123 protein-coding genes (2 of these 123 cut by a window edge) are annotated in these 111580 nt (G+C 60.1%); 82 read left to right on the top strand and 41 right to left on the bottom strand.

All coding sequences use genetic code 11. From position 1 onward, the window contains the following. Positions 1 to 811 carry the 5' portion of a quinone-dependent dihydroorotate dehydrogenase gene (locus HFP51_RS10790; RefSeq protein WP_176875725.1) on the bottom strand. Its footprint begins 227 nt before the window's first position, so the window shows 811 of its 1038 coding nt (coding positions 1-811); the start codon lies at positions 809 to 811; its stop codon lies beyond the left edge, outside the window. Between the two features lie 103 nt (positions 812 to 914). Between HFP51_RS10790 and HFP51_RS10785 the strand changes: the two genes are divergently transcribed. The 13 genes from HFP51_RS10785 (at position 915) to dapD (ending at position 13074) form a co-directional block, all read left to right on the top strand. Next, positions 915 to 2756 carry a DUF885 family protein gene (locus HFP51_RS10785; protein ID WP_176875724.1) on the top strand — a complete coding sequence of 614 codons (1842 nt, stop codon included), beginning with the start codon at positions 915 to 917 and terminating at the stop codon, positions 2754 to 2756. A 200-nt stretch (positions 2757 to 2956) separates the two neighbouring features. Then, positions 2957 to 3817, top strand: a complete 861-nt coding sequence (locus HFP51_RS10780; protein ID WP_176875723.1) for a helix-turn-helix domain-containing protein — start codon at positions 2957 to 2959, stop codon at positions 3815 to 3817. Positions 3818 to 3908: 91 nt separating this feature from the next. Beyond that, positions 3909 to 4346, top strand: coding sequence for an SUF system Fe-S cluster assembly regulator (locus tag HFP51_RS10775; protein WP_176875722.1), 438 nt, complete (start codon positions 3909 to 3911; stop codon positions 4344 to 4346). After that, positions 4343 to 5824, top strand: a complete 1482-nt coding sequence (sufB, locus tag HFP51_RS10770; protein WP_176875721.1) for a Fe-S cluster assembly protein SufB — start codon at positions 4343 to 4345, stop codon at positions 5822 to 5824. The genes HFP51_RS10775 and sufB overlap by 4 nt, the downstream gene beginning before the upstream one ends. After that, the gene (locus HFP51_RS10765) at positions 5821 to 6546 is read left to right on the top strand and encodes a hypothetical protein (RefSeq protein WP_176875720.1); all 726 of its coding nucleotides are present in this window, start codon (positions 5821 to 5823) and stop codon (positions 6544 to 6546) included. The genes sufB and HFP51_RS10765 overlap by 4 nt, the downstream gene beginning before the upstream one ends. Next, positions 6539 to 7288, top strand: coding sequence for a Fe-S cluster assembly ATPase SufC (gene sufC / locus HFP51_RS10760; protein WP_176875719.1), 750 nt, complete (start codon positions 6539 to 6541; stop codon positions 7286 to 7288). Before HFP51_RS10765 ends, sufC begins: the two co-directional genes overlap by 8 nt. Then, positions 7285 to 8046, top strand: a complete 762-nt coding sequence (locus HFP51_RS10755; protein ID WP_176875718.1) for a SufD family Fe-S cluster assembly protein — start codon at positions 7285 to 7287, stop codon at positions 8044 to 8046. The genes sufC and HFP51_RS10755 overlap by 4 nt, the downstream gene beginning before the upstream one ends. A 2-nt stretch (positions 8047 to 8048) precedes the next feature. Next, positions 8049 to 9257, top strand: a complete 1209-nt coding sequence (locus HFP51_RS10750) for an aminotransferase class V-fold PLP-dependent enzyme (RefSeq protein ID WP_176875717.1) — start codon at positions 8049 to 8051, stop codon at positions 9255 to 9257. A 9-nt stretch (positions 9258 to 9266) separates the two neighbouring features. Continuing rightward, entirely contained in the window at positions 9267 to 9809 is a 543-nt protein-coding gene (locus HFP51_RS10745) for an SUF system Fe-S cluster assembly protein (protein ID WP_176875716.1), read from the top strand. Continuing rightward, positions 9809 to 10162: an iron-sulfur cluster assembly accessory protein gene (locus tag HFP51_RS10740; protein WP_176875715.1), complete on the top strand. Its 354-nt coding sequence runs from the start codon at positions 9809 to 9811 to the stop codon at positions 10160 to 10162. The genes HFP51_RS10745 and HFP51_RS10740 overlap by 1 nt, the downstream gene beginning before the upstream one ends. Positions 10163 to 10247: 85 nt before the next feature. Beyond that, positions 10248 to 11483: a cytochrome P450 gene (locus tag HFP51_RS10735; protein ID WP_176875714.1), complete on the top strand. Its 1236-nt coding sequence runs from the start codon at positions 10248 to 10250 to the stop codon at positions 11481 to 11483. 83 nt (positions 11484 to 11566) lie between these two features. Then, entirely contained in the window at positions 11567 to 12235 is a 669-nt protein-coding gene (locus tag HFP51_RS10730) for a pyrimidine 5'-nucleotidase (protein ID WP_176875713.1), read from the top strand. Next, positions 12232 to 13074 carry a 2,3,4,5-tetrahydropyridine-2,6-dicarboxylate N-succinyltransferase gene (gene dapD, locus HFP51_RS10725; protein WP_176875712.1) on the top strand — a complete coding sequence of 281 codons (843 nt, stop codon included), beginning with the start codon at positions 12232 to 12234 and terminating at the stop codon, positions 13072 to 13074. The genes HFP51_RS10730 and dapD overlap by 4 nt, the downstream gene beginning before the upstream one ends. 3 nt (positions 13075 to 13077) lie before the next feature. Here dapD and HFP51_RS10720 read toward each other — a convergent pair whose 3' ends face one another. Beyond that, positions 13078 to 13674, bottom strand: coding sequence for a TlpA disulfide reductase family protein (locus HFP51_RS10720; RefSeq protein WP_255454642.1), 597 nt, complete (start codon positions 13672 to 13674; stop codon positions 13078 to 13080). 46 nt (positions 13675 to 13720) lie between these two features. On the opposite strand from HFP51_RS10720, the gene argH reads away from it, so the two are divergent. The 5 genes from argH (at position 13721) to HFP51_RS10695 (ending at position 18347) form a co-directional block, all read left to right on the top strand. Then, positions 13721 to 15097, top strand: coding sequence for an argininosuccinate lyase (argH, locus tag HFP51_RS10715; protein WP_176876654.1), 1377 nt, complete (start codon positions 13721 to 13723; stop codon positions 15095 to 15097). After that, on the top strand, positions 15094 to 15336 hold the full coding sequence (locus tag HFP51_RS10710; RefSeq protein ID WP_176875711.1) for a hypothetical protein: 243 nt from the start codon (positions 15094 to 15096) through the stop codon (positions 15334 to 15336). The genes argH and HFP51_RS10710 overlap by 4 nt, the downstream gene beginning before the upstream one ends. A 3-nt stretch (positions 15337 to 15339) precedes the next feature. Next, complete coding sequence (lysA, locus tag HFP51_RS10705) at positions 15340 to 16602, top strand: diaminopimelate decarboxylase (protein ID WP_176875710.1); 1263 nt, start codon at positions 15340 to 15342, stop codon at positions 16600 to 16602. Between the two features lie 20 nt (positions 16603 to 16622). After that, positions 16623 to 17480, top strand: coding sequence for a UTP--glucose-1-phosphate uridylyltransferase GalU (gene galU, locus HFP51_RS10700; RefSeq protein ID WP_176875709.1), 858 nt, complete (start codon positions 16623 to 16625; stop codon positions 17478 to 17480). 81 nt (positions 17481 to 17561) lie between these two features. Beyond that, positions 17562 to 18347 (top strand): bifunctional precorrin-2 dehydrogenase/sirohydrochlorin ferrochelatase, encoded by a 786-nt coding sequence (locus tag HFP51_RS10695; RefSeq protein WP_176875708.1) that lies wholly within the window; start codon positions 17562 to 17564, stop codon positions 18345 to 18347. 15 nt (positions 18348 to 18362) lie between these two features. On the opposite strand, the gene HFP51_RS10690 is transcribed toward HFP51_RS10695, so the two are convergent. Next, positions 18363 to 18929, bottom strand: coding sequence for an HNH endonuclease (locus tag HFP51_RS10690; protein WP_176875707.1), 567 nt, complete (start codon positions 18927 to 18929; stop codon positions 18363 to 18365). A 188-nt stretch (positions 18930 to 19117) separates the two neighbouring features. Between HFP51_RS10690 and gluQRS the strand changes: the two genes are divergently transcribed. From gluQRS to egtD, 5 genes are all read left to right on the top strand, one after another. Beyond that, positions 19118 to 20005 (top strand): tRNA glutamyl-Q(34) synthetase GluQRS, encoded by an 888-nt coding sequence (gene gluQRS / locus HFP51_RS10685; RefSeq protein WP_176875706.1) that lies wholly within the window; start codon positions 19118 to 19120, stop codon positions 20003 to 20005. A gap of 66 nt (positions 20006 to 20071) precedes the next feature. Beyond that, the gene (locus tag HFP51_RS10680; protein WP_176875705.1) at positions 20072 to 20293 is read left to right on the top strand and encodes a twin transmembrane helix small protein; all 222 of its coding nucleotides are present in this window, start codon (positions 20072 to 20074) and stop codon (positions 20291 to 20293) included. 45 nt (positions 20294 to 20338) lie between these two features. After that, positions 20339 to 20908 (top strand): cob(I)yrinic acid a,c-diamide adenosyltransferase, encoded by a 570-nt coding sequence (locus tag HFP51_RS10675; RefSeq protein WP_176875704.1) that lies wholly within the window; start codon positions 20339 to 20341, stop codon positions 20906 to 20908. 203 nt (positions 20909 to 21111) lie between these two features. Beyond that, positions 21112 to 22383, top strand: coding sequence for an ergothioneine biosynthesis protein EgtB (egtB, locus tag HFP51_RS10670; RefSeq protein WP_176875703.1), 1272 nt, complete (start codon positions 21112 to 21114; stop codon positions 22381 to 22383). Between the two features lies 1 nt (position 22384). Further along, the gene (gene egtD, locus HFP51_RS10665) at positions 22385 to 23350 is read left to right on the top strand and encodes an L-histidine N(alpha)-methyltransferase (RefSeq protein WP_176875702.1); all 966 of its coding nucleotides are present in this window, start codon (positions 22385 to 22387) and stop codon (positions 23348 to 23350) included. Here egtD and HFP51_RS10660 read toward each other — a convergent pair. Beyond that, complete coding sequence (locus HFP51_RS10660) at positions 23347 to 24381, bottom strand: DUF1176 domain-containing protein (protein WP_176875701.1); 1035 nt, start codon at positions 24379 to 24381, stop codon at positions 23347 to 23349. The two genes, egtD and HFP51_RS10660, sit on opposite strands and share 4 nt — an antisense overlap. Before the next feature lie 65 nt (positions 24382 to 24446). Here HFP51_RS10660 and HFP51_RS10655 point away from each other — a divergent pair, with 65 nt between their 5' ends. The 7 genes from HFP51_RS10655 (at position 24447) to HFP51_RS10625 (ending at position 29961) form a co-directional block, all read left to right on the top strand. Then, a complete protein-coding gene (locus HFP51_RS10655) occupies positions 24447 to 25316 on the top strand; it encodes a 3-hydroxyacyl-CoA dehydrogenase NAD-binding domain-containing protein (RefSeq protein ID WP_176875700.1) in 870 nt (289 codons plus the stop codon). After that, positions 25313 to 25930 (top strand): bifunctional 2-polyprenyl-6-hydroxyphenol methylase/3-demethylubiquinol 3-O-methyltransferase UbiG, encoded by a 618-nt coding sequence (locus HFP51_RS10650; RefSeq protein WP_255454641.1) that lies wholly within the window; start codon positions 25313 to 25315, stop codon positions 25928 to 25930. Before HFP51_RS10655 ends, HFP51_RS10650 begins: the two co-directional genes overlap by 4 nt. After that, the gene (locus HFP51_RS10645) at positions 25927 to 27081 is read left to right on the top strand and encodes an epoxide hydrolase family protein (RefSeq protein WP_176875699.1); all 1155 of its coding nucleotides are present in this window, start codon (positions 25927 to 25929) and stop codon (positions 27079 to 27081) included. The genes HFP51_RS10650 and HFP51_RS10645 overlap by 4 nt, the downstream gene beginning before the upstream one ends. Before the next feature lie 46 nt (positions 27082 to 27127). Next, positions 27128 to 28033: an acetylglutamate kinase gene (gene argB, locus HFP51_RS10640; RefSeq protein ID WP_176875698.1), complete on the top strand. Its 906-nt coding sequence runs from the start codon at positions 27128 to 27130 to the stop codon at positions 28031 to 28033. A gap of 84 nt (positions 28034 to 28117) precedes the next feature. After that, positions 28118 to 28414, top strand: coding sequence for a YggT family protein (locus tag HFP51_RS10635; RefSeq protein ID WP_176875697.1), 297 nt, complete (start codon positions 28118 to 28120; stop codon positions 28412 to 28414). Positions 28415 to 28432: 18 nt separating this feature from the next. After that, complete coding sequence (gene folD, locus HFP51_RS10630) at positions 28433 to 29323, top strand: bifunctional methylenetetrahydrofolate dehydrogenase/methenyltetrahydrofolate cyclohydrolase FolD (RefSeq protein WP_176875696.1); 891 nt, start codon at positions 28433 to 28435, stop codon at positions 29321 to 29323. Continuing rightward, complete coding sequence (locus HFP51_RS10625; protein WP_176875695.1) at positions 29320 to 29961, top strand: MarC family protein; 642 nt, start codon at positions 29320 to 29322, stop codon at positions 29959 to 29961. Before folD ends, HFP51_RS10625 begins: the two co-directional genes overlap by 4 nt. On the opposite strand, the gene HFP51_RS10620 is transcribed toward HFP51_RS10625, so the two are convergent. Beyond that, positions 29939 to 31714: an AcrB/AcrD/AcrF family protein gene (locus HFP51_RS10620; protein ID WP_176875694.1), complete on the bottom strand. Its 1776-nt coding sequence runs from the start codon at positions 31712 to 31714 to the stop codon at positions 29939 to 29941. The genes HFP51_RS10625 and HFP51_RS10620 overlap by 23 nt on opposite strands. Before the next feature lie 95 nt (positions 31715 to 31809). Here HFP51_RS10620 and HFP51_RS10615 point away from each other — a divergent pair, with 95 nt between their 5' ends. Continuing rightward, positions 31810 to 32214, top strand: coding sequence for a GtrA family protein (locus HFP51_RS10615; RefSeq protein WP_176875693.1), 405 nt, complete (start codon positions 31810 to 31812; stop codon positions 32212 to 32214). A gap of 1 nt (position 32215) precedes the next feature. Here HFP51_RS10615 and HFP51_RS10610 read toward each other — a convergent pair whose 3' ends face one another. Continuing rightward, a complete protein-coding gene (locus HFP51_RS10610; protein WP_176875692.1) occupies positions 32216 to 33238 on the bottom strand; it encodes a glycosyltransferase family 2 protein in 1023 nt (340 codons plus the stop codon). Positions 33239 to 33331: 93 nt separating this feature from the next. On the opposite strand from HFP51_RS10610, the gene HFP51_RS10605 reads away from it, so the two are divergent. Further along, positions 33332 to 35242: a hypothetical protein gene (locus HFP51_RS10605; protein ID WP_176875691.1), complete on the top strand. Its 1911-nt coding sequence runs from the start codon at positions 33332 to 33334 to the stop codon at positions 35240 to 35242. Here HFP51_RS10605 and HFP51_RS10600 read toward each other — a convergent pair. The 6 genes from HFP51_RS10600 to HFP51_RS10575 all read right to left on the bottom strand — a co-directional run bounded on the left by HFP51_RS10600 (position 35171) and on the right by HFP51_RS10575 (position 39682). Then, a complete protein-coding gene (locus HFP51_RS10600) occupies positions 35171 to 36067 on the bottom strand; it encodes a hypothetical protein (RefSeq protein WP_176875690.1) in 897 nt (298 codons plus the stop codon). The genes HFP51_RS10605 and HFP51_RS10600 overlap by 72 nt on opposite strands. Before the next feature lie 5 nt (positions 36068 to 36072). After that, entirely contained in the window at positions 36073 to 36738 is a 666-nt protein-coding gene (locus HFP51_RS10595; protein WP_176875689.1) for a class I SAM-dependent methyltransferase, read from the bottom strand. Between the two features lie 127 nt (positions 36739 to 36865). Continuing rightward, positions 36866 to 37576 (bottom strand): MIP/aquaporin family protein, encoded by a 711-nt coding sequence (locus HFP51_RS10590; RefSeq protein WP_255454640.1) that lies wholly within the window; start codon positions 37574 to 37576, stop codon positions 36866 to 36868. A gap of 9 nt (positions 37577 to 37585) precedes the next feature. Beyond that, positions 37586 to 38035, bottom strand: coding sequence for an ArsI/CadI family heavy metal resistance metalloenzyme (locus HFP51_RS10585; RefSeq protein ID WP_176875688.1), 450 nt, complete (start codon positions 38033 to 38035; stop codon positions 37586 to 37588). Then, on the bottom strand, positions 38032 to 38373 hold the full coding sequence (locus HFP51_RS10580; RefSeq protein WP_176875687.1) for a helix-turn-helix transcriptional regulator: 342 nt from the start codon (positions 38371 to 38373) through the stop codon (positions 38032 to 38034). Before HFP51_RS10580 ends, HFP51_RS10585 begins: the two co-directional genes overlap by 4 nt. 85 nt (positions 38374 to 38458) lie before the next feature. Continuing rightward, positions 38459 to 39682: an argininosuccinate synthase gene (locus HFP51_RS10575; protein WP_176875686.1), complete on the bottom strand. Its 1224-nt coding sequence runs from the start codon at positions 39680 to 39682 to the stop codon at positions 38459 to 38461. A 92-nt stretch (positions 39683 to 39774) separates the two neighbouring features. Here HFP51_RS10575 and HFP51_RS10570 point away from each other — a divergent pair, with 92 nt between their 5' ends. From HFP51_RS10570 to HFP51_RS10550, 5 genes are all read left to right on the top strand, one after another. Further along, positions 39775 to 40197, top strand: a complete 423-nt coding sequence (locus HFP51_RS10570) for a DUF1801 domain-containing protein (RefSeq protein ID WP_176875685.1) — start codon at positions 39775 to 39777, stop codon at positions 40195 to 40197. Positions 40198 to 40311: 114 nt separating this feature from the next. After that, positions 40312 to 41073: a hypothetical protein gene (locus HFP51_RS10565; protein ID WP_176875684.1), complete on the top strand. Its 762-nt coding sequence runs from the start codon at positions 40312 to 40314 to the stop codon at positions 41071 to 41073. A 133-nt stretch (positions 41074 to 41206) separates the two neighbouring features. Then, a complete protein-coding gene (locus tag HFP51_RS10560) occupies positions 41207 to 41992 on the top strand; it encodes a hypothetical protein (protein ID WP_176875683.1) in 786 nt (261 codons plus the stop codon). A 55-nt stretch (positions 41993 to 42047) separates the two neighbouring features. Next, positions 42048 to 42980 (top strand): cation diffusion facilitator family transporter, encoded by a 933-nt coding sequence (locus HFP51_RS10555; RefSeq protein ID WP_176875682.1) that lies wholly within the window; start codon positions 42048 to 42050, stop codon positions 42978 to 42980. 27 nt (positions 42981 to 43007) lie between these two features. After that, positions 43008 to 43400: a RidA family protein gene (locus HFP51_RS10550; protein WP_176875681.1), complete on the top strand. Its 393-nt coding sequence runs from the start codon at positions 43008 to 43010 to the stop codon at positions 43398 to 43400. On the opposite strand, the gene rlmN is transcribed toward HFP51_RS10550, so the two are convergent. From rlmN to HFP51_RS10535, 3 genes are read right to left on the bottom strand one after another with little or no spacing between them, the layout of a single operon-like run. Then, positions 43397 to 44623, bottom strand: a complete 1227-nt coding sequence (rlmN, locus tag HFP51_RS10545; protein WP_255454639.1) for a 23S rRNA (adenine(2503)-C(2))-methyltransferase RlmN — start codon at positions 44621 to 44623, stop codon at positions 43397 to 43399. The two genes, HFP51_RS10550 and rlmN, sit on opposite strands and share 4 nt — an antisense overlap. 44 nt (positions 44624 to 44667) lie before the next feature. After that, entirely contained in the window at positions 44668 to 45156 is a 489-nt protein-coding gene (locus tag HFP51_RS10540; RefSeq protein WP_370462914.1) for a hypothetical protein, read from the bottom strand. Continuing rightward, complete coding sequence (locus HFP51_RS10535; protein WP_176875680.1) at positions 45153 to 45785, bottom strand: histidine phosphatase family protein; 633 nt, start codon at positions 45783 to 45785, stop codon at positions 45153 to 45155. The genes HFP51_RS10540 and HFP51_RS10535 overlap by 4 nt, the downstream gene beginning before the upstream one ends. 257 nt (positions 45786 to 46042) lie before the next feature. Between HFP51_RS10535 and dnaN the strand changes: the two genes are divergently transcribed. The 5 genes from dnaN to HFP51_RS10510 all read left to right on the top strand — a co-directional run bounded on the left by dnaN (position 46043) and on the right by HFP51_RS10510 (position 52288). Continuing rightward, positions 46043 to 47155: a DNA polymerase III subunit beta gene (gene dnaN, locus HFP51_RS10530; RefSeq protein WP_176875679.1), complete on the top strand. Its 1113-nt coding sequence runs from the start codon at positions 46043 to 46045 to the stop codon at positions 47153 to 47155. 24 nt (positions 47156 to 47179) lie between these two features. After that, complete coding sequence (gene recF / locus HFP51_RS10525; protein WP_176875678.1) at positions 47180 to 48256, top strand: DNA replication/repair protein RecF; 1077 nt, start codon at positions 47180 to 47182, stop codon at positions 48254 to 48256. 202 nt (positions 48257 to 48458) lie between these two features. Continuing rightward, on the top strand, positions 48459 to 50963 hold the full coding sequence (gene gyrB, locus HFP51_RS10520) for a DNA topoisomerase (ATP-hydrolyzing) subunit B (RefSeq protein ID WP_176875677.1): 2505 nt from the start codon (positions 48459 to 48461) through the stop codon (positions 50961 to 50963). After that, positions 50960 to 51388, top strand: coding sequence for a secondary thiamine-phosphate synthase enzyme YjbQ (locus tag HFP51_RS10515; protein ID WP_255454638.1), 429 nt, complete (start codon positions 50960 to 50962; stop codon positions 51386 to 51388). The genes gyrB and HFP51_RS10515 overlap by 4 nt, the downstream gene beginning before the upstream one ends. A 93-nt stretch (positions 51389 to 51481) precedes the next feature. After that, positions 51482 to 52288 carry a class I SAM-dependent methyltransferase gene (locus HFP51_RS10510; protein WP_218135297.1) on the top strand — a complete coding sequence of 269 codons (807 nt, stop codon included), beginning with the start codon at positions 51482 to 51484 and terminating at the stop codon, positions 52286 to 52288. A 3-nt stretch (positions 52289 to 52291) separates the two neighbouring features. On the opposite strand, the gene HFP51_RS10505 is transcribed toward HFP51_RS10510, so the two are convergent. From HFP51_RS10505 to purD, 6 genes are all read right to left on the bottom strand, one after another. Continuing rightward, entirely contained in the window at positions 52292 to 52876 is a 585-nt protein-coding gene (locus tag HFP51_RS10505; protein WP_176875676.1) for a DNA-3-methyladenine glycosylase I, read from the bottom strand. 2 nt (positions 52877 to 52878) lie between these two features. Further along, a complete protein-coding gene (locus tag HFP51_RS10500) occupies positions 52879 to 53340 on the bottom strand; it encodes a hypothetical protein (RefSeq protein WP_176875675.1) in 462 nt (153 codons plus the stop codon). Between the two features lie 144 nt (positions 53341 to 53484). After that, complete coding sequence (locus HFP51_RS10495) at positions 53485 to 55275, bottom strand: VWA domain-containing protein (protein ID WP_255454637.1); 1791 nt, start codon at positions 55273 to 55275, stop codon at positions 53485 to 53487. A 92-nt stretch (positions 55276 to 55367) separates the two neighbouring features. Beyond that, the gene (locus tag HFP51_RS10490) at positions 55368 to 55931 is read right to left on the bottom strand and encodes a hypothetical protein (RefSeq protein ID WP_176875674.1); all 564 of its coding nucleotides are present in this window, start codon (positions 55929 to 55931) and stop codon (positions 55368 to 55370) included. 103 nt (positions 55932 to 56034) lie between these two features. Next, positions 56035 to 56748 carry an OmpA family protein gene (locus HFP51_RS10485; RefSeq protein ID WP_176875673.1) on the bottom strand — a complete coding sequence of 238 codons (714 nt, stop codon included), beginning with the start codon at positions 56746 to 56748 and terminating at the stop codon, positions 56035 to 56037. Between the two features lie 66 nt (positions 56749 to 56814). Then, positions 56815 to 58086 carry a phosphoribosylamine--glycine ligase gene (gene purD / locus HFP51_RS10480; protein ID WP_176875672.1) on the bottom strand — a complete coding sequence of 424 codons (1272 nt, stop codon included), beginning with the start codon at positions 58084 to 58086 and terminating at the stop codon, positions 56815 to 56817. Between purD and xseA the strand changes: the two genes are divergently transcribed. The 5 genes from xseA to HFP51_RS10455 all read left to right on the top strand — a co-directional run bounded on the left by xseA (position 58085) and on the right by HFP51_RS10455 (position 65515). Next, positions 58085 to 59557, top strand: a complete 1473-nt coding sequence (gene xseA, locus HFP51_RS10475) for an exodeoxyribonuclease VII large subunit (RefSeq protein ID WP_176875671.1) — start codon at positions 58085 to 58087, stop codon at positions 59555 to 59557. The two genes, purD and xseA, sit on opposite strands and share 2 nt — an antisense overlap. 57 nt (positions 59558 to 59614) lie before the next feature. Continuing rightward, positions 59615 to 59776 carry a DUF2093 domain-containing protein gene (locus tag HFP51_RS10470; protein ID WP_176875670.1) on the top strand — a complete coding sequence of 54 codons (162 nt, stop codon included), beginning with the start codon at positions 59615 to 59617 and terminating at the stop codon, positions 59774 to 59776. Continuing rightward, positions 59773 to 60678, top strand: a complete 906-nt coding sequence (locus tag HFP51_RS10465) for a M23 family metallopeptidase (protein ID WP_255454636.1) — start codon at positions 59773 to 59775, stop codon at positions 60676 to 60678. Before HFP51_RS10470 ends, HFP51_RS10465 begins: the two co-directional genes overlap by 4 nt. Before the next feature lie 294 nt (positions 60679 to 60972). After that, complete coding sequence (locus tag HFP51_RS10460) at positions 60973 to 63873, top strand: TonB-dependent siderophore receptor (RefSeq protein WP_176875669.1); 2901 nt, start codon at positions 60973 to 60975, stop codon at positions 63871 to 63873. A 139-nt stretch (positions 63874 to 64012) separates the two neighbouring features. Further along, the gene (locus tag HFP51_RS10455) at positions 64013 to 65515 is read left to right on the top strand and encodes a putative 2OG-Fe(II) oxygenase (protein WP_176875668.1); all 1503 of its coding nucleotides are present in this window, start codon (positions 64013 to 64015) and stop codon (positions 65513 to 65515) included. Here the strand turns inward: HFP51_RS10455 and HFP51_RS10450 are convergent. Next, positions 65508 to 66533 (bottom strand): hypothetical protein, encoded by a 1026-nt coding sequence (locus HFP51_RS10450; protein ID WP_176875667.1) that lies wholly within the window; start codon positions 66531 to 66533, stop codon positions 65508 to 65510. The genes HFP51_RS10455 and HFP51_RS10450 overlap by 8 nt on opposite strands. Before the next feature lie 175 nt (positions 66534 to 66708). Here HFP51_RS10450 and HFP51_RS10445 point away from each other — a divergent pair, with 175 nt between their 5' ends. Further along, complete coding sequence (locus HFP51_RS10445) at positions 66709 to 66990, top strand: hypothetical protein (RefSeq protein WP_176875666.1); 282 nt, start codon at positions 66709 to 66711, stop codon at positions 66988 to 66990. 28 nt (positions 66991 to 67018) lie between these two features. Here the strand turns inward: HFP51_RS10445 and HFP51_RS10440 are convergent, their stop codons facing one another. From HFP51_RS10440 to clpB, 3 genes are all read right to left on the bottom strand, one after another. After that, positions 67019 to 67576, bottom strand: coding sequence for a hypothetical protein (locus tag HFP51_RS10440; RefSeq protein ID WP_176875665.1), 558 nt, complete (start codon positions 67574 to 67576; stop codon positions 67019 to 67021). An 88-nt stretch (positions 67577 to 67664) separates the two neighbouring features. Beyond that, positions 67665 to 68534, bottom strand: a complete 870-nt coding sequence (locus tag HFP51_RS10435; RefSeq protein WP_176875664.1) for a class I SAM-dependent methyltransferase — start codon at positions 68532 to 68534, stop codon at positions 67665 to 67667. 10 nt (positions 68535 to 68544) lie between these two features. After that, positions 68545 to 71124 (bottom strand): ATP-dependent chaperone ClpB, encoded by a 2580-nt coding sequence (gene clpB / locus HFP51_RS10430; RefSeq protein ID WP_176875663.1) that lies wholly within the window; start codon positions 71122 to 71124, stop codon positions 68545 to 68547. 177 nt (positions 71125 to 71301) lie between these two features. Here clpB and HFP51_RS10425 point away from each other — a divergent pair, with 177 nt between their 5' ends. Then, positions 71302 to 74181, top strand: a complete 2880-nt coding sequence (locus HFP51_RS10425) for a pitrilysin family protein (RefSeq protein WP_176875662.1) — start codon at positions 71302 to 71304, stop codon at positions 74179 to 74181. A gap of 29 nt (positions 74182 to 74210) precedes the next feature. Continuing rightward, positions 74211 to 74513 (top strand): hypothetical protein, encoded by a 303-nt coding sequence (locus tag HFP51_RS10420; protein WP_176875661.1) that lies wholly within the window; start codon positions 74211 to 74213, stop codon positions 74511 to 74513. Between the two features lie 20 nt (positions 74514 to 74533). Here the strand turns inward: HFP51_RS10420 and HFP51_RS10415 are convergent, their stop codons facing one another. The 3 genes from HFP51_RS10415 to gpmA form a co-directional block, all read right to left on the bottom strand. Then, positions 74534 to 75604, bottom strand: coding sequence for a 5-(carboxyamino)imidazole ribonucleotide synthase (locus tag HFP51_RS10415; RefSeq protein ID WP_176875660.1), 1071 nt, complete (start codon positions 75602 to 75604; stop codon positions 74534 to 74536). Further along, entirely contained in the window at positions 75601 to 76089 is a 489-nt protein-coding gene (gene purE, locus HFP51_RS10410; RefSeq protein WP_176875659.1) for a 5-(carboxyamino)imidazole ribonucleotide mutase, read from the bottom strand. The genes HFP51_RS10415 and purE overlap by 4 nt, the downstream gene beginning before the upstream one ends. A 91-nt stretch (positions 76090 to 76180) precedes the next feature. Next, a complete protein-coding gene (gene gpmA / locus HFP51_RS10405; protein ID WP_176875658.1) occupies positions 76181 to 76867 on the bottom strand; it encodes a 2,3-diphosphoglycerate-dependent phosphoglycerate mutase in 687 nt (228 codons plus the stop codon). 94 nt (positions 76868 to 76961) lie between these two features. Here gpmA and HFP51_RS10400 point away from each other — a divergent pair, with 94 nt between their 5' ends. Then, complete coding sequence (locus tag HFP51_RS10400; RefSeq protein ID WP_176875657.1) at positions 76962 to 77684, top strand: dienelactone hydrolase family protein; 723 nt, start codon at positions 76962 to 76964, stop codon at positions 77682 to 77684. On the opposite strand, the gene HFP51_RS10395 is transcribed toward HFP51_RS10400, so the two are convergent. After that, on the bottom strand, positions 77681 to 78805 hold the full coding sequence (locus HFP51_RS10395) for a carboxypeptidase family protein (protein WP_176875656.1): 1125 nt from the start codon (positions 78803 to 78805) through the stop codon (positions 77681 to 77683). The two genes, HFP51_RS10400 and HFP51_RS10395, sit on opposite strands and share 4 nt — an antisense overlap. Continuing rightward, a complete protein-coding gene (locus HFP51_RS10390; RefSeq protein ID WP_176875655.1) occupies positions 78802 to 79392 on the bottom strand; it encodes a DUF4136 domain-containing protein in 591 nt (196 codons plus the stop codon). The genes HFP51_RS10395 and HFP51_RS10390 overlap by 4 nt, the downstream gene beginning before the upstream one ends. A gap of 100 nt (positions 79393 to 79492) precedes the next feature. On the opposite strand from HFP51_RS10390, the gene galE reads away from it, so the two are divergent. Further along, positions 79493 to 80491, top strand: a complete 999-nt coding sequence (galE, locus tag HFP51_RS10385) for a UDP-glucose 4-epimerase GalE (RefSeq protein WP_176875654.1) — start codon at positions 79493 to 79495, stop codon at positions 80489 to 80491. On the opposite strand, the gene HFP51_RS10380 is transcribed toward galE, so the two are convergent. After that, positions 80488 to 81489: a YncE family protein gene (locus HFP51_RS10380; RefSeq protein WP_176875653.1), complete on the bottom strand. Its 1002-nt coding sequence runs from the start codon at positions 81487 to 81489 to the stop codon at positions 80488 to 80490. The two genes, galE and HFP51_RS10380, sit on opposite strands and share 4 nt — an antisense overlap. A 187-nt stretch (positions 81490 to 81676) precedes the next feature. Here HFP51_RS10380 and ykgO point away from each other — a divergent pair, with 187 nt between their 5' ends. Then, a complete protein-coding gene (gene ykgO, locus HFP51_RS10375; protein WP_176875652.1) occupies positions 81677 to 81802 on the top strand; it encodes a type B 50S ribosomal protein L36 in 126 nt (41 codons plus the stop codon). Beyond that, entirely contained in the window at positions 81802 to 82410 is a 609-nt protein-coding gene (locus HFP51_RS10370; RefSeq protein WP_176875651.1) for an HAD family phosphatase, read from the top strand. Before ykgO ends, HFP51_RS10370 begins: the two co-directional genes overlap by 1 nt. Positions 82411 to 82413: 3 nt before the next feature. Here HFP51_RS10370 and pyk read toward each other — a convergent pair whose 3' ends face one another. Then, entirely contained in the window at positions 82414 to 83814 is a 1401-nt protein-coding gene (gene pyk, locus HFP51_RS10365) for a pyruvate kinase (protein ID WP_370462958.1), read from the bottom strand. A 158-nt stretch (positions 83815 to 83972) separates the two neighbouring features. Between pyk and HFP51_RS10360 the strand changes: the two genes are divergently transcribed. From HFP51_RS10360 to pal, 15 genes are all read left to right on the top strand, one after another. Further along, on the top strand, positions 83973 to 84278 hold the full coding sequence (locus HFP51_RS10360) for a DUF1244 domain-containing protein (protein WP_176875649.1): 306 nt from the start codon (positions 83973 to 83975) through the stop codon (positions 84276 to 84278). Positions 84279 to 84340: 62 nt separating this feature from the next. Next, complete coding sequence (locus HFP51_RS10355) at positions 84341 to 84583, top strand: DUF2312 domain-containing protein (protein WP_176876645.1); 243 nt, start codon at positions 84341 to 84343, stop codon at positions 84581 to 84583. A gap of 86 nt (positions 84584 to 84669) precedes the next feature. Continuing rightward, a complete protein-coding gene (locus tag HFP51_RS10350; protein ID WP_176875648.1) occupies positions 84670 to 84990 on the top strand; it encodes a heavy metal-binding domain-containing protein in 321 nt (106 codons plus the stop codon). Positions 84991 to 85006: 16 nt separating this feature from the next. Continuing rightward, positions 85007 to 85489 (top strand): arsinothricin resistance N-acetyltransferase ArsN1 family B, encoded by a 483-nt coding sequence (locus tag HFP51_RS10345; RefSeq protein ID WP_176876644.1) that lies wholly within the window; start codon positions 85007 to 85009, stop codon positions 85487 to 85489. A 69-nt stretch (positions 85490 to 85558) separates the two neighbouring features. Next, entirely contained in the window at positions 85559 to 86302 is a 744-nt protein-coding gene (locus HFP51_RS10340) for a YebC/PmpR family DNA-binding transcriptional regulator (protein ID WP_176875647.1), read from the top strand. Then, positions 86299 to 86793, top strand: coding sequence for a crossover junction endodeoxyribonuclease RuvC (gene ruvC / locus HFP51_RS10335; protein WP_176876643.1), 495 nt, complete (start codon positions 86299 to 86301; stop codon positions 86791 to 86793). The genes HFP51_RS10340 and ruvC overlap by 4 nt, the downstream gene beginning before the upstream one ends. Then, a complete protein-coding gene (gene ruvA, locus HFP51_RS10330) occupies positions 86790 to 87386 on the top strand; it encodes a Holliday junction branch migration protein RuvA (protein WP_176875646.1) in 597 nt (198 codons plus the stop codon). The genes ruvC and ruvA overlap by 4 nt, the downstream gene beginning before the upstream one ends. 334 nt (positions 87387 to 87720) lie before the next feature. Further along, positions 87721 to 88119 carry a GFA family protein gene (locus HFP51_RS10325; RefSeq protein ID WP_176875645.1) on the top strand — a complete coding sequence of 133 codons (399 nt, stop codon included), beginning with the start codon at positions 87721 to 87723 and terminating at the stop codon, positions 88117 to 88119. A 126-nt stretch (positions 88120 to 88245) separates the two neighbouring features. After that, positions 88246 to 89268, top strand: coding sequence for a Holliday junction branch migration DNA helicase RuvB (ruvB, locus tag HFP51_RS10320; protein ID WP_176875644.1), 1023 nt, complete (start codon positions 88246 to 88248; stop codon positions 89266 to 89268). Between the two features lie 80 nt (positions 89269 to 89348). Further along, a complete protein-coding gene (locus tag HFP51_RS10315; protein ID WP_176875643.1) occupies positions 89349 to 89804 on the top strand; it encodes a YbgC/FadM family acyl-CoA thioesterase in 456 nt (151 codons plus the stop codon). A gap of 8 nt (positions 89805 to 89812) precedes the next feature. Beyond that, positions 89813 to 90508: a protein TolQ gene (gene tolQ / locus HFP51_RS10310; RefSeq protein WP_255454635.1), complete on the top strand. Its 696-nt coding sequence runs from the start codon at positions 89813 to 89815 to the stop codon at positions 90506 to 90508. A gap of 3 nt (positions 90509 to 90511) precedes the next feature. Then, a complete protein-coding gene (locus HFP51_RS10305) occupies positions 90512 to 91042 on the top strand; it encodes an ExbD/TolR family protein (RefSeq protein WP_176875642.1) in 531 nt (176 codons plus the stop codon). Then, positions 91042 to 91809, top strand: a complete 768-nt coding sequence (locus HFP51_RS10300) for a cell envelope integrity protein TolA (RefSeq protein WP_176875641.1) — start codon at positions 91042 to 91044, stop codon at positions 91807 to 91809. The genes HFP51_RS10305 and HFP51_RS10300 overlap by 1 nt, the downstream gene beginning before the upstream one ends. 14 nt (positions 91810 to 91823) lie before the next feature. After that, on the top strand, positions 91824 to 93188 hold the full coding sequence (gene tolB / locus HFP51_RS10295) for a Tol-Pal system beta propeller repeat protein TolB (RefSeq protein WP_176875640.1): 1365 nt from the start codon (positions 91824 to 91826) through the stop codon (positions 93186 to 93188). An 84-nt stretch (positions 93189 to 93272) separates the two neighbouring features. Beyond that, complete coding sequence (gene pal, locus HFP51_RS10290; protein WP_176875639.1) at positions 93273 to 93791, top strand: peptidoglycan-associated lipoprotein Pal; 519 nt, start codon at positions 93273 to 93275, stop codon at positions 93789 to 93791. Between the two features lie 6 nt (positions 93792 to 93797). On the opposite strand, the gene HFP51_RS10285 is transcribed toward pal, so the two are convergent. Together HFP51_RS10285 and HFP51_RS10280 are read right to left on the bottom strand one after the other, a co-directional pair. Beyond that, complete coding sequence (locus HFP51_RS10285; RefSeq protein ID WP_176875638.1) at positions 93798 to 94895, bottom strand: isoaspartyl peptidase/L-asparaginase family protein; 1098 nt, start codon at positions 94893 to 94895, stop codon at positions 93798 to 93800. 16 nt (positions 94896 to 94911) lie between these two features. Continuing rightward, on the bottom strand, positions 94912 to 96429 hold the full coding sequence (locus tag HFP51_RS10280; protein ID WP_176875637.1) for an acyl-CoA carboxylase subunit beta: 1518 nt from the start codon (positions 96427 to 96429) through the stop codon (positions 94912 to 94914). Between the two features lie 46 nt (positions 96430 to 96475). Between HFP51_RS10280 and HFP51_RS10275 the strand changes: the two genes are divergently transcribed. Further along, complete coding sequence (locus HFP51_RS10275; protein WP_176875636.1) at positions 96476 to 96940, top strand: GNAT family N-acetyltransferase; 465 nt, start codon at positions 96476 to 96478, stop codon at positions 96938 to 96940. Here HFP51_RS10275 and HFP51_RS10270 read toward each other — a convergent pair. Next, a complete protein-coding gene (locus tag HFP51_RS10270; RefSeq protein ID WP_176875635.1) occupies positions 96937 to 97686 on the bottom strand; it encodes a hypothetical protein in 750 nt (249 codons plus the stop codon). The genes HFP51_RS10275 and HFP51_RS10270 overlap by 4 nt on opposite strands. 243 nt (positions 97687 to 97929) lie before the next feature. Between HFP51_RS10270 and ispG the strand changes: the two genes are divergently transcribed. From ispG to HFP51_RS10250, 4 genes are all read left to right on the top strand, one after another. Next, positions 97930 to 99069 carry a flavodoxin-dependent (E)-4-hydroxy-3-methylbut-2-enyl-diphosphate synthase gene (gene ispG / locus HFP51_RS10265; protein ID WP_176875634.1) on the top strand — a complete coding sequence of 380 codons (1140 nt, stop codon included), beginning with the start codon at positions 97930 to 97932 and terminating at the stop codon, positions 99067 to 99069. Beyond that, positions 99050 to 99313 (top strand): hypothetical protein, encoded by a 264-nt coding sequence (locus HFP51_RS10260; protein WP_176875633.1) that lies wholly within the window; start codon positions 99050 to 99052, stop codon positions 99311 to 99313. The genes ispG and HFP51_RS10260 overlap by 20 nt, the downstream gene beginning before the upstream one ends. A 69-nt stretch (positions 99314 to 99382) precedes the next feature. Then, positions 99383 to 100801: an NAD(P)-binding protein gene (locus HFP51_RS10255; protein WP_176875632.1), complete on the top strand. Its 1419-nt coding sequence runs from the start codon at positions 99383 to 99385 to the stop codon at positions 100799 to 100801. Positions 100802 to 100803: 2 nt separating this feature from the next. Beyond that, positions 100804 to 101307: a thioredoxin family protein gene (locus HFP51_RS10250; RefSeq protein WP_176875631.1), complete on the top strand. Its 504-nt coding sequence runs from the start codon at positions 100804 to 100806 to the stop codon at positions 101305 to 101307. A 10-nt stretch (positions 101308 to 101317) separates the two neighbouring features. On the opposite strand, the gene HFP51_RS10245 is transcribed toward HFP51_RS10250, so the two are convergent. Next, on the bottom strand, positions 101318 to 101815 hold the full coding sequence (locus HFP51_RS10245) for an Rrf2 family transcriptional regulator (protein ID WP_176875630.1): 498 nt from the start codon (positions 101813 to 101815) through the stop codon (positions 101318 to 101320). Between the two features lie 142 nt (positions 101816 to 101957). Here HFP51_RS10245 and HFP51_RS10240 point away from each other — a divergent pair, with 142 nt between their 5' ends. Next, a complete protein-coding gene (locus HFP51_RS10240) occupies positions 101958 to 102890 on the top strand; it encodes a hypothetical protein (RefSeq protein ID WP_176875629.1) in 933 nt (310 codons plus the stop codon). Here the strand turns inward: HFP51_RS10240 and HFP51_RS10235 are convergent. Next, the gene (locus tag HFP51_RS10235; RefSeq protein ID WP_176875628.1) at positions 102887 to 103318 is read right to left on the bottom strand and encodes a PaaI family thioesterase; all 432 of its coding nucleotides are present in this window, start codon (positions 103316 to 103318) and stop codon (positions 102887 to 102889) included. The genes HFP51_RS10240 and HFP51_RS10235 overlap by 4 nt on opposite strands. Positions 103319 to 103385: 67 nt before the next feature. Here HFP51_RS10235 and HFP51_RS10230 point away from each other — a divergent pair, with 67 nt between their 5' ends. Next, positions 103386 to 104312, top strand: a complete 927-nt coding sequence (locus tag HFP51_RS10230) for a DMT family transporter (protein ID WP_176875627.1) — start codon at positions 103386 to 103388, stop codon at positions 104310 to 104312. Continuing rightward, entirely contained in the window at positions 104309 to 104674 is a 366-nt protein-coding gene (locus HFP51_RS10225; RefSeq protein ID WP_176875626.1) for a TfoX/Sxy family protein, read from the top strand. The genes HFP51_RS10230 and HFP51_RS10225 overlap by 4 nt, the downstream gene beginning before the upstream one ends. Positions 104675 to 104678: 4 nt before the next feature. Here HFP51_RS10225 and HFP51_RS10220 read toward each other — a convergent pair whose 3' ends face one another. After that, positions 104679 to 105413 (bottom strand): hypothetical protein, encoded by a 735-nt coding sequence (locus tag HFP51_RS10220; protein WP_176875625.1) that lies wholly within the window; start codon positions 105411 to 105413, stop codon positions 104679 to 104681. Next, positions 105410 to 105943, bottom strand: a complete 534-nt coding sequence (gene ppa / locus HFP51_RS10215; protein ID WP_176875624.1) for an inorganic diphosphatase — start codon at positions 105941 to 105943, stop codon at positions 105410 to 105412. Before ppa ends, HFP51_RS10220 begins: the two co-directional genes overlap by 4 nt. Positions 105944 to 106192: 249 nt before the next feature. Here ppa and hisS point away from each other — a divergent pair, with 249 nt between their 5' ends. The 4 genes from hisS to HFP51_RS10195 all read left to right on the top strand — a co-directional run bounded on the left by hisS (position 106193) and on the right by HFP51_RS10195 (position 110558). Further along, positions 106193 to 107491 (top strand): histidine--tRNA ligase, encoded by a 1299-nt coding sequence (gene hisS, locus HFP51_RS10210; protein WP_176875623.1) that lies wholly within the window; start codon positions 106193 to 106195, stop codon positions 107489 to 107491. A gap of 314 nt (positions 107492 to 107805) precedes the next feature. Further along, positions 107806 to 108876 (top strand): peptide chain release factor 1, encoded by a 1071-nt coding sequence (gene prfA, locus HFP51_RS10205; RefSeq protein ID WP_176875622.1) that lies wholly within the window; start codon positions 107806 to 107808, stop codon positions 108874 to 108876. Between the two features lie 5 nt (positions 108877 to 108881). Then, positions 108882 to 109700 carry a peptide chain release factor N(5)-glutamine methyltransferase gene (gene prmC, locus HFP51_RS10200; RefSeq protein WP_176875621.1) on the top strand — a complete coding sequence of 273 codons (819 nt, stop codon included), beginning with the start codon at positions 108882 to 108884 and terminating at the stop codon, positions 109698 to 109700. A gap of 276 nt (positions 109701 to 109976) precedes the next feature. Further along, positions 109977 to 110558, top strand: a complete 582-nt coding sequence (locus HFP51_RS10195; protein ID WP_176875620.1) for a DUF4167 domain-containing protein — start codon at positions 109977 to 109979, stop codon at positions 110556 to 110558. Positions 110559 to 110567: 9 nt separating this feature from the next. On the opposite strand, the gene HFP51_RS10190 is transcribed toward HFP51_RS10195, so the two are convergent. Continuing rightward, complete coding sequence (locus HFP51_RS10190) at positions 110568 to 110879, bottom strand: hypothetical protein (RefSeq protein ID WP_176875619.1); 312 nt, start codon at positions 110877 to 110879, stop codon at positions 110568 to 110570. A gap of 171 nt (positions 110880 to 111050) precedes the next feature. Here HFP51_RS10190 and HFP51_RS10185 point away from each other — a divergent pair, with 171 nt between their 5' ends. Then, positions 111051 to 111479 (top strand): CBS domain-containing protein, encoded by a 429-nt coding sequence (locus HFP51_RS10185; protein ID WP_176875618.1) that lies wholly within the window; start codon positions 111051 to 111053, stop codon positions 111477 to 111479. 22 nt (positions 111480 to 111501) lie between these two features. Here the strand turns inward: HFP51_RS10185 and HFP51_RS10180 are convergent, their stop codons facing one another. Continuing rightward, positions 111502 to 111580: the 3' portion of a lipopolysaccharide biosynthesis protein gene (locus HFP51_RS10180; protein WP_255454634.1), read on the bottom strand. The gene runs 1400 nt beyond the window's last position; 79 of the gene's 1479 nt are visible here — the last part of the coding sequence; its start codon lies beyond the right edge, outside the window; the stop codon is at positions 111502 to 111504.

The raw sequence follows: 111580 nt of genomic DNA, 5'->3' as shown, positions 1-111580 counted from the left end.
AGTCTGCCAGCCGTTCGCGCGCCAGCGTTGCGAGCGGCTTGCCAGACAGGCCGCCTGTTTCCTGAGCATGAACGGATCGCAGTTCGGGTCTGCTGATTGTCGTGTTGCCAATGATCAATGCATTGATCTGCCGGGCCATCGCGATCCGGGTGATCGCATCGATATCGGCTGGCTCAAGGTCCGGTGCGACCTTGAGGAAAATCGGTACGCTATGATCGCCGCGCGCCGCCATGCATCGCGCGAGGAGATCGTCCAGCGCGCCTTCGTCCTGCAACGCGCGGAGACCTGGCGTGTTCGGCGAAGAAATATTGATCGTCAGATAATCGGCAAGCGGGGCCATGGCGCGTACACCGATTTCATAATCAGCAACCCGATCCTCGCTATCCTTGTTGGCGCCGATATTGATGCCAACAATTCCTCGGCTCCGATCGCGGCGGGACAAACGTTCGGCGGCCGATGTCTGGCCGTCATTGTTGAAGCCCAGCCGGTTGATCACGCCCTGATCAGCGGTCAGGCGAAACATGCGCGGCTTCGGATTGCCAGGCTGGGGTAACGGCGTCAGCGTACCGACCTCTGCAAAGCCAAAGCCGAGGCCCAGCATCTGGCGGGGCACTTCGGCATTTTTGTCGAAGCCGGCTGCCAGACCCACTGGATTGGGGAAGGTGAGGCCGGTGATCGTCTGGGTGAGGGCTGGCGGAGACGCGGGCGGTGATCCAATCGGCGCCATTTTGAGAGCCGCAATAGTCAGGCCGTGTGCCCGCTCGGCATCAAGGGTGAAAATCATCGGACGCAAAAGCGGGTAGATCGCCATGGGCGGGGCTATGGCAGCGTGGGCACGGCTGGTCAAAAGCACCGAGATCGGCCAAAGACATTGCCAACCTCAGAATTGCCAATCTGGATATATGGAGTTCGCAATGCCTCGCAGCCTATTTCTGTCATCAACCATTTTGATTGCCGGTCTCGCCGCAGCTCCGGCAATCACCGTGTCCGCCGCCGCGCAGACTTCTGCTGAGACTGCCGAAGCGCCGATGGAGCAGAGCGCGGACGCCGCGCTCTCCACCTTTTTCGAAGCTTTTGACGAGGCCGAACTCGCCTTCTCGCCGCTCACCAAATCCTTTCGCGGTATTCGCGATGCCGATTATGGCACATGGGGCGATTTCAGCGATGCCGATACGGTGGCCGAACAGGAACGGTTGATTGCCGCGCGCGATGAGATGCGCGCCAGTTTCGCCAATGCCGATCTCAACGCTCAGTCGCGTCTATCCTTTCAGCTGTTCGAGCGGATGGCCGAGCGCAGCGCCGCAGCTTTCGAGTTTCGCGGTAATGACTATATCTTTGACCAGATGAACGGTGCGCAGAGCCAGCTGCCCGCCTTTCTGATCAATATCCATCGGGTGTCCGAACCGTCCCACGCCGAAGCCTATATCAGCCGGCTCACCGGCCTTGGCACCGTGATCGATCAACTGATTGCTGAAGCGGAGGCGCGTGAAGCCAATGGCGTTGTGCCGCCAGATTGGGTGTTCCCCTATATCATTTCCGATACCCGCAATGTGATCACCGGTGCCCCGTTTAGCGAAGGCGATGATACGCCGCTCTATGCTGATCTTCAGAGCAAGGTGAATTCGCTGGATATCACCGATGAAGAGAAGGCCGATCTCATCGCCCGTGGTCGCGCGGCGCTGCTTGAATCGGTAGGCCCCGCCTATGAGCGGCTGATCGCGATGTTCGAGCGCCAACAGGCCAATGCACCCGACCAGGACGGTATCTGGCGCTTCGACAATGGCGCCGAATATTATGCCGAGCGGCTCCGCTATTATACGACGACCGACCTGACGGCCGATGAAGTGCACCAGATCGGACTGCGCGAAGTTGAGCGGATCCACGGCGAGATGCGCGCGATCATGGCGCAGGTTGAGTTTGAAGGCAGTCTCCAGGACTTCTTCTCCCATCTGCGCAATGGGGATGAGTATTTCTATCCGACGCGCGAGGCCTATCTCGCCGATGCCAATGCGACGATCGCGGCGATGCAGGAACGGCTGCCCGAATTTTTCGGTCGGCTGCCGCAGGCCGAAGTTGTTGTGCAGCCGGTTGAGGCATTTCGTGAGCAATCGGCCGGCAAGGCTTTCTACCAGGCGCCGACACCTGATGGATCGCGTCCGGGTACCTATTATGTGAATCTCTATAACCTGCGCGATATGTCCCGCACCGAAATGGAGGCGCTGGCTTATCATGAAGCGGTGCCGGGCCATCATCTCCAGCGCGCACTCCAGGTGGAAAGCGGCAACATCCCGCCTTTCCGCCGGTTCGGCGGATTCACCGCCTATACCGAAGGCTGGGGGCTCTACGCGGAAGAGCTTGGCAAGGATATGGGTGGATATACCGATCCCTATTCCGATTTCGGTCGATTGGGTATGGAGCTTTGGCGCGCCTGCCGGCTCGTCGTCGATACCGGCATCCATCACATGCGCTGGTCGCGCGAAGATGCGATTGCCTATCTGCAGGAGAACACACCAAATCCCGAGGGTGATATTCGCAAGGCGATTGAACGCTATATCGTCTATCCGGGCCAGGCGACGGCCTATATGATCGGGAAGCTTCGGATCATGGAGCTTCGGCAGAATGCGATGGATACGCTGGGCGATGATTTCGATTGGCGGGGATTCCATGATTCGGTGCTGGCGCCCGGCCCGGTGCCTCTCGATATTCTCGAAGAACAGGTCAATGCCTGGATCGAATCTGTCCAATCTGGAGGATAATGTCCCGCGTGTCGCTTCTGTCCAATACGCCCGCATAATGCTGGCCTAGACAGGATCTGCGACCCGAAGGACCCCCATGTGGGGGTGCTTAAACTAGCGGCTCCGGCAGGAAACTGTCGCGGGCCGCTTTTTTTTGTCATTAAGTTGCGCTAACCCCTGTTTCAGAACAAAAAAATAAACATCCTTGGGGCGCCGACTGTTTGACTGATCTGTCGAAATTTTCATTGGAATTCGCACCGCCGCCAGACGACCTTCAGGAGCTGGTGTCGACCTTCTACCTGTTCGCTGCGGATATCGAAGACCATAAACAAACCGAACGTGCCGATCGCGCCCAGATACGTTTCGTACTGCAGGGCTCGGGCGGATATGAATTTCACGATGGCGTCTATATGGACGCCTCCCCGGTGATCATCATTGGCCCGACGACCGGACCTTCGATCGGCCATATCACCGGCCCGCTCGAATTGTTCGGAATTGGATTGCAACCCGCCGGCTGGGGTGGCCTGATGGGTGCCGATGCCGAGAAACACACGAATAGACTCATAGATGCGGTCTCGGTTTTCGGTGATGGGGTGATGGAAACCCATGCTGCGCTACTCGCGGCTGAAACCATGGCCGAGAAAGTGGAGATTGGCGAAGCTTTTGCACGCGAGTTGCTCAAGGACGCTGAATCCTCACCAATCTGGTTCACGCGGCTGGTCGATGAATGGCTGGCGAGCAGCCCTGATCCGAACATCAACGATCTGATCGAACAGACAGGTCTGTCGAAACGTCAGGTCGAACGTATGACGAAGCGTTTCTATGGCGCCTCGCCCAAATTCCTCGCGCGAAAATATCGCGCACTGCGAGCTGCCGCATTGCTGGTGCGCAAGGATGGCGATGCGGACGAGCCTGTCGAAGACGCTTTTTACGACCAATCTCACCTTATCCGCGAGATCAAGGAGTTCACTGGCGTAACCCCGGGTAAGATGAGCAACGAGCCCGAGACACTGACCGCTGAAGTGCTCAAAGGCCGGAAAAAGCTTGAAGGCAAGGTCAGCAAGATAATCTCCGACACATAGGCGAAAATTTGCCACTAAAAGCTTGATTTTCGGCGGCTGACCGCCCAAATCGCCTTAATCAGACCGAATCAGTCCGATTAAGGATCTCATTATGCGCCTGTCGAGCATGGCAGATTATGCAGTTGTGACGATGCAGGCGGCCGCACAGCATTGCGGGGGCGCCCGTACGAGCGCGACCCAGCTCGCCGAAGAAACCGGCATTCCGCTGCCCACAACCCAGAAACTGGTGAGCCTTTTGTCGCGCGGTGGATTGCTGAAATCGATCCGCGGTGCAGGCGGCGGTATCCAGCTTGCTCGTCCGGCGGCCGCGATTAGCCTTGCCGATATCATCGAGACGGTTGAAGGCCCGATCGCCATGACTGCCTGTGTCGAGCATGGGAAGCAGGATTGCGCTCTCGAAGCCTCCTGCCAGGTCAAACCGCATTGGGCGATCGTCAATACAGTCATCCGCGATGCGCTGGCCGATGTCAGCCTTGCGACCCTTGCCCATTCCGAACCCGTTTCCGCTATTGAAAGCGCCACCGCATGACCGACGAAGCGAAAGTCCGTAACGAAGAAGCCTTTGAGGCGGCGAAAAAGGCGGAGACCTATGAATGGGGTTTCTCGTCCGACATCGAACAGGATTTTGCGCCCAAGGGACTCAATGAAGATACCGTCCGGTTCATTTCGGCGAAGAAGGACGAGCCGGAATGGATGCTCGAGTGGCGGCTCAAGGCGTTCCGGCGCTGGCAGGAAATGGAGAGCCCGGATTGGGCCAAGCTCAACATCCCGCCGATCGATTATCAGGATGCCTATTATTACGCCGAGCCCAAGGCGAAGCCAAAGCTCAACAGCCTGGATGAAGTCGATCCCGAGATTCTCCGGGTCTATGAAAAGCTCGGCATTCCGATCGAGGAACAGAAAGTTCTCGCCGGTGTGGAGGGCGCACGCAAAGTGGCCGTTGATGCGGTGTTCGATAGCGTCAGCGTTGCCACCACCTTTCGCGAGGAACTCTCCAAGGCGGGCGTTATCTTCCTGTCGATTTCCGAAGCGATCCGGGAGCATCCAGAGCTCGTCAAGAAATGGCTCGCCAAGGTCGTGCCAGTCCATGACAATTATTTCGCCGCGCTCAACTCGGCGGTCTTTTCCGATGGCACCTTTGTCTACATCCCAGAAGGCGTGCGCTGCCCGATGGAATTGTCGACCTATTTCCGGATCAACGCGGAAAATACCGGCCAGTTCGAACGGACCCTGATCATTGCCGAGAAGGGGAGCTATGTCTCCTATCTCGAAGGCTGCACCGCGCCGATGCGTGACGAGAATCAGCTCCATGCCGCCGTTGTTGAGCTGGTTGCGCTCGACGATGCCGAGATCAAATATTCTACCGTCCAGAATTGGTATCCGGGCGATGCCGAAGGCAAGGGCGGGATCTATAATTTCGTCACCAAGCGGGGCCTGTGCCAGGGCAAGAATTCGAAGATCAGCTGGACTCAGGTTGAGACAGGTAGCGCGATCACCTGGAAATATCCGAGCTGTGTGCTGAATGGCGAAAACAGCGTTGGCGAATTCTATTCGGTCGCGCTCACCAATAATTACCAGCAGGCCGATACCGGCACCAAGATGATCCATAATGCGCCGGGCACCCGCTCAACGATTATCTCGAAAGGCATCAGCGCGGGTAAATCGGACAACACCTATCGCGGTCTCGTCCGCGTTGGTCCCAAGGCTGAAGGCGTGCGCAACTTCACCCAGTGCGACAGCCTGTTGCTCGGTGATCAATGCGGCGCGCACACGGTCCCGTATATCGAGGTGAAGAACCCGACCGCGCAGATCGAGCATGAGGCAACGACCTCGAAGATTTCGGACGACCAGATGTTCTATGCCCAACAGCGCGGCCTCGACGAAGAAGAAGCGGTGGCGTTGATCGTCAATGGATTTGCCAAGGACGTGCTCAAACAGCTGCCGATGGAATTTGCCGTCGAAGCGCAGAAACTGCTGGGTATCAGCCTGGAAGGGAGTGTCGGATGACCAAGCATCTTACGCCATTCGCCGCCTGCCTGTTGTTGGCGTCGCCGGCCGCGCTGGTGGCTCAGGAGCAGACCGATGGGGACGTCGATCTCGACGTTATCGATTCCCTGTTCGCGGACGAAGAAGAGGCGGCTGAGGACAATACCGCGCCTGAGGGCGACGCATCGGATGACGAGGCCGAAACTTCGGACGAAGACGAAGCTGGCGAGGATGAAGCCACCGAAGACGACGAGGCGAACGACGAAGAGGCGGCAGAGGAAGAAGAGCCGCCAACGCCGTCCGACCTGACGCTCGCTTTCAACGGCTATTCGAACTGCGCGACGGAAGCAGGCGTCGAGCTCGAAGAAACCGGTTTCTCGCTCAATGTGATTGGTGATGAAGCCTTGCTGCGCTGCTCGGGCCAACGCGCAGCCTATGTGAACGCCTTCTATTTCAGCATGCTGCCCCGCTATCCCGATGCGCCCGAAGCGACGATCCGGGCAAGCGCCGAACGTTTGGTCGCCCAGTCTGATGCCGCGCTCGCGCATCTGATCGTCGAAGAAGCGAGTGCCGCGCGCGAAACGCGGGAAGCAGAAGCCGCCGCTGATGAAGCATTGGAAGCAGCCGAAGCGGCAGAAGATACCGAGGGCGCAGACGAAGAATCGCCGGACAGCGATGCTCCCGATACCCCTGACAATGATGATGGCGAAGCTGCCGCAGATGAAACGGAACCCAATGCTTAAGATAGACAATCTCCACGCCGAAATTGGCGGGACGCCCATTTTGAAGGGCCTGAGCCTCGAAATCGGTGCGGGCGAAATCCATGCGATCATGGGACCCAATGGTGCTGGCAAATCCACGCTCGCTTATGTGCTGGGCGGCCGGGACGGCTATGAAGTCACGGCTGGATCGGTGAGCTACAAGGGCGAAGACCTGCTCGATATGGATCCGCATGAACGCGCCGCCGCCGGACTGTTCCTGGGCTTCCAATATCCGGTCGAAATTCCCGGCGTGTCCAATGTCCAGTTCCTGCGCACAGCGCTCAATGCCCAGCGCACGGCGCGCGGTGAAGAGGAGCTCTCGGGCGCTGACTTCCTGAAACTCGCCCGTGCCCAGGCCGCCTCGCTCAAAATGAACGCCGAGATGCTGAAGCGCGCCGTCAATGTTGGCTTTTCCGGCGGCGAGAAGAAGCGCAACGAGATGGTCCAGATGGGTATCATCGATCCGACGCTCGCGATCCTCGACGAAACCGATAGCGGTCTCGATATCGATGCGCTGCGCACGGTCGGCGAAGGCATCAACACGATCATGCGGCAGGCCGATAAGGCGGTGCTGTTGATCACCCATTATCAGCGTCTGCTTGATGTCGTGAAACCGGATTTTGTCCATGTGCTGGCCGATGGCCGGATCGTGAAGACCGGCGGTGCGGAGCTGGCACTGGTGCTCGAAGAGCAGGGCTATGAGGCGATTGCGGAAGCGGCATGAGCGATACTCTTCCCCTTCCAACCCGTCGCGACGAGGCCTGGCGCTATAGCGATATCGATGCGCTCGCGCCGGTATGGCCGGATATCGCTGGCACGCGCGAAGACATTGTCGTTGCTGCTGGCGAGAGCGCCAATCGCCAGCTGGTGCTGGCGCCCGGCGAACCGAATGTGGCCGTCGAAACTCTCGTCATCCGGCTTGAGAAAGACGCACGCTTTGCGCTCCATTGCCTGGCGATCGACGCGGATTATGGCCGCATCGCTGTAGAAGTGACGCTTGCCGAGGGCGCGCATTTCGAGCTTGGCGGTGCGATCCTCGGGACCGGAGACCAGACGCTCGAAATTGTCACGGACGTGCGCCATGTTGAACGCGGCGGTACCAGCAACCAGGTGGTTCGCTCCGTGCTCGGCGAAACGGCAACCGGCTCGTTCCTCGGCAAGGTGGCCGTCGCCCGCGATGCGCAGAAGATCGATGCCTCGCAATCGGTAAAGGCGATGCTGCTCGATCGCACGGCGACGGCTAACGCCAAGCCGGAGCTTGAGATTTTCGCCGATGATGTGAAATGCGCGCATGGCGCCACGGTGGGCGAGCTCGACAAGCAAGCGCTGTTTTATCTCGCCTCGCGCGGTCTTCCGCCTGCTGAAGCGCGCAAGCTGATGCTTCAGGCCTTTATCGCCGATGCCTTTGTCAGCCTGGACGATGAAGCCGCCCATGACGCCATCGAAGCCAAGGCGCTGGCCGTGCTGGAGGCGATCACGTGAACATGATGCCCGCCTCTTTGCCACATGATATCCGCGCGGATTTCCCGGGGATCGGTGATGGCTGGCGCTATCTCGATACGGCAGCCACGGCGCAGAAGCCACAGGCCGTGATCGATGCGATCAATTCCGGCTATGGCGAAAAATATGCGACCGTCCATCGCGGTGTCTATTCGCGCTCGGCCGATATGACATTGGCCTATGAGGCCGCCCGGCGACGGGTCGGTGAATTTATCGGCGCCGCGTCAGACAGCGAGATCGTGTTCACCCGCGGCGCGACCGAGGCGATCAACCTTGTCGCGCATAGCTGGGGCAATCAAAATCTCGGCCCGGGCGATCGCATCATGCTGTCCGAGCTTGAGCATCATTCGAACATCGTGCCCTGGCAGCTGCTCGCCGAGCGGGTTGGTGCCGAGATCGATGTCGCACCGCTGACCGAAGATGGCCGGATCGATCTTGATGCCATGGCCGATATGCTCACTGCGCATCACAAGCTGGTCGCGCTCGCCCATGTCTCCAATGTTCTGGGTTCGCATCTCGATGTCGCGCGCGCGGCTCAGCTTGCCCATGCTGTCGGTGCGAAACTGCTGATCGATGGCTGCCAGGCTGTTCCGCGTATGTCTGTCGACGTGCAGGCGCTCGATTGCGATTTTTACGTCTTTTCCGCGCATAAACTTTACGGCCCGACCGGCATCGGCGCGCTCTGGGCGCGGAGCGAAATTCTCGCCGGAATGCCGCCCTGGGAAGGTGGCGGATCGATGATCGACAAGGTCAGCTTTTCCGGCACGACTTATGCTCCTGCACCGCAACGCTTTGAAGCCGGTACGCCGCATATTGTCGGCGCGCTCGGGCTTCATGCCGCGATCGATTATGTCACCAATCTCGGTCTCGACGCGATCCATGCGCGCGAGACAGAGCTGGTTGCGGAAACCCGCGATGCGCTTTCCCAGATCAACAGCGTCCGGCTCTACGGGCCCGATGATGCTGCCGGTATTGTCAGCTTCGGTATCGAAGGTGTGCACCCGCACGATATCGGTACGATCCTGGATGAAGAGGGCGTGGCAATCCGCGCTGGCCATCATTGTGCGCAGCCCTTGATGGCCTATCTCGGGGTCGACGCCACGGCCCGGGCAAGTTTTGGAGTCTATAACAACAGCGACGATGTCACCGCCCTTGTGAAGGGCATTGAACGCGTCACCCGGATATTCGGATAGAGGCTTGGTATGAACGAAGAACGCAAGATCAGTGTCGAAGAAGTCGATGCCGTCGACAAGCCCGCCAAGGCGCGCGTCGATCATGTCGAGGACGCCAAGGGTAACGAGGACGGGGCTGATGCTGTGAAAACCACTGTCGTGGCGCCGTCTCCGTACGAAGCCGAAAGCGATGCCGCCAAGCTCAACCGCAAGAAAGACTATCTCGAAGGTTTCCTGGCTGGGCAGCCGAAGGAAGAACCGTCGAGCAGCGGCGATCTGCGCGACGATATCATCGCGGCGATCAAGGAAATTTACGATCCCGAAATCCCGGTGAACATCTATGATCTTGGCCTGATCTACGGTGTGGAAGTGAGCGATAATGCCGAGGCCTTTGTCTCGATGACGCTGACAACGCCGCATTGTCCGGTAGCCGAAACCATGCCCGGCGAGGTCGAGCTGCGCGTCGGCTCGGTACCCGGTGTCGGCCATGCCGAAGTCAATCTCGTCTGGGATCCGCCTTGGGACCCAAGCAAGATGACCGATGAAGCCAAACTCGAACTGGGGATGCTGTAATGGCGACCACGATCCGCGAGATACCCGCCGCACTCACACTGACTGACTCGGCAAATACGCGCATAGCCAATCTGCTTGCAAAGGCCCCGGAGGGCACGATCGGCGTGAAGCTATCCACCCCGCAACGGGGTTGTTCAGGCCTCGCCTATTCGGTCGATTATATCAGCGAAGCCGATCCGATGGATGAGAAGATCGTGACTCCCGGCGGCGATTTCTATGTCGATGCGGCTTCGGTCCTCTATCTGATTGGTTCGACGATGGACTGGAAAGAGGATGATTTCACCGCTGGCTTCGTGTTCGACAATCCCAATGCCACCGGCAGCTGCGGGTGCGGAGAAAGCTTCACCGTCTAGCGGCGCGAAAAATTCCCCATTCCGGTGAACCTTTGGCCGTTACGGACTGACTGTTATACTAGTCAGCACCGGCGAAAGGCGAACCATGACGCATAAATTTGACCTCCAGAGCGTAGCTTTCATGCGCGACCCCTTTCCGACCTTGGCGGCGCTGCGCGATACGGGGTCGGTGATCGAGATCAAGGTGCCGCTGATGGGTCGGGTCTGGCTCGCGACCAGCCATGCGGCGGTAACCGATATGCTCAAGGGCGCGGATCTCTTCGCTTCGGACGGACGCAATGTGCCCGGCGGCAAATCGACGGTGCCGCGCTGGATGCCGAAAAACCTCAGACTACTTGGCGAAAATATGCTGATGATGGACGATCCTGACCATCGCCGATTGCGCAAGCTGGTGGACGCGCCGTTCCTCGCGCGGAGCATTACCGCCTATCGGCCGCAGATCGCGACGCTGGCAGATGGCCTGCTCGATCGCATGGAAGCCGAGGGCAATCGCGATATCGTCAATGGCTATGTACGCGCGCTGCCGCTGCTTGTAATCTGCGAGATGCTGGGACTGGGCGGCGATGACAAACAGCAATTCATGGACTGGACCGACCAGATGACACGGTCGGTCGGCATCTGGACAATTCTCAGGACGATGCCGGCGCTTGGGCGCATGATCCGCTATATCCGAAGCGAAATCGCCGCTGCGCGCAATGGCGAGCGCGAAGGCTTGCTCGTCGATCTCGTCAATGCCGAAGCCGATGGTGACCGGATGAGCGAGGATGAGCTTGTAGCCATGGTCGCGATCCTCTTTTTCGCGGGCCATGAAACGACCACCCATCTGGTCTCCACCGGGATCGCTACCCTGTGCGCACACCCGGACCAGCTCGCCGCGCTGCAGGCTGATTGGTCGCTCGCCGCCCCGGCCGTCGAAGAGCTGATGCGCTACAATTCTCCCGTCCAGATGACCAAGCCCCGGATCGTGCGCGCCGATATCGACTTTCACGGCGCGCAGCTGAAACGCGGCGATCGTATCATGGCCTGTCTCGCTTCGGCGAATAGCGATCCGGCCGTTTTCGAGGATCCGGAGGTCTTCGACATCTGGCGAGAGCGGCCGCAACGGCATGCGGGCTTTGGCGGCGGCATCCACCTTTGCCTTGGGTTGCATCTGGCGAGAGCCGAGGGACAGATCGCGCTCGAACGCCTGTTCCGTCGCTGGCCGGACCTGCGGGTTCCCCAACCAATTGCGGACCGCGATTGGATTCCGCGGCTGGGTCTCCATGGCTATCGCTCGCTCCCGATAGAGATGGAAATGCCGGCCCAGCGCGAGGCCGCTTAACCGGGAAGCAACTGCATCTATCATTGAGAACCCGGCGAAACATTTTGCAGTAATCCCGCGCGCCCATTAGGAGCGCAAGCACCATGGTGCCGCATCTTTCCCATATCGATCACTGGATCTTCGATCTCGATAATACGCTCTATCCGGCAAGCGCGCGGCTGTTCGACCAGATCGATGTGAAGATGGGCGACTATATTTCCGGCCTGCTCGATGTGGATCGGGTCGAAGCGCGGCGCATCCAGAAGCATTTCTTTCACAGCCATGGCACAACGCTGTCTGGTTTGATGGAAGCGCATGACGTCGAACCCGGTCATTTCCTCGATTATGTCCATGATATCGATCTCGAGGTGATCGACGAGGATCGCGCGCTGGTGAAGGCGATCGGCGAGCTACCGGGTCGCAAATTCGTGTTCACCAATGGCGATGGCCCCTATGCGCGGCGGGTGCTCGACAGGCTCGGCCTGGGCGCCAGTTTTGAGGCGATTCACGACATCCATGCGTGCGATTATGTGCCCAAACCGCAACGCAGCGGATATGACGCCATGTGTCACACATTCAATATTAAGCCTGACCGTGCACTTTTTGTGGAGGATATGGCGCGCAATCTAAGGCCGGCCAAAGCTATGGGTATGGTAACGGTCTGGGTGAATAATGGCTCGGAAAGCGGATCGCACGAGCATGATGACGAATATATCGATTATGAAATTGCCGCGGTTACGCCGTGGCTCAGCGAATTAGTGGAGGCGGCATGAGCAAGCAGCTCGAACAGACCATCGAAAAAGGCTGGGAACGGCGCGAAAGTGTTGGGCCGGATACAGGCGGCGAACTGCGCGAGGCGGTTGAGGCAGCGCTGGCTATGCTCGACAATGGCGAGGCACGCGTGGCGACCAGGGCCGGCAGCGAAGGCTGGGTCGTCCATCAATGGCTGAAGAAAGCCGTGCTCCTCTCATTCCGGCTCAATGACATGCAGCTCATCGAGGGATCGAATGGCGGCGGGCATTGGTGGGACAAGGTTCCGTCGAAATTCAACGATTGGGATGCCGACCAGTTTCGTGAAGCCGGGTTTCGCGCAGTGCCGGGTTCGATCGTCCGCAAGGGCGCGCATATCGGCAAGGATGTCGTGCTGATGCCGAGCTTTGTGAATATCGGCGCGCATGTCGGCGACGGCACGATGGTCGACACCTGGGCTTCGGTCGGCAGTTGCGCGCAGGTCGGTGCACATTGCCATATCTCGGCCGGCGCCGGAATCGGCGGTGTGCTCGAACCGCTCCAGGCCAATCCGACGATCATCGAGGATAACTGCTTTATCGGCGCGCGCTCCGAAGTTGTCGAAGGCGTGATCGTCGAAGAAGGCAGCGTGCTTGGGATGGGCGTCTTCATCACCGCCTCGACCAAGATTATCGATCGCTATACCGGCGAGGTCTTTACCGGCCGGGTGCCTGCCTATTCGGTGGTCGTGTCGGGTTCGACGCCCAATCGCGAAACGGTGGACGGCGCATTGGCGCCCAGCCTCTATTGTGCGGTGATCATCAAGCGGGTCGATGAAAGAACGCGGTCAAAAACCAGCGTCAACGAATTGCTGCGCGGCTAGGGGCTATTCCTCGCCGATAGCGCCGGAAATCAGCGTATCGGCGCGCTCGCCTGCCCAGTCCATTCCGCCGATGACGCGAAACAGCTCGCGGCCTTCGGCATCATAGAGGATGGTCACAGGCAGCGTGTCGAGGGCCAGTGCTGCCATCATCGCATTGTCCGGATCCAGCCATTGCTCAAGCTCGGCAAAGTCATTCTCCGCGAAGAAGGGCGTAACGACTTCGGCGCCTTGCAGATCTTCGCTGATCGTCATGACCCTCAGCGCTCCGGCTTCACGGGCGGCCAGTGCATCCAGCGTCGGCATTTCGGCGATGCAGGGCGGGCACCAGGTGGCCCAGAGATTGACGAGCAGCGGCTGACCTTCAAGTTCTGCAAAGGATATCGAGCGTCCATTCGGGTCCGAAAAACTCAGATCAGGCGCAGGCTGGCCGCGATATTCGATGCTTACCCTGCCCATTTCCTGCGATCCGCCATGGGAAGCCGGCGGTGCACCGTTCATCCCGGGAGCCGATAAGGCTTCTTGCGAGGCTTCGCTGCTTTGCCTATCGCAAGCGGCGAGCAGCGGCGCGAAGCCAAGGAGCAAGACGATTACTAAGCGCACAGGTCATTCCAGTCATTTAGTGGCCAGTCAGATAGTGGCCAATCAGATGTGGGGCGGGCGCTTCGCCGAAGGCCCGGCGTCCGTCATGCGCGAGATAAATGCCTCTATCCCGTTCGACAAGCGACTCTGGCGCCAGGACATCGCCGCAAGCCGCGCGCATGTCGCCATGCTCGGTGCGCAAAAGATCATTGATACCGCCGATGTGCAGGCAATTGATGAGGGGCTTCAGGCGATTGCCGCAGAATATGAGGCCGATGGCGTACCCGAAGATCTCGATCTTGAAGATATTCACATGCATGTCGAAAATCGGCTTACCCAGCTGATCGGCCCGGTCGCCGGGCGCTTGCATACCGCCCGCTCTCGCAATGACCAGGTGGCGACCGATTTCCGGCTCTGGGTCCGCGATGCAATCGACGCCATGGATGCCGGGCTGGCTGCCTTCCAATCCGCCCTTGTCGCGCGCGCAGAAGAGCATGCCGATACGTTGATGCCGGGTTTCACCCATCTCCAATCGGCTCAGCCGGTGACGCTCGGCCACCATCTCATGGCCTATTATGAGATGGCCCGGCGCGATCGCAGCCGCTTTGTCGATGCCCGCGCGCGGCTCAATGAATCGCCATTGGGCAGTGCGGCTCTCGCAGGCACCGGATTTGATCTGGATCGCGAAGCGACAGCGTCGGCACTCGGCTTTGATCGGCCAACGGACAATTCGCTCGATGCGGTTTCGGATCGTGACTTCGCCCTCGATTATCTGATGGCCGCAACGCAATGCGCGCTGCATCTCTCGCGGCTTGCGGAAGAATTTGTGATCTGGGCGAGCCAGCCCTTTGGTTTCATCACGCTGCCGGATGCTTATTCGACCGGCTCGTCGATCATGCCGCAAAAGCGTAATCCTGACGCAGCCGAACTGGTGCGCGGACATTCCGGCCGGATTGCCGGTTCAATGACGGCGCTGGTGATGACGATGAAGGGCCTGCCGCTCGCCTATGCCAAGGATACACAGGACGATAAGCCGCCTGTGTTTGAAGCGCATGACCTGCTCGCGCTCTCACTTGCCGCGATGACCGGAATGGTCGAGACGACCACGTTCGTGCCGGAGCGCATGCGGGCGCTTGCTGAATCCGGCCATGCCACAGCCACCGACCTTGCCGATTGGCTGGTCCGCGAAGCCAATGTGCCATTTCGCGAAGCGCATCATATCGTCGGCAGCGCGGTGAAGCTCGCCGATGATCGCGGGGCAAAGCTTGATGACCTGTCGCTTGCTGATCTCCAGGCGATTGATGATCGGATTGGCGAAAGCGTGTTCGATGTGCTGAGCGTGGATGCATCCGTCGCCAGCCGCTCGTCGCATGGCGGAACCGCACCCGATCAGGTGCGCGCACGGATTGCCGCGGCGAAGCAAGCGTTGGAGCAAGGAGAATGATCCGCACAGCAATAGTCCTGACCAGCGCATTGATCCTCACCGCTTGTGGTGGACGCGAACCGCTCCAGCCGGCCCAGGGTGAGGGGATGCCAGTTGCGCCCGCCATGGCGCAAACCGAGCCGACGACCGATGATTTGCTCGAGCCCTCGACCCAGCAGCGGCCCGAGCGTGTCGATGAACTTTTGCGCCGTTCCGAAGAGCGCGAAGACGATCCCTTCGACCTGCCGCCGCCCGGTTGATCCATGGACCATTTTTCCCTTCGCGACGGCGTCATGCATGCCGAAGATGTGCCGCTGACCCGGATCGCCGAGGAAGTGGGTACGCCGGTCTATGTCTATTCGCGCGCCACGCTTGAACGCCATGCAAGGGTGTTCCGTGATGCGCTGTCCGCCTTACCACGCGTCCATATCGCCTTTGCGATCAAGGCCAATCCGAACCTTGCCGTACTGCGCGTCTTGTCACGCGAAGGTTTCGGTGCCGATATCGTCTCAGTTGGAGAGATGAAGCGCGCGCTCGCGTCGGGCATGGCGCCAGCCGATATCGTTTTTTCCGGCGTCGGCAAGACCCGCGACGAACTGCGCGAAGCGCTTGATGCCGGGATCGGTCAGTTCAATATCGAGCTGGAAGAAGAAGGCGTGGCGATTGCCGAATTTGCGCGCGCTATGGGCAAAACCGCCACTGCCGTGTTGCGCATCAACCCCGATGTCGATGCCGGTACCCATGCGAAGATCTCGACCGGCCTGAAGGAAAACAAGTTCGGCGTGCCGATCGATGAGGCACCGGAAATCTATACGCGGCTTGCCGCATTGGACGGGCTCGCGATGCGCGGGCTGGCGCTTCACATCGGCAGCCAGATCTTCGATCTCGAGCCAATCGAACAGGCTTTTGCCAAGGTCGGTGGCCTTGTCATGCAGCTTCGCGCTGCGGGCCATCAGATCGAGCGTGTCGATCTCGGCGGCGGGCTCGGCGTGCCCTATGAGCGGGACAAGGTTCCGCCATCGCCGGCCATTTATGGCGAGATGGTCGCCCGCGTGACCAAGGATTGGGACGTCACATTGATGTTTGAGCCCGGCCGCGTGATTGTCGGCAATGCGGGCGTCTTGCTGACCCGGGTGATCTGGGTGAAGCCCGGTGTCGTCCGCCCCTATGTGATTGTCGACGCCGCAATGAACGATCTTGCGCGCCCCGCAATGTATGATGCCTGGCATGATTTCGAAGCGGTTGAGCCTATCGGGGAGCGTATGCTCGCCAATATAGCCGGCCCGGTGTGCGAGAGCGGTGATACCTTCGCAATGGGCCGCGATATCGATGCGGTGAAAGCCGATGATCTTGCGATATTCAGAACCGCTGGCGCCTATGGCGCGACCATGGCGAGCACCTATAATAGCCGCGCATTGGTGCCCGAGGTAATGGTCGATGGCGATCAGTACGCCATTGTCGCGGAGCGGGTCTTGCCCGATGCGCTGATCGCTGCCGAGCATGTGCCCAACTTCTTGAACGACTGAGAGAATAAGGAAATCGTCCGATGAAACCCATTCGCAAAGCCGTTTTCCCGGTCGGTGGACTTGGCACGCGCTTTCTCCCCGCGACCAAGGCGATTCCAAAGGAAATGCTCCCGGTCGTCGACAAGCCACTCATTCAATATGCGGTCGAAGAAGCGCGCGAGGCCGGGATTGAAGAGATGATCTTTGTTACAGGCCGGGGGAAGTCGGCAATCGAGGATCATTTCGATATCGCCTATGAGCTCGAGACCACCATGGCTGATCGCGGTAAGGCCAATGATGCAATCGCCGGCACGCGCTTTCGGCCGGGCGACGTAGCTTATGTTCGCCAGCAAGAACCGATTGGGCTCGGCCATGCGGTCTGGTGCGCGCGGCATATTGTTGGCGACGAGCCGTTCGCGATTTTTCTCGCGGACGAGCTGATGATCGGCGAGCCGGGCTGCATGAAGCAGATGGTCGACGCCTATCATCAAACCGAAGGCAATATCGTTTGCGGCTATGAAGTCCCGGCCGATCAGACGCATAATTACGGGATTGTTGACCCGGGCGAAGAGAATGGGCCGTTGGTTGAGGTCAAGGGGCTCGTTGAAAAGCCTGCCCAGGGTTCCGCACCGTCCAATCTGATGATTCCCGGTCGCTATATCTTGCAACCCGAAGTGATGCGCGTGCTGGAAGATCAGGAACGCGGAGCCGGCAATGAAATCCAGCTAACGGACGCCATGGCGCAGATGATCGGCGATCAGCCTTTCCACGCGTATCGCTTTGGCGGTCGCCGGTTCGATTGCGGCAGCAAGTCGGGATTCATCAATGCCAATATCGCCCTGGCGCTTGATCATGATGATATCGCGGATGATGTGCGCGCCTTTGTCGCAACGCTCTAGCGACAGGCATCGTTAATCGCAGCTTTCCGAGGCACGACAAAGGCCTTCGACCCTCTCGCCGGACCTGCTATATAGCGTCTCATGCAGAGTCTCCCGATCTTCCTGCGCCTCCTGAATCGCCCGGTAATATTGCTCGGTGAGGGTGAGGCGGCAGATGCGAAACGGCTAATCTTGGAACGCGCTGGCGCGGACATTGTTGGCGAGGCCGACTATGCGGCAATCGCGGTTGTCGCCATCGAAGATGATGCCGAAGCCGAAGCCGCCGTGGCACGCTTGAAAGAGCGGCGTATTCTCGTGAACGCCGTTGACCGGCCGAAGCTATGTGATTTCACCTTGCCTGCAATTGTTGATCGCGATCCTGTGCTTGTCGCCATCGGCACCGGAGGCGCTTCGGCAGGGATGGCCAAGGCCCTACGCCAACGATTGGAGCAATTGCTCCCGGCCCGGCTTGGCGCGATCGCCCGGCGGCTGCGCGACAAGCGACCCGATATTAAGGCGAAATGGCCGGATGCCGCGGACCGACGCCGTGCAATCGATGCGGCGCTCGATGATGGCGCGGCACTCGATCCGCTTGCGCCCCATGCGCCGCAGGATGTCGACGGCTGGATCGATGGCGATGAAACGAGCAGCCATCAGGGCCATGACCAATTGGAGGTCGTCCAGCTGCGCTCCGCCGATCCGCATGATCTGACAATCGGCGAAACTTTGCTTCTGGGTCGTGCTGATCAGCTTTACTTAGGCCCGGGTGTGCCACAGGCGATCGCCAATCGCGGCCGCGCGGATGCACAGCGGATACCGGCGAACGCCGTGCCGGAAGATCCCGCACCTGGGCTTTCAGTTTTTGTGACGGTAACGCCGGTCAACTAGGCTGTTCTTGTCAGCTTATTCTTCCAGTTCGACATCCCAATAGAGCCAGTCGCGCCAGCTATCATGGAGATAATTGGGCGGAAATTGCTTGCCATGCTGCTGTAATTGCCAGGTCGTTGGCCGGTGTGGCGGTACCGTGAGGCGCATATTGGCCTGTTTCGGCGTCCGTCCGCCCTTTTTGAGATTGCAGGGCGCACAGGCCGTGGCGACATTTTGCCAAGTGGTTTTGCCGCCCAGTCGGCGCGGCACGACATGATCGAACGTCAGATCTTCTGGCCGCCCGCAATATTGGCAGGTGAAATGATCTCGCAGGAACAGGTTGAACCGCGTGAATGCCGGATATTCGCTGGGCCGGACATATTGTTTGAGCGCGATCACGCTCGGAATCTTCATCGTCAGCGAGGCGCTATGCACTTCGCGTTCGTAATTTTCGACGATATTGACGCGATCGAGGAACATGGCCTTGATCGCCGTTTGCCAGGGCCAAAGGCTCAACGGATAATAGGATAGCGGTGTGTAATCCGCGTTCAGCACGAGCGCCGGGCAGCTATCCGGATGGCGGATGAGATCAGGGTGATACATGGGCCGACACGTCTCCAGCTTTGCGAACCCGCAAAACCAGCGCCTTTCGACCTGTCACACCCAGGACGAAAGAAACCGGCCAACCGGTTCTTCCATCTGTTGTCACGGCTTTAGACAGATTACCGTGACGGGATGATGACAACACCAGACGCGACTCGCGGTCAAGTAGCGACTTCAGGAATATGCGGATGACTGATGAACCGGCCCGCTCAATGATCACGCGGTTTGCCCCAAGTCCGACCGGCTTGCTGCATCTTGGCCATGGCTATTCGGCGCTGCGTGCTCATGATCTGGCTTGCGCGACCGACGGCCGTTTCCTGTTGCGTTTCGAGGATATCGATACCGGCCGGGTGCGCGCGGAATTTTATGATGCGATCGAGAAGGATCTGCACTGGCTCGGGATAGAATGGGCGGCTGAGCCGATGCGCCAGTCCGATCGGTTCGATGCCTATCGAGATGCGCTTGAAACGCTCAAGGCGCGGGGCCTTGTTTATCCCTGTTTCTGTACGCGCAAGGAGATCGCCGCCGAGATCGCGGCCAGTGCCAGCGCACCACAAGGGCCGGATGGGCCGCTCTATCCGGGAACGTGCCGGGCCTTGTCGGATGCTGAGCGAGAAGAGCGATTGGTGTCAGAGCCCCATGCCTGGCGGATCGATATGGCCAAAGCGGTATCGGTGGCGGGAGAGCCGCACTGGCGCGATGCTGGTGAGGGCGAGCAAGTGGCGACGCCGGAAATTCACGGCGATGTCGTGCTGGCGCGCAAGGACGTCCCGACCTCCTATCATCTCGCCGTGGTGGTCGACGATGCGGCGCAGGGCATCACCGATGTGGTGCGCGGCATGGATCTGTTCGCCGCAACTCATGTCCACCGGTTGTTACAACAGCTGCTCGATCTCCCGGTGCCGCGTTATCATCACCATCGGTTGATTACCGATGGTGCTGGCAAGCGCCTCGCCAAGCGCGACAATGCCCGATCGCTGGCCGCGCTGCGCAATGCCGGTGTGAGCGCTTCGGCGATCTGCGCTGCACTACGGTCTGATCCCCCCGATATCAGCGGGTTTGAGCCGAGCGACTGACCCTCTCGCTTACCCCGTTCCAAAGTTCAGGCTAGTATTGCGCGGCTGCGGGCCTACATTACGCGCATGCAGATATTCCTCACCATTCTTCTGGTCGCGGCAATGATCGCGACGGTCTTTTTCCTCATTCGCGGCATCGTCGCTTTTTTGCGTACGACCGAAGCGGATCTGATGGGCGATGGCCCGAACCAGTCGGGCCTCAAGCAGAATAAGGCGATGCAGGGTCGGATCGTGATGCAGGCCGCGGCCGTGCTGATCGTCGTCCTCCTGCTGTTGCTGTCGCGTTAGTAGCGGCGAACAGGCTTTGCCTCACATCGTGGAGGACTAACCCCGATGGTCAAGCTTACCAAGATTTACACGCGGACCGGCGATGCTGGGGAAACCGGGCTGGTCGATGGATCGCGCGTCTCCAAAGCCGATGCCCGAATGGCGGCAATTGGCGATGTCGACGAAGCCAATAGCGCAATCGGCGTCGCGCTGGCCGCCACGGTCGCGGAGCCGTGGCAGGGCATGCTCGCGCGGATCCAGAACGAGCTGTTCGATCTCGGCGCAGATCTGGCGACGCCCGGCGATGATTTTGAGCCCTCGGAGATGGCGTTGCGGGTGACAGCGGATCAGGTCGCGCGCCTTGAAGACGAAATTGACGAGATGAATGCGCAGCTCGAACCGCTGACCAGCTTCATCCTCCCGGGTGGCGCGCCGGCAGCCGCCGCGGTTATGCTGGCACGCGCAATTGTACGTCGGGCGGAGCGGATGGCGGTTGCGGCGGCTGCGGATACCGGCCTCAATCCGCAGGCCCTGGCCTATATCAATCGCCTCTCGGATCATTTGTTCGTAATGGCGCGGGCGATTAATGCGAATGAAAGCGGCGAAATATTGTGGAAACCGGGCGCTACGCGCTGAGGCCACCTTTCCTGCACACAATGTTCGTGTTATGTTCTACAGATTAGCGCATATTATCGCCACTAAGGTGCAAATTTTCGGCCAAGAAACGAAAACGGTTTCGGCGTAAGGCCAACGGGTATCAGAAAGCGTTCAGGCGCGAGAATTGCGGGAGCGTGTCAGTTGACGGTTGCCGCGCGAACAGGGATGAAAAGGGATTGATCATGGCGACGCGCGCTCCTTCCTCCCTTGCTGCCTCCAGCCTTGGCCAGCGCTTTGCCGATGTCCGCGCGCTGACCGAAGCGATGGCCGCGCCGCTCTCCGACGCCGATGCCAGTGTCCAGTCGATGGACGATGCGTCGCCGGCGAAATGGCATCTCGCCCATACAACCTGGTTTTTCGAAACCTTCATCCTGCGCGATCATGTGACGGGCTATGCCCTTTTCGACAGTAAATGGCCGTTCCTGTTCAACAGCTATTATGAAGCGGAGGGCGAGCGGCATGTTCGTGCCAGACGTGGCATGCTGACCCGGCCCAGCCTGGATGAGATCCGCACCTATCGCGCGCATGTCGATGAGGCACTGACTGCTGCCTTGCCGGACCTGGGCGCCGAGGTGGAAGCGCTGGTGGAGCTTGGCCTGCACCATGAGCAGCAGCATCAGGAATTGCTGCTCATGGATATCCAGCATCTATTTGCACAAAATCCGATCGAACCGGCGATGTTTTCTGCAACGCCGCTCGGCAATCCCGAGATACCTGGCGAACTGCAATGGATCGAAGGTCATCACGGCAAGGCCGAGATTGGTTGGGACGGGACCGGATTTGCCTTTGATTGCGAAGGACCGCGCCACAGCGTCTATCTCAATGGCCATGCCTTGGCGGATCGCCTGGTCACCAATGCCGAATGGATCGCGTTCATCGAGGATGGTGGATATGCGGACCCTAGCCAGTGGCTCTCCGATGGTTGGCGCTGGGTGCAGGAAGAAGCCATTGTCGCGCCCGAATATTGGCGCAAGCGCGATGACGGCCAATGGTATCGCTTTGGTCTTGCCGGTGCGCGGCCGATCGATCTCGCAGCCCCGGTTTGCCATGTCAGCTACTATGAAGCCGATGCCTTTGCGCGCTGGACCGGCTTTCGCTTGCCGACCGAGTCCGAATGGGAAGTGGCGGCTGCGTCGCTTGATTCGAGCGCTGGCAATCAGCTCGACCAGGCCGGCGATGTTCGTACCCAGCCAGTGCCCAGCGGCACGGGCCTCCGCCAGATGTTCGGTGATGTCTGGGAATGGACCGGCAGCGCCTATCAACCGCATCCCGGATTTCGCGCCGCCGAGGGCGCGGTCGGCGAATATAATGGCAAATTCATGGTCGGGCAGTATGTGCTGAAGGGTGCGAGCTGCGCCACACCGCGCGGCCATGGACGCGCCACATATCGCAACTTCTTCTATCCCCATATGCGCTGGCAATATGCCGGATTGCGCCTCGCCCGGGATCTCTAATATGGCTGATATCGAAAATGAAGCGGGCGTTGACCGCGCCTTTCGCCGGGATGTGCTTGCCGGATTCGAAAGCCGCCCCCGGGCCATTCCGGCGCGCTGGTTCTACGATCGCCGTGGCTCGGAACTGTTCGAGGATATCACCGATCTCCCCGAATATTACCCGACCCGGGTCGAGCGTTCGATACTCGATACGCGATCGAGCGATATTGCGGCGGCGGTTGGCCCCGGCAAGGCGGTCGTCGAGTTCGGCTCGGGTTCGTCGTCCAAGACGCCGCTCCTGCTCAACGCGATCCAGCCCGCTGCCTATGTGCCAATTGACATATCCGGTGATTTCCTGCGCGATTCCGCCAAGGCCTTGAGCGGTGATTTCCCCGGTCTCGATGTTCGGCCCGTCGAAGCGGATTTTACCCAGCCTGTGTCCTTGCCCGGTGAGATTGATGGTATTCCCAAGCTTGGCTTTTTCCCCGGCTCGACGATCGGCAATTTCATCCCGCCCTCGGCCGTCGATTTCCTGCGCGCGATGAAGGCGACGCTAGGTACCGGATCGCTACTGCTGATCGGCATGGATCGGATCAAGGATGAAGAAACGCTGGTTCGCGCCTATGATGATAGCGCAGGCGTAACCGCTGCATTCAATCTCAACCTGCTCGAGCGGATCAATCGGGAGCTGGATGGTGATATTCCGATCGCCGCGTTCCGGCACCGGGCTATCTGGAACGATATGCTCGCCCGGATCGAAATGCATATCGAAGCGCAAAGCGATGTGGGCTTCACCGTGGCCGGGCAGAGTTTTGCGATGGCCACAGGCGATACCATCCACACCGAAAACAGCCATAAATATGGCCCACGCGATGCGCGTATCCTGCTGCGTGCGGGTGGCTGGACGGTCACCGAAGAATGGACCGATCCGGAAGACCAGTTTGCGCTGCTATTGGCGGAAGCCCAGCCGAAACGCACCGCGCCCTAAGGGTTCACCCATCGGACATTGGCGCGATAGACGGTGATCCAATGGATGCTTCCGCGACAGCTGTTCATTTCGCGCCGTTCGATCAGCCGGAACATCGATCCATCCCAGACAAATTGTTCGGCTGTCCCGCAATCGCCAATCCCGCGCCCCTTGGCATAGGTGCTCAGTATCCCGCGATCCGGGTTCCAATGGGTATTGACGAGGAATGGCATCTCCGCCGTCTCGCCCCAGGCGAAGACATGATCAAACCGGGCCGGGGTCAATGCGCCGTCCCGCCGGACAAAGGCGATATCGCTGAAATTATAAGCGCCGCGGCTGCATCCGATCAGGATCAGGTCGGCGGCATCGGACAGGATTTCTGCGCGATTGGGGAGCGGATCCTCATAGCCATAATCGCATTCGATCGTCGGCCGGATGCTGGCCAGTTCAGCGTCTGACAGCGCGGTCGCGGTATCGCTCGACCGATCGGCGACGGGCATGGCGTCGACGACTGGTATCGCTGGCGGTTCGGGGATGGTCGAGGCCGCTTCATCGCCGACCATCGCCGAGGCGGTGACAGTTCCCGCCCGGCCTTGCCGATCCTCAATATAGAGCAGGGCTGCGCGCGAGCCGCTGAGCGATACCGATCCAAGCGAGCCGCCATCGCCATCGAACAGCTCAGCCGTCTCGCCAAAAGCGATGCGATAGAGAAGGTTTTGCACGATCTCCGGATCGAAATGATACAGCTCATCGCCTTCGGAGCGTGTGGCAATCGCTGCTTCTTCGCCATCGATATGGAGCGCGATGCGGTTGCCGGCCACTTCCTCCCATGCGCGTAGGCCGAGACGGTTATATCCGTTCGCTCCACCGCCCTGCCGGACGGTGATCGAGATGCCGTCGCCGATGCTCCAGTCTTCCGATGCCAGGGAAATGGCCTCGCATGCCCAGCCATTGTCGCAACCCACGGCCCAGTCGCCGAAATTGCGTTGTTCGCCGATGGGAGAAGGTGCGGCGGAGGCCGCCGCGATCAGCGCGAAAAATCCATAAGCCATGGTCTCGGTCTAGCCGAGCGCGGCCTTAGACGATAGTGACGCGGATCACAGTTGAAAGGAAAATCATGCAGTCAGTCGGTGTTATCGGAGCAGGGCAGATGGGCGCAGGCATCGCCCAGGTTTCGGCGCAGGCCGGCTATCATGTGTACCTTTCCGATGTCAGTCTGGAGGTCGCGGAAAAAGCACGCGATGTGATCGCGCACCAGCTGGCGCGGCTGGTTGAAAAGGAAAAACTCGAAGCCCAGGCGATGGAAGTTGCGATGGGCCGCATTGAGCCGGTTGGCGACCTTGCGCCGATGGCGACAGCGGGCCTGATCATCGAGGCCGCGACCGAACGCGAAGATATCAAACGCCAGATCTTCGAGCAGGTCGGCAAGATATTGGGCCATGACGCGATCCTCGCATCGAACACATCCTCCATCTCGATCACCCGGCTTGCCCAGGCATCGACTGATGCGGCGCGCTTTATCGGCGTCCATTTCTTCAATCCCGTCCCGCTGATGGGGTTGATCGAAGTCATTCGCGGGCTGGCGACATCCGATGATACTGTCGAGCGGGTCGAGAAATATGCCACTGCGCTCGGCAAGCGCACCGTGCACGCCAATGATGCGCCCGGCTTCATCGTCAATCGCGTCCTGCTGCCGATGCTCAACGAAGCCTGTTTTGCGCTGGGTGAGGGTGTGGCGAATATCGAGGATATCGACGCCGCCTGCCAGCTTGGCCTCAATCATCCAATGGGTCCGCTGACGCTTGCTGATTTTATCGGACTCGATACCTGTCTCCACATCACCAATGTGCTCTATGCAGGCACCGGCGATCCGAAATTCCGGGCGGCACCTCTGCTGGTCAAATATGTCGAAGCCGGCTGGCTCGGCCGCAAAACTGGGCGTGGTTTCTATGATTATTCGGGTGACCAACCCAAGCCGACCCGGTGACGTCCGGCCAAGATCCTGCGACGCGTGAATTCTACGCGGACAAATGGTCGGTGCTCGCCAATGTCGACAAGTCGATCGGGGTCACGCCGCAGCTGGAGGCCTTTCTCGCGGCCTTGCCCGCGGGCGGTTCGGTGCTGGAGCTTGGGTGCGGCGCCGGCCGGGATAGCAAGGCGATTATTGCGGCGGGCTTTGATCTTGATGCAACCGATGGCTGCCCCGAACTGGTTCCGCTGACACGTGCCCATATCGATCACCCGGTGCGCTTGATGCGGTTCGACGAGCTCGACGTCGATCGGCTTTATGACGGCGTCTGGGCCAGCGCTTGCCTCCTCCATGTGTTTCGGGCTGACCTGCCCGCAATCCTCGCGCGCATTCATCGGGCGTTGAAGCCCGGGGGCCGCTTTTTCGCCAGTTACAAGGCCGGTACAGCCGAAGGGCGGGACGATTATGGCCGCTATTTCAACTATCCCGATATCCCCTGGTTGCGCGCCGCCTATGCGCAGGCGGCGGATTGGGCGGCTTTTGATGTTGAGACCGGCCCGGGCCTCCAGCATGGTGGCAGTGAAATCGACTGGCACCGGGTGACGGTGATTCGCAGAGGAGAAGAGGCATGACGGCTGAGGTTCGGGATCTCACGATCGATATTGGCGAGGATGTGCTCTACGATCTCAAGGCGCGGCTGGCGCTCACCCGTTTTCCCGAGAAAGAAACCGTCGATGATTGGGACCAGGGTATTCCGCTCGCTTATGTCGAAGAACTCGTCGCCTATTGGCGGGACAGCTATGACTGGCGCCGCTGCGAGGTTGCGCTCAATGCCTATCCCAACCATCTGGTCGAGATAGACGGCGTTGATATCCATTGCCTCCATATCCGGTCGAATGAGGCTGGCGCGCGGCCGTTGTTGCTGACCCATGGCTGGCCGGGATCGGTGCTTGAATTCATGGATGTGATCGGGCCGCTAACCGATCCCGTCGCCCATGGCGGCACGGCAGACGATGCCTATCATCTCGTGATACCCTCGCTCCCTGGCTATGGATTTTCCGGCAAGCCCAAGGTGACCGGCTGGTCGATCGAAAAGATTGCCGAGACCTGGCATGAGCTGATGACCGCGCTGGGTTATGATGCCTGGTTTGCGCAAGGCGGGGACTGGGGTTCAATGGTCACCTCCGCAATTGGCGCGCAGGACAAGGGCGGGTGCAAGGGCATTCATGTCAACATGATCGTCGCCGCCCCGCCACCGGAAGTGATGCAGGACCCAACCGAGGAAGAGAAAGCGGCGATGGCGCGCCTCGCCCTCTATCGGGCCAAGGGCGCCGGCTATTCGATACAGCAAAGCACCAAGCCGCAAACCCTCGGCTATGGGCTCGCCGATTCTCCCTCCGGCCAGATGGCCTGGATTGTCGAGAAGTTCCATGACTGGTCCGATTGTGGCCCGGAAAATGGCGGCCATCCCGAAAATGTCTTCAGCCGCGATCATCTGCTCGACAATGTGATGCTCTATTGGCTCAACAATGCGGGTGCTTCGTCGGGACGGCTCTATTGGCACAGCTTCGCCCAGCCGAACCTCGAGCCCATCACCATGCCCAGCGGATGTAGCCTGTTCCCGCATGAAATCATGCGCGCCTCGCGGCGTTGGGCGGAGACCCGGTTCAAGAATATCGTCCATTTCAATAGCGTTGAACGCGGCGGGCATTTCGCGGCGATGGAGCGGCCCGAGGCCTTTGTTGATGAAGTGCGGGCCTGTTTCGCGCAAATGTCGCTCTGATCCGCGCGCTTTACTTTGCAGGCCAAGCGCCGTTAGGCAGTCCCGCATGACAGACGCCCACGCACCAGACCCGGCCCAGCTCACCAAGGCAGAGACCTTGGTCGAGGCGCTTCCCTATATGCAACGCTTCGCCGGGGCGACATTCGTGGTCAAATATGGCGGCCATGCCATGGGCGATGCCAAGGCCGCGCGCGAGTTCGCCGAAGATATCGTCCTCCTGAAGGCGGTCGGTATCAACCCGATCGTTGTCCATGGTGGCGGTCCGCAAATCGGCGCGATGCTCGAAAAGCTCGGTGTCGAAAGCGAATTTGTCGAAGGTTTGCGCGTCACCGATGATGAGACCGCGCGGATTGCCGAAATGGTTCTGTCGGGTGCGATTAACAAAGAGCTGGTGAGCTGGATCGACCAGGCGGGCGGTCGGGCGATTGGCATTTCCGGCAAAGATGGTGGTTTTGTACGGGCCGAGAAGGTCACGCGCACCGTTCGCGATCCGGAAAGCCTGATCGAACGGGTGGTTGATCTCGGTTTTGTCGGTGAGCCGGCGGTGGTCGATCGCAGCGTCATCGATACGATTTCGGATGCCGGCATGATCCCGGTGATTGCACCCGTCGGCGTCGATCGCGAAGGGCAAACCTATAATATCAACGCCGACACCATGGCTGGTGCGGTGGCGAGTGCGATGGATGCCGCGCGGCTGTTCCTGCTAACCGATGTTCCGGGCGTGCTCGACAAGTCGGGCGATCTTCTGACCGATCTGACGCCCAGTTCGATTGCCGATCTGCAGGCGGACGGCACAGTATCCGGCGGCATGATCCCCAAGCTCGAAACCTGCGTCAATGCAGTCGGTACCGGGGTCAGCGCTGCTGTCATTCTCGACGGGCGCGTGCCCCATGCAATGCTGCTTGAAATCTTCACCCGTCAGGGCGCGGGTACCATGATCCGCTCCAGCTGATTTACGGCCGCCGGTGGATCGGTGTGTTGAATCGGTAAGGCACAATCGCTAGATGCGATAGATCGCTCCCGAGGAGTATTGCTGATGGTTGCCGAACTGCTTGGCATTGTAATTTTGCTGATCAACATCATGATCTGGGTGATTATCGCCCAGGCGGTGTTCAGCTGGCTTGTCGCCTTCAATGTCATCAACACCTATAATGAGGGAATGCGCCAGTTTCTCTACCTGCTGCAGCGCATTACCGATCCGTTTTACAAGCCGGTTCGGGCGATCATGCCGGATTTCGGCGGGATCGATTTCTCACCGATTGTCGTAATCCTGCTTTTGCATCTGCTCGCGCGGTTCCTGATGAGCATGCAGCTCCAGGCTGTTGCCCTCTAGGGCGCGCAAGGAGGGGGCATGAGCGCAGAGATTATCGACGGCAAGGCATTTGCCGCGCAGCTGCGCGAACGGATTGCCGCGCATGTCGCCGATTTCGTCGCAGAGGCAGGGCGGAAGCCCGGCCTCGCTGTCATTCTGGTCGGCGATGATCCGGCAAGCCAGGTCTATGTTGGCTCGAAGGGCAAGGCAACGATCGCTGCCGGTATGGAAAGCTTCCAGCATGTCCTGCCATCCTCCACATCCCAAGCCGATCTGATTGCGTTAGTCGAACAGCTCAATAACGATGACGCTGTCGATGGTATTCTCGTCCAGCTGCCGCTTCCCGACGGTCTTGATGAAGCCGCGACGGTTGCGGCCATCGATCCAGCCAAGGACGTCGATGGTCTGACCGATGCCAATGTCGCCCGGCTGGCGAACAATGAAGACGGCCTTGTGCCCTGCACACCGCTCGGTTGCATGATGCTCTTGCATGATCGGATCGGCGATCTAACCGGCCTCGATGCGGTGGTGGTTGGGCGCTCGCAGCTTGTCGGCCGCCCGATGGCGCAATTGCTGGTCAATGCGAATTGCACGGTGACAGTCGCGCATAGCCGAACCCGCAACCTTCCCGATATTGTACGCAACGCCGATATCGTCGTGGCCGCGGTTGGCCGGGCCGAGATGGTCAAGGGCGATTGGCTCAAACGCGATACGGTTGTCATCGATGTCGGGATCAACCGGATGCCGCCAACCGAAGAGGGCAAGAAGGGCAAGCTCGTCGGCGATGTGGCATTTGCCGAAGCCGAGCATGTCAAAGCGATCACCCCGGTACCGGGCGGTGTCGGGCCGATGACGATCGCGGTATTGCTGCGCAACACGCTTGTCGCCGCTCGTGCTCGCGCGGGCCTTGCTCGTGTGGACGGGCTGTGATCGAGCTTTTCGTCTCTGCGTTGATCACCTTTTTCGTGATCATCGATCCACCAGGCAATGCGCCGATCTTTGCCAGCCTGACGACCGGAGCGACACCTCGACAACGGCGGGTGATGGCGATCCGCGCGATTGTCATTTCGTCGATCATCCTCGTATTTTTTGCGCTGCTTGGCGAAGAGTTGCTCGGTTCTCTGCACATCAGCCTAGATGCCTTCCGCATCGCTGGCGGTTTGATGCTCTTCGCGATCGCCTTTGAAATGGTCTTCGAAAAACGCACCCAGCGCCGCGAAGATCGCGCGCAGAAGATTATTGATACGCCGGAAATCGAAGATGTCTCGGCTTTCCCAATGGCCATGCCGATGATTGCCGGGCCTGGTACGATTGCGGCGGTCATGCTGCTGCAAGCGCGCAGTGAGGGACTGGAGGAATCGCTTGTTGTCCTCGCGGCGCTGGGCGTGATCTTGTTGCTGACCTTGGCAGCCTTGCTTGCGGCGGGCCCGCTCATGCGGCTTCTGGGTCAGCGGATCGAGGCGGTAATAACGCGCTTGCTGGGCGTGGTGTTGGCTGCTCTCGCCACCCAATTTGTGATCGACGGTCTCGTCGGCGCGTTCGGGATTACTCTACCCGGAACAGCATAAAGGGAGAATCGTCTGGCAGGCTGACCGGTTCGAGCCCGGCAGCCACATCTCCTGCGAGCAACCGCGCATAATTGCTGCCCGGATCGTCGCGGCCATAATGGACTTCTCCGGACATGCCCGGGCAGATCAGGATATAGCCGATATCATAGCGGGCGATGGTCTCGCGCAGGCGGTTTTCGTCGCCGCGCAAACCGTAGAATACATCCAGCATTGCCGCGCCGTTGCGGTGATAAGGGCCGGCGATACCGCGATGGCGGGTCATTACAATCAGTCGCGGTGCCATATCGATTGTTGTGAGGATTGTCGCATCGGGCAGGGCGCGGATCGGCGCATAGGCGCTTTCATCGGGGCAGCTGGGGCCCGTGCTTGCGCTTTCGTTTGGCGCTGCGTCGTTGTCGGCATCAGGGAAGGCGGCAATCGGCCCCATCGCCCAAAGGCCGGTTATCAAGAACAATGCGACGAACGTGCCGCCAACGCGCACCAGCATCTGTGAAGAGCGCCTCCAACGCGGGAGTAAGTAGAGCCCAAGCATTGCTGCACCGGGCACGGCGAGCAGCTGGGCTGCCGGGGCCGTGCGAACCTGCCAGAAGAGCAAGGTGAAGGCGACAAGCGCGAGCGCAGCCAGTGCAATGATAGGCGCAACCGGGCGTTTCTCGGATCTCGCGCCAACAATCGCGATCGCATAGCCAGCAAGGCCGCTGAGGGGCAGGGCCATGATCAGCAAGGCCCGGCGCCAGCCTTGGCGATATACGGGGCGGGCTTCCTGCACATTGTCGAGCCAGATAGATTGCAGTTCTGCACTGACGCCTTCGGGTCGGGCGAGGCAGTCAGGCCAGGCGAGTGCAAAGCCAAGGGCGATAATCGCACCGGCCACGCCGCCAGCACCGATGCGCGCGATCCAGCTGCGCAGCGGCAGGATGGCGAGGAGCACCAGAAACGCGCCAGCCCCGGCGACAACCGATAGCCAGACCGGCGAAAGCGCGTCGCACACCGGCAGGCGATTAAACTCCGACGCGAACAATGCAAATCCGATGGCAGCCCCGCCGCCCAGCGTGGCGCCATAGGCGGCCATGCGGCGCGATTGCGTGTCATCGCGGACCCAGAGCAGGGCGATGGCGGCACCGATAAGCGCCAGGAAGATCAGCATCTCCAGGCCGATGGCGAAGGACAGCGCGCTGGCAATGCCGGCCGTTGCGCCGCCACGGGCCGCCCTGGGGTCGACCAGCCCGGCAATCGCAATGGCGAGCAGCGCGAGCTGCCAGCCATGATGATCGATCCGTAGCGGCAGCCACATCGGCATCAATATGCTCGCGCAAAAGGTGATCAGCATGGCGATCGGCCATGCCAGGGGATTGACGGTCCGACGGACGATCAGGGCGATGGCGATGAGCCCGATGGCCAGCGGGATGAGCGGCGCAAGCGCAACCGCCCAGCGTTCACCGCTTGCCGCACCCAAAAGCGGCTCGAGCAGCAGGATCAATCCGGCAATCGGAAGGTCGGGCAGGCGTGACCAATGAATATTTGCGCCATCGGGAGGGGCGAGCCGATATTGGGTGAGGTCGAACCAGGCCTGTCCGCCAAGCAACGCGCGGACCTGAGCAAGCCGGAGATTATCGTCGGTATCGCCCAGCGCGAGGGCGGCAATATCCGGCATCCGGACGACCAGCATCACCGCCGAAATACCCAGCCAGATGGCAAGAACGCCGATCCACCACCGCCGGTTCAGCCAGTCATTATCCGAAAGATCGGTCACATTTCCCCCGTTTTCGCATCGTAGCGCCGCATAATCGGCCTGCTTATAGGGCAAGATTGAATAACCATCTTGCCTTATTGGCCATTGGCATGTTGATGAAAGCTGTGTTCGTATCTGATGACCTTCGCCGCCAGATTGTCCGCTATGCGATTAGCGGTGGCGGGCTGACGCTGTTTTATTCGGCGATTTACTGGATTGGGGCGGTGCCGGCCGGGATCGATCCGCTGATTGCCAATACGATCGCCTTTGTCACGACCGTGGCGCTTGGTTTCATCGTCCATTCTCGCTGGAGCTTTGAAGGCCATGGCCGCCGCGATCGTCCGGTGCGTTCCTGGATGTTGTTCCTGCTTGTCAATCTGGCTGGCTTCGCACTGAACAGCTTCTGGGTCTGGCTGATTACGGTGCATTGGGGGCTATCCGCCTCATTGCCGTTGATCCCGATAATCTTTGTGACGCCCTGGCTCAGCTTCTATCTGAACCGGCGCTGGACGTTCGGCTAGCTTAACTGACGCGGATCCGCTTGGCGCGCTCTGCCTGGCGTTCTGCATAGTGCGAACCGACGATCGTACTGATGTCATATTTGTCATCTTCGCGGATCGAGCGGGCAAGGATAAGTTCGGCAAGCAGGCCAATGCCAATCATCTGGCCGCCAGCGAGCACCAGCAGCATACCGAGGAACAGCAGCGGGCGATCACCGATCGGTCCGGCACCAACGGCCCAGAGTATGGTGAGATAGGTGAGGATCGCACCGCCGATCATACCGAGCAACAGGCCGCCGCCACCAAACAGGTGAAGCGGACGCGCGCCGTAACGGGTCGTCAGAGCAACGGTCATCAGATCGAGCGCGCCTTTGATCAGGCGGCTCCAGCCATATTTGGATTGGCCATGTTCGCGCGGGTGATGCTGGACCGGCAGTTCGGCCAGGCGATAGCCACGGGCATGGAGCAGGGCCGGAATGAAGCGATGCAGCTCACCATAGAGATTGGCCTCTTCAATCGCTTCCCGGCGATAGGCCTTGAAGCCACAATTATGATCCTGGATCTTCAGGCCGAAGACACGGTTCACGGTGGCATTGAACAGGCGAGACGGCATTGTCTTGCCGAGCGGATCGTGGCGGACTTCCTTCCAGCCGCAGACGACATCTGCGCCTGCTTCGATCTGTTCCAGGAAGCGCGGCAGTTCCGCCGGATCGTCCTGCAGGTCGGCATCCATGGTAATGAGCACCTTGCCGCTGGCATGTTTGAAACCGGCGGATAGCGCCGCAGCCTTGCCGAAATTCCGGCGAAAGCCGAGCAGCACGCAATAGGGCCGTTCTTCGGCGAGGCGTTTGGCCACATCCGGGCCAGCATCGCTGCTGCCATCGTCGACAAGAATGATCTCGAAACTCACCTGTTCGGCATCCAAAGACGTGGCGATCCGATCGCACAATGTCTCGATTGTTTCTTCTTCGTTGAAAAAGGGAACCACGATGGAAACATCTGGCCGTGCAGCCTCGACAAATACGTCCTGCGATTCAGCTTTCATTACATTGCCCTTCAACGATTATTCCGTTGGTTTGGGTGGTAAGCAGAGACTTTATAGATTTGGTTAACTCCGGCTGCTAAGCGCGCACCCAGGATGATCAGTTTTCTCGCCGCTTTGCTGACTATGTCGATCCTCAGCCTTCCGGGCTGGATCCTGGCTTTGCGCGGCCAAGCGAGCCTTGGTGTAGCCGCCGCAGCTGGGGTCGGTTCGATCTTTACCATTTTGCTGGTTTCGGCGCTGATTGGCGAAATCGTCGGGCCATTGCCCGCCTGGTCGATTATGGTGATTGGCGCGGTATTTTCGCTGGGCGTGTTGTTTATCGGCAAGGGCCCGGCCCATCTGCCGAAAATCGAATGGGTGCAGCTGATCTTTCCGCTGTTCTGCGCCGCTGTTGGTTTTGCCGCCTATAGCTTTGCCTTCCAGACCGGCGATGACCCGCTGATCTACCGATCCTGGTATAATGCCGACTGGTTCAAGCATCTCGGCCATGCCAATGCGGCCGCCAATTTCGGCTTCCCGGTGCCCGATATCTTCGCCGGGCTCGGACGGCTCCATTATTATTGGCTCTTCTATCTGCTGCCCGGTGCCAGCGCGTCGCTGCACGGCGATGTGCAGGGGGCAATGATCGCCACCAATGTGATCGTCATCTTCCTGTTCTGGTTATTGCTGCAGGAGCTGCTCAAATGCGCAGGGATCAGCAGCCGGCTCGCGGCGCTGCTCGCCTTTGTCGGCTGGGCGATCAATTCGATCTCGGCGATCGGGCTGGTCGCCAGCTACCAATTCGATTTCCGCCGCCTGCTGGATGAGCGCAGCATCGATCCGGGCATGTTGATGGAGGTGAACAGCTATATCCCGCAGCATGTAACGATGCTGTGCGGCCTGCTGGCATTCCTGATCCTCTTCCTGCGCGGTTCGGCCATTCGCTATCGCTATGTGCTGGTACTCGCGCCCGTGATTGCCGCCGGTGCCACCTCGACATTGCTCGGTGCATCGGTCGTCGCCATCTGCTGTTCGGTGCTGCTTTTCTTTGCGCCATACCCCCTACTTCGGCGTGCAGCTCTGGCGGTCGGCACCGGTCTTGCCGCGCTCGCTATTGTGTTCCTGCTTCAGGTGGTCCTGCCGGGCGCGGACCAGGGTTCGCTCGGCTCGCCCGTCTTTGAGAGTGGCAGCACGGCCGCGCCGATGGGGGAGCGACTAACGGCGCTGGCGATACGGCTGGTGGCAACACTCAGCCTAGCCTTGCCTTTGGGATTGATCGGCATTGCTCTGGGTTGGCGGCGCGATGACGCGGCCCAGGCGCGTTTTGCCCTGATCGGCGGGTTGATCTTTGCCATTGGCCTGGGTGCGACGGTCGCCGCGTCAATTTTGCTCGACGATGCGCGGCTTGCCGGGGAGATCGCGCTGCGCAGCAAATATCTGCTGGTGATCGGTTTGCTGGTCGGGATCGCCCTGCTTGTTGGCAGTCCGAAATCGGGCGGAAGCGAGCGCCGCTCGATCGGCCTTGCGATCGGTGTGATGGTGGTGCTCGCGCTTCCCACGGTCGTGCTCAACTTCTTCTGGCTCGGCTGGTCGGGTCCGCGCTATCAGCTCGAGATCCCGGGCGATGATATGGAAGCGCTTGTCTATTTGCGTACCCATGCCGAGCGCGATGCGCTGGTTCTCCAATATCCCGAACCGGTATCCTTTTTGATGGGCGGCCGCGATACCTGGGTGCCGATCTTTGCCGGGCGCGCCGTTCCCGGCTCCTATCGCAGCACGCGCTGGGCGGAATCAGAACCGATCGTTGCGTCGATGGAGAGTTTCTACGCAGGCCAAGCCGCTGCGGAGCCGGGTTCCGATATCGACTGGATCTATCTGTCGCGGACCTTGCATCCGGAAAGCTATGACGGATTGGCGGAGCGGCTGGACGTGGATGCCAGCTGGTCGCCGCGTTTAGTCTTGCCCGGCGCTAGCCTGTTCGCGCGGTCGGAGCTGGCCAGCGATGAGGGCAGCGAGAGCGAATAGCGCGTCTCCGCCGAGTGTTACGATCCGGGTGGCCGCGGCGAACAGCAATGCCGGCCCCGGTCCCATGATTGCCGATGTCGTCACCAACACACTGGCCTCGCGCACGCCGATACCGCCGGGCGCGCCGGGTGTGATGAAACCGATCAGCCAGGCCAGGAGGAACATGGCGGACGCATCGAAGGCAGTACGGGTCGAGGCGCCGAACACTATCGCGCATCCCGCCGCGATCAGCGCCAGGATGCCGAAAAAGAGTATCTGCGCGATCAAGGCGCCGAACAGCCGCGCGCGGATCGCCGGGGCGCGAATAGCGAGAAAGGCGACGCCGCCAATGACGATGGCCGCGAAGGCAGCCGTTACCAGTCCGGGCATCCGGTCAAAACCGAACGCCTGGTCAAGAACCAGGAAGATGGCGAGTGCGGCGACGAGATGGAGAATGATCTCAGCGGCCGAGGCCTTGGCGATATCGCGCTGGCGCCAACCATAGCGCGCGCCAAGCGTCTGGCGCGATGCGTATTGGAACACCGAGCCGGGCAGATATTTGGGGAAGACGGACAGGCCATAGACGATAAACGCAGGCAGGAAATTCCGCTCACCCTCGGCGTTGGCCAAGGTCAACCACCAGGCCAGCGCCAGGAGGCCGAGCGCCGCGCCGTAAAGCGCTGCCATACCGCTGAGCATGACTGCGCCTTGACCATCGACCGACGCCATGAGCCCGGCCAGGTCCGCCTCGATCGCCGCCCGGACTAGAAAGGCCAAAGATGCGGCCAGCAGCACGATGCCCGCTGCCCGGATTACCGAGCGCGGAATCGCCAGGTTAAACGGCATTTGCATTAATTGAGTGCGGCCGGTCGCCGCAAGATGCTGCTATTGTCGGGATAGGGCACGCAATAGGAGCGGCCCAGATGGCGGGTTTCTTCAAGTCCGCTCGTTTCGATTGCACCGCGATAGCGCTGGCGTCCGGAATCGTCGAACAGGATCACGCCGTCCGGTTTCAGATGGCTGATCGCTGCTTCAAGACAGGCGGTCCGCAACCGGCCGTCAACGACGATCATATCGAACGTACCGCCGGCTTCAGCAATGGCTTGCGTATAAGTGGGGCCGTCTTCGCTATCGAGCGGGCGATAATCAATCCGGCAATGCGGGAAATCGCCCAGCAGCTCGACAAGCCCGCTGCGCCATTCTTCGTCATGCTCGACGGAGATCAGTTCGCCGCACCGGCGGGCCAGCCAAGCGCTGCTTGCACCGCTGCCATATTCGAAAACGCGTGCCTTGGGGCGATCGGCCAGAAATGCTTCGATCTCGTCGGTGGCCGCGACATTCCACCAGGGGATGTCGAGGCGGATCATGCGATCGAGTTGATAGATGGCCGTCAGGCTTGCGACCCAGCGCTGGAAATCCGAACCGCTTTCGGCGGCGCGGTCGAAATAGCTGGCCACGAACGGCATATCCATCGATTTTCGAGCAGCCGCGACATAGGCCGATTTCAAAACGCTCATTTCTTACCCCTATCAAGCCCCAAAAAGCTGCGCATGGCGGCATCGGAACGGTTCGCATCATCCACCTGTCGAGAGGTGAAGGAATAGGATTAAAAGATGGTTAATCAGGCGGCAGGAAAATCGCGGGTCAGGCCCGTATTTTAGCGCTGTCTGGCGAAGTTTGCTGGCTGAAAAGCCAACCGCCCAGTCCAGCAGCGATCAGCGCGCCGAAAATCTGCGCGATGAGGAAAGGACCAATGTCCGCCGGGGCAATGCCAGCAAATGTGTCAGACAGGCCCCGGGCGATCGTGATTGCGGGGTTCGCAAAGCTGGTCGAGCTGGTGAACCAATAGCCGGCTGAAATGTAGAGGCCGACGGCCGGTGCGACCCAGGTCGGGCGGTATCGGACGGCACCCAGGATCGTCATCAACAGGCCGAAGGTCGCAATCGCCTCGCCCGCCCATTGCCCGGTCCCGGTGCGCGCCTTGGTCGAGAATTGCAGGATATCGAGATCGAACATCAGATGCGCGGCCCAGACGCCGATAATCCCGCCGACAAGCTGGGCGAGCACATAGAGGATTGCATCGCGGACGGATAACTCGCGGCGGACAAGGAAGACCAGGGTCACCGCCGGATTGAAATGCGCTCCCGATAGCGGCGCGAAGATCAGGATGATGACGAACAGGATCGCGCCGGTTGCCAGCGTATTGCCGAGCAGGGCAATCGCGACATTTCCGCCGGACAGCGTCTCGCCCATGATCCCGGAGCCGATCACGACACAGAAGAGGAAAAAGGAGCCCACCGCTTCAGCGGCAAGCCGCCGAGCCAGGTCCGGCTCGGCGGTCATCTCGTCAGCCATGAGTTTTCCCTAGCAGCAGCCGCAATGCGCCGCAGGGCGCTTGGGTGATTCAAGATTGGCGACTTCTTCCGCGGATGGGCCGCTACCATAAAAGGTGGCTTCGCCATGGGTCAGGAAAGTCTCCCAGACCACACCGTCCGGATCGCTGATCCAGCTTTTCTCGGATTCAGCATAGCAGCAGGTTGTTTCGCCCTCTTCGAGGACCGGGCGTCCGGCTTTTTCGAGGCGCGCGTAAACTTCAGCCAGCTCGTCGGCGTTCTCGGCCTGGATACCGAGATGGCTGATCCCGTCATTCGCATTGCTGCCTGCCGAGATGGCAAAATTGATGCGCGGATCTTCGAGCATCCACTTGGCATAATCATCCTTGGTGACGCTCGGTGCGGCGTCGAACAGGGCGGAATAGAAATTGATCGAACTGTCGAGATTATCGACCCCGACATGGATATGGAGACGTTTCATGAGGCCATCCTTTCAAGTGTGTCGGACAATTCGGTGACACAGCCTTTTCCGCCGCAGCAATTTTCCATCAGATAGCCGACCAGCCGGTTCATCGCGGCATAGTCCGCCCCATAGATCAGCGAGCGCCCTTCCCGGGTGCGGCTGACAAGGCCCGATCGTTCGAGATGGGCGAGATGGAAAGAGAGTGAGGAGTTGGGGATATCGAGCCGCTCGGCAATATCGCCTGCCGCCAGTCCCGCATCACCCGCCTGAACGAGCAGACGGAATATGGCGAGCCGATGGTCCTGGGCCAAAGAGCCAAGGGCAGACACGGCCTGGGGAGTGGAATAGGCAGTCATTGCTTTGTCCTTCGATTCGATAATTCTAGAAATATCGAAATATAAGGCAGGCGTCAAGCGGGATGAGAAGGCTCCAATTTTTTACTTACTGCTCGCGGCGGCCGAGCAGGCGCAGGCGCAGGGCGTTGAGCTTGATAAAGCCTTCGGCATCGCGCTGGTCATAGGCGCCCGCATCATCCTCAAACGTCACCACATCCTGGCTGTAGAGGTTAAACGCGACATCCGCCTTGCGGCCAACCACATTCACCGAGCCCTTATAGAGCTTGAGTCGAACAGTGCCGGTCACATCGGCCTGGCTGTGATCGATTGCCGCTTGCAGCATCTCCCGCTCGGGCGTGAACCACAGGCCATTATAAATGAGCTCAGCATAGCGCGGCATCAACTCGTCCTTGAGGTGCATGGCACCGCGATCAAGCGTTAGCTGTTCGATACCGCGATGCGCCTCGAGCAGGATCGTGCCGCCCGGAGTCTCATACATGCCGCGCGATTTCATGCCGACAAAACGGTTCTCCACCAGATCGAGCCGACCAATGCCGTGCGTCTTGCCGAGCGAATTGAGCTTGGTGAGCAGCGCTGCAGGAGACAGCGTCTCGCTGTCAATGGCCACGGGATCGCCATGCTCGAAATCCATTTCGATATATTGCGGCGTATCCGGCGCATCTTCCGGGTTATCGGTGCGCGAATAGACATAGTCCGGCGTTTCCACCCAGGGATCTTCGAGCACCTTGCCCTCTGACGAGGTGTGCAGGAGATTGGCATCGGTGGAAAAGGGCGCTTCGCCGCGCTTGTCCTTGGACACCGGAATCTGGTGCGCTTCGGCAAATTCGATCAGCTTGGTCCGGCTGGTCAGATCCCATTCGCGCCACGGTGCGATCACCTTGATATCCGGGTCGAGCGCATAATAGCCAAGCTCGAAACGGACCTGGTCGTTACCCTTGCCGGTTGCACCATGAGCGACGGCGTCGGCGCCGACCTGATGGGCGATCTCGATCTGGCGCTTGGAGATGAGCGGCCGGGCGATCGAGGTGCCGAGAAGATAGAGGCCTTCATACACCGCATTGGCGCGGAACATCGGGAAGACATAATCGCGGACAAATTCTTCGCGCAGATCGTCAATGAAGATATGCTCATCCTTGACGCCGGCCATTTGTGCCTTGCCGCGTACCGGTTCCAGCTCTTCGCCCTGGCCAAGATCGGCGGTGAAGGTAACAACTTCGCAGCCATATTCGACCTGAAGCCATTTCAGGATAACACTGGTGTCCAGGCCGCCAGAATAGGCCAGTACGACCTTGTTGATTTTCTCGCCCATCGGCATGCTTCCCGTAATTCGCTATAGTCAGACCGACGCGCCTATGCGTTGCGCGGGATTCGCGCAACACCAATGGTAGGGGAGGATTGCAAATGGCGGAGAATAAAACCAAGCCGACAGAGCGGGACCCTGCCGATTTCATCGCGGCCGTGGAGCCGGAATGGAAGCGCGAAGATGCCGAAACTGTCTGCGCAATGATGAAGCGACTGTCGGGCGAAAAACCCAAAATGTGGGGCGGCTCGATCGTCGGCTTCGGCCAATATCATTATAAATATGCCAGCGGACGGGAAGGCGATTCGCTGCTAACCGGTTTCAGTCCGCGCAAGTCGGCGTTGACGCTCTACGTTATGGGTGGCTTTGAATCGCGGCCGGATCTGATGGAGCGCCTTGGCAAATATAAGACCGGCAAATCCTGCCTCTATGTGAAGCGGCTCAGCGATATCGATATGGAAGTGCTTGAGGAGCTGATCGTCGCCGATATCGATTATATGCGTGCGACATACGACACGACGTGAGATTCGAGCGATAAAATTTCGCGGCGTTAAACAGACATACAGGGATTGATGCCTATATCACCTGCATAGAGAATTTAGCGCGCTCAGAATTGGCGCCTATGCAGGAGTGACTTGGTGGACCGTTCGATCGCTATTGGCTTGGTATCCTTTGCTGTGACGGCATCCGTTTTGGCCATCCCTTCGATCGCCGATGCGCGCGAAGGTCGGGCAGGTGCGGAGCCCATGACCCGCACGGCCGTTGAGACCCGGGTTGCCGAACGCTTTGCAGCGGCGGACGCAGATTCCAGCGGAGGTGTGACCCGGGAAGAAGCTGCCGCTCATCGCGATGTGCGTCGGGCCGAACGGCAGGACAGCCGCTTCGCGCGGATGGATGGTGACGGCGATGGCGTGATCACGATTGCGGAGCGCGATGCCGCACGAGCTGAGCGCATGCAGCGTCGAGGCATAAGGCGCAGCGATATGATCGCCGAGGTAAGCGACATGCGTGGCCGCCTGACGGCCGAAGAACTCGCTGACCTTGGGCCGAATGCAGAACTTGCCGAACCGCCAGCGCGTGATGAACGACGCGCCGAGCACCGCGCCGCCCATATGGAGCGTCGCAATCAGGCCTGGACGGCAGCCGATACCGATAATGATGGTGCGCTGAGCCGCGCCGAATTCGACACTCTTCATGCAGGCCGCACCCATCACAGGGGTCAACGCCACACAGGCCGTTTCGATCGGATGGATGCTGACAATAATGGCGAGATCAGTCTTGCCGAAATGTCGGAACGGGCGATGGCCCGCTTTGATCGTGCCGATGCCGATGGTGACGGAACGGTCACCGCCGAAGAGCGACGCGCGATGCGCCATGCGCGGCATTCCAGACGCCGCTAAACAGTTCCCGCTCCCATAGCGGATAGGAAGGGCCGGAGCAGCAATGCGCCGGCTCTTTTCGTCGAACGACCTTGTACGGCCGATAAAAAGACATTAGTCGTAATTTTGATTTTCGGGTCGGGAGAATTATGGAATGCGGGACGGATATGGGCGGGTGGCGTTCGCAATGGCGGCGGCTTTTCTGATGGCTACCGGGTGTGGAGAGGCGCCTGAAACCGAACCGGGCCTCACCGCCGATGAAGTGATTGCGCGCCATGTGGAAGCTGTCGGCGGTGCTGACGCAATCGATGCGCTCGAGAATATCCGAATTCGTCCCGAAGTCATTGAGCCCGAGTTCACGATTGTCGGTGATTATCGCGCGACGCGGAACGGCCGCATGCGCGTTGATATCTATATCGGCAGTGAACGCGTGTTCAGCGAAGGGATTGATGCCGATGGCGGCTGGCAGCAGGCCGGAACGGATGCCGAATTTGTCGAGACTACGCCGATAGCCCGGGCTGCGCTGGCGCATGGTGTCGAGTTCAACCTGTTCGGGCTCCATGATCTTGAAGCACGCGGCCATCGCGCATCGCTGTTCGGGCGCGAGGATATCGATGGCGTGAATTATTATGTCATCCATCTCGCGATGGAGGACGGGTTCGAACGCTATTTCTTCGTCAATCCCGATAGCTGGATGGTCGAACGCTATCGTGAGACAAGCGCGCTCCACCCCGATATCGATGACGAGGAGCGCCCGGCAGAAACTATCCAGAGCAATTTCCAGGAGGTCTGCGGTGTGGTGCGGCCGTTCGACACGCAAAAAATCGATCGTGAGACGGGCGAAGAGATCCAGCGGACCCGGGCACTGTCGGTCGATTGCAACCTTGATCCGGATGTCCTGAACATAGGCCGCAATGAACCCGCCACGCCGCCGAGCTGAAGATAGCCCGGCAATGCGCTAGTATTACAGGGCAATCTGCGATTAAGTATCGGCCATGGGAGCGGGCCATTCGCATCATGGCCATGATCACGGGCATGATCATGGATTGGGGCATAGCCATGCCCCGGCTGATTTCGGCCGGGCTTTTGCGATCGGTATCGCGCTCAACACCGTCTATATCATCGTTGAGGCCGGCTATGGTTTTGCCATCGGATCGATGGCGCTGCTCGCTGATGCCGGCCATAATCTGTCCGACGTGCTGGGCCTCATCATTGCCTGGACCGGGGCAACGCTCGCCAAACGCCCACCAAGCAAGCGCTACACATTCGGGTTTCGCGGGTCTTCGATCCTTGCTGCGCTGTTTAATGCCGTGTTGCTCCTCGTTGCGGTTGGGCTGATCGCGCTCGAGGCTATCCAGCGCATCGTTTATCCCGCACCGGTCGCGGGCGGCACGATTATCGTCGTCGCAGCGATTGGCATCGTGATCAACGGCGCGACCGCCATGCTCTTCGCCCGGGGGCGCAAGGGCGACATCAATATTCGCGGGGCTTATCTGCACATGGCGGCTGATGCGGCGGTGTCGGCAGGCGTGGTGATTGCTGGCGCGATGATCCTGTGGACCGGCCAGAGCTGGATCGATCCGGTCACCAGTCTCGTTATCGGTTTCGTTATCCTGCTCAGCACGTGGGGGCTGCTTACCGCTGCGATCAAGATGTCGCTCGCCGCTGTTCCCGAACATATCGATCCCGATGCTGTGCGCGGCGCGCTCGAAGAGCTGGACGGCGTGAACCATGTCCATCACCTCCACATCTGGAATATGAGCACGACCGAAACCGCGCTGACCGCCCATATCGTGATGCCGGACGGCCATCCGGGCGATGCGTTTCTCGCGCGCGTACAGGCGAGCCTTGAGGCGCGTTTTCATATCGGCCATTCGACGATCCAGATCGAGCGCGGCGATGGGTCTGGCGATTGTGAAGATTGCTGAGCGCGAACTGCGCCAAGGAGAATGATAATGCCCGGTGATACCACGGTTATTGCGATCGATCCCGATCCGCTTGCACCCTATGCCATCTCACCCGGCTGGAAGGTTGGCGATCTGCTATTCCTGTCCGGTCAGGCGGCGATCGACGAGAGTGGGGCTATATTCGGAGCAGGCGATTTTGAGGCGCAGCTCGCCCAGACATTTGCCAATATCGATCGGGTGTTGGCCGCTGGTGGCAGCAGCCGGGACCGGATCGTGAAGGTCACCATCTATCTGACGGACATGGGAAACTTCCCGGCCATGGTCGAAGCGCGCAAGCGCTATTTCTCCGCGCCCTGGCCAGCCGATACAATTGTCGAGGTAAAGGCGCTCGCCTTGCCCGAACTGATGGTCGAGATTGATGTGATCGCCAGCGCGGGCTAGCCGAGTTCGGCCTGCTTCTCTTCGGCAATCCGATCAAGCTCAGCCCGGCTCTTCTTCTCCGACGCTGATTTCAGCTGACCACAGGCGGCCATGATATCGCGGCCACGCGGCGTCCGGATCGGTGCACTGATACCCGATCCAAAGATGATTTCCGAAAAGCGCTTGATGCGATCAGGCTCGGAACATTCATAGTCGGCGCCCGGCCAGGGATTGAACGGGATCAGATTGACCTTGGCGGGAAGATCATAATGTTTGATCAGCCGGACCAGCTCGCGCGCGTCTTCGTCGCTGTCATTCTTGTCCTTCAGCATCACATATTCAAACGTGATCCGACGGGCATTGTTGGCGCCCGGATAATCGGCACAGGCCTGGAGCAGTTCTTCAATCCCGTATTTCTTGTTGAGCGGAACGATCTCGTCGCGCACTTCCTTGGTCACCGCGTGGAGGGAGACGGCAAGGTTGACGCTGATCTCTTCGCCGGTCCGCTCGATCATCGGCACCACGCCCGATGTGGACAGCGTGATCCGGCGCCGCGACAGGGCCAGCCCGGCGGGATCCATCACGATCTTCATCGCGTCGCGGACATTGTCGAAATTGTACAGCGGCTCTCCCATGCCCATCAAAACGATATTGGTGAGCATCCGGCCATGTGGGTCATAATTGCTGGATTCCCCGGGGCCTGGCCATTCTTCGAGCGTATCGCGCGCGAGCATCACCTGACCCACTATTTCACCCGGGATCAGGTTGCGCACGAGCCGCATCGTGCCGGTATGGCAGAAGCGACAATTGAGCGTGCAACCGACCTGGCTTGAAATGCACAGCGTGCCGCGATCCGCGTCGGGAATGAAGACCATTTCATAGTCCTGCCCGTCGACCGTGCGGAGCAGCCATTTGCGGGTGCCATCTTCGGACACCAGATGCTCGACGACTTCGGGCCGGTCGATCACGAAATGCTCGGCGAACCAGGGTTGCTGCGTCTTGGCGATATCGCTCATCTCGGAAAATTCGGATTTCCCGCGATGATAGATTTGGTGCCAGACCTGCTTTGCCCGCAGTTTGGCCTGCTTCGGTGCAAGGCCAGCCGCTTCAAAGACGGCGCGAATCTCCGCCTGCGGCAAGCCGAGCAGGTCGATACGCCCATCGGCCCGTGCCGGTAGGTCACGGGGCACAGGAACGGGGCTGACCGTACCGGGACGGTCCATCGGGGCAGAAGATGCGCTCATGGGGCGCCATGTAGGCGCATCGGCAGCGTATTGCGAGTCGGCGTCTAGCTTGCGGTGCAGCCAAGCGCGGCGGCATCGATTGCGCTGGCCGCTCCGCTCAGGTCGTAATTGTCGACGATCCGCCCGGCACCACGCGATCGCGCTTCGATGCGCATCGACAGGCCATTGCGCATTGCGGCGACAATCGCGGCATCGTCCTGGCTCGTCGCGGCCCAGGCATCCGGGCCGCTGCCAACCAGCTCGAAACGGCGGGGTCCAATTGTCAGGATCGGCGTTGAATCATCGCGCATCGCGCGCCGGAGCCGGAAATGGACCTGGCCACGACGATTGCGGGCTGGCCAGGTGCCGATTGAGGCAAAGGCCTCCCATTCGCCGCTCCGCCGACGTTCTGGACGGGCGATTGCATAGCAGCGCGGGATCTCCGCATCACGAAACGCAGCCCAGCCTTCATAAACACCAAGCGAATCCCGTGCCTGCGCGTTGGAAGAGATAATCGCAGTGACAAGGAAGAGGCAGAACCAGCGCGTCATCATGCCCGTTCTCCGCCATCGCCTTCCATGATCAGGGTTTCGACACCGTCTTCGATCATCACGAGCGATCCCTGGGGCAGGCCGGGCGCGACAGGCACACCATGGTTCGGCAGCGGATCGAGGTCGAGCAGCACGCCGCGCAACACGCGGCTGGAAATGCCGTGCATGATGACGAGCTTGTCGCCCGGAGTTGTGCCATGTTCGGCATACCAATGGCTCACCCGGGCTGCGATATCGGCATAGCTTTCGCCATCGGGCGCGGGTTTCAGGAGGCGCGTCTCGGTTTCGACGACCGGACCGACTTCGGCGACAACATCGGCATAATATCGTCCGCCCCAACTGCCCATGCCGATCTCGACAAGCCGATCATCATGGGTCGCCTGATGCCAGTCGAGACCAAGATGCTCGGCCATGATCGCCAATGTCTGGAGCGCCCGTCCGGCGCTGGATGACCAGAGAGTCATATCCGGATTGGGGCCGAGCCGATGGCTGAGCATTGCACCCATCTCGTCGGCCTGGGCAAAACCATCCCGGGTCAGCGGTGTGTGCGGATGATCGCCCTGCAGGCGTGCGGCGGCGTTGAACACGGTTTCGCCATGGCGGGCGATGAAGAGGCGGCTGGGCGCTGTCATGGTTGAGGCTGATCGACAATCCGCCCGCTAAAGGCAACCGCAATTCATCCGATCTGAGGGGAAAAGTGGAGCGCTGTGACCCGGTAATTTGGCCGGTTAGAACGTCTTCAGGACCGACTTGTCCCCACTATCCACAGAAAAGGGCCGAAATCGACGTTCCGACCCTTGCGTTTGCCCCCCTTTTCCTTGCCATATTCGCCTATAAAGGGCAGGACCCTTCTCCCAAATACAGACTATGCCGTGCGCAGGGGATGACGATGAAAGCGACGATTGAACGGGCAGTGCTTCTGAAGAGCCTGGGCCATGTGCAATCGGTGGTTGAACGCCGCAACACCATTCCGATTCTGTCCAATGTGCTGATCGAAGCCGTCGATGGCGGCGGGATCAAGCTGATGGCCACGGATCTCGATCTGCAGATTGTTGAAACCGTCGAGGCCGAGGTCGAACAGGCCGGAGCGACGACCGTTTCGGCACACACGCTGTTCGACATCGTCCGCAAGCTGCCCGAAGGCAGCCAGGTTTCGCTTGAAGCTGCAGATGGCAAGATGGCGGTCAATGCCGGCCGGGCACGCTTCAATCTCGCAACCTTGCCGCGCGACGATTTCCCGGTGATCGCCGAGGGCGAACTGCCGACAACGTTCGAGCTGCCAGCCGCATCGCTGCGTGAGATTGTCGACAAGACACGCTTTGCGATCTCAACCGAAGAAACCCGCTATTATCTGAACGGCATCTTCTTTCATGTTTCGGACGAAGATCAGCCGGTGCTCAAGGCCGCGGCAACCGATGGCCACCGCCTTGCTCGCTTTACCCTACCGCGTCCTGACGGCGCTGAAGGCATGCCGGACGTGATCGTGCCGCGCAAATGCGTGGGCGAGCTGCGCAAGATGCTCGATGAGCTGGATGGGACAGTCGAAGTCGCCCTGTCCGACAGCAAGATTCGCTTCGGCCTCGGCACGGCGGTGATGACCTCGAAACTGATCGACGGGACCTTCCCCGATTACAACCGCGTCATCCCGACCGGGAATGACAAGCTCCTCAAGATCGATCCGCGCAGCTTCGAAGAGGGCGTCGATCGCGTTGCCACCATCGCAACCGAAAAGACGCGCGCCGTGAAGATGGCGCTCGATACAGACAAGATCACCCTTTCGGTTACCTCGCCGGAAAATGGTACGGCTTCTGAAGAAGTAGCCGGCGAATATGGCTCGGACGGATTCGAGATCGGTTTCAACGCGCGCTACCTGCTCGATATTCTCGGCCAGGTGCAAGGCGACGCGATCGAAGTGCATCTTGCCGATGCCGCCGCACCGACCCTGATCCGTGAGAATGACAAGGCCAGCGCGCTCTATGTGCTGATGCCGATGCGGGTTTGAGCCGCTGACGATTGACGGCGGCCGATGACCATTCGCCGCCTGAGCCTTACCGATTTTCGTTCCTATCCCACCGCAACGATAGAGCCGGGCCCCGGCTTTGTGGTGCTGACCGGTGAGAATGGCGCGGGCAAGACCAACATTCTGGAAGCCGTATCGCTCTTCACACCGGGGCGCGGACTGCGCCGGGCGAAACTCTCCGAAATGGCGCGCCAGGGTGGACCGGGCGGCTTTGCGATCGCGGCGGTGCTCGACGCGCCGGGCGGCAGTGTCGATCTTGGCACCGGCACGCAGGCCAGCGCACCCGACCGCCGCCAGGTGCGGATCAATGGCGCCAACGCCTCTGCGACGGCGCTCACCGAATGGCTCTCCATCCTCTGGCTGACCCCGGCCATGGATCGGCTGTTCACCGATGCGCCGGGCGGACGCCGCGCCTTTCTTGATCGGCTGGTTCTCGCGCTCGAGCCTGGCCATGCGCATCACGCCTCGCGCTATGAAGCGGCCATGCGGGCCCGCAATCGGCTGCTGGCGGATGAAGCCCCGCTCGACCTGGAATGGTGTGAAGCCCTTGAGGCGCAGATGGCGGAACATGGCACGGCGCTCGCCAGTGCCCGAGCGCGCACCCTGGACGCGCTCAATGCTGAGCTTGCCGACCAACCCGATGGTCCGTTTGCCAAGGCGGCGCTGGCGCTGGCGGGCTGGTCCGCCGATACCGATCTGGGCCAGCTGCTGGCGACCGAACGTGCTCGAGACAGGGCTGCTGGACGATCCCTCAGCGGCCCGCACAGAAGCGATCTCGCTGTCACGCACCTCGGTAAGGGGCAGGCGGCTGATCGCTGCTCTACGGGCGAGCAAAAGGCTCTGCTGCTGGCAATTGTCCTCGCCCATGCTGATCTCGTTGCCGATCGCGCGGGTCGCCGCCCCTTGATCCTGCTCGACGAGGTCGCCGCGCATCTCGACCCGGTTCGCCGCGCCGCCCTGTTCGATCGGCTGGCGGGGTCGGGCCAGGTGTGGATGACGGGAACCGAGGCTGCGCTTTTCAGCGACCTCCCACCCGATGCCGCGCGGTTCACGATCGAAAATGGCGAGATTCACAGCGCCTGATTTGCGGCTTCTTCGGGCCCAAGTTTACCGAAAACAGCCTGCCGTGTGACCGGCTCATCGCGGCAGCGTGACCGCTGAGCGCAATATTGTTTCGGCAATGCCGATTAATCCTATGATATCATAGTCATAGGCCCCAGGCCCTGTCCCCAGAAACATAGGCGTTTCGCTTGGGTTTTGCACCAAAAAGGCCTATATGTATGAGATGGCTGACAAACCCGAAGAACCGACTTCCAACGACGCCGATTCCGCGCCTGTAAACACACCACAAAAAGGCGATTATGGTGCCGACTCGATCAAGGTCCTCAAGGGCCTTGATGCGGTGCGCAAGCGGCCGGGCATGTATATCGGCGATACCGATGATGGCTCGGGCCTGCATCACATGGTTTTCGAAGTTTCGGACAATGCGATCGATGAAGCGCTGGCCGGTCATTGCGATCGGATCCTGATCCAGCTCAACGCCGATGGCTCGGTCACGGTCGAAGATAATGGCCGCGGCATTCCGGTTGGCATCCATAAGGAAGAAGGCGTCTCGGCGGCCGAGGTCATCATGACCCAGCTTCATGCCGGCGGTAAGTTTGAAAACGCGTCCGACGATAATGCCTATAAAGTTTCGGGCGGCCTGCATGGGGTCGGCGTCAGTGTCGTCAACGCGCTGTCCGACTGGCTCGAGTTGCGCGTCTGGCGTGACGGCAAAGAACATTGGATGCGCTTCCGCAATGGCGAGGCAGAGGCGCCGCTCGAGATTGTCGGTGAAGCCGGGGATCGCAAGGGCACGCAAGTCACCTTCATGCCCTCCGACCAAACCTTCAAGATCACCGAGTTCGATTTCGAAAAGCTCGAACATCGCTATCGCGAATTGGCGTTTCTGAATTCAGGCGTCCGCCTGTTCATTGCCGATGCGCGCCATGCCGATCGCGAAGAGGTGGAGCTCTATTATGAAGGCGGCACCTCTGCCTTTGTCCAATATCTCGATCGTCACAAACAGGCGATCATCGGCGATCCAATCGCCATCTCCGGGGAGCGCGATGACATTGCCATCGATGTCGCGCTGGAATGGAATGACAGCTATCACGAAAATGTTCTGTGCTTCACGAACAACATTCCGCAGCGCGATGGCGGCACCCATTTGGCGGCCTTCCGCTCGGCGCTGACGCGCACCCTCAACAATTATGCCGAAAGCTCCGGCGCGCTCAAAAAGTCCAAGGTGAAGCTCACCGGAGACGATATGCGCGAAGGTCTGACGGCGATCGTTTCGGTCAAATTGCCCGATCCAAAATTCAGCTCGCAAACCAAGGACAAGCTGGTCTCGTCCGAGGTGCGCCAACCGCTCGAAAGCCTGATCGCCGACAAGCTGGTCGAATGGCTGGAGGAAAACCCGGCCTATGCCGCCGATGTCATCCAGAAGGTGATCGATGCGGCTGCGGCCCGCGAAGCTGCGAAAAAGGCGCGCGAAATGACCCGCAAGGGATCGATGGCCGTCGCTTCACTGCCCGGTAAATTGGCCGATTGCCAGGAGCGCGATCCGGCTAAATCCGAATTGTTCCTGGTCGAGGGCGACAGTGCTGGCGGTTCTGCGAAACAGGGCCGGGACCGGCATTACCAGGCGATCCTGCCGCTCAAGGGCAAGATCCTCAATGTCGAGCGCGCGCGCTTCGATCGGATGCTCTCTTCCAAGGAAGTCGGCACGCTGATTCAGGCGATGGGCACGGGCATAGGGCGCGATGATTTCGATATCGAGAAGCTGCGCTATCACAAGATCGTGATCATGACGGACGCCGATGTTGATGGCGCGCATATCCGCACATTGCTGCTCACTTTCTTCTATCGCCAGATGCCGGAGATTGTGGAGCGTGGCCATCTCTACATCGCGCAGCCACCGCTCTACAAAGTCGCGAAGGGGCGGAGCGAAGTCTATCTGAAAGACGATGCGGCGCTCGATGCCTATCTGATCAATGCGGGCCTTGATACGATGCTGCTCGAAACCGGCGAAGGCGCCCAGCGGACGGGTGAGGATCTGCGCATCCTGATCGATCATGCACGGCGCATGCGCTCGCTGATGAACTATGTGCCCAAACGCTATGACCCGGCAATCGTTGAGGCCTTTGCGTTGGTCGGCGCGCTCGATGAGGCGCTAACCGAAGAACAGCGCGAAGCCGCGGTTTCCTTTGTTGCCGAATGGCTTGCCAATAATGACGAAGACGCGACCTGGACCGGCCGGGTTGCCGAAAATGGCGATTTCGAGCTGCAGCGGCGCTGGCGCGGGGTGACCGATGTCCATCGGATCGACCATGCCTTTATCCGCTCGGCCGAGGCCCGCAAACTGCAACAGGTCGCTGCCGAACAGGCTGAAAATTATGCGCTGGTTGGCCATCTGGTCAGTATGAAGGCGGTTGAGGCTGCCGACGGTGAAGAGGTCGAGGCCAAGGGCCGCACGGCGATCTCGCGGCCGTCAGAATTGCTGACCGCGATCCTCGATGCCGGGCGCAAGGGCCTCTCGATCCAGCGCTATAAGGGGCTGGGTGAGATGAATGCCGACCAACTCTGGGAAACGACCCTCGATCCCGACGTCCGCTCGCTCCTCCAGGTGCATGTCGACCAGGCCGATATCGCCGACGAAATCTTCACCCAGCTGATGGGCGATGTGGTGGAACCACGCCGCGAGTTCATTCAGGATAATGCGCTGAACGTTGCCAATCTGGATGTGTGATCGATAGCCCGGTGCAGCATACGGGCATTCTCACCATCGGCACGCCCGGCAAGTCGCTGACCGAATGTACGCGCGAGATTTCCGAATGGGTTGGCGGGACCGGTATCACCGAAGGCCTGCTCACGCTCTTCATTCGCCACACCTCGGCCTCGCTTCTGATCCAGGAAAATGCGGCACCCGAAGTGCAGGACGATCTGATCGCCTATTTCGACCAGCTGGCGCCCGAAGGCTCGCATTATGCCCATGATAGCGAGGGGCCGGACGATATGCCCGCGCATCTCAAATCGGCGCTGACCCAGACGCATCTTGCGATCCCCGTGATTGACGGCCGGCTCGCGCTTGGCGCCTGGCAGGGCATCTACCTGTTCGAACATCGCCGCCGCCCCCACCAGCGCGAGATCGCACTGCATCTGGCGGGGGAGTAGGACGCGCGTCTGTCGAAAGACGGTCGCCGCCGGTCGAGGAGAGGCTGATTTGCCGTGCCTGTGCTGCCAGACCTGTCCGTGAGGAGAGGCGCTATGGGATATCGGAGATATTTGGCAGTCGCGTTGGCGACAACGCTGGCATTGGCTGGCTGCGGCCAGGCTGGCGAGGCGCCTGCGGTTGAGGAGCAGCAGGTCGAACTGACCGATCCGGTTGCTGTGCCCGACTATGTGACCGCTGCCATCGCGGACCCGGCTCGCGAATATCATTTCCCGCGCGATGAGCGCCGCTTGCCGGGTGAGCTGATTGCCTTTTCCGGCCTTCAACCCGGCGATCGGGTGCTCGACCTGATTCCGGGGGGCGGCTATTGGACGCGGCTCTTCAGTCTCGTCGTGGGTGAGGAGGGCCATGTCTATGCGACCTGGCCCGAAAATTATGCGCGTTTTGCTCGGAGCGATGTGCGGCGATTGCGTGAGCTGGTTGAGAGCGATCCTTTTACCAATGTCACGGTGACGGTGCAGCCGACGCCCGATCTTTCCGCGCCCGAACAGCTCGACATGGTCTGGACCTCGCAAAATTATCACGACTATCCCGATGAATTCATGGGTAATTATGACCCCGCGCGGCTCAATGCGGCGGTGTTCGAGATGCTGCGCCCGGGCGGCACCTATTTCATCATCGATCATGCCGCCGAAGACGGGTCGGGCATGCGCGATACCGAGGCATTGCACCGGATTGATCCGGCGGCGGTGCGCACCCAGGTCGAAGCGGCGGGTTTTGAGTTTGTCGGGGAGAGCCAGGTGCTGCGCAATCCCGATGACGATCACGCGGTCGAAGTGTTTGACGAGCAGGTGCGCGGCAATACCGATCAGTTCGTGATGCGATTTAGAAAGCCCGAATAGCGGCTAGTCCGGGTAGCAGCAGCAGCCTTGGACATGATCATTCACAACGCCGGTTGCCTGGAGATAGGCATAGATGATCGTCGAGCCGACAAAGCTCATGCCGCGCTTTTTGAGCGCCTTGGAGATGGTGTCGGAGAGCGGCGTCGCGGCGGGGGCGTCTGCGAAGGATCTGGGGCGATTGACGATCGGTTCGCCATCAACATGATCCCATAGCCAGGCATCGAATGAGCCGAATTCGTCCTGCATCGCGATAAAGGCGATCGCATTCTTGCGCGTGCTGTAGATTTTGAGCCGGTTGCGGATGATGCCCTCATCCTCGCGCAAGACTTCGAGTTCGGCATCGCTCATTGCGGCAACGCGCGCCACGTCAAAGCCATGGAATGCAGCGCGATAGCCTTCGCGTTTGCGCAGCACGGTTTCCCAGCTGAGCCCGGCTTGCGCGCCTTCCAGGATCAGCATCTCGAACAGCTGCTGATCATCATGGACGGGGATGCCCCATTCATTATCGTGATAATCGGCGTAAAATTCCTTGCCTGGCTGGCCGCCGAAACAGCGGGCTTTTCCATCGCTGCCAGTGACGAGCGCCATGCCTAGCCCAGCTTGCCGAATTTGGCTTCGAAGGCGGTGATATCGCCGGTTGCCAGCAAGCCGGCTTGCTCAACCCAGCGATCACGCGCGATGCGGTCTGCGATAGGGCCGAGATCTGCTTCAAGCGCCGCAATATCCGCATCGCTCCACACCGCGATCTGGGCAAAGCGAGTGATACCGCGCTCGTTAAGCTTCGCCGCCTTTTTGGGGCCAAGCCCCTTGATCTGGGTCAGCGGATCAGCGTCGCCTGTTGCCGCTACCGGGGCAGGTACGGGATCTGGCGCCTCGGTCGTTTCAAGCGATGGCGATGGCTCCGCAGCGGGCGCAGGGACTTCTGCCGCGGGCGGCGCGGCCTGCTCAATGCTGTCGCCCTTCGCCTTGCCACTCAGCGCCCGCAACAGCAGGAAACCGATGATCAGCGCGGCGGTCACGGCAAGGACAATCAGCAGGCTAGTGTCAGGCATCAATAACTCCGATGGCTATGCTTCGCGGGCGCCTATGCCGCGCACAGCCTCTCGGTGCAACTTTTCGGGGTCCGCAAAAAGAAGCGGGCGATCCGTGCAGGGACACACGGATCGCCCTGTCGGAGACGGGCAGTGCGCAAGTGGTTAGTTCTTGCTGCCCTCGCCAGTCGCGCCAGGCGCGCTGCGCGCCTCGGCAAGCTCGGTAAGCTCCAGAAATTCCCGGCGCCAATAATCGCCATTGGAACCGCTGGCACGGGCCAGACGGCGGATATCGGCAAAGTCATACTCACCCAGATAGGTGTCGCCGCGCAGTCGCTGCCCGAACGCCGCGACTGCGGTGACGAACGCCATGTCGCCGCGCGGTGCGCGCGCATTGGTCATCGCGCTGCGGCCAATCGCCTGTTCGATGAGCCGTGATTCATCCTCACCGGGCAGCTTGTAGCGGAGCCTCAGATGCGCGAGCTCGGCACCCTGGCCACTTCGGGCCACAGGCCGGTTCGCCGCATAGCGGCGCTCTGGCAACCAGCCTTGCGAACCGGTCGGAACGATTTCGTAGAGGGCAGTGACCTGGTGTCCGGCGCCAATCTCGCCGGCGTCCACCGTGTCATTGTCGAAATCTTCCTCGGCCAGCAGCCGGTTTTCATAGCCGATCAGGCGATACTCCTGGACGTGGAGCGGATTGAACTCGATCTGGATTTTCACATCCGCGGCAATCGTAAACAGCGTTGAGCTGAGCTCCTGCACCAGCGCGCGATGGGCTTCCATGGCGCTATCGATATAGGCGTAATTGCCATTACCGTGATTGGCGATCTGCTCCATCATGGCTTCGTTATAATTGCCGGTGCCATAGCCAAGCGTGGTCAGCGAAATACCGGCTTCGCGTTCGCGCTCGACCATCTCGATCAGCTGTTCGCGATTGGTAGTGCCGACATTGAAGTCGCCATCGGTCGCGAGCAGGATCCGGTTGATGCCATCATCCAGGAAATTGGCTCGCGCGGCATCATAGGCAAGGCTGATGCCCGCCGCCCCGGCCGTCGAACCGCCAGACCGCAACTCGCCCAGCGCCGCAATGATTTCATCGCGGTCATTCGATCCTTCCAACACCGTCTTGGTGGTGCCGGCATAGGTCACAATCGAAACCCGGTCGCCCGGATTGAGCTGTTCGGCCATCATTGCCATCGAGCATTGAACAAGCGGCAGCTTGTTGCGCGAGTGCATCGATCCCGAAACATCGACCAGGAACACCAGGTTCGCACTGGGCCGCTCGGTGCGGTCAATATCGTAACCCCGCAGGCCGATGCGCAACAGGCGTGTATTCTCGTTCCACGGTGTCGTCGTCATGTCCGTGGTGATCGAAAAAGGCTGGGTGCGATCGCGCGGGCGATCATAATCGTAGCGGAAATAATTGACCATTTCCTCGGTCCGCACCGCAGCCTGGGGCGGAACGCCGCCTTCATTCAGGAAACGCCGCACATTGGAATAGCTACCGGTGTCGACATCGACCGCAAAGGTAGAAACAGGTTCCTCGGCCACGGCCATGATCGCTGCCACGGCTTCGCCGTCATAGCGCTCGCGATTTTGCGGGGCAGGCCGGACATAACCGGCGATCGGGGCGTTCTGGATGCCGGCTGGCTGGCGCCGTCCAGTGACTGCAATGGCCTGATCAGCCGTCGATTCAGCCACTGGTGATGGTGGAGCCGGTGGCGGAGGTGGCGGCGCCGGCAGCGGAGCCATGCGGTTTATCCCGCTCCGTGCACCCGATCCGCGATAGCGCCGACGCTCATATTCGGCATCATTGGCGACCAGGAATGGCGCGCAAATCTCGTTGGCCGTGGCCGGCGTCATGGGACGCTGGGTCGCTTGGCTCGGTTGTACGGTATAGACGAGTCCGGTCAGGACGAGCGCCGCCATTGGCGCAAATGACACTAGACGCATGAGAATGCCTCCCTCTGCAGTCGACCCGATGTAACAGTATCACATCGGCGCCTGAACGGACGCTTAATGGTAATTGAGAGGAAAATACCGGCTTAGAAGGAGCCGTTCATCTTGCCGAATTCGCGTTCAAATGCAGCGACATTGCGGGCGGCCAATAGCCGTGCCTGGTCGACCCAGCGATCCCGCGCGACCCGGCCTTTGAAGTTGCCAAGTTGCGAATCGACCTCGGCAACCTGTTCGTCATCCCATTCGGCGATCTGCGCGAAATGAAAGACGCCCAGTCCGTGGAGCACATCGCTCAATTTGGGGCCAACGCCCTTGATGAGCGTTAGCTTGTCCGGTTCGCCATCCGGTGCATCGCGAAACGGAGAGGGCGCGGCAACGGGCTCTTCCGGCAGCTCCGGCTCGGGTTCCGGTTCCGCTTGTTCTTCAACTTCCGGCTCCGGTTCTGGCTCGGGCTCCGGCTCGGGTTCTGGCTCCGGTTCCGGTTCTGGCTCAGGTTCTGGCGGAGCTGGCGGGATTATCGGTGCCGGTTCGGATTCATAGGCCAGCTCTTGCTGCGACGCACCGGCGCGCCACATCCACCAACCTGTGGCGATCCCCACCACGGTGGAAAGGAGCATCGGCAGCCAGAAAGAGGCGATGAGATACATCATAGCTCATCCTCCGATTCCCGGCGCCAGAGCATCCAGGCGATCCCGATGCCAAGCAGGAACATCACCAGATTGAGCAGCAAAACTTCGATCCACAAAGCAAACATCAACTGTCTCCCTCGCCGATCAGGCTCACGGTGAAATCCACGCGGCGATTTGTCGGATCGCCAGGATTGTCACCCAGCGGTTCGCTCGCCCCTTTGCCGATCGTAGTCAGCATCTCACTGGGCACCCCGCGTTCGACCAAGGCATCGCGGACAGTCGTTGCGCGGAAGGCAGACATTTCCATGTTCACATTTGGCCGGCCACCACCATTGCTGTGTCCTGAAATTTCGATGCGAATGCCTCTGCATCCTTCTAAGGCTTCGGCGAGACGATCGAGCATCTGTTGGGAGGCCGGATTGATATAGGGCGATCCGCTGCGGAACGTTATCTGGTGGCTCTCAATGACGGCATTCGCTTCATCCCGACAGGCCGTTGCTGCGCTTTCAACTTCTGCGTCGACGACGTCTGGGTTTGCATCTGCCGCGTCAGGCACAGCCCAGCTTGCGTCTGACACGCCATTGAGTGAGGCGATCATTTCTCGGGCTGCTGCGCGATCGTCATTGGAAAGTTCTCCGGCCAGATTGACCGTGCGGCGCACAGGATCGCGCGGCACCGTTATATCGACACCGGTAACATTCTCGCTCGCCAGCGCTTCTGCAGCGCGCGCTTCAATATCGTCTGCAACTGCGGCCGAATTCCCAAATGGCTGCAACCACAGCCAGGATATGAATCCGACCAGCAACAAACCGACCAGCAATTTGCCTTGTGCCGGCATTAACTGCCCCCCCAATTACACTTTACGTAACGGAGTGTGTCGCTCCGGCAGTCTTTTTGCAAATCGTTAACTACGTTCGAGTTCGCGCCAGCCAATGTCGCTCCGGTAAAACCCGTCTGCAAAGTCAACTTTCTCGATGGCTGAGTAGGCGGCATCGCGCGCCTTTTTCAGGTTTTTCCCCATGGCGGTCACGTTCAATACGCGCCCACCGCTAGCAACCAGCTTGCCATCCTCGCTGGCGGTTCCGGCATGGAAAATCTTGGCGCCCTTTGCTTCGGCGGCTTCGATCTTGTCGATCTTACAGCCCTTTTCGGGGGTTCCCGGATAGCCTTTCGCCGCCATCACTACCGTCATGGCGCTGTCCGCAGAAAAGCGAGGCTTCTCCATGCCACCCAATTCGCCCTGGGCAATTGCGTACATTAACTCGACCAAGTCGCCCTTATAGCGCATCATCAGGACCTGGCACTCGGGATCACCGAAGCGCACATTATACTCGATCAGCTGGGGACCGCTCTCGGTGAGCATCAGTCCAGCAAACAAGACCCCGTTGAACGGGGTTCCACGATTCGCGAGTGTTTCGACAGTTGGCTTAACGATTTCAGTCATCACCCGATCGATGCTTTTGTCATCGAGTACGGGGGCAGGGCTATATGCGCCCATTCCACCGGTATTGAGGCCCGTATCGCCATCGCCAACGCGCTTGTGATCTTGCGCTGTTCCAAATGGCACAACCGTTTCACCGTCTACCAACGCAAAAAAGCTCGCCTCTTCACCGACCAGAAACTCTTCGATTACAATCTCGGCACCGGCCTTGCCGAAATTCCCGTCGAACATACCTTCAACCGCGGCTTCTGCGTCCGCGCTCGTTTCCGCGATCACGACGCCCTTACCGGCAGCAAGGCCATCCGCCTTGATCACCACTGGCAGGCCAAAATTGGCCAGGGCTGGAATTGCAGCTTCAGCGGACGAAAAGCGTTCATACCGCGCCGTGGGAATATTGGCCTCGGCACAGAGATCCTTTGTGAACCCCTTGGATCCTTCAAGCTGCGCGGCTTCTTTGTTCGGGCCGAACACGGCAAAACCCATTGTCCTCAGATTGTCGGCCAGGCCATCAACCAACGGTGCTTCGGGGCCGATCACCACTAGCTCAATCGTCTTTTTGAGGCAGAAGTCGATCGTCGCGCGATGATCGCCATCCTTGATCTCGACGATCTCGGCATGCTCGGCTATTCCCGGATTGCCGGGCGAAGCAAACAGTTTTGTTAGCTTTGGCGATTGCGCCAGCTTCCATGCCAGCGCATGTTCGCGCCCGCCCGAGCCAAGCAACAGGACATTCATGCAGTCTTCCTCTTCCGAACATGGCCGAAACGATCCCGGCGCTGCGCTCCTAGCCGAGAGCGGTGCGGGCGACAATGCGGCGCCTCTCACCGTGTCGGAAATATCGCGGGCGCTGAAGCGTGCGGTTGAGCAACGCTTTGGCCATGTCCGTATCCGCGGCGAGATATCGGGCTTCAAGCGCGCCGCATCTGGCCATTGCTATATGGGGCTTAAGGATGAGTCTGCGGTGATCGATGGGGTGGTCTGGAAAGGGCAGGCAGCGCGCCTTGCCTTTGCGCCCGAAGACGGGATCGAGGTGATCGCGACCGGCAAGCTCACCACCTATCCGGGCCGCTCTAAATATCAGATTGTGATCGAGCGGCTCGAGGTCGCTGGCGAAGGCGCTCTGATGCAATTGCTAGAGCAACGCCGTAAAGCCTTGGCCGCTGAGGGATTGTTTGCCGAGGAACGCAAACGGGCACTCCCCTATCTACCGAAAACCATCGGTGTCGTGACCTCGCCAACCGGTGCTGTGATTCGCGATATTCTCCATCGCCTGGCGGATCGCATGCCGAGCCATGTCATCGTCTGGCCGGTTATTGTTCAAGGTGAGGGCGCGGCGGCTCAGATTGCCAATGCTGTGCGCGGGTTCGATTCGATCGAAGCGGGTGGTGCGCTGGTTCGTCCGGATTTGCTGATCGTTGCGCGGGGCGGCGGATCGATTGAGGATTTATGGGCGTTCAATGAGGAAGCGGTTGTGCGGGCGATTGCCGATTGCACGATCCCGGTAATTTCTGCTGTCGGGCACGAGACTGATACGACATTGGCGGACTTTGTCGCGGATCGACGGGCGCCGACGCCAACGGCTTCTGCAGAGATGGCGGTCCCGGTTCGCGCCGAATTGCTGGCCATGCTGGGCGAAACGGGATTGCGGTTAAGTCGGTCTGTCCGGCGCCTGGCGGATCGTCTGAACGAACGATTGCGAAATCTTGGGAGATTATTGCCGCGTCCAGCCAATCTGTTGGCGCCGCATGCGCAGCGTTTTGATGAGTTGAGCGGTCGCTTGCCTCGGGCATTGAGTGGACGGCTACAGATTGCGCGAGGCGAGCTCGCGCGTCGCGGCGCGGCCCTGCGCCCAGTTTTGCTAAAGCGAACATTTGAACGCGGCACCGAAGCTCTGGCCCGTGCGGGTCAGGACCTTCCCCAGGCAATGACGGAACGGCTGGTATCCGAGCATGAAAGGCTGGCCGCCCTATCCCGGGTTCTGGCCCAGCTTGATCCCAAAGCGCCCTTGCAACGCGGCTTTGCGCTGGTCGAGACGTCCGATGAAAAGGTTATCGCCAATGCTGAAGCGGCAAGACGGGCTGGCGCGCTACGGCTGCGCTTTTCCGATGGTAGTGTCGATGCCCGGGTTGAGGATGGCGCCAAGCGCGCATATTCTAAGGGCCGCAAATCGAAACCCAAGCCCGGACAGCCGGGCTTGTTCGACTGACAGGAGTATCGGACCATCTTAACCTCACGCGACGGCAAAGTGGCCAAGCTTTACTATATGGCCAATAATTTCCGGATGATTGCTCCGGGCGATCACGTGCTGTGCGCGGTAAGCGGCCAGGCTATTCTACTCGACGATCTTCGCTATTGGAGCGTTGAGCGACAGGAAGCCTACGCCACTGCCGATATTTCGGTTCGTGCGTTTGAGGACGCAGAATGAGGCGAATAGCGCTCGGTGCGGCGCTGGTGATCGCAGCCGCAGCCATGGCCTGTTCAACCGGCGACGCGTCGGTGGCGCAGTCAGATGCTGCTGAGGCGCCGGCCATGGCCGAGCAAACGGTGCCAACGGCGCGCCGCGATTTCGTCTTTGATGGTATTTTCAGGCAAGGCGGCATTGTGCGGGGCCAGGTTCCAACCGGGACACAACGGCTTAGTCTGAATGACACGGACATCCCAATCGCCGACGATGGCAGCTTCGTGATTGGCTTTGGACGCGATCATGGAGCGGCCGCGACATTGACTGCCTATTCCCAGTCCGGCGCAGAACAGGTTCGCACCTTAAGTATTGCGAGTACGGACTGGCGGATTGAGCGCGTCAACGCATCGCGGCGTGGTGGCCGCTCTTCGGCCGAGTTTCAGCGTCGTCGCGCACCTGAGATTTCGCAAATTGTTGCGGCTCGCGAGATACGCTCGGATATCAACGGCTGGCGGCAGGATTTCATGTGGCCAGTGACCGGACGGATCAGTGGGGTTTTTGGTTCCCAGCGTATCTATCGCGGCGAGCCGGGCTCCTACCATTCTGGCGTCGATATCGCGCGGCCTTCAGGCACCCCCATAGTAGCGCCAGCCGATGGGGTCGTCGTTCTGGCGACGGAAACACCGTTTTCGCTCGAAGGGTATCTTCTCATAATTGACCATGGGATGGGCCTTAACAGCGCATTCCTTCATCTTTCCCGGATTGACGTGACTCTGGGCCAGGTTGTGGAGCGTGGGCAGCGCATTGCTGCTATCGGATCCAGCGGCCGTGCTACGGGTCCGCATCTCCATTGGGGAATGAAGTGGGAAAACCAACGAATCGACCCGCGATTCCTGGCAGGACCAATGCCAGTTTCGGGCTCTTAAGACCGCAAACACGGTCAATTTTCCGGTAACCAACCAACCACTGTACCGGGCAAACAAGCGCCGTTTGCCGCGAGTTACGGCTGCATGGGCGCAAACTGTTGCATTTTGGCGACATATCCCCGCGAACCCGTTCTGAGAGCTGAACCTTTGCTTTACAGGTCGCCAATCTCCATGCAGTGACGCTCTCAAGCCTATGGATGAGCTGCGTGTGCCGCATGCTCGGACCAATCCAGAAGGGCTAGAATTTAGGCCGCAATCTTGCGGTATCTAACTCCAGAATAAGGGGCTGGAAACGTGACCAAGACTTCCAAATTTACACAACTGAAGACGGGTGCTGCACCTGTCGTGCTCGGCATCGCCATGATGTCGACGCCTGCGTTCGCGCAGGACAGCGATGAGCTGGCGGCTGCAAGCAGCAACCAGCCGGCAATCATCGTTACGGGTACTCGTATTTCGAACCCGAACCTTGAACAGTCGAGCCCGATCCAGGTCGTTGGCCAGGACGAAATGGATTTTCGTCAGGCAACCAACGCTGAAGAGCTGATCGGTGAACTGCCGGGTATCGCACCGGGCACGAACAGCTCGGTCAACAACGGTTCGAACGGTACGGCTTCGCTGAACCTTCGTAACCTGGGTACCGGCCGTAACCTGATCCTTCTCGACGGTACGCGTCTCGTACCTTCGACGATCGGTTCGCGGACTGACTTGAACATCATCCCGGTTGCTCTTGTTGAGCGGGTTGAAGTCATCACCGGTGGTGCTTCTTCGGTGTATGGTGCTGACGCCATCTCGGGTGTTGCCAACTTCGTTCTGCGTCGTGACTTTGAAGGTCTCGAAGCTGCAATGAGCTACGGCATCAACGAGCGCGGTGACGGCGAGCGTATTCGCACGGACCTTACGCTGGGTGCCAATTTCGACGATGGTCGCGGTAACGCAATCCTGTCGATCGGCTATCAGGAAGTTGACGATGTGCTCCAGGGCAGTCGACTGATCTCCCAGGGCGCCAAGTTCGGCGGCAACGTATTCGGTTCGGGTACGACGGTTCCGACACGCTTCAACGGCCTGCAGATTGCACCGGGTGGAGCTGGTGGACTGGTTCCGCAGTACAACACGTTCAACTACGCACCGTTCAACTATTTCCAGACGCCGCTTGAGCGTTGGAACATCTTCGGTTCTGCGCGTTATGAAGTAACGCCGGGTATCGAAGTGTACACGCGTGGCATGTTCACGAACTCGACCGTTAACCTGCAGCTCGCACCTTCGGGCCTGTTCGGTGATCCGTTCGCACTGCCGCTGAACAACCCGTTCCTCAATGACCAGCAGGTCCAGGACATCTGCGCCAGCTTTGCTGTGCCGATCCCTGTAGCGACCTGTACGGCAGCTCGGAATGCTGCGGATCCGACGGATCCGAACTTCCTGGCACCGGACGTCATCATCAACCGTCGTTTGGTTGAGCAGGGTCCACGTCAGACTGCTAACGTCACCAACCAGTTCCAGCTTTGGGCCGGTGTGCGTGGTGATCTCAGCCCGACGCTCTCCTATGATGTCTATGCAACATACGGTGAATCACAGCGTACCAATACGCGGACGAACTGGGGTCTGAAATCGCGCGTTGAGCAGGCGCTCAATGCAACGAGCCCGACGACCTGTTTCGACGCTTCGAACGGCTGTTTCCCGATCAACCTGAGTGGCCTTGGCGCCGCTGGCACGAATATCGATCCGCGCTCGGTTGCGTTCTTCAACCAGCCGTCCGGCTTCACGGACTCGACGTCGCTGCTGCAGGTCAACGCTTCGCTGAACGGTACGTTCGGTGAAACCGGCCTGTTCACGGAAACGCCGATCGGTTTCGCAGTTGGTGTCGAATATCGTGACTATACGGCTAGCCGTGTTGCTGACGTGTCGGCAGGTACGCAGGACGAAGTTCTGGGTACGGGTGCTCCGGCACCGACCTTCAACGGTGGCTATGACGTCATCGAAGGTTTCGCTGAAGTCATCGTGCCGATCCTGGAAGACATTCCGGGCTTCTACAGCCTGACCGCTGAAGGCGGTATTCGTGTGTCGGATTATTCCAACGCCGGTACCAACGTCACGTGGAAAGCTGGTGGTAGCTGGGAACCGTTTGAAGGCTTCCGCTTCCGCGGCATCTATCAGGTTGCAGTTCGTGCACCGAATATCGGCGAGCTGTTTGCTCCGGTTACGACCGGCCTGACGCCGCTGCCGATTGATCCGTGTGCTGGTGCTAACCCGGTTGGCAATGCAACGCTGACGGCCATCTGCGTCGCTCAGGGTGCGCCTGCTGCAACGATCGGCGTTATTCCGCAGCCTTCTGCGGCACAGATCAACGCAACGGCTGGCGGTAACGTCAATCTGGACGTTGAAGAAGCCACGTCGCTTACTCTGGGTCTTGTCGCAACGCCGCGTCAGATCCCGGGCTTGACGGTGTCGATCGACTATTTCGACATCGAGGTTACGGGCGCCATCACCACACCGAACCCGGGTGACATTCTCACCCCATGCTATGGTGCGAACAGCGATGGTAACGGCACCGATCCGGCACAGTGTGCCAATATCGGCCGTAACCCGATCAACGGTTCGTTGAACGGTGGCGGTGAGACCCTGGGTCTGATCCTGCAGCTCTCCAACCTTGGTGAGATCGTAACGAGCGGTATTGACTTCCGGGTCAACTACACGCTGCCGTTGAGCTTCGGTTCGCTGAACTGGGATCTCAATGGTACCTGGACGGACACGCTGACGTTCAATGCGAACCCAGCAAACCCGAACAACGTCACGCGTGAATGCGTCGGCTTGTTCAGCGGTAACTGTGAGCCGATCACGCCGGAATGGGCATTCAACCTGCGTACCACGCTGAGCATCGACGACCTTGTCGACGTCTCGCTGCTGTGGCGCTGGATTGATGGCGTTACGTATGAGTTCAACGACGGTATGGACGGTGGCAACGGGTTCTTGGCGGAATCTCAGGCCTTTGATGACGCATCTTACTTCGATCTGTCGGTTCGTTCGAACGTCAGCGAGAATTTCGATGTGACCTTCTCGGTCTTCAACCTACTGGACCGCGATGCGCCTGAAACCAGCTCGTTCATCGGTTCGAGCGTGTTCAACTCTGGTAACACCTATCCGACGACGTATGACGTCCTCGGTCGCCGTTATCAGGTAACGGGCCGTCTGCGCTTCTAATCGCAGACCGATCCAAGAAAACAGGGCGGCAAGGGAAACCTTGCCGCCCTTTTTCTTTTGGGGCCCGTAGGCTTGTCAGCCTCACTATTTTCTTCAAGACTAAGCGGGCGGATGGAACTGAACTAGAGATCTGAAACTGATGGCAAGCGGTATAGTAACTGGAGGCAAGGGAACCGATCCATCTGTGGTCATCCAGACTGCAATGAAGCAACGCGATGCCGGTCGCAGCGATGCCGCGATCCTTCAGGTCAAGACAGCGCTCAAGGCACATCCCGATCATCTGCGTTTGTGGCATGTATTGGGTTTGCTCTATCGCGCACAGGAAGATTCAGCTGAGGCAATGAAGGCGTTTTCGCAGGCCGTCCGCCTTGCTCCAAATGATCATAAGGTCACCCACGGGCTTGCGCGGGTAACGCTTGAAGCGGGTCGCGACGCGGTACAGCTGTTCGATCAGGCGCACGCCGTAGCGCCCTCAGATGGCAGTGTGTTGATGGGGCGCGCCGCGGCACAATCCGCGATGGGCAAAACCAATGAGGCCATCGCAGATCTTGATCGCATGCTTGGGCAAAGTCCCGCCTGGATCGAAGGGCAGGATCTATTGGCTAATCTTCGCTGGATGAATGGGCAGCGCGACAAATTTGTCGACGGTTATGAGCGCGCCCTGGCCAAGCAGCCTAAAAATATGGCCCTGTGGTTCTCGCTGATAAACCTACTAACCCAGGTCGAACAATTCGCCGAGGCCGATGCGGTTGTTCGCCGCGCTCGGCTGCATGTGCAGGACAAGCGCGCGCTCGACATCTGCGAAGCAATTTGCGCATCCGAGCTGCGCGACGATAGCCGGGCAGATCGCTTGTTCGATGCGGTCGCGCCCTATGCCGAAATGCCTTTGGCGGTTCGCTACGTACGCCATATGCTGCGCACAAACCGGCCCGAAGAAGCCGCAAAATGTGGCGAAGAGCGCGTGGGGGATCCGGACGCGAACGAAATGTGGCCCTATCTGGGTATCGCCTGGCGCATGATGGGGGACAAGCACTGGGAGTGGCTAGAACGCGACGACCGCCTGATCCAGACCTATGATATCGGCGATCGTGTCGACATGGATGCGCTTGCTGCGCATCTAAGGACGTTGCACGTTCTCAAGGCAGACATGGCCGGCCAATCCGTGCGCGGCGGCACCCAGACCGACGGCCCCTTGTTCGCGCGAGCGGACCCCGAAATCCGAAAGTTACGCGCCGCAATAGTCGAAACGGTGCAAGAGCATATGCGGTCTCTCGCGCCAATCGATCTCGATCATCCTGTCTTGCGTTATGCACCCGGCCCAGTTTCCTTCGGGGGCTCCTGGTCGGTGCGGCTTGCCGGTGAAGGACGTCATACCCATCATATTCATCCGCGTGGTTGGTGCAGTTCGGCGCTCTATGTGAGTTTACCGCCGCAAGATGAATTTGGAGAGCCGCCGGCTGGTTGGCTTGCCTTTGGCGTCCCGCCTGACGAACTCGCGATCGACCTCCCGCCCTATAAGATGGTCGAGCCGAAGGTGGGCCGGTTGGCCTTGTTTCCCTCAATCATGTGGCATGGCACGATGCCCTTTGATTCCGGCGAACGCCTGACGGTCGCATTCGACGTCCAGGCGCCACCTAGCTGAGAAGCGGCGCCGGCATTACCATCGGTGCGTTGATAGTCTGGGCGACCGTTTCTACCCAGATCGCGACCTTTTCAATCTCGTCTGCATGCGCATTTTCGGCGGACATTCGTTCTTCGCGACGGCTATCAGCATCAAAATCATCACCGAATTTCGAATGGGTTTTGAATATCGCGCTTTCGCTGATTGCTGATGCTTCCTCTGCAGATAGGTTCAGTTCGAACAGCGTCGCCACCGCCCGTAATGCGCGCGCCGGATCGGCGAGAAAGGCCTCGCTTTCGATCGTCCGTATTCTGCTCTCACCGAACTGGTCGATCAGGGTTGCGAAACGCATATTCTGGATCAGCCAGGCGAGGCCAGCGATTTGCAGGTCGGTCTGCCCAAATAGCTGTTCCTCGCTAAAGCTCAGATCCATATGGTTCGCCTTTTGCAGGCCGATAAACAGCTCGCGCCCCCAAAGACGTCCGGTGATCCCCTTGCGGGTAATCGAGTTCAAAAACACCCGCAACGGAGCGTAGAGGAACACAGCTCGACTGGCCGCGCGCATCTTGAGAATATCTTCGGCATGGCCATTCACGATACAGGACGGTTTGGCGATAACGCTCTCACCGGATTCGAAAGGTCTGGCGAGCAGGGACAGACTCGTATTGAGTACGTCCTGATACCGGTCTTGATCTGTTGTGCGGCTTTGAAATCCCACCATGTCCCGTAATAGGGTCGGCTCACTCAGGCTGGTCGCTACCCCGGGATGATGCAGGGCGCGCGCCATCAATGTCGAGCAGCAGAAACCGGAATGAAAAATGAAGTGCAACGGTGTTTGAGGTTGCTCCATCGCGCTGTAATCGCGGCGCGGTTCGATCTGCCGGGGCACGTCTGCCGTGATATATTCATCGGTTAGAAACGTCGCTTTCTCATGGAGTTGGCGCGTCAAATCGAGGAAGTGGAAGCTATCCGTCGCTTCTTCATAGCGATACGCCAGCCGAAGGGCTGTGGTGGGCGTATCTCGAATTGGTTCAACCATAGTCTCTGCGTCCATATCTCTCGAATCCGCAAAACTGTGTGGCACAGATTCTGCACATTCCCATCCCGTTACTCAGCGGCTTCTTGTTGCGCCAGCGCGCCTCGTTTGCAAATAATTTCCCGGCTGACTAAAAAGGCCGCAACCTTCCTTTTCGTGTGTTTTACGGAGTAGTGCGATGACCAAAGCAATTCCTCTCGCGGCAGTGGCCGTATTCGCAATCAGCATAGGCGCTCCGGCACCGGCATTGGCGCAAGAAGAGGCTCCCAATGCCGTTGAAGAAGAAGAAGATCCTGACCAGCGCATTCGCTGCCAGACCCGCCGGGTTACCGGTTCGAATGCCCGCCGCATCCGTACCTGCATGACGGTAGCCGAATGGCGTGAGCTGGCACGGGTCGGCAACAGGGATGCCCGCCGAGTTGTGGATGAAGCGACCCGGGATGCGCGCCAGCGCAACTAAGTCCGATCGGGCCGGAACCGGCGGTTAGTTAGCGAACGCGCGATACCGAGATAAACCCGGTTCGACCTTCTACACGGAGTCGGTAACCGCCAATTCCGCCACGCGAGATTGTCGCATTGGACCCCACTCGAATGCGACCGCGCAAGCTACTGTTGTTGCCTTCACGCCAGATCTGGCCATTCTCCAGAAGGAAAACTCTGCGTCGGGTGCCGTCGACAAATGTTTCGGCGATCGGCGATGTGACTGATTCCGGCTCTGGCGGGGCTAGGTCCGCCACATCACCGGCGCTGCCACCGCTGCTTTCAGCGCGGCGGACTTCGCGTTCGTAGCGCTCTTCGATCTGCGTACCGGATAGCCCAAAATCTTCGACCGTACGGCGTCTCCGCCGTTCCTGCCGCGCCACCTGCGCCGCATCAGCGCCGGCCAATGCAGCATCGAAACAAGCGAGCCGCGCCGGACCTTCGGTGATTGCTCCGCATTCGCGAAACGGTTCCAATGCTTCCGCATCATCTTGGGCATAGGCCGGAGCAGCTGCGAACAATGCTGCCGTTGCGGGAGCTATCAGGACGACTCGAGAAATACGCATGGCACACAACTCCGCAAATCTTGAACTGGGATGATATCGTTGGATCGCCATAATTACCGATAAACGGCCGTCTGGCTAGCCTCCCTAATCAACCGCTGCGTTTGCCGGAGACGAGCCAGGCCAGGGGAGTCGCAAGTCCCTGAATCTGAACCGGTTGCGGCGATGAACATGCGAACCCTGTGCCAAGGCTGTCGACAAAGGCTGTGGCGCCGGCCTCGTCCAGCGCCACGGACTGCAATGCGCCCAGCACGGCGAGCTCCTGGGCAAGGTTATTCTCGATCCGGTCAAACTCGCGCGCCGCATTTTTGCCGCCGAACCGCACGGTATGATCAATTGCAGCCGCAATCTCATTGACCACTGTCTGGCCGGGATGGCTGCGCGCGATCAGTGACAGAGTCTGGCTGAGCATGCCGGTATCGCTTCCGGGTTGCGCAGCTGCAGCGCGGCCCATCTGCATCGTCGAGGATCTCTCGATTGCAGCGAGAGCGGAATGCCGATTGCGATTCTGTTCGACGATCGGGCTCTCGGCATGATGGACAATGAACTGCAGGCGCGCGCCCGGCTTCGTGACCCGCGCAATCTCGGCCGCAGCCGCATCGATGTCGCTATATTCAACGCCGAATTGGCTGGTCAGCCCGTCAAACTCACCGTCCTTGAAGCGCATGTCGGCAATGTCGGTGCCGCCGATCAGCTTGATCTTCTTGGACTTTCCTTTGGGCAGGTCAGCATAGTCGACCCCAACCAATGATAGCTCACGATTGGCCCGGAGCACCGAGCGCAACACCGCGCCCGTACCGCACGCAAGATCGAGCAGTTTCGCGCCCGCCGGGAAACCGGCTGCGAAATTACCCCATAGCTGGGTCAGATGGGCGTCAACGACGGGCGGTGCGCCCGGAAGGCAACCGCCGCTTTCGCCCATTTGCGACCAATAGGCGCTCCATGCTTGTGCTTTGCTCATGGTCGGCGGCTTAGCCGAAACTCATGTCGAGTGCACCATCGCCTTCATCAACTTTTACCGTCGCGCCATCGGCAATATCACCGCGCAAAATTGCATCGGCCAATGGGTCTTGCAGATATTTCTGAACCGCTCGTTTCAGTGGCCGTGCGCCATAGACGGGATCATAGCCAACCCGGCCGAGCCATTGCCGCGCTTTCTCCGTCAGGTCGATCTGGATCTTGCGATCGTCGAGCAGTTTCTGGACGCGCGCGACCTGGATATCGACGATCGGCGCCATATGCTCCTGACTCAGGCGGTGGAAGAGGATGATCTCATCCAGCCGGTTGAGAAATTCGGGGCGGAAATGACCACGCACGGTTTCCATCACCTGCGGCTCTACTTCGTCCACCGTCTGATCATCGCCAAGCGAGGACAGATATTGGCTACCCAGATTGCTGGTCAGGATGATCAGCGTGTTGGAGAAATCGACCGTACGGCCCTGACCATCGGTCAGCCGACCATCGTCCAATACCTGTAGCAGGACGTTGAACACGTCATTATGGGCCTTCTCGACCTCATCGAAGAGGATCACCTGATAGGGTCGCCGACGAACGGCTTCAGTGAGGATGCCGCCTTCGTCATAACCGACATAGCCGGGAGGCGCGCCGATCAGGCGGGCTACCGAATGTTTCTCCATGAATTCAGACATGTCGATGCGCACCATTGCGTTCTGGTCATCGAACAGGAATTCGGCCAGCGCCTTGGTGAGCTCGGTCTTGCCGACACCCGTCGGCCCGAGGAACAGGAAGCTGCCGAGCGGCCGATTGGGATCCTGCAGCCCGGCGCGAGACCGCCGTACGGCGGTGGACACAGCATTTACCGCATCCGTCTGGCCGATAACCCGCTTGCCGATATGTTCTTCCATGGCGAGCAGTTTTTCGCGTTCGCCTTCGAGCATCTTGTCGACCTGGATGCCGGTCCAGCGTGACACGACCGAGGCGATATCCTCGCTCGTCACTTCTTCGCGCAGCATCGCGCCTTCCGTGGCTTCGCCGGCTTCTGCGAGCTTCTTTTCGAGGTCCGGGATGGTGCCATAGGAGAGCTCCCCAGCCTTGGCGAGATCACCGGCGCGTTCTGCCTGTTCCAGTGCGATGCGCGCGCTATCCAGCTCTTCTTTCAGCTTGGCTTCGGACTGGATCTTGTCGCGTTCCGCCTGCCAGCGCTGGGTGAGGCTCGATTGTTCTTCTTCGAGATTGGCGACCTCTTCTTCGATCACCGCGAGCCGATCCTTGGATGCCGAGTCACTTTCCTTGGACAGTGCTTCGCGTTCGATCTTGAGCTGAATGATACGGCGATCGAGGGTTTCGATTTCCTCGGGCTTCGATTCCACTTCCATGCGGATCCGCGACGCCGCCTCGTCCATCAGGTCGATCGCTTTGTCCGGCAGGAAACGGTCCGTGATATAGCGTTCGGACAGTGTGGCTGCCGACACGAGAGCACCATCGGTGATGCGAACCCCGTGGTGGAGTTCATATTTTTCCTTGATACCGCGCAGGATCGAGATTGTGTCCTCGACGCTCGGCTCCTCGATAAACACCGGCTGGAAGCGCCGTTGCAGCGCGGGGTCTTTCTCGACATGCTTGCTATATTCATCGAGCGTCGTCGCGCCGATGCAATGCAGCTCACCGCGCGCGAGCGCCGGTTTCAATAGGTTGGAGGCATCCATCGCGCCTTCGGATGCACCGGCGCCAACCAGCGTGTGCATCTCGTCAATGAAGAGGATGATCTCGCCATCAGCACCCTTCACTTCGTCGAGGACGCCCTTCAACCGCTCCTCAAACTCGCCGCGATATTTGGCGCCCGCAATAAGCGAACCCATGTCGAGCGAGACCAGGGTGCGATTCTTGATCCCGTCGGGAACATCGCCATTGGCAATACGCAAGGCGAGACCTTCGGCGATTGCCGTCTTGCCGACCCCGGCTTCGCCAATCAGTACCGGATTATTCTTGGTGCGCCGCGCCAGGATCTGGATCGTCCGACGAATCTCTTCGTCGCGGCCAATGATCGGATCGATCTTGCCGTCACGGGCTCGTTCGGTGAGATCGGTCGCAAATTTCTTGAGCGCGTCATAGCGATCCTCGGCGCTCGCCGTATCGGCCGTCCGGCCGCCGCGCAGCTCATTGATTGCTGTATTGAGCGCTTCAGGCTTAACGCTGGCATTGTCGAACGCATCGCCGGACGGTGTGCCCTTGGCCATGACAAGCGCCAGGAGGAGGCGCTCAACGGTTACATAGCTGTCACCCGCCTTGGTCGCGATCTGCTCGGCTGTATCGAGAATACGGACCGCATCATTTGAGAGTTGCGGCGTCTGCTGCGCGCCGCCGCCAGACACTTGTGGGACTTTCGAAAGCGCTTCGTCGATCTCGCGGATCGCGGCTTCGGCACTTCCCCCGGCGCGCGCAATCAGCCCGGCGGCCATTCCCTGCTCATCTTCGAGCAGCGCCTTGGCCAGATGTTCGGCGCGCACCTGTTGGTGGTTCAATCGAATTGCGACCGTTTGCGCAGATTGGAGAAATCCTTTGGCGCGATCGGTAAATTTCTCGAGATTCATTCGTTCATCCCTGTTCCTGTCTCGGTCCGATATAATGTTGCATAAATGCCACACAAGAGCCTGTGCAGATTATCTTTGTCGACTGATTTAGCCGTTCGTCGAGCAGCCGCAACCGTTGCTTGCGTGCGAACGCGTCGCCGCTATGGTTGCCGGCGATATTTCCAGGAGAAATCACCGATGCGTTCCTTGAAGCTGACCCTCTTGGCGCCGCTTGCCTTGCTTGCTGCTCCGGCCGCCGCACTGGACAATCATGGAGAGGTCCCGGCCGGCCCGCAGCCCAATGTGACAGCCGCCGATCTCGTCGATCACGTATCGATTCCCTATGATCGTTTTACGCTGGATAACGGCTTGCGGGTGATTGTTCACGAAGATCGCAATGCGCCGGTTGTTGCCGTTTCGATCTGGTATCATGTGGGATCGCGGCATGAGCCCCAAGGCCAGACCGGTTTTGCGCATCTGTTCGAACATCTGATGTTCAATGGGTCTGAGAATGCGCCTGACGGTGTCTTCGAACCGCTGCGTGAAATTGGCGCGACCGATTTCAACGGGACGACCTGGTTTGACCGGACCAACTATTTCCAGACGGTACCGACCCAAGGCCTGGAGCTGGCCCTGTTCCTCGAATCCGATCGGATGGGCTATCTGCTCGGCGCGGTGACGCAGGAAGAGCTCGATAACCAGCGCGGCGTTGTCCAGAATGAAAAGCGGCAGGGCGATAACCAGCCCTATGGTCTGGTGAGCTATGCCGAACTCGGAGCCCTGTTTCCCGAAGGCCATCCCTATCGGCACTCGACAATCGGTTCGATGGCCGATCTCGATGCAGCGACGATGGAGGATGTGCGCGCCTGGTTTGGCCGACATTACGGCCCCAATAATGCGGTGCTCGTCCTCGCCGGTGATATCGATGCGCCAACCGCACGAACGCTGGTCGAACGCTATTTCGGGGATATTCCCCGCGGACCCGACACCGAACAGATTGATCCAGGTGTGCCGACGCTTGATGAGCGCCGCGATATTCGCATGCAGGATAGCGTTGCAACGACGCGCCTCTATCGCAGCTGGGTTGTTCCGGGCCTGAATGCGCCCATTGCCAGCGATCTTGATGTTGGCGCCAGCGTGTTTGGCGGGCTGGCGAGCTCGCGGCTCGACAATATCCTTGTTCGCGATGAGCAAACCGCTGCATCGGTGTCTGCATCGCTGCAGGAATTTGAATATCTCAGCATCTTTCGGATCGCGGTCAATGTCGCGCCGACGGCAGACGCTGATGCGGTATCGACGCGGCTCGACGCGCTTATCGCCGATTTCATCGAAAATGGGCCTACCCAGGACGAAGTGAACCGCGTCGCAATGAGCCAGGTTGCCGGCCAGATCGCGGGCCTGGACCGCGTCGGCGGATTTACCGGCAAGGCGGGCGTCTTGGCGACCGGCGAGCTCTATTCCGGTGACCCGGCCTATTTCCAGACGCGGTTGCAGCGACTGGGTGCGGTGACGCCTGAAAGCGTGCGCGCGGCGATGCAGCAATGGCTGACCCGGCCAGCACTCGCGATCCGCGTGGATCCGGGTGAGCGTGACGCCTATCAGGAGGCGGCATCGGTGGACGGCAGCCTGTCCGCTGACCTGCTGAACCCGGCATTCTTTCTGCAACCCGGCGAAGAGCCTGTGGCCGGGGCGAGTGATGCGAGCGTTGATACCGGGACGCGCAGTATCGCCCGGCCGACGGTCGGGGAAATTGCCGATCTCGACTTTCCCGATGTCCAACGCGCGACGCTGTCCAATGGTGTTGAACTGTTGTTCGTGCAGCGCAGCGGTGTTCCGAGGATCCTCACGCGATTGAGCTTCGATGTCGGCAATGCCGCCGATCGTTCCGATCAGCTCGGCACCCAGCAGTTGATGCTGTCACTGATGACCGAGGGCACCACAAGTCTCAGTTCGACCCAGATCGCCGAGGCGCAAGAGCGGCTTGGAGTGGGTCTGGTTGGCGCAGCGACGACTGATCGGACGCTGTTTGGCATTTCAGCTCTGTCGGCCAATTACGAACCCGCGCTCGATCTGTTGCAGGATGTCATGCGCAATCCTGCATTTGCTCCAGAAGAGGTTGAGCGTTTACGGGCCACCCAGCTGACAGCGATCGCGGCAGAACGGCGCGCGCCATCCAGCCTGGCGAGCCTCAACCTCTGGCCCGTACTGTTCGGTGCGGACCATCCCTATGGCCGTCCGACAAGTGGCCTCGGCACGCCCGAATCGGTGGCCGCGATCACGCGCGAGGATCTGTTCGATTTCCACCGCCGCTGGATTCGCCCCGACAAGCTGACAATCATGGTTGTTGGCGATGCCGAGTTGGATCAGGTCTTGGCGGCGCTTGAGGAGCGGTTCGGCAGCTGGACCGGAGAGGGAGAAGCCGGGATCAAGTCGTTCGACGCCGTAATTCCCGGAGCGAACCCACGGATCATCCTTGTCGATCGACCCAATTCGCCCCAATCCTTGATCTATGGCGGTCAGGTGCTTGATCTGCAGGGTACCGATGAGTTGCTCCCGCTATTGGTTGCCAATGAGGCATTGGGCGGCAGTTTTCTCGCGCGCCTCAACCAGGATCTGCGCGAAACACGGGGCTGGTCCTATGGTGTCCGTGGATCGGTAAACCGGGTTGCCGGGCCCGTCAGCTATACGATCCAGGCGCCGGTTCAGGCCGATCGTACGGGCGATTCGATTGTGGCGCTGCTTGAGCAGGTTGAAAATTTCCTGACCGTCGACGGTGTGCGGCCAGAGGAATTTAGCCGCGCTATAGCTGGCGGAATTCGTAGCCTGCCTGGCCGGTTCGAAACTTCGGCGGGCGTGATGGGCGGTATGTCCAATAATGACCTGTTTGAGCGATCCGTCGACTATTATGACGAGATTGCGAGCATCTATCGGTCGATGGAGCGCGATCAGCTCGATAGCGTGGCGCGATCGGCCATCAATCCGGATGCTTTTACCTGGGTTGTGGTCGGAGATGCCGATCAGGTTCGGGAACAGCTTGACGCGCTGGGCCTGCCTGTGGAAACAGTCTCAGCAGAATAATTGACACCACTGTAAGGAAGGATTCGCACATGACAGACGTATCAGGCACTTGGGACTCGACCGTAAACTCGCCAATGGGTGAGCAGAAGTCGACGATGACGCTCAGCCAGGATGGTGATTCGGTTTCCGGCACCAATGCTGGCGCCACCGGTTCGGCCGACGTCAAAGACGGCAAGATCGACGGCAATACGCTGACCTGGAAGATGGACATCACGGTTCCGATGCCGATGACGCTGGAAGGCACGGCAACTGTCGATGGCGATTCCATGTCCGGCACGATCAAGGCTGGCGCTTTCGGCGAAATGCCTTTCTCGGCAACCAAATCCGGCTAAGCCAAATGGCATGAGCGGCTCTAGAAGAGCTGCGTTACATGCCCCATTTTTCGGCCCGGGCGCGCTTCCCCCTTTGCATAAAGGTGGAGGTGCGCCCGGTCTTTTTTGAGCCAGCTCAGCCAGTCATCGGCCTCTGCGCCGACCAGATTATGCATCTCGATCCGGTCCGCGGTAAGCGCGGTCTCGCCGAGCGGCAGGCCACAAATGGCCCGGATATGGTTTTCGAATTGCGAGGTTATCGCGCCTTCGATTGTCCAATGGCCGCTATTATGGACCCGCGGCGCCATCTCGTTGAAAATCGGGCCTTCGCGGCTGGCAAAAAACTCGCAGGTCAGCACGCCGACATAGTCAAGCTTTTCGGCAATCCGCCGAGCAAGATCGCTCGCGGACGCCGTCTGATCGGCAATGATGCCACTGCCGGGCGCCAGGGAATGGGCAAGGATACCGTCCTGATGGCGATTCTCCGGCGGGTCCCAGATCCGCGTTTCGCCATTGGCGCTGCGCACCAGCAGGATGGAAAATTCCTTCTCGAAATCGACAAAGGATTCAAGCACGGCGGGCTGTTCGCCAACCTCCTGCCATGCGGTGCCGGCATTCGCGACATCGGTGATGCGCACCTGGCCCTTGCCATCATAGCCGAAGCGGCGGGTCTTCAGGATCGCAGGCGTGCCCATGTCTGCGAGCGCAGTCTCAAGGTCAGCGAGAGATGAAACAGCGCGGTATCCAGCGGGCTTGCCGCCCAGCCCGGCTACGAAATCTTTTTCGGAGAGCCGGTCCTGCGCCAGTTCCAGCGCGTCCAGATTAGGGTGGAGCGGTTTCTCGTTCGCCAGCGCCCGTAATGGCCCGGCAGGGACATTCTCAAACTCATAGGTCAGGACGTCGACCGCTGCTGCAAATGCTGCGAGCGTCGCCTTGTCCTCATAGTCTCCACGGATGTGCTTCTGCGCGACATCCGTGGCACAGGGCGATTCTTCGGGTGCATAGATATGGCAGGGATAGCCGAGCTGGGCGGCCGCGACGCTGAGCATACGCCCGAGCTGGCCGCCGCCAATAATGCCGATCGTTGCGCCCGGAGCGAGCGGTTCGCTCATCCCGCCGGGTCTTCCGCGACGGCATCGGTTTGCGCCTGGCGCCAGGCATCGAGGCGCGCCGCAACATCATCGTCATGGGTCGCGACAATGGCGGCACCGAGCAAGGCAGCGTTTTTGGCACCCGCAACACCAATGGCGAGCGTACCAACCGGGATGCCGGCGGGCATCTGGGCAATCGATAACAGACTGTCCATGCCTTTGAGCGCGCGCGATTCAACCGGCACGCCAAGCACCGGGAGCCGGGTCATCGACGCCGCCATGCCGGGCAGATGGGCAGCGCCCCCAGCGCCAGCGATGATGGCCTTCAGGCCGCGACCTACGGCGCTTTTCGCGTAATCGTAGAGGCGATCGGGCGTGCGATGGGCAGAGACCACCCTGCATTCATGCGGGATGCCGAGTTCGGTGAGGATTTCGGCGCCATGCGACATCGTTTCCCAATCGGAACGGCTGCCCATGATGATGCCGATAAGTGGCGTTTCGGTCATGCTTCGTCCTGCGCTTTGAGCCAGAAGAAGCGCCTTCTTCTAGTGTGAAGCCGATGGCGGCGCAATGGGCGCAGAATCCGTAGCCCGCCTGCTACCGTTCGGACAGATAATAGCGGTCCCGGGCGGAAAGATCGTCGGCCAGATCATAGATGATCGGCTGGCCAGTCGGAATCTCAAGGCTCGTAATCTCGTCATCCGGGATTTGCGACAGATGTTTGACCAGTGCGCGCAGCGAGTTGCCATGGGCGGAGATAAGCACCCGTTGCCCGTCTTTGAGCGCAGGTGCGATATGCGCGTCCCAATAGGGGAGCACGCGTTCGATGGTATTTTTGAGGCTCTCGCTCTTCGGCACAGTCACGCCCGCATAGCGGCGGTCGGTGCTCAGATCATATTCGCTGCCGGCTTCGATTTCCGGCGGCGGGGTATCGAAGCTGCGACGCCAGATATGGACCTGCTCATCGCCATGCTTGTCGCGCATTTCCTGTTTGTTGAGGCCGGTCAGCCCACCATAATGGCGCTCATTGAGCTGCCAATTTTTCTCAACGGGAAGCCACAGCCGATCCATTTCGGCGAGCGCCAGGTTGAGCGTGCGAATGGCGCGGGTCTGGAAGCTGGTGAAGCACAGATCGTGGTCCACGCCCTTTTCCCGCATCAGCACGCCGGCTTCCTTGGCTTCGGTGACGCCCTTGTCGGTCAGGTCGACATCCCACCAACCGGTGAACCGGTTCTCGAGATTCCACTGGGACTGGCCGTGCCGGATGAGAGTGAGCTGGGGCATGGGGCGAACTCCTTTTGCGATCGGCGCTTTCCTTAGCGCGGCTGGCTGGCGATACAATGGGGAGAAGGCGAATCACACTGACAGGAGCAATCGCATGACCATCGAACGCCAGGCTATAGTGTATGACGGCCCGGGCGGCCCTTTTGAGGGACTGACCGCGATGGACAGCGATTGGGATAGCCCGCGCCCCGGCGTGATGATCGTGCCCAATGTACTCGGTGCCAAGGAGATCGACTTTGTCGTGGCCGAACGCATAGCCGCGCTCGGCTATGTCGCGCTGGTGGCCGATGTCTATGGCCAGGGAAACCGGGCCACGCGGGAAGATGACGCACCGACCCGCTTCATGGATGCGATGAACGATGATCGCCCTTTGCTGCGCGATCGGCTGCTGGCGTCGCTGGCAGTGCTCAAGGGCCTGGACGGCGTCGACCCGGACCAGACCGCGGCAATCGGCTATTGTTTTGGTGGGAAATCGGTCCTCGATCTTGTCCGGTCCGGCACTGATGTGCTGGGCGTTGTGAGCTTTCATGGTGTCTATGACCGGCCATCCTATGCGAATGTCGAGACGATGACGGCAAAAGTGTTGGTCTGTCACGGCTGGACCGATTTTCTGGCCCCGCCGGATGTGACGGTGGGTCTCGCGGAAGAGCTTAGCACTGGCAGCGCGGACTGGCAGCTTCATGCCTATGGCGATACGGGCCATGGCTTCACCGATCCCACGGCAAAAGGCGACAGTCCGGGATATGGCTATCATCCCGATTCCGACCGGCGAAGCTGGCAGGCAATGGAAAATTTCCTGGCGGAGCTGTTCGCCTAGGCGCGCAGATCGTCGATAATGTCGAGCAATGCGGCAAGACAGGCCCGGCCAAGCAGGGCGCAGCGTTCGCCCGACCAGCCAAAGTCTGTGTCAGGCAGTTCATGATTGTCCTTGAACGGCATTTCGAGCGTCATCGCGACACAATCGAACCGCTCGGCGACCTGATTGGTCGACATGGAGAGATTGCCCTTGCGCGGTTTGGCGACCGGATATCCAAGCTTGGTCTGGAAATCGGGTGAGGCCTTGAGCAGCGCCGCCAGATAGGCATCGTAGAGCGCGCCCTGCCGTTCGGTCCAACTCGGAATGCCTTCAAAGCCGGCGATGAAATTGGCCGGGATCGCTTCGTCGCCATGCACGTCCATCGCAAAATCGACGCCCGTCTTGTCCATATGATTGAGCACCCACAGCACTTCCGGGCTCTTTTCAGGCGTCGGCTGATGCCATTCGCGGTTCAAATTGGTGCCGACCGCGTTGGTCCGCAAATGGCCGCGGGCGGAGCCGTCCGGGTTCATGTTCGGAACGACATGAAAGGTGGCTTTGTCCCGCAACACGCGGGAGACCGGATCGGCTGGGTCTGTCAGGCGATCAAGCGCGCCTTCCATCCACCATTCGGCCATCGTCTCGCCGGGATGCTGGCGCGCATAGAGCCAGACCGACAGATCGCCCGTACCGATGCTGAAATAATCGAGCTCCCGGCCATCGAGTGTCTGGCCGAGCGAGGCATGGCTGACGCCATCCCGGGCAGCGATTTCCGAGACCAGGTCGTAATGGCGCTCAATCGTATAGGGCGCAAAATAGGCAAACCAGAGCGTGTCGGCGTCCGCGCTGTGGCGGATTGTGAGCGTACCATCCGAATAGTCCGTCTCGGCGAGATACCATTCTTCGCGATCGCTGGAGACGCGGGCCTGATAATTGTCCCAACCCTGCGGATAGGCGCTGCTTCCCGCATTGGTGATCGCCAGGGTCAGATCTTTACCGGCACAACCTGTGACGCGAAAATAGAACCATTGATAGAAATCGGACTGGTGATCCTTGACGATTTTCAATTCGGCCGTGCTGCCTGAGGTGGAAACCAATGCGATATTGCCGCCGTCAAAGGCGCTCGTGATGCTGAGTGTCATTCGACGGTGATAGTGCGGCCTGACTCGCCTGGGAAGCCCTGAAACAGCGCGGCTGCAAGGGTCGACACGATCGCGGCCGGGCTCTCGGCGCCGGGTGCAGTGGCGCGCGTTGCCGTGCCCTCCCAAACGACCGTCCCTTCCGAACGCCGCTTGAGCGCGACCGATAATTCGGTGACGTTCACTTCACCGCCTGGCGATCCGCCGATGCCGAAGCTGGTACCGATCCCGACCCCTGTTCGCCGGCCGAATGATCCGCCACCAATGCCGATCGAGAAGGGAGAGCGACGGGCCACTTCCTCGCGCGTGCCGCGCTGAACATCGACCACGGCGACCATTTCGGCGTCTTCGAGGCTGGTTCCGGTAAAGCCGATGCCCGCCAGTTGCTGCGCAACAATCGCGGCATATTGCTGATATTCGAGACTGGGCTCGCGGTTCGGATCGGCTGGTTCCATATTTATCGCCTGGGCCGGAATGACCTGGCCGAGATGAAAGCGGGTCACTTCCGTGCCGCGTTGCGATGGTGTGGTGCATGCTGCAACCAAAGCCAGTCCTGCTACCGCCACTATCCGGGCGCATGTCTTTTTCATCGCCAGTCTCCCTATCGCAATCGAAGCCGCTATAGACATCTCAACGATTGTGCCACGAAAAGGCTCCAAACGGGAGTCGCGGAGAGGAAGAAAGGCTGACATGGGCGAAAAACCGGCAATATTGGTGACCGGCGGCGCTGGCTATATCGGCAGTCATGCGGCCTTGGCGCTGCTGGATGCGGGATGGCCCGTAGTCGTGCTCGACAATCTGGTGACCGGGTTTCGCTGGGCGGTGCCCGATGGCGCGGTCTTTGTCGAAGGAGACATTGCTGATAGCAGCCTCGTCGGTGGGTTGATTGATGCGCATGAAATTGCCGCGATCATGCATTTCGCTGGATCCGTCGTGGTGCCTGAATCGGTCGAGAACCCGCTCAAATATTATGACAACAATACCGCGCGCAGCCGAACGCTCGTGGCAACGGCAATTGCGCATCAGGTCCGCCATTTCATCTTTTCGTCGACCGCCGCCGTTTACGGCATTCCCGACACGATCCCGGCGTCTGAATCCATGCCAACCGACCCCATCAATCCCTATGGTCGCTCGAAACTGATGACCGAATGGATGCTGCGCGACACGGCTGCCGCACATCCGATGAACTACTGTGCCTTGCGCTATTTCAACGTGGCCGGCGCTGATCCAGCCGGACGCTCGGGCCAGTCGACGGCGGGCGCGACGCATCTGATCAAGGTCGCCGTGGAAGCCGCGCTCGGCAAGCGCGACGGCGTCGCGATATTCGGTACCGATTATGACACGCCCGACGGCACCGGTGTACGCGACTATATCCATGTCAGCGATCTTGCTGCGGCGCATATCGATGCATTGGAAAAACTGATCGCGAAGCCGAACGACAGCCACATCCTCAACTGTGGCTATGGCCGCGGCTTCTCGGTGCTCGAAGTGCTGGACAGTGTTGACCGAATGGCAGGCAGCCAGATCTCGCGCACTATGGAACCGCGCCGCGCTGGCGATCCGGATGCGCTGACTGCGGACAATAGATTGATCCTTGGAACGCTGCCCTGGCGGCCCGAGCATGACGATCTCGACGGTATCGTTCGCGATGCGCTCGCCTGGGAAAAATCGCTGGGCGAGAAAGCCTAATCGGCTGGCGTGATCGTCGTGACGGCAAGTCCGTCGCTATCTTCACCTGCATCATAGCGCCGGGTCACTTCACCGCTTGCAACATCAACTGCAGCAATCCGATTGCGCCCGGTTTCCGCGACATAAAGCGTCTCGCCGTCGGCGGAGAATAATATCGTTACCTGCGCCGCGCCGACGCTGCCGGAGACGAGGATGGTCCGCTCGACTTCACGGGTCTCGGCATTGACCAATGTCAGGCTGCCGCCCGCATAGTTGGAGGTCACGACAGTCGCGCCATCCGGGCTGATCGCGACGCGGATCGGGAAATTGCCGACGGTGATTTCTGCGATGCGTTCGAAGCTTGTCGTATCGAATGCGAACAGCGTCGCATTATCGCGGTCCGCCACCCAGAGCGTTGCTCCATCCGGCGAAACAGCAAGGCCCTCTGGCGTGTCGCCAGCCGGAATGTCACGCAGTTTCGTACCGGCCATAAGATCGATCACGCTTACCGTGCCATTGCCCATATTGGCGACATAGGCGCGGCTGAGATCGGTCGTGACAGCGACCATATGCGATCCCTGCTGGTCGGTGGCGATCGCCGAGACGGACCGGTCTGCCATGTCGACGATGGTCAGGCTGTCAGAGCCTTCGGTCGTGGCGATCAGGCGATTGTCGGGCGTCCAGACCAGACCATGCGGCCGCCGGTTGGGAGAAAGATCGATCCGGTCTGTGCGTACCGCATTGGCAATGTCGATAATGTCGATCGTGGTTTCACCATAGGCAACCACTGCCGCCGTCTGTCCGTCCGGTGAAATCGCAATTTCATGGGGCTGGTCGCCTGTCTCGAGCCGCGCCAGCTCGGCACCACTGTCGAGATCGATAAGGCTCAGCGTATCTTCACCCTTGTTTCCGGTTAGCAGGACATCGCCGCTGATCGTGCCTTCGGCTTCAAATGGCGTGCCATTCGCATTCGAGCTGCAGGACGCCAGAATCAGGAATAGGGGGATCAGAAACTTCATCGGTACTTCCTTTGGTCGGTGCAGTGGAATGGGCGGAATTGTTGTCGAAAACCGCGCCCTTGTCGATCCCGGCAGGCGCGAAAACTGGCGGAAAGTGGCCCTGCAAATGCTTGACTTTGGCGCGCTGCAACAATAGGTGCACCGTTCGTTTCCGACAATTGAGATAGCAGAAGGCCGCAGTAGCGCCATGAAAGTCCGTAATTCACTGAAATCGCTCAAGAGCCGTCACCGCGACAATCGCGTGATTCGTCGCCGTGGTCGCACCTATGTGATCAACAAGACCAATCGCAGGTTCAAAGCGCGTCAGGGCTAATGGCCGTTCATGCTGTCGTCTTCGACGTCGGCAACGTCCTTTATCGCTGGGATCCGCGTTTTCTCTTCGAGAAGTTGATTCCAGATCACCAGGAGCGAAACTGGTTTCTTGAAAATGTGGTGACGTTTGACTGGCATGCCCAGCATGATGTCGGCCGTCCGCTTGCCGCTATGGTTGCCGAGCTCAGTGCGACCTATCCGGATCATGCCCATTTGATCGAAGCCTATGTCGACCGCTGGCTCGAAACCATTCCCGGACCCGTTCCCGGCGTACATGCGCTGGTGGAGCAACTTGCAGGCCGCAACGTTCCGCTCTTTGCGATCACCAATTTCGGTGTCGAGTTTTGGGAGCTCTTCCGGCCAACCGCGCCGGTTATCGATCATTTCGGCGATATCGTGATTTCCGGCGTCGAGAAAATGATCAAGCCAGATCCTGCAATCTACTCCCTAGCCCTGCAGCGTTTTGGTCTGGAACCGGGAACTGCCCTGTTCATCGATGATCGCGAAGAAAATATCCACGCCAGCGAAGGGGAGGGTTTTGTTGGTCATCATTTCACGGATGCCGATACACTCGCCGATATACTGCGCAGCCACGGGTTGATCGCTTAGCGGCTAGCTATCGTCGGCGATCTCGTCATCGGTATGGCGTTCCAGTTCGTCACCCATCAGCCGGACGATATGCAGCACATTGGTCGAACCGGGCGTACCAAAGGGGACGCCAGCCATCACAATCACCCGGTCTCCGCCCTTGGCGATGCGAGCACGGATCACCATCCGTTTCGACTTGGCGACCATTTCCTCGAAATTCACAACATCGCGCGTATGCACCGAATGCGCGCCCCATAGCAGCCCAAGCCGCCGCGCCGTTTTGAGCTTTGGCGTCAGGACGAGAAGCGGCACCGAGGGCCGTTCGCGCGACACCCGCCGTGCTGTCGAACCCGATGTCGTGAAGCAAATGATCGCGTTGGCCGACACCGTTTGGGCGATGCCGTTCGACGCTTCCGCCAGCGCGTCGGCGCTGGTTGAATCGGGCAGGGTCTCGGTGAAATGGACGCGCGCCCAATGGGTCGGATCGGCTTCGACCGCGGTTGCGATCTTGTCCATCATCTCCACCGATTCTTCCGGATAGTCGCCGGCTGCGCTTTCTGCTGACAGCATGATCGCATCGGCGCCATCATAGACCGCAGTTGCCACATCCGAGACTTCGGCCCGGGTTGGGGTCGGTGAGCGGATCATCGATTCCAGCATCTGCGTCGCGACCACCACCGGCCGCCCAACCATACGCGCTTTTTCGATGATCTGCTTTTGCAGGGGTGGCACATCTTCAGGCGGAATTTCCACGCCGAGATCGCCGCGCGCGACCATCACCGCGTCGACGGCTTCCAATATCTCGTCGATCCGATGCACGGCCGAGGGTTTTTCGATCTTCGCGAGCAGTGCAGCGCGGCCCTGGATAAGCTTGCGCGCTTCGGCTGCATCTTCGGGTTTCTGGACAAAGGAGAGGGCGATCCAGTCGACGCCCTGATCGAGCGCGAAAGTCAGATCTGTACGATCCTTGTCGGTCAGTGCGTCCATCGGAATGATGACATCCGGGACGTTGAGGCCTTTATTGTTGGAGAGCGGCCCGGCCACTTCGACAATCGTCTCAATGCGATCGGTTTCGGCGGCTGTCGCGCGCAAGACGACCTTGCCATCGTCGAGCAGCAATCGTTCGCCTACCTCAATTGCCTGGAAAACTTCCGGGTGCGGCATGCAGACACGGCTATTGTCGCCCGGTGTCTCATCCCGATCGAGTATGAACCGTGCTCCGGATTCAAGTTGGACCAAGCCATCAGCAAATTCGCCGATCCGAAGTTTCGGTCCTTGCAGATCTGCCAGGATCGTCATTGGCCGCCGCGTGTCTTTCTCAAGCGTCCGGATCGCATCGATAACCGCGGCATGATCCTCATGGCTACCGTGGCTCATATTCAGTCGAAACGCATCTGCGCCGGCAAGGTATAGCTTGCGGATCATCTCCGCATCGGCACTCGCAGGACCAAGGGTCGCGAGAATGCGCACTTTGCGTTGGCGGGGATCGGGGTTTGAATCCACTATGCTTCCTGGCTCGCTGGACTTACGCTTGCGGCTCTATAGCCTTATCATGACAGTGCAACTGCAATGGAGCCCAAACAATGTCCGATTCTCCAATCATGCCCGATGTTGATGATGCTGTCGCGGCCGCGGCATTCCGTCGTCTCGTCGCCCATTTGCGGCATCGCACGGACGCCGCCAATATCGATCTGATGGGCCTTTCGGGCTTTTGCCGCAATTGCCTCGCCGACTGGATTTCCGAAGCCTCGGACGGCGAGTTATCCAAGGATGAGGCGCGCTTTGCGATCTATGGAATGCCCTATGCGGCCTGGAAAGATCGCTATCAGGGTGAGGCGACCGACGAACAATTGCAGCGCATGGAAGAAAGCGTTGCGAAGAATGCTTGAGGCCGGCGCCGCACTGGCCTAGAGCGTCGCGCTTTCCCACACCCAGTTAGAAAGACATGACCATGGCGGACGGCGCGGTACAGGCAGACAGGCTCAAACTCTTGATCGAGCGGATCGAACGGCTCGAAGAAGAAAAGAAGGGCATCGCCGACGATATCAAGGACGTCTATGCCGAGGCCAAGGCCGTAGGCTATGATCCCAAGATCATGCGCAAGGTGGTCAGTCTGCGAAAAATGGATACCCATGATCGCCGCGAGCAGGATGATCTGCTGGATACCTATAAATCCGCGCTGGGCATGGATTAGGCGCAGGCCAAATTTGCACATAATAGGCGTGATATCGCGCTACTGATGGGTTAGGCTTTACGGGCAATTGCCAGGAGGAGCCGTCCATGATCATTTCCACCACCCCGCAAATCGAAGGCCGGCCGATTACACGCTATTGCGGTGTCGTGACGGGCGAAGCGATTATCGGCGCCAATGTCTTTTCTGATATGTTCGCCAAGGTTCGCGATATTGTTGGCGGTCGGGCCGGGGCGTATGAAAATGCCTTGAAGACGGCGCGCCGCGAAGCCTTTTCGGATCTCGAACATGAAGCCGAAGATGCCGGTGCCGATGCAATTGTCGGCGTCGATCTCGATTATGAGGTGATCGGCGAGACCGGGTCGATGCTGATGGTCTCGGTGTCCGGTACGGCGGTAAAGCTGGGATGATCGCCGCGTGACAGTCATGGTGCGAGAGGGCGAGCCTGCGGATGCCGAGGGTTGCCGCACCATCTACGCACCCTTTGTCGAAGAGACCTGGATCAGTTTTGAAGAAGAGGTGCCGTCCGTCCGCGAAATGGCGCGCCGGATCGAAGGCTATGGTTCGTCCCATGGCTGGGTGGTCGCAGCGGATGAGGACGAGATTGTCGGCTATGCCTATGGTTCGCCGCATCGTTTGCGCCATGCCTATCGATTTTCATGCGATGTCGCGATCTACATTCCGCCGGACCGGGTCGGCCAGGGCATCGGGCGAATGTTGTACAGATCGCTATTTCCCCTGCTGGCCAAGAATGAGGTCCATGCCGCCTATGCTGGAATTGCGCTGCCCAATGACGCGAGCGAGGCACTGCATGAGGCAGTCGGCTTCACACCGGTCGGCATCTATCGCGAAGTCGGCTGGAAGTTTGGTGCCTGGCGCGATGTCAGCTGGTGGCAGCGCGTCCTTTGACGTTGCACGGGGCCGGGCAGCTACGCTAAGGCCTCGCCAGATCATCCAATAAGAGAATTACGGGAACCCATGGCAGGCCATAGTAAATTCGCAAATATCAAGCATCGCAAGGGTGCGCAGGACAAGAAGCGTTCGGCGCTCTTCTCCAAGCTCAGTCGCGAGATCACCGTCGCGGCCAAGATGGGCACGCCCGATCCCGACATGAACCCGCGGCTGCGGCTTGCGGTTAACACGGCGCGGGGCCAGTCCATGCCCAAGGACAATATCCAGCGGGCGATCGACAAGGCGATCGGCGGCGATGCCGAAGATTATGAAGAAATCCGGTTTGAAGGCTTCGGGCCGGGCGGTGTCAGCCTGATCGTCGAAACGCTCACCGATAATCGCAATCGCACGGTCACCGATGTCCGCACCATCTTTTCGAAGAATGGCGGCAATATGGGCGAGAGCGGATCGGTCGCGCACGGATTCGAGCGGCTTGGCCTGATCACCTATAAGGCCGAAGCGGGCGACGAGGAAAAAGTTCTCGAAGCGGCGATGGAAGCGGGCGCCGAAGATATCACCTCTGACGATGACGGCCATGAGATTTGGACGGCAGCGGACGACCTGCATGCCGTCGCCGGCGATCTCGAAAAGGCGCTTGGCGAGCCGGAGGGCGCAAAGCTCGCCTGGCGGCCCAATGTCGAGGTCACGGTCGGCGAAAAGGAAGCACAGACGCTCTTGAACTTGATCGATACGCTTGACGATAATGACGATGTCCAGACTGTCTGGGGCAATTATGATGTGCCGGATGAGATCATGGAGAAGCTCTCCTGAAGCTGATCGGCCTCGACCCGGGGCTCGGCTGTACGGGCTGGGGCGTTATCGCTGCCGAGGGCAATCGTCTGTCGCACATCGCCAATGGCCAGATCCGGACGGATACCAAGGCGCCATTGCCGGAACGCCTGTCTACGCTGGCGACCGGCCTTCGCGCTGTGCTTGCCAAGCATCAGCCCGAGGATGCGGGAATTGAGGAAGTCTTCGTCAACACCAACGCCCAATCGACGCTGAAACTCGGCCAGGCGCGCGGCGCGCTGATGCTGGTGCTCGCCGATGCGGGGCTGCCGATTGGCGAATATGCAGCGCGTTTTGTGAAAAAGGCGATTGTCGGCACGGGCGGTGCGGACAAGGCGCAGATCCATGCCATGGTATCGGTCCTGTTGCCCGGCGCCGAAATTGCCGGCGCGGATGCGGCCGATGCGCTGGCCGTGGCGATCGCGCATGCCCATCACCGGGCCAGCGCCAAGGCAGTGGGGCAGGCGGCGTGATTGCGAAACTCAAAGGCATTTTGGAAACGAGCGCGGCCGATCATGCGGTGATCGATGTGCAGGGCGTTGGCTATCAGGTTGCGGCCTCATCGCGCACGCTCGATGCGCTGGGCCCGGTCGGCGGCGATGTGACGATCCATACCGAGATGCTGGTCGGCGATGATTTCATCCGGCTGATCGGCTTTGCCAGCGCCAGCGAACGGGACTGGTTCCGCTTGCTTGGCAGCGTGCAGGGGGTCGGTAGCAAGGTCGCCCTGGCGATATTGTCGACGCTGGAGACGGGTGAGATCCAGACGGCGATTGCTGCCGATGACGCGGCGATGCTCGCACGGACGCCGGGCGTTGGGCCGAAGCTTGCCTCGCGCATCGCAAACGAACTGAAAGACAAGGTAGGCGGTATCGCGACCGCGCCGGGTGGTGTCGCGGCTCCTGCACCGGGTGGCGCATCCTCCGATGCGGTCTCCGCGCTGCTCAACCTCGGCTTCAAGCCAGCCGAAGCGAGTGCAGCCGTGGCCGCAGCCCAAGGCGAGCTGGGCGCAGATGCCGGGCTTGATGCTCTGGTGCGGACGGCGTTGAAAAAGGCGGCGAAGTGAGCGCTTCAGCTGCTCACTCGTCTCCATATCGGCGCGCACGGTTCGCTTGGCTGATCTGGATCGCAATGGTTGCCGGATTTCCCCCATTCTATTTTGCATTTTCCGAGTACGGGTACTCTATTTTCCTATACTTTTTGGGCGCCTTGCCTGCGTGGTTGTTCATCGCGGTACAGACTTGTCCCGGTTGTTCAAAATCTCTCTTGTTTGTTGAGGATGGAAGCACCGGCATGCCGTTGAAGCTCTTTGGCAGGCCGGTTCACACTAGCAAGACCTTTAACTGGTGGCCGGAGCAGTCATGCTCCAGGTGCGGACTTGATCTCCTTGGAGGCAACTCTTGAGCAAGACCTACACAGCCGCCTGTCGCTGTGGCGGGATCAGCGTGCGGTGCGAGGGTGAGCCTGTTCGCGTGTCGGTGTGCCATTGCCATGCTTGCCAGCAGCGCAGCGGATCGCCCTTTGGTGAACAGGCGCGCTGGCCAACGGAAAAGGTGACGATAACCGGTGAAGATCGCGAATGGGTGCGCGTCTCGGACGAAGGCAACCCGGTTCACTATCATTTCTGCCCGACCTGCGGGACGACCGTCTGGTATCAGGGCGGCCCGATGCCGGACGCGATTGCAGTACCGGTTGGATTATTTACTGATGCAAGCTTCCCGCCGCCGCGCTTTTCGGTCTGGGAAGCGCGCAAACATCCCTGGGTTACCATTCCGGGCGAGGTCGAACATTATGACTGAAGACCAGGATAGTCCTGCCCAGGAGGCTCAACGGCCTACGCCTCCCATCCCGCGCCGACCGCTCACATTGTTGCCGCTCATCACAATGGTCTTGCTGATCTGCGTGATAATCGGGATTATCATCCGATGACTGATAGCGATCGCATGGTGGCGCCCGAGCGCAAGGCCGAGGATATCGATGCCGCGCTGCGCCCGAAGACGCTGGCGGAGTTTATCGGCCAGAAATCGGCCTGCGATAATCTGCGCGTGTTTATCGAGGCCGCGAAAAGCCGCTCCGATGCACTCGACCATGTCATGCTGTTTGGCCCGCCGGGGCTCGGCAAGACGACATTGGCGCAGATCGTGGCGCGCGAGCTGGGCGTCGGCTTCCGCGCGACATCCGGCCCGGTGATCGCGAAATCCGGCGATCTCGCCGCGCTGCTCACCAATTTAGAGGATGGCGATGTCCTGTTTATCGACGAGATCCACCGGCTGAATCCGGCGGTCGAGGAAATTCTCTATCCGGCAATGGAAGATCGCGCGCTGGACCTGATCATCGGCGAAGGGCCCTCGGCCCGTTCGGTGCGGATCGATCTACCGCAATTCACCCTGGTCGGCGCAACGACCCGCCAGGGGCTGATCACGACGCCGCTGCGCGATCGTTTCGGGATACCGGTGCGGTTGAATTTCTACACGGTGGAGGAGCTCGAAAAGGTGGTGCGCCGCGCGGCGGCACTGCTGGAGCTGGCGATCACCGATGATGGCTCCCGCGAAATCGCGGCCCGGGCGCGCGGCACGCCGCGTATTGCCGGACGGCTTCTGCGCCGGGTGCGGGATTTTGCCAATGTCGATGGGGTGAGCGAGGTCGATGCGAAATCGGCCGATGCCGCGCTTAACCGGCTGGAAGTCGATGCGCTAGGGCTCGATCTGATGGATCGGCGTTATCTGATGATGATCGCCGATATCTACAAAGGCGGGCCGGTGGGTGTTGAGACGCTGGCAGCAGGCCTTTCCGAGCCGCGTGACACGATCGAAGAGGTTATCGAACCCTATCTGATCCAGCTTGGCCTCGTTGCCCGGACTGCGCGTGGGCGCATGCTGAATGCCAAAGGCTGGAAGCATCTCGGGCTCAATCCTCCCAAAGACGCAGCAGACAGTCTGTTTGATTAGCGCGCCAACCGGTTCCCGCACCGCGATAGCCCGAAAATCCATGCTTTTCCGGCGAGTCCGGCCCGGCTAAGGCTGGTAGCATGAGCGATGAAATACGTGACCGGGCCCTATCCGGCTATTTCGATGGCAAGCATCATCGCTTTCCCGTGCGCGTCTATTTTGAGGACACGGATTTGTCCGGCATCGTCTATCACGCCAATTATCTGCGCTTCATGGAGCGGGCCCGGTCCGATATGCTGCGCTTGACGGGCATCGATCAACGGGCGCGGATGGAGGCAGGCGAGGGGGCCTATGCGGTTGCCGATCTGGCGATCAAATACCGGCTCCCGGCCAAGCTGGATGACGATCTGGTCGTGGTCAGCCATGTGAAGGGAGTGCGCGCCGCCAGCTGTGCCATTCATCAGCGAGTCATGCGCGGTAGCGACATACTCACCGAAGCGGATGTGACAGCGGCATTGGTCGCGCCTTCGGGACGGCCAACACGGCAACCGCGCGAATGGATTGAGGCATTCAAGCGCTTGGAAATAGGAGAATAATAACCGCTATGGGAGGATTCGATTTCGGCGCGAGTGAATCGCTGATGAACCCGCTGACCCTGTTCCTGCAGGCCGATATTGTCGTCAAACTGGTGATGGTCGGGCTGTTGCTGGCCAGTATCTGGACCTGGGCCATCATTATCAGCCATGGCCGCAAGATTGGCGGCATGCGCAAGAAAAGCGAACGCTTCGAGCGCGATTTCTGGCGCGCAGAGGATATTGACCGCTTTTTTGACGCACGCGGCGGTGACGATAATTCGGCGGCGAAAGTGTTCAGCGCCGGCCTTGCCGAATGGCGGCGTTCCACGAAAAACGGTACCATCGATCGCCCGGGTACCCGGCAAAGGCTGGCAACCGCCATGGGCGCGGCGGTTGCCGCAGAAATGGACAAGCTCTCCGATCGATTGAATATCCTTGCAACAGTCGGCGCGGTTGCGCCCTTTGTCGGCCTGTTCGGCACGGTCTGGGGCATTATGCGCGCCTTTACCGATATTGCGGGCCAGGCATCGACCAGCCTCGATGTGGTCGCGCCGGGCATTGCCGAGGCGCTATTTGCAACGGCACTCGGCCTGTTCGCGGCCATTCCCGCCGTGATTGCCTATAACCGGCTCACGCACGGCCTGAACCGGCTCGAGGCGCGGTTGACCCGGTTTGCCGACGGCTTGCATGCGACCCTGAGCCATGAACTGGAAGGTGCACGTTAGGCGATGGCGATGATGCTCCCCTCCCAATCGATACGCGGTCGCCGTGCGCCGATGGCGGAGATCAATGTCACGCCTTTTGTCGATGTGATGCTGGTGCTGCTGATCATCTTCATGGTGACGGCCCCCTTGCTCGCGTCGGGCGTGCCAGTGCAGCTGCCGGAAAGCCGCGCGGGCGCATTGGATCAGGAATCCGAACCCACCCAGATTGCCATTGACGGCACCGGCCAGATCTTTGTCGACGATATTGCGATCAATGACGTTGAGCTGGCGTCGACGCTCTCGGCCATTGCGCAACAACCTGCGGGTCCAGAGGGCCATGCGGTCTTCCTGCGGGCCGACACCGATCTCGATTATGGTCGGGTCATGCTGGTCATGGGCGAACTCAACCGGGCCGGGCTCAATCGCATTTCACTGTTGACGACATCGCCGGGCGATGGCGCCTTGCCGCAGAGCGATACCAGCGATGATGGCGATGCAGAACCGGCAGCGGACGATGTCGAGCTGCTCGACCCTGTCGATGTGGAGCCGATCTGATGGAGCGCTCGGAACGGATTGCGCTTGGTGCGGCGGCCATTGGCCATGTCGCGCTGTTCGCGGTCCTGTCCTTCACCCTGCTGACGCGCGACGAGGTTCCGCGGCGTGAGGCTGTGGCCGTGACATTGAGTGATGATATTGGCGAATTTGCATCCGCTGCGGATCGGCCCGCCCCGGCCGCCGAGCGTCGCGATCTGGACGATGATCTCGATCCGATGACGCAGCCCGAGGTTGAACCGCTGCCACAACCCAGCGTGACCCCGAAACCGCCAGACCCACGCCCGGCCGAGCGCCGCACCGAACGCCGGCCCGAGCCGCGCACGCAACCCGAGCGCCGCCCTGAGCAGCGCCGGTCGTCACGGATTTCCGGTATCACGGATGGTATCGGTACGACCAATGACAGCGGCACCTCCCGGTCTCAGGCGGCAGTAACCGGTGCGGATCGATCCAATCTCATCAGCCGGATCGTGAATGCGGTAAGGCCTTGCTACAATCTGGGCTCACTGAGCGGCACGGCCGCAGAAGATATTGTGGTGCGCCTCCGGATCCAGCCCGATCGCGATGGTTCGCTCAGTCGCAATCAGGTGAGTGTGCTTGGTGCACGCGGCGTATCGGGCGGCAATCGCCAATATCAGGCGCAGATGATCGAGGCGGCGCGCGCTGCGGTTCTCAATCCGCGCTGCCCCTTGCCGCCGCTTCCCGACGCGCTCTACGAAAATGGCTGGAGCGATGTCGTCCTGAATTTCATCCCAGCGCAATTGACCTGAGGAGCATGCCTATCATGTCCGTTTCCATTCCCTCTTTTTCGGCTCTTCGCCGGTTTGCGCTGTGCATTGGTCTTGCTTTCGCGGGCAGCGCCGCACTGGCTCAGGATGAGGCGAGCTCCGGTCCGATCGAAGGCGATGTGGTTGGCGGGATCTCCAACCCGACTGCAATTGCCGTGCCCGATATGCCGACCCCTCGCGCTGTCGGCACCCCGGCTGGCAACACCGAAGATCTCGGCCGGCAAGTCGCCCGTGTGATCGAAGAGGATCTGCGCAATTCGGGCTTTTTCAATCCGGTCGAACGCCAGTTCCTGCGCGATGTCACCATGCCGCAGGTTACCGCGCCCGCTTATCCGGCCTGGAACCAGGTCGGCGCGCAAAATCTTGTCCAGGGCTATGTTCAGGCGGGCACCAATGGCCGGCTGACGGTCGGCTGCTATTTGTATGACGTTTTCGCCCAGGCGCCGCTGGAGCGCGCTGGCTATGAAGTCGATTATGCCGATTGGCGGCGCGCGGCGCATCGCTGTGCGGATATGGTCTATGCCCGGCTGACCGGCGAGGGCGCTTATTTTGACAGCCGCATCGTTTATGTCGCCGAAAGTGGCCCCAAGGATAATCGCGTGCGGCGGATCGCGGTGATGGACACCGACGGTGCCAATCACCGCTTCCTTACCAACGGCCAGTCGATTGTGCTGACACCGCGCTTCGCGCCGGACGGCCGGACGATCACCTATATGAGCTATCTCAACGATGAGCCGCGCGTATATATCTATGACGTAGAGAGCGGCCGCCAGAGGCTGCTCGTCGACGCGCCCTATATGACCTTCGCGCCGCGCTATTCGCCGGACAGCCGCTATGTTGTCTTCTCCATGGCGGTGAATGGTAACAGCGACATCTATCGCGTTCCTGTGTCGGGCGGCCGGGCGACCCGACTGACGAACACGCCCGGCATCGATACGAGCGGAAGTTATTCTCCCGATGGTCGCCGAATTGTCTTCGAAAGCGATCGATCCGGCGGGCAGCAGCTCTACGTGATGAATGCCGACGGATCGAACCAGCGCCGCATCAGCTTTGGCGGCGGTCGCTATGCCACTCCCGAATGGAGCCCGCGCGGCAATCTGATCGCCTTTACCCGGCTGGGCGGCGGATTCCGGATCGGCGTCATGCGGCCTGACGGGTCCGGCGAACGGATTTTGACCAATAGCTGGCAGGATGAAGGGCCAAGCTGGGCACCCAATGGCCGGGTCATTCATTTCTTCCGAACCCCGCGCGGCAATGCCTTGCCCAGCCTCTGGTCCGTCGATGTGACGGGGCGGATGGTGCGGCGTTTGCCGACGCCGGTGGGCGCTTCGGATCCCTCCTGGTCGCCGTTGCGCAACTGATTATCGTGCAACTCTATTGACTCCCGCGCGTTAATTGGCGGCATAATGCGGGGCCGCGTCGCAAGTAAGAAGAGGATTGGACCTATGACTCAGATATCCAGAACCGCCATTTTCATGGTTGCCGGATCCGCGCTTGCGCTTGGCGCCTGCTCCCGCGATGCACCGGAAGACCTGCCGCCGCCGCCGGTCGGCACGACGGGCCCGGATACGACCAACACAGGCCCAACCGGTCCAATCCCTGGCAGCCGTGAGGATTTCCTCGCCCAGGCCGCAAGCGACACGATATTCTTCGAAACCGATTCCTATGACATCGATCCGGAAGATCGGGCGATTCTCGATTCGCAGGCAGCGTGGCTGGTGGCCAACCCATCGGTGCGGGTCACGATCGAAGGTCACTGCGACGAACGCGGGACCCGCGAATATAATCTCGGCCTTGGCGAGCGACGCGCCAATGCTGCGGCCAATTACCTTGCCGCGCGCGGCGTCACATCCAACCGGATGACCGTGATCAGCTATGGCAAGGAACGGCCGGTTGCACTCGGTTCTGACCCGGCAAGCTGGGCGCAGAACCGACGTGCGGTGACGGTAGTGCCGGTCGGCTAGGCGGGCCTATTCGTCGCCATAAATGGCGATGCTCGCCTCAATCTCGCTGCCGGCCATGCCGCGATACATGCCGGGTGTGGTGAAGGAATAGGTGCCGGTGCCCCAGGGCGTTGCGACGATCACGCCGCCCGATCCGCCAAGCCCGGCCATCTCGGCAAGCACGGCGTCGGCAATCTCCTGGATATCGGATTCCGCCAGGCCGAATTCGCTCGCATGGACATAATATTCGGGAATGCCGTCCCCATCCATCGGTACCGAGGCCCGGGCTTCGGCCAGGCGCTGCTCAAAGCGGACGCGGATCTGGGTGCAGATCTCATGGGCGACGCCAACCCGGATGAAATATTCGCCAGTGCCGGTCGCAGAGACCGCGCAGCCGCGATTATCGGCATAGGTGCCCGCGCCGATCACCGGCGAATCGCCGATCCGGCCCCAGCGTTTGCCGGTCATGCCGCCGGTTGAGGTGGCCGCGGCCATATTGCCATTGAGATCGACCGCCACGGCGCCAACCGTGCCATATTTGAAATCGGCCCGATAATCGCTGAGCCCGGCCGTCTCGGCGGCGCGCATTGCTTCAAGCTGTTCGCGGCGGCGATCGGTTTCGAACCAGTCATTGCCGACCTGCTCCAGGCCTTGTTCGGCGGAGAATTGATCGGCTCCAGACCCACTCAAAAACACATGCGGCGAGTTGGTCATCACGCGGCGAGCAAGGGTCACCGGATGGCGGGTTTGGGTGGAGCCGGTAACAGCACCCGCGGATCGCGTCGTCCCGTCCATGATCGATGCATCATGCTCGATATCGCCATCATAGGTGAACACCGCGCCGCGCCCGGCGTTGAAATTGGGATTGTCCTCCATGACGCGCACCGTGGCCTCGATCGCATCCATTGAAGAGCCGCCATTGCGCAGGATCGCACTGCCGGTTTCCAGCGCTTCGGTCAGCGCGGTGCGGATCTCGCTATCTTGCGCCTCAGTAAGCCGATCGCGCTCGATCACACCGGCGCCGCCGTGGATCACCAAGGTCCAGCGGCCTTCCACCGCCGGTTGGGCTGCGGCGATGCTGGTCCATAGCAGCGCGGAAAGGGCGGTAATCAGTCCAAGGCGCATGATGGTCTCCTCACACTCAGCCCAGCTTGCGCCAGGCCAGATCGGCAAATTCACACAGCAGCGGCCGGGTGTCACGCGGATCGATAATGTCTTCGACGCTGAAATGCTCGGCGGTTCGGAAAGGCGATGTCACCGCCTCGAGTTTCGCCTTGATCTCGTCAAGCCGCGCCGCCGGATCATCGGCTGCTTCGATATCGCTCTTATAGGCGGCTTCCAGCCCGCCCGCGATGGGCAGCGACCCCCAGTCCCCGCTCGGCCAGGCAAAACGATATTGGAAGCGCTCTGCGTTGCTCATCGCGCTGCCGGCGATCCCATAGGCGCGGCGGACGATGACGCTCGCCCAGGGCACGCTTGCCTTGTAGACCGCGTTCATTGCCTCAACGCCGTAGCGGATCGTACCGGTGCGTTCCGCCTCGACCCCGACCATGAAGCCCGGATTGTCGACCAGGTGGACGACCGGCAGATGAAATTGTTCGGCAAGCTCGGCAAAGCGTTTCACCTTCTGGCTGGTCAGCGCTTCCCACGACCCGCCGAGGAAGGAGGGATCATTGGCGAGCACGGCAACCGGCCAACCGTCCAGGCGGGCAAAGGCCGTGATCGCAGCCCGGCCCCAGCGCTTGCCCATTTCGAAGATGCTGCCCTTGTCGAACACCGATTCCATGATCGTGCGCATCGAATAGACCTGCTTGTCGTCGCGCGGGACGATGGAGAGCAGTTTCTCGTCGCGGCGTTCGACAGGATCATGATTGGTCCAGCGATCTGCGCGGCTATCTACATTGCTCGGCAGATAGGAGAGGAAGCGTCGGGCGACGGCAAAGGCCTCGTCTTCGCTCGCGACTTCTTCATCGACCACCCCGTTGCGGGTATGGATATCCGTGCCGCCCAGGCCTTCCTTGTCGACATCTTCACCGATTGCCTGCGCCACCACGGGCCCGGCGGCAAAGAGCTGCGACAGGCCTTTGACCATGACGGAATAATGGCTGGCAACGGTGCGGGCTGCGCCCATGCCGGCCGTTGGCCCAAGCGCCAGGGCGACCACGGGAACCGTTTCCTGGTTCTTCATGATGTCTTCCCAGCTCGGCACCGCCGGGACATAGGTGAAACCGGTCATTTCCAGTGTCTTGACCGAACCGCCGCCGCCCGTGCCATCGATCATTCGGATCATGGGGATGCCCATCTCATGCGCCATCTTCTCGCACTGGACGAATTTGCGATGCAGGGCAGCATCAGCAGCGCCGCCACGGACCGTGAAATCATCGGCGCTGGCAACGACGGGGCGATTATCGATATTCGCCCGGCCAAATATCAGGTTCGATGGCGTTGCATGGACCAGCTCGTCATTTTCGTCATACTCGCCGCGTCCGGCAATCTTGCCGATCTCGCGAAAGCTCCCGGGATCGACCAGCCGTTTCAGCCGCTCGCGCGGATCGAGCTTGCCGCGATTATGCTGACGGGAGACCTTCTCTTCACCGCCCATTTCCTCGGCATACGCCTCGCGTTGCCGCAGTTCTTCAATCTCTTTTTTCCAGCTCATGGCTTGGGCTTAGCAATGGCGGGCGAGCAAGGCTATCATTTGACGCATGGATGATTTCACGATCCGGACCGACGATCTCACCGATCCGCGCGTGCTGGCGCTGCTTGACTATCACCTTGCCGAGATGGTGCGCGTATCGCCGCCCGATGGGGTCAATGCACTCCCACTCGACGGGCTAAAGGATCCGGGCGTGACCTTTTTTACGCTATGGCAGGATGAAGACCTGGCCGGGTTTGGCGCGCTCAAGCGGGTCAGCGCCGATCATGCAGAACTGAAGTCTATGCGCACGGCTCCGGCCTTTCTCCGCCGCGGTGTTGGTGAAGCGATCTTGTGCCACCTGATCGATGCGGCACGCGGTTTTGGCTACCAACGGCTCAGCCTGGAAACCGGAAGGACAGCTGATTATGACGCTGCCCGCGCCCTTTATCGCAAATATGGCTTTGCGGATTGCCCGCCATTTGCCAGCTATCGCGATGACGGCTTCAGCCAGTGCATGACGCGCCGTATCTAGCCGGAGACGCCACTATCTTCACGCGTCAGTCCTGGCGAAGCATCATGCGTTTGTTCGCGTTCGAGATCGTAGATTGCGACAGTGAGGAAGAAGGCCAGGCAGATCATACCGAACTCGCCGCCATCCTCAACAAAGGTGATGATCTCCAATCCGATAGGGCTGTGCTCTCCCCATGAGACGATCAGATCGACGCCAACCCCGAACACCGCAGTTCCGGCGATGATTGCCGACAGCAACAGCATGTGACTGACCTGCCGTAGCTGACCCCGGGTGACGGTGCGTGCCAAACCGGCCAGCCAGATCAACCCTATCGCACCGAACAGGATCGCTTCGCCCAGATGATTGGGCTCGAGATTGGATGGAGAAAAATCTGCCAGGGCCGGACCCAGCTGATGGCCAAATCGTTCATGGATCTCAATGCTGTTGTCGAGCGTCAGCCAGATGAAGAGTAGGGCGTTGACCAGATAAGCTTCGCAACGGTTCGTCCGCCACAGGAGGAACAGCATCACCGCAATGCTCAAGGTGAGAGAATATTCCAGCCATTCGCCAAAGCCGCCATCGCTCGCAAGACTGAACTGAACGGGAAGCGGCGCGTCGGTAATTGCTCCATAGTGACGGGCAACATCAAGCCCGATCAATATGCCGGCATAGGGCAGGATCAGCAGCGCGGCGGTTAGGACGGCCCTGGAGCGCCAGGCGTCTTGCGCTGCGCAGTAGAGGTCACGGAGTAGCGCTTGGGGGCGCATGACATCATTCTCATTCTCCCCCCCAAGGCGGATTAGAGTCGCTGGCACCTGTCTGTTTGGGTCGGTGCCTGCGAAATGATGGTTCTACATAAGTACAAATAATTCCGCCCTGAAGAGAAAAGATGTTTAACATCAATATTATGTAGTTAATCGCGCAAGGGAGAGGCTTATCCTTTCCCTCTCGCACTTTGCGGTGCGAGCCGCTATTTAACGCGAAACCACCCTTTTTGGAGTGATGGATCAATGACCGCGGAAAGTGCGTCCCTGCGCCCCTGGAGAGATATTGCGCGCCGCCAGTCGCGTCAGATCATGGTTGGCAATGTGCCGGTCGGCGGCGATGCGCCGGTCACGGTGCAGACGATGACCAACACGCCGACGTCCGATGTCAAAGCGACGGTGGATCAGATTCGCCGCTGCGAGGAAGCCGGTGTCGACATCATCCGCGTGTCTTGCCCGGATGTGGAATCGACCGCTGCGTTCAAGCAGATCACCCGGGCGGCCAAGGTGCCGATCGTCGCCGATATTCATTTCCACCATAAGCGCGCACTCGAAGCCGCGGACGGCGGGGCCGCCTGCCTCAGAATCAATCCCGGCAATATCGGCAGCGAAGAGCGCGTCAAAGAAGTCATCGCGGCGGCCAAGGCCAATGGCTGCGCTATCCGGATCGGCGTCAACGCCGGCAGCCTCGAAAAGGATCTGCTCGAAAAATATGGCGAGCCCTGTCCCGAAGCGCTGGTCGAAAGCGCGCTCGATCATATCAAGATCCTGCAGGACCATGATTTCCATGACTTCAAGGTCGCGGTGAAAGCATCGGACGTATTCCTCGCGGTGTCGGCCTATATGGGCCTTGCCGACGCGGTGGATTGCCCCCTGCATCTTGGCATTACCGAGGCTGGCGGCCTGATCGGTGGTACGGTGAAGAGCGCGATCGGCATCGGCAATCTTTTATGGGCCGGGATCGGCGATACGATCCGGGTGTCGCTCTCGGCGGAGCCCGAGGAAGAGGTTCGCGTCGGCTATGAGATACTCAAGAGCCTCGGCATCCGCACCCGCGGCGTCCGGGTCGTGTCATGCCCGAGCTGCGCGCGCCAGGGCTTTGATGTGATCCGCACGGTACAGACGCTGGAAGAACGATTGCAGCACATCAACACGCCGCTCTCACTCTCGGTGCTGGGCTGCGTCGTCAACGGGCCGGGCGAAGCACGTGAAACCGATATCGGCATCACCGGCGGTGGGGCAGGCAAGCATATGGTCTATCTCTCCGGCGTCACCGATCACCACGTCCAGGATGGCGATATGATCGAGCATATCGTGTCCCTGGTTGAAGCAAAGGCGGCGGAAATCGAAGCGGCCGAGAAGGATCATGCCGAGGCAGCCGAGTAAATCGACCGAGCGATCGCTTGAACCGCGCCGCGCTGCCTTTCCAGCGCGTGCAGCCCGTGCCGCCGCGATCGGAGCATTGGCGGTCGGCGCAACAGCCATCGGCGCACTGGCCATTGGCCGCCTCGCCATCGGATCTGTTGGTATTCGCAAAGCCAAGATCGATCGTCTCAAAGTCCGTCATCTCGAAATCGATGAGATTGTCGTGCGCAAGATCGAAGCGCCTGATGACGATTCCGCACGATAACAGCTACCCAACACCCATCCGCCACTCTACGCCTCCACCTGCGATTCTGGGGCCGCAAAAGGAACTTCAATGGCCGATTATGAAACCGATTATCTGATCATTGGTGCGGGCGCGGTTGGCATGGCCTTTGCCGATACGCTGCTTGATGAGACGGATGCACATATCACCTTTGTCGATCGGCACGCCAAGCCGGGCGGCCATTGGAATGATGCGTATCCCTTTGTCGCGCTCCACCAGCCATCGGCTTTCTATGGCGTGAACTCCACGCCGCTTGGCGCGCCGGAAAAGGATGTGATCGGCCTGAACAAGGGCTTTTACAGCCTTGCGACGGGCTCCGAAGTGGCCGCCTATTATGACACCATCATGGCCCGCCGTTTTCTCCCAAGCGGCCGTGTCTCTTACTTTCCGCTGTCCAACTATCTCGGCGACGGTCGATTTGAATCGATCCTTTCGGGCAAGGAATCCAGTATCGATATTCGCGGCAAGACGGTGGATGCCACCTATTACGGCACAACTGTTCCCGCTACCCACACGCCGAAATTCGAGGTCGCCGATGATGTCCGGCTGGTGCCGCCCAATGCTCTGCCCGATCTCTGGCAACAGCCTGAGGCCGTCCCGTCCCAATTCGTTATCCTTGGCGCGGGTAAAACCGCGATGGATGTGGGTGTCTGGCTGATCCAGGCCGGCGCTGATCCTGACAGCATCGTCTGGGTACGCCCGCGCGATACCTGGATGCTGAACCGGTCACGGACCCAACCGGGTATCGAATTTTTCGAGGGCACGATCGGCGGCCAGGTCGCGATCATGGAGGCACTGGCCAAGGCCGAAAATGCCGAGGATCTGTTTGACCGGCTGGAAGCTGATAAAGTGATGTTGCGCCTTGATCCCGATGTGCGCCCGGCGATGTTCCATTATCCGACTATCTCGGAAGCCGAAGTTTATATCCTCCGCACCATCAAAAATGTGGTCCGCAAGGGTCATGTCCAGCGGATTGAACCGGGCATTATGCACTGCGCTGAAGGCAATGTGGATACCGCAAGCGACGCATTATTTATCGATTGCACCGCCACTGCGGTGGAACGCCGCCCGGTCGTACCGCAATTCCAGGGCGATCTCATAACCCTGCAGATGATCCGCGTGCCGCAGCCGGCGTTCAGCGCCGCGCTCACCGCCTATCTCGAAGCCAATTACGAAGATGACGCGACCAAGAACAGCCTGGGCCAGCCGGTGCCGTTGCCCGATGGCATTGATACCTATCCCCGGGCGAACCTCGTCAACATGATGAACCAGTTCCAATGGTCGCAGCAGCCCGAGCTCCAGGAATGGATGATCAAGGCGCGGCTCGATGGCTTTGGCAAGACGATTGCCGCTGTATCGCCAGCCGATAGCGAGAAACAGGCGCTTCTCGGTCGTTTTCGAGACAATGCCGAGGCCGCGATTGCCAACCTGCCCAAGCTGATTGCGCAGGAAGTCAAAGAGGACGCCTAGCGATGCTGAGACGCGGACTCTTTGCCTGCATGGCACTGGTGATGGCAGCGGCTTTGCCGTTCGCCGCGCCCGCCGCCGAAGCCGAGGCGGAGCATCCCGAAGCCCGGCCCTTTGACGAAGCCCGCCCGGCGCTGGCCGATGTCGCGATGGCGCTGGCCCGTGCCGCGATAAACCGTAAGCGTGTCCTGCTCGTGATGGGCGCCAATTGGTGCCATGACAGTCGCGGCCTCGCCGGCTGGTTCGAGAGGCCACGCTTCGCCGCTATGCTGGACCGCCGCTATGAGCTGGTGTTTGTCGATGTCGCTCAACCGCAAGAGGGTAACGGACGTAATATCGATATCGCCCGGCGCTTCGGCATCGACGAAATCACCGGCACGCCCACCGTCCTCGTCCTGTCTCCGGAAGGCGCGCTCCTCAACCCCGAAACCGCACCCACCTGGCGCAATGCCGCCAGCCGCACCGACGACGAAATCTTCACCTATTTCGACGCGTTCGAACCGGAATAGAGTGCGCAGCCTAACCCAGCGCTACCGCTTCCTGTTCCAGCCATGCACCAACATCTTGCAGATGCGCGGTCGGCAATTCTGCGACGACGCCGGCGGCGATGGTGGTGAGCGATACGGATCGGAGATGATCGCGCAGCAGGGTTTCGGCGTGATAAAAGGCAGCGGCAATTGCGCAGGTTTGGCGGCATTGCTCGGGCTTTGCGCCGCATGGTCCGTTTTGCCGGATCTCGGTACAGGCAAAGGCCGGTGCGCTGCCTTCGATCGCGGCCATGATGTCCCATAGCGTAATCTTGTCGGCTGTTCTGGCGAGGCGATAGCCGCCCTGTTTACCGCGGGTTGCCTGGACAATGCCGGCCTTGGAGAGCGCTTGCATCTGTTTCGCCATATAGGCGGCTGGCACCCCGTGATAACGGGCCAACGCCTCGGCCCGCAGCCCTTTGCCGGGCGGTAATGCGCACATCAGAGAAGCCGCATGGGCCGCCCATTCTACGCCTTTGGAAATCTGCATCCTCGCTCCGTTCCCGCTAATTGCGATATTCTATGTCCGATTATAAGCGCGCCGCGCCAATTTTCCATCGGCTCGTTTCCAGATGCTCCATTGACACATTCTCCTTATTCGGACAAATGATATCCGAATAAGGAGAATGAGAATGTCCGGTCCCTATGACGCGCTCGATCGCCTGGCCCAGATCATCATCGCGCTGGTCGCCCTGTTTGCACTCGCCAATGGCGCCTTCATGCTGCTCGCGCCGCTCGATTGGTATTATGCCGTGCCCACTGTGCCGCCGACCGGGCCTGCCAATACGCATTTCATCGCCGATATCGGGCTGGCCTATCTGGCCGCCGCGCTGATGCTCGCTTATGCGGCGAAGGATCCCAAGATGCGGTGGATGGCGGCGCTGGCGGGTGTGTTGTGGCTCTTCGCCCATGGCATCTTGCATATCTATGAGCTGATCGTCGGCATCTGTTCGCCCGATCGCTTCATTCAGGACGTTCCCGGCGTGCTCGGCCCGCCGATCATGGTGTTGGTCGCGGTCGGCATATTGATCGTCCGCCAGCGCATCTCGCCCGCCGGCATGCCGAGCTGGCTGTTCATGATGGCCGCCGGCGACAAGATCGATGAAAGCGAGCAGGCCTATCTCAAGGCGCTGGTGCGTGCGCCGGGCGGGGCGTTTGAAAAGTTCACCCATTTCATGCCGGCCTCGATGCATCGCCACTCGGCACCTGCGGACCTGTTTCACATCGCCCGGTTCGGCGCGACGCTGGCTGAGGATTGCGGGCCCTGTGCGATGACCTGCGCGCAATGGGCGCTGGTCGACAAGATCCCGCGCGATACAATCAACAAGGCGCTCGCCGGTGGTGGGGAGCTGGAGGGCGATGAGGCGCTGGCCTTCCGCTTTGGCGAGGCGATCGCGACCCAATCGGATGCCGCCTTTGAACTCGGCGATCAGATTGAAGAAAGCTATGGCGAAACGGTTCGGCTCGAGCTCGCGGCGTCCGCAGCCATGGTGCGCAGCTATCCGGCCATGAAGCGCGGGCTGGGACTGTCTCGAGCCTGTTCGACGATGAAACTGGCGGTCTAGTCGGTTCCGCCCTTATCGGGGATCGACTGGCCAACACTGAAGGTTGCGCCGACCAGCGCGCACACTTCGCCGTCAGCCAGCACCCGGCCTTGGGCGCTGTCGATATTCTTGCCCGGCTTGATGAAGGTCGTTTCAAATTCGAGCCATTGGCCGATCCGGGCGGCGCGCACGAAATCGACATGCAGGCTGATCGTCACCAGGCCGGAAACATTCTCATGGCTGGCAGCGCAGGAGAGGCCCATCGCATTATCGGCGAGCGCGGTGATCAAGCCGCCATGGACAAAGCCGCGCGAATTGCAGTGCTGGCTATCGGCTGTGATGCCAAGGATAACCGCCATGTCGGTGCGCTTGTAGAAAAGCGGCTCCCAGGGATCGGTGAGTGGGCTCTTGCGAAAATGGGGTGCGAAGCCATCCGGCGGGCTCGTCATATCTGTCGATGTCCTTCCGCACCCGACTTACCAAATTGGGGCCTCGCCGCAAGGCGATAGCGCCGCTATGGCGACCAGTATGAGCAGCCAGGCCGCCCCCGAATCGCACCCGATTATCATGCCGGTGCTCATGGTCCTGGCGGGTCTCGCCTTCTTTTCGGCGATGGACGCGGTGATGAAGGATCTCTCGATCACGCTTGGCGCCTATAACGCCGTCCTGTGGCGCTATGCTGCGGGTGTCGTCTTCATGTTCGCGCTCTATTTCGGGCGACCGCGCCGGCGACCGAGCCGGGCTTCCATGCGGCTCTACATGATCCGCGGCGTACTGATTGCCGTGATGGCCTTCCTATTCTTCTGGGGCCTGGTGCGGGTTCCGCTCGCCGAGGGCGTGGCGCTATCCTTCATCGCCCCGCTGATGGCGCTCTATCTCGCGGCTGTGTTGCTCAAGGAGCGCATCGGCAAGAACGCGATCTTCGCGTCATTGCTCGGCATTGCCGGTGTGGTGGTGATCGTGATCGGCAAGATGGGCAGCGAGTTTGGCCCGGACGCCCAATGGGGAATCGCCGCGATCCTGTGTTCGGCGACGGCCTATGCCTATAACCTCGTGCTCCAGCGGCAGATGGCGTTGATCGCCGGGCCGGTCGAGATTGCCTTTTTCCAGAACATTATCGTTTTTGCCTGCCTGTTGCTGGTCGCGCCGTTCTTCGCGGTCGTGCCGGATCTCGATGTCTGGCCTGCGCTCTCGGGTGCCGCCGCGCTCGCCATCGTATCGCTGTTGCTGGTGACCTGGGGCTATGCGCGGGCCGAGGCGCAATATCTGGTGAGCCTTGAATATAGCGCGTTCATTTGGGCGGCGATCCTCGGCTGGTATTTCTTCGGCGAAGCGGTGACCTGGACGACAATCGCCGGCACGGTGCTGATCGTTTCGGGCTGCTTGCTGGTTGCCTGGCGGCGGCCGAAAAAGGCGGAGATGGTGGAGGCGGCGGTATCATGAGTGTCGATGAAGGCCTGGTAGAATGGGTGACAGAATGCCTCGAGCCCCTCGGCACGGTCACGATGCGCAAGATGATGGGCGGCGCGGTGCTCTATTGCGAGGGCGTCGTTTTCGCGCTGGTTGATGATGGCGATCTCTATTTCAAAAGTGATGCCACGAACGAGGCCGCATTTGAGGCGGAGGGCCTCGGCAAGTTCGAATTCACCGGCAAGGACGGCAAGATCGGCACGATGAATTATCGGCGGGCACCGCTCGATGTGTATGACGATCCCGATGCGATGCGCGAATGGGCACGATTTGGTATCGAAGCGGGCGAGCGGGCACCGAAGAAAAAGCCGCGCAAGAAGAAATCCAGAAAGTAGAGCGCTATTCGGTCGGCTCCTCGGCGGACTGCACATCGGCGACCAAAGCGCGCGGGTTCATACGGATGATCGCATAAAGGAACGCAACCACGAACAGCGCGAGCCAGCTGATCGCCGATCCCTGGATTGTCACCGACACATATTCGTCGCGGATGATCAGCGCCATGGTGCCGACGCCGCCCAGCGCGACCAGCGCGCCAAACACATATCCCATGCCGCGATGCCGGGTCAGCAATACGCCGATCGCGATCGCCCCGATGCCCAGCAGCGTGAATTTGGCGCGCACCGCCGGTATCAGCCAGTTAATCTCGCCCTGGCTGCCGGGCAGCCCGTCCATGATCATGAACAGCCAAAAGCCTTCGATCTGATCGAAGATCGCCGCCGCAGCGACTGCTGCGATCCCAACTGAGGCGAGCGAACGGCCATAGCCGCGCAGCGCCAGAAGCGCGCAGATCAGAAAGGCCGAATAGGCCGGAATGAACAGCAGTGCATCGACCCAGGTCGCATGGCGCATCGCCACCACAAAGGGCTCGGTGCAGGGCGCAGTACCAAATAGCGCCGCGACATCGGCGGGATTACGCACCAGTTCAAAGGCAATGATCGACCCCAAATTGCTGGCGTCCAGGTCCGGCGCGCAGCCCTCGATATTGGGGATCATGCCAAAATAGAGGCTGATGCCGATCACGATCAGCCCGGCGCCTGCGCACCGCCACCACCAACTGCGTTCGGTATCACTCATGTTTTTTGCTCCGCGCGTTCGATGCTCTCGACGACAATCCGGCGCGCCTCTTCTGCGTCGCCCCATTTGCCGACCCGCACCCATTTTTCGGGTTCAAGATCTTTGTAGTGGGTGAAGAAATGCTCGATCTGCTGCATCACGATCTCGGGCAAATCGCCGCCTTCGCCGATTGAGCGGTAATAGGGGAAGGTCGCATCGATCGGCACACAGAGCAGCTTCTCATCGCCGCCATGCTCATCCTCCAGGTTGAGGACCGCGATCGGGCGACAGCGCACAACGCAGCCGGGCATGAAGGGTGAGCGCGCAACCACCAGCGCGTCGAGCGGGTCGCCATCGGGCGATAATGTGTGCGGAATGAAGCCGTAATTGGCCGGGTAGCGCATCGGCGTATGGAGGATGCGATCGACAAATAGCGCACCGCTTTCTTTGTCGAATTCATATTTCACCGGCTCGCCGCCCACCGGCACTTCGATGATCACATTCAGGCTGTCAGGCGGATTATCGCCAATCGCTATCCGGTCGATATTCATGAGACGAGTCTCTAATAGCTCGGCACACAAAAAGCGATTGTGCGTTTTCATAAATCCGTTTGTTTCGAGCGTAGGTCGAGCGAAGCCGAGACCGAAGTCGAGAAGGCGCATCGACAGTGTCTCGACAGGCGCGCCTCGGCTTCGCTCGACGCTGCTCGACATCATCGGAGTAGAGGAATCACTGATAGTATGCAGTTGCAATACGCTGCCGTCTTTCCCCCGCGCCGAAAAACTCTTAAGGCCGCGCCCATGGGAAAGAATACCCCTCACGCAATCCGCGGGACGCAGGACATGCTCGGCGAAGAGGCCGAACGGTTCCAGCATGTCGTGGATACCTTCGATCGGGTGCGGCGGCTCTACGGCTTTGGCCGGGTCGAGGTGCCGGTGTTCGAGCAGACGGCGGTGTTTGCGCGGTCGCTCGGTGAGACCACCGATGTGGTGTCGAAGGAAATGTATTCGTTCGAGGATCGCGGCGGCGATTCCCTGACGCTGCGCCCGGAATTTACGGCCGGCATAGCGCGCGCCTATCTCACCAATGGCTGGCAGCAATTTGTGCCGCTCAAACTGGCGACCCATGGCCCGCTGTTCCGCTATGAGCGCCCGCAAAAGGGCCGTTTCCGGCAGTTCCATCAGCTCGATGCCGAGATTATCGGAGCAGCCGAGCCGGCGGCCGATGTCGAATTGCTCGTCATGGCGGATCAGCTCCTTAGCGAACTCGGCATTTCTGATGGCGTGACGCTGCAACTCAACACGCTCGGCGATAGCGCGACGCGGGACGCCTGGCGCGATTCGCTGGTTACCCATTTCGAAGCGCATAAGGGCGATCTGTCCGAAGACAGTCAGGATCGGCTGACCCGCAATCCGCTGCGCATTCTCGATTCCAAGGACAAGCGCGATCGGCCGATTGCCGATGCGGCGCCGGGCATCGACGATGTGATGAGCGACGAGGCGGCTGCGTTTTTCGATGCCGTGACGTCCGGGCTCGATGCGGCGGGCGTTGCCTGGGAGCGTAACGCCCGGCTCGTGCGCGGGCTCGACTATTATCGTCATACGGCGTTTGAGTTTGTGACGGACAGGTTGGGTGCGCAGGGTACGGTACTCGGCGGTGGCCGCTATGATGGGTTGATCGAAGCGCTCGGCGGGCCCGAGACGCCGGCGGTTGGTTGGGCTGCGGGGATTGAGCGGTTGGCGATGTTGATCGATGCGAAAGATTTGCCGGGCAAGTTGTTGATTGCCGTTATTCCAGACCATCCATCCATGGAGAACGAGGCCAATCGGCTGGCGACCCACCTTCGCGTTCGCGGATACAGCACGTTTACTGTTTTGAGAGGGAGCGCGAAGAAGCGAGCAGACAAGGCAAGACGAGCGGGTGCCGCCGGCATATTGTTTGTCCGAGACGAGGACGATCCGAACCGGAGATTGCACCTGACTGATCTGTCTGATGGCAACGTTGACGCGGAAGATTTCTTGATGGACGTTCTCGGAAATCTCCCGGAGCCATATCATCAACTTGAAGGTAGTGACCACACCGGTTTTCGAGTTCTATGACCATTCTTGCTCAATCAGTCTGCGAATCAGATAGTACCCGTCATGCTGAACTTGTTTCAGCATCCACTCGTCAACCGGCACCATCTTAGCGAGTTGAGAAGTAGACCCTGAAACAAGTTCAGGGTGACGAGACATTGCTTTATTCCGCGGAAGTGAAACATAGCTGCCATGACCACCATCTCCACTCACCGTCATTGCGAGCGTAGCGAAGCAATCCAGGGCAGTTCACGCCACACTGGATTGCCGCGTCGCCCCGAAACAGGTTCGGGCCTCCTCGCAATGACGCAAGAGTTCAATCGGACCGGGCGCCCTTCATGACCACCATCTCCACCGACAAGATCGATTCGATCCTTTCGCGCCATGAAGAGCTGCAGGGCCAGATGGCGGCGGGTGATCTGGCGCCCGACAAATTTGTCGAGCTTTCCAAGGAATATTCCGAGCTTGAGCCGGTTGCCGAAACCGCGCGGGAGCTGAAACGGTTGCGGGAAGAATTGGCGGCGCTCGACGAGATGCTCGCCGATCCGGAAATGAAGGAAATGGCGGAGGCTGAGGCCGAGGAGCTGAAGGCCGCGATTCCCGATGCCGAACGCTCGCTCGCGGTGAAGCTGTTGCCCAAGGATGCCGCCGATGATCGGCCGGCGATGCTTGAACTGCGCGCCGGAACGGGTGGCGACGAAGCCGCGCTGTTCGCGGGCGATCTTCTGCGCATGTATCAGCGTTATGCCGAGGAACAGGGTTGGGGTTTTGAACTGATTTCGACCAGCGGCGCGGATGTCGGCGGCTATAAGGAAGTCGTTGCGAACGTCACCGGCAAGGGTGTGTTCGCCAAGATGAAATTCGAAAGCGGCGTGCATCGCGTGCAGCGCGTACCGGTCACCGAAAGTGGCGGCCGCATCCACACATCGGCAGCAACCGTGGCCGTGCTGCCCGAGCCCGAGGAGGTGGATGTCCAGATCGACGAAGCTGATCTCCGCATCGATGTGTTCCGCGCGTCCGGCCCTGGCGGTCAATCGGTGAACACCACGGATAGCGCCGTGCGTATCACCCATGTGCCGACCGGGATCGTGGTCAGCCAGCAGGATGAAAAGTCGCAGCACAAGAACAAGGCGAAGGGCATGAAGGTGCTCCGTGCGCGGCTCTATGAGCATGAGCGGGCGATTGCTGAAGCCGAATATGCCGGTGCGCGCAAATCCATGGTGGGTTCGGGCGATCGTTCCGAGCGTATCCGGACCTATAATTTCCCGCAGGGCCGGGTCACCGATCATCGGATCAACCTGACCCTGCATCAGCTGCCGCAGATCCTTGAAGGCCAGCTGGATGAGCTGGTTGGCGCGCTGATTGCCGAAGATGAGGCTGAGCGGCTCGCCCATATCGACGAGGGCTGAGCGCGATGACCGTCCGCGACGCGCTGCGCGCGGCGAGCGCGCGGCTGGCAAAGACCAGCGATACGGCGCGGCTCGATGCAGAATTATTGATGGCGCATGCACTCGGCACCAGCCGGGAGGCGATGCTGCTCAATGCGCTGGACGCACCCCGCCCGGATGAATTTGATGCGCTGGTCGCGCGGCGTCTGACACATGAACCGCTGGCCTATATTCTCGGCCAGCGTGAGTTTTGGAGCCTGGATTTTCGCGTCGGTCCCGGCGTGCTGATCCCGCGGCCCGATAGCGAAACCTTGATCGAGGCAGCGGTGAAGGCATTGGGCAATCGTCCACCGGCCATGATTCTCGACCTCGGCACCGGTTCGGGCGCCCTGCTGCTGGCCGCGCTCAGCGAATGGCCGGAGGCGAGGGGTATCGGCATCGATACGTCCGAAACCGCGCTCGATTATGCCCGGCGCAATGCCGAGCGGTTGGGCCTGGCTGATCGCGCGCTGTTCCGGATCGGCAACTGGGGGGAGGGCGAGACGGAGCGTTTCGATTTGATCCTCTGCAATCCACCCTATGTCGATCCTGCCGACACGCTGATGCCGGATGTGGCCGATTTCGAGCCCGAATCCGCGCTCTACGCAGATGACGCAGGGCTGGCCGATTACCGGGATATTGTTCCGCAACTTGCCAATCTGCTGACCGCTGAAGGATTTGCGTGTCTGGAACTGGGTGCAGGACAGGCGGGGCATGTGGCCCGAATCTGTGCGCAACAGGGCCTGAAAAGCGCGGTTCGGGCCGATTTGGCCGGCCATGACCGCTGCCTCCTTATCCACAGATAGAGTCTGACCGCCGCTATTATTTTGCTTGCAATTGGCAAAACGTAGCGGATATGGCGATGGACGGAACGGAGGTTCCATCAGCTCACAGCGTTGAAACCTTCACCCCATGATCTCCATCGTCATACCGCTGATGTCCGGCGGTGCTGGCACCGGGACCGGTTTTACCGGCCCTGTGGGGATATGTATCCGAGCGGCCGGGATGGGCCCGGCTGACGAAGCAGCGCGCAGAGGTGCACGCTTTTTCCGGAAACGAAGGACTGAGGATTTTTAGCCTTGATGAATAATCGCAATTCGGGTCGTCGTCGCAGCCGCGGCGGTCGCTCCAACAATCGTGGGCCGAATGACGGAAACCGGTTGGACAATCGCGCACGTGGCAATGCCAATCAGCTGTGCGAAAAGTACAAGTCCATGGCGCGCGATGCGCACCAGCAGGGCGATCGGGTGATGAACGAATATTATCTTCAGTTCGCCGATCACTATTTCCGCGTCCTCGCCGAAACGAATTTGCGCAAGGAAGAGCAGAAGCGCGAGCGCGAAGAGGCCAAGGCAAAACAGCGCGGCCAGGACGGCGACAAGCGCGACGATCAGCATCAGTCTGGCAAGCAATCCGACGATCAGTCCAAGAAGCACAAGCCGCGCTCTCGCCGTGGCGATGATGCGGCCCCGGCGGAAGCCACGACAGATGAGCAGAGCATCGAGGCCGATCGGCTGCCTGCAGCAATTGCGGTTGATGCGTCCGATGATGAAGCTGACGGCGCTCAGCTCAACGGATCTTCGGAGAAGAAGCCAGCACGGCGTTCACGCTCCACGAAGAAGCCGTCGGATGACGACGACAAGAGCGCGGCGGCCGAAGCCTAAACGGTTTGCCTAAGGTTTGAGATTGCGATGCTGGGCGCTCTTCTTGCCCTGCGCATCGACTTGCTCATCATGGCCCGAGCCTGAGCTGAGGAAAACCAGTCCCATCAGAGCAGCCGCCATGAAGACGGTGAGGCTGACGCCCAGCACCGTTGCCAGCGCAATGGCAATCGTCATGCCGCCAATGAAATAATACATCCAACCCAGCGCAACGAGCCCGGTCAGCACCGATACGACCGCCATCGCCTTTAATATGCGGCGAAAGCGTCTCCACGCGAATTCTGAATAGTCGGGATCGTCGAGCGATGATTGGCTGTCTGTCATTTCTATCATTTGGGCGCTGTGGACTGCATCATCAAGCGCGACAGGGCGAAACTGACCAGGCGAGCGCACGGGCCCACCGAACATTCGCGCGTACCGGGATATCGGCGGGCACCTTTTCTTTGCGTCCGAAAAAGCGCATCATTGGTCCCGCAAGCGATTGGGAGAGACGCTATGACGATCAGCCTCATTCTGGAAAATCGCGACTATGACACGATCACGGCGACCCCGGACATGACAGTGTCGGACGTGGTGAAGCTGTTCGCTGACAAACGGATCGGCGCGGTTCCGGTCGTCGAAGGTGTCGAGGTTGTCGGCATCATGTCCGAACGCGATCTCGTGCATTGTGTGGCGCGCGAAGGCCGGGACGGTATCGACAAATCGGTAGCCGACGTGATGACCTCACCACCGATAACCGTGGATCCGGACTATAATATCCTTGCGGCACTGGGCCTGATGACGCGGCGGCGGATTCGCCATTTGCCGGTCGTGAAGGACGGCGCGATGATCGGCTTTGTGTCTATCGGCGATCTCGTCAAATATCGGATGGATCGTATCGAACAAGATGCGCAGGCGATGCGCGACTATATTCAGACTGTCTGAAGCCGGAGCGCCCGCAGCGCGACTAAGCCGGTGCGGCCTGCCGTTTGACGATCAATGCCCACATGTCGGTGACCAGGCTGCGCGCAAATATCAGCAACAAG

This window comes from Parasphingopyxis sp. CP4 (genome assembly GCF_013378055.1).
GTDB lineage: Bacteria > Pseudomonadota > Alphaproteobacteria > Sphingomonadales > Sphingomonadaceae > Parasphingopyxis.
This window is presented reverse-complemented; position numbering and strand designations above follow the sequence as displayed.

Coding starts and splice junctions, on each gene's coding strand:
- HFP51_RS10785 (WP_176875724.1), top strand. CDS start 915: ATGCCTCGCAGCCTATTTCTGTCATCAACCATTTTGATTGCCGGTCTC.
- HFP51_RS10775 (WP_176875722.1), top strand. CDS start 3,909: ATGCGCCTGTCGAGCATGGCAGATTATGCAGTTGTGACGATGCAGGCG.
- sufB (WP_176875721.1), top strand. CDS start 4,343: ATGACCGACGAAGCGAAAGTCCGTAACGAAGAAGCCTTTGAGGCGGCG.
- HFP51_RS10765 (WP_176875720.1), top strand. CDS start 5,821: ATGACCAAGCATCTTACGCCATTCGCCGCCTGCCTGTTGTTGGCGTCG.
- sufC (WP_176875719.1), top strand. CDS start 6,539: ATGCTTAAGATAGACAATCTCCACGCCGAAATTGGCGGGACGCCCATT.
- HFP51_RS10755 (WP_176875718.1), top strand. CDS start 7,285: ATGAGCGATACTCTTCCCCTTCCAACCCGTCGCGACGAGGCCTGGCGC.
- HFP51_RS10750 (WP_176875717.1), top strand. CDS start 8,049: ATGATGCCCGCCTCTTTGCCACATGATATCCGCGCGGATTTCCCGGGG.
- HFP51_RS10745 (WP_176875716.1), top strand. CDS start 9,267: ATGAACGAAGAACGCAAGATCAGTGTCGAAGAAGTCGATGCCGTCGAC.
- HFP51_RS10740 (WP_176875715.1), top strand. CDS start 9,809: ATGGCGACCACGATCCGCGAGATACCCGCCGCACTCACACTGACTGAC.
- HFP51_RS10735 (WP_176875714.1), top strand. CDS start 10,248: ATGACGCATAAATTTGACCTCCAGAGCGTAGCTTTCATGCGCGACCCC.
- HFP51_RS10730 (WP_176875713.1), top strand. CDS start 11,567: ATGGTGCCGCATCTTTCCCATATCGATCACTGGATCTTCGATCTCGAT.
- dapD (WP_176875712.1), top strand. CDS start 12,232: ATGAGCAAGCAGCTCGAACAGACCATCGAAAAAGGCTGGGAACGGCGC.
- argH (WP_176876654.1), top strand. CDS start 13,721: ATGTGGGGCGGGCGCTTCGCCGAAGGCCCGGCGTCCGTCATGCGCGAG.
- HFP51_RS10710 (WP_176875711.1), top strand. CDS start 15,094: ATGATCCGCACAGCAATAGTCCTGACCAGCGCATTGATCCTCACCGCT.
- lysA (WP_176875710.1), top strand. CDS start 15,340: ATGGACCATTTTTCCCTTCGCGACGGCGTCATGCATGCCGAAGATGTG.
- galU (WP_176875709.1), top strand. CDS start 16,623: ATGAAACCCATTCGCAAAGCCGTTTTCCCGGTCGGTGGACTTGGCACG.
- HFP51_RS10695 (WP_176875708.1), top strand. CDS start 17,562: ATGCAGAGTCTCCCGATCTTCCTGCGCCTCCTGAATCGCCCGGTAATA.
- HFP51_RS10690 (WP_176875707.1), bottom strand. CDS start 18,929: ATGTATCACCCTGATCTCATCCGCCATCCGGATAGCTGCCCGGCGCTC.
- gluQRS (WP_176875706.1), top strand. CDS start 19,118: ATGACTGATGAACCGGCCCGCTCAATGATCACGCGGTTTGCCCCAAGT.
- HFP51_RS10680 (WP_176875705.1), top strand. CDS start 20,072: ATGCAGATATTCCTCACCATTCTTCTGGTCGCGGCAATGATCGCGACG.
- HFP51_RS10675 (WP_176875704.1), top strand. CDS start 20,339: ATGGTCAAGCTTACCAAGATTTACACGCGGACCGGCGATGCTGGGGAA.
- egtB (WP_176875703.1), top strand. CDS start 21,112: ATGGCGACGCGCGCTCCTTCCTCCCTTGCTGCCTCCAGCCTTGGCCAG.
- egtD (WP_176875702.1), top strand. CDS start 22,385: ATGGCTGATATCGAAAATGAAGCGGGCGTTGACCGCGCCTTTCGCCGG.
- HFP51_RS10660 (WP_176875701.1), bottom strand. CDS start 24,381: ATGGCTTATGGATTTTTCGCGCTGATCGCGGCGGCCTCCGCCGCACCT.
- HFP51_RS10655 (WP_176875700.1), top strand. CDS start 24,447: ATGCAGTCAGTCGGTGTTATCGGAGCAGGGCAGATGGGCGCAGGCATC.
- HFP51_RS10645 (WP_176875699.1), top strand. CDS start 25,927: ATGACGGCTGAGGTTCGGGATCTCACGATCGATATTGGCGAGGATGTG.
- argB (WP_176875698.1), top strand. CDS start 27,128: ATGACAGACGCCCACGCACCAGACCCGGCCCAGCTCACCAAGGCAGAG.
- HFP51_RS10635 (WP_176875697.1), top strand. CDS start 28,118: ATGGTTGCCGAACTGCTTGGCATTGTAATTTTGCTGATCAACATCATG.
- folD (WP_176875696.1), top strand. CDS start 28,433: ATGAGCGCAGAGATTATCGACGGCAAGGCATTTGCCGCGCAGCTGCGC.
- HFP51_RS10615 (WP_176875693.1), top strand. CDS start 31,810: ATGAAAGCTGTGTTCGTATCTGATGACCTTCGCCGCCAGATTGTCCGC.
- HFP51_RS10610 (WP_176875692.1), bottom strand. CDS start 33,238: ATGAAAGCTGAATCGCAGGACGTATTTGTCGAGGCTGCACGGCCAGAT.
- HFP51_RS10605 (WP_176875691.1), top strand. CDS start 33,332: ATGATCAGTTTTCTCGCCGCTTTGCTGACTATGTCGATCCTCAGCCTT.
- HFP51_RS10600 (WP_176875690.1), bottom strand. CDS start 36,067: ATGCCGTTTAACCTGGCGATTCCGCGCTCGGTAATCCGGGCAGCGGGC.
- HFP51_RS10595 (WP_176875689.1), bottom strand. CDS start 36,738: ATGAGCGTTTTGAAATCGGCCTATGTCGCGGCTGCTCGAAAATCGATG.
- HFP51_RS10590 (WP_255454640.1), bottom strand. CDS start 37,576: ATGGCTGACGAGATGACCGCCGAGCCGGACCTGGCTCGGCGGCTTGCC.
- HFP51_RS10585 (WP_176875688.1), bottom strand. CDS start 38,035: ATGAAACGTCTCCATATCCATGTCGGGGTCGATAATCTCGACAGTTCG.
- HFP51_RS10580 (WP_176875687.1), bottom strand. CDS start 38,373: ATGACTGCCTATTCCACTCCCCAGGCCGTGTCTGCCCTTGGCTCTTTG.
- HFP51_RS10575 (WP_176875686.1), bottom strand. CDS start 39,682: ATGGGCGAGAAAATCAACAAGGTCGTACTGGCCTATTCTGGCGGCCTG.
- HFP51_RS10570 (WP_176875685.1), top strand. CDS start 39,775: ATGGCGGAGAATAAAACCAAGCCGACAGAGCGGGACCCTGCCGATTTC.
- HFP51_RS10560 (WP_176875683.1), top strand. CDS start 41,207: ATGCGGGACGGATATGGGCGGGTGGCGTTCGCAATGGCGGCGGCTTTT.
- HFP51_RS10555 (WP_176875682.1), top strand. CDS start 42,048: ATGGGAGCGGGCCATTCGCATCATGGCCATGATCACGGGCATGATCAT.
- HFP51_RS10550 (WP_176875681.1), top strand. CDS start 43,008: ATGCCCGGTGATACCACGGTTATTGCGATCGATCCCGATCCGCTTGCA.
- rlmN (WP_255454639.1), bottom strand. CDS start 44,623: ATGAGCGCATCTTCTGCCCCGATGGACCGTCCCGGTACGGTCAGCCCC.
- HFP51_RS10540 (WP_370462914.1), bottom strand. CDS start 45,156: ATGATGACGCGCTGGTTCTGCCTCTTCCTTGTCACTGCGATTATCTCT.
- HFP51_RS10535 (WP_176875680.1), bottom strand. CDS start 45,785: ATGACAGCGCCCAGCCGCCTCTTCATCGCCCGCCATGGCGAAACCGTG.
- dnaN (WP_176875679.1), top strand. CDS start 46,043: ATGAAAGCGACGATTGAACGGGCAGTGCTTCTGAAGAGCCTGGGCCAT.
- recF (WP_176875678.1), top strand. CDS start 47,180: ATGACCATTCGCCGCCTGAGCCTTACCGATTTTCGTTCCTATCCCACC.
- gyrB (WP_176875677.1), top strand. CDS start 48,459: ATGGCTGACAAACCCGAAGAACCGACTTCCAACGACGCCGATTCCGCG.
- HFP51_RS10510 (WP_218135297.1), top strand. CDS start 51,482: ATGGGATATCGGAGATATTTGGCAGTCGCGTTGGCGACAACGCTGGCA.
- HFP51_RS10505 (WP_176875676.1), bottom strand. CDS start 52,876: ATGGCGCTCGTCACTGGCAGCGATGGAAAAGCCCGCTGTTTCGGCGGC.
- HFP51_RS10500 (WP_176875675.1), bottom strand. CDS start 53,340: ATGCCTGACACTAGCCTGCTGATTGTCCTTGCCGTGACCGCCGCGCTG.
- HFP51_RS10495 (WP_255454637.1), bottom strand. CDS start 55,275: ATGCGTCTAGTGTCATTTGCGCCAATGGCGGCGCTCGTCCTGACCGGA.
- HFP51_RS10490 (WP_176875674.1), bottom strand. CDS start 55,931: ATGATGTATCTCATCGCCTCTTTCTGGCTGCCGATGCTCCTTTCCACC.
- HFP51_RS10485 (WP_176875673.1), bottom strand. CDS start 56,748: ATGCCGGCACAAGGCAAATTGCTGGTCGGTTTGTTGCTGGTCGGATTC.
- xseA (WP_176875671.1), top strand. CDS start 58,085: ATGCAGTCTTCCTCTTCCGAACATGGCCGAAACGATCCCGGCGCTGCG.
- purD (WP_176875672.1), bottom strand. CDS start 58,086: ATGAATGTCCTGTTGCTTGGCTCGGGCGGGCGCGAACATGCGCTGGCA.
- HFP51_RS10470 (WP_176875670.1), top strand. CDS start 59,615: ATGGCCAATAATTTCCGGATGATTGCTCCGGGCGATCACGTGCTGTGC.
- HFP51_RS10465 (WP_255454636.1), top strand. CDS start 59,773: ATGAGGCGAATAGCGCTCGGTGCGGCGCTGGTGATCGCAGCCGCAGCC.
- HFP51_RS10455 (WP_176875668.1), top strand. CDS start 64,013: ATGGCAAGCGGTATAGTAACTGGAGGCAAGGGAACCGATCCATCTGTG.
- HFP51_RS10450 (WP_176875667.1), bottom strand. CDS start 66,533: ATGGTTGAACCAATTCGAGATACGCCCACCACAGCCCTTCGGCTGGCG.
- HFP51_RS10445 (WP_176875666.1), top strand. CDS start 66,709: ATGACCAAAGCAATTCCTCTCGCGGCAGTGGCCGTATTCGCAATCAGC.
- HFP51_RS10440 (WP_176875665.1), bottom strand. CDS start 67,576: ATGCGTATTTCTCGAGTCGTCCTGATAGCTCCCGCAACGGCAGCATTG.
- HFP51_RS10435 (WP_176875664.1), bottom strand. CDS start 68,534: ATGAGCAAAGCACAAGCATGGAGCGCCTATTGGTCGCAAATGGGCGAA.
- clpB (WP_176875663.1), bottom strand. CDS start 71,124: ATGAATCTCGAGAAATTTACCGATCGCGCCAAAGGATTTCTCCAATCT.
- HFP51_RS10425 (WP_176875662.1), top strand. CDS start 71,302: ATGCGTTCCTTGAAGCTGACCCTCTTGGCGCCGCTTGCCTTGCTTGCT.
- HFP51_RS10420 (WP_176875661.1), top strand. CDS start 74,211: ATGACAGACGTATCAGGCACTTGGGACTCGACCGTAAACTCGCCAATG.
- HFP51_RS10415 (WP_176875660.1), bottom strand. CDS start 75,604: ATGAGCGAACCGCTCGCTCCGGGCGCAACGATCGGCATTATTGGCGGC.
- purE (WP_176875659.1), bottom strand. CDS start 76,089: ATGACCGAAACGCCACTTATCGGCATCATCATGGGCAGCCGTTCCGAT.
- gpmA (WP_176875658.1), bottom strand. CDS start 76,867: ATGCCCCAGCTCACTCTCATCCGGCACGGCCAGTCCCAGTGGAATCTC.
- HFP51_RS10400 (WP_176875657.1), top strand. CDS start 76,962: ATGACCATCGAACGCCAGGCTATAGTGTATGACGGCCCGGGCGGCCCT.
- HFP51_RS10395 (WP_176875656.1), bottom strand. CDS start 78,805: ATGACACTCAGCATCACGAGCGCCTTTGACGGCGGCAATATCGCATTG.
- HFP51_RS10390 (WP_176875655.1), bottom strand. CDS start 79,392: ATGAAAAAGACATGCGCCCGGATAGTGGCGGTAGCAGGACTGGCTTTG.
- galE (WP_176875654.1), top strand. CDS start 79,493: ATGGGCGAAAAACCGGCAATATTGGTGACCGGCGGCGCTGGCTATATC.
- HFP51_RS10380 (WP_176875653.1), bottom strand. CDS start 81,489: ATGAAGTTTCTGATCCCCCTATTCCTGATTCTGGCGTCCTGCAGCTCG.
- ykgO (WP_176875652.1), top strand. CDS start 81,677: ATGAAAGTCCGTAATTCACTGAAATCGCTCAAGAGCCGTCACCGCGAC.
- HFP51_RS10370 (WP_176875651.1), top strand. CDS start 81,802: ATGGCCGTTCATGCTGTCGTCTTCGACGTCGGCAACGTCCTTTATCGC.
- pyk (WP_370462958.1), bottom strand. CDS start 83,814: ATGATCCGCAAGCTATACCTTGCCGGCGCAGATGCGTTTCGACTGAAT.
- HFP51_RS10360 (WP_176875649.1), top strand. CDS start 83,973: ATGTCCGATTCTCCAATCATGCCCGATGTTGATGATGCTGTCGCGGCC.
- HFP51_RS10355 (WP_176876645.1), top strand. CDS start 84,341: ATGGCGGACGGCGCGGTACAGGCAGACAGGCTCAAACTCTTGATCGAG.
- HFP51_RS10350 (WP_176875648.1), top strand. CDS start 84,670: ATGATCATTTCCACCACCCCGCAAATCGAAGGCCGGCCGATTACACGC.
- HFP51_RS10345 (WP_176876644.1), top strand. CDS start 85,007: ATGGTGCGAGAGGGCGAGCCTGCGGATGCCGAGGGTTGCCGCACCATC.
- HFP51_RS10340 (WP_176875647.1), top strand. CDS start 85,559: ATGGCAGGCCATAGTAAATTCGCAAATATCAAGCATCGCAAGGGTGCG.
- ruvB (WP_176875644.1), top strand. CDS start 88,246: ATGACTGATAGCGATCGCATGGTGGCGCCCGAGCGCAAGGCCGAGGAT.
- HFP51_RS10315 (WP_176875643.1), top strand. CDS start 89,349: ATGAGCGATGAAATACGTGACCGGGCCCTATCCGGCTATTTCGATGGC.
- tolQ (WP_255454635.1), top strand. CDS start 89,813: ATGGGAGGATTCGATTTCGGCGCGAGTGAATCGCTGATGAACCCGCTG.
- HFP51_RS10305 (WP_176875642.1), top strand. CDS start 90,512: ATGGCGATGATGCTCCCCTCCCAATCGATACGCGGTCGCCGTGCGCCG.
- HFP51_RS10300 (WP_176875641.1), top strand. CDS start 91,042: ATGGAGCGCTCGGAACGGATTGCGCTTGGTGCGGCGGCCATTGGCCAT.
- tolB (WP_176875640.1), top strand. CDS start 91,824: ATGTCCGTTTCCATTCCCTCTTTTTCGGCTCTTCGCCGGTTTGCGCTG.
- pal (WP_176875639.1), top strand. CDS start 93,273: ATGACTCAGATATCCAGAACCGCCATTTTCATGGTTGCCGGATCCGCG.
- HFP51_RS10285 (WP_176875638.1), bottom strand. CDS start 94,895: ATGCGCCTTGGACTGATTACCGCCCTTTCCGCGCTGCTATGGACCAGC.
- HFP51_RS10280 (WP_176875637.1), bottom strand. CDS start 96,429: ATGAGCTGGAAAAAAGAGATTGAAGAACTGCGGCAACGCGAGGCGTAT.
- HFP51_RS10275 (WP_176875636.1), top strand. CDS start 96,476: ATGGATGATTTCACGATCCGGACCGACGATCTCACCGATCCGCGCGTG.
- HFP51_RS10270 (WP_176875635.1), bottom strand. CDS start 97,686: ATGCGCCCCCAAGCGCTACTCCGTGACCTCTACTGCGCAGCGCAAGAC.
- ispG (WP_176875634.1), top strand. CDS start 97,930: ATGACCGCGGAAAGTGCGTCCCTGCGCCCCTGGAGAGATATTGCGCGC.
- HFP51_RS10260 (WP_176875633.1), top strand. CDS start 99,050: ATGCCGAGGCAGCCGAGTAAATCGACCGAGCGATCGCTTGAACCGCGC.
- HFP51_RS10255 (WP_176875632.1), top strand. CDS start 99,383: ATGGCCGATTATGAAACCGATTATCTGATCATTGGTGCGGGCGCGGTT.
- HFP51_RS10250 (WP_176875631.1), top strand. CDS start 100,804: ATGCTGAGACGCGGACTCTTTGCCTGCATGGCACTGGTGATGGCAGCG.
- HFP51_RS10245 (WP_176875630.1), bottom strand. CDS start 101,815: ATGCAGATTTCCAAAGGCGTAGAATGGGCGGCCCATGCGGCTTCTCTG.
- HFP51_RS10240 (WP_176875629.1), top strand. CDS start 101,958: ATGTCCGGTCCCTATGACGCGCTCGATCGCCTGGCCCAGATCATCATC.
- HFP51_RS10235 (WP_176875628.1), bottom strand. CDS start 103,318: ATGACGAGCCCGCCGGATGGCTTCGCACCCCATTTTCGCAAGAGCCCA.
- HFP51_RS10230 (WP_176875627.1), top strand. CDS start 103,386: ATGGCGACCAGTATGAGCAGCCAGGCCGCCCCCGAATCGCACCCGATT.
- HFP51_RS10225 (WP_176875626.1), top strand. CDS start 104,309: ATGAGTGTCGATGAAGGCCTGGTAGAATGGGTGACAGAATGCCTCGAG.
- HFP51_RS10220 (WP_176875625.1), bottom strand. CDS start 105,413: ATGAGTGATACCGAACGCAGTTGGTGGTGGCGGTGCGCAGGCGCCGGG.
- ppa (WP_176875624.1), bottom strand. CDS start 105,943: ATGAATATCGACCGGATAGCGATTGGCGATAATCCGCCTGACAGCCTG.
- hisS (WP_176875623.1), top strand. CDS start 106,193: ATGGGAAAGAATACCCCTCACGCAATCCGCGGGACGCAGGACATGCTC.
- prfA (WP_176875622.1), top strand. CDS start 107,806: ATGACCACCATCTCCACCGACAAGATCGATTCGATCCTTTCGCGCCAT.
- prmC (WP_176875621.1), top strand. CDS start 108,882: ATGACCGTCCGCGACGCGCTGCGCGCGGCGAGCGCGCGGCTGGCAAAG.
- HFP51_RS10195 (WP_176875620.1), top strand. CDS start 109,977: ATGAATAATCGCAATTCGGGTCGTCGTCGCAGCCGCGGCGGTCGCTCC.
- HFP51_RS10190 (WP_176875619.1), bottom strand. CDS start 110,879: ATGACAGACAGCCAATCATCGCTCGACGATCCCGACTATTCAGAATTC.
- HFP51_RS10185 (WP_176875618.1), top strand. CDS start 111,051: ATGACGATCAGCCTCATTCTGGAAAATCGCGACTATGACACGATCACG.